This is a genomic window from Halopseudomonas oceani (genome assembly GCF_963677335.1).
Taxonomy (GTDB): domain Bacteria; phylum Pseudomonadota; class Gammaproteobacteria; order Pseudomonadales; family Pseudomonadaceae; genus Halopseudomonas; species Halopseudomonas oceani.
Genome location: NZ_OY781932.1, coordinates 2,951,579 through 3,064,379, shown reverse-complemented (window position 1 = coordinate 3,064,379; position 112,801 = coordinate 2,951,579). Strand labels below are relative to the sequence as shown.

Genomic DNA, 112,801 nt, shown 5'->3' with positions numbered 1-112,801 from the left:
TGGCAGCCGAAGCGACAGCCAATGCGCTGTTCGACAAGAAGCTGGCGCAGGAAGAGGTCTGGATTCGTCAGGGTATCAAGGCCCGCCGCACCCGAAACGAGGGCCGTGTGCGCGCGCTCAAGGCGATGCGGGACGAGCGCGCCCAGCGTATTGAGCGTCAGGGCAAGGCGAGCTTTCAGCTGGAAACTGCAGAGGCGTCCGGCAAGCGGGTTATTGAGGTCGAGCATGTCAGCTTTGCCTGGCCTGGCCGCCCGCCGCTGGTGCGTGACCTGTCGCTTAATGTGATTCGCGGGGATCGGATCGGTCTGATCGGCAACAACGGTTCCGGCAAAAGTACCCTGCTCAAGCTGCTGCTGGGGCAGTTGCAGCCGACCAGTGGTCGCATTCATAGCGGCACGCGGCTGGAGGTCGCCTACTTCGACCAGTTGCGTGACCAGCTCGATCCGGAAAAGACCGTGATCGACAATATTTCCGAAGGGCGCGATTTCATCGAGATCAATGGCGATCGCCGCCACATTATCAGTTACCTGGGTGATTTCCTGTTTTCCGCCGAGCGCGCCCGTACGCCGGTGAAAGCGCTGTCTGGTGGCGAACGCGCAAGGCTGCTGCTGGCTCGGTTGTTCAGCAAGCCCGCCAACCTACTGGTGCTGGACGAGCCGACCAACGATCTGGACGTGGAAACCCTGGAGCTGCTGGAAGAAGTGCTCGCCGGTTTCGACGGCACCGTGCTGATCGTCAGCCACGACCGGGCGTTTCTGGATAACGTGGTCACCAGCAGCCTGGTGTTTGAGGGGCACGGACGGGTGCGGGAGTATGTCGGCGGCTATGCCGACTGGCTGCGTCAGGGCGGCAGTGTTGATCAACTGGCGGAGTGGAGTGAAAAGACCCAGCCACAGAGCGCGCCGGTTGTCGAGCCGGCACCGGAGCCTGCACCAGCGGCGCCTGCGGCGACCGGCAAGACCAAGCTCAGCTACAAACTGCAGCGCGAGCTGGATGGGCTGCCCGCTGTGCTGGAGAAGTTGGAGGCCGAACTGGAGGCCTTGCAGGCGCAGGTCGGCGATCCCGAGTTTTACCTGCAATCACATGAGGTTACCGCGCCGGTGTTGGCCGCAGTGGAAGCCAAACAGACCGAGCTGGACGCGGCGATGGAGCGCTGGGCGGAGCTGGAGGATATGGCGGGCGGCTAAGCCGTCTCGCTCTAGCTAAAAGCTGCAAGCGAGGGAAGGCTGTTTCCCGGTTTTCTCTTGCAGCTCCGGCAGGGGCGCTAGCCTTTCTTGCCCAGCCGCACGGCAATCACATCGCAGGGCGCACCGTGCAGCACGTCGTTGGCAGTGGAGCCCAATAACAGGGCCAAGCCGTGACGGCCGTGGCTACCCACGACAATAAGGTCGCACGCCTGCTCGGTAGCAACCCGATGGATTTCCTGGCGCGGCTGGCCAAAGGCGATCTGCAATTGCTCTTCCGGCAGGCCATAGTCAGCGGCGAATAGCTGCATTCGCTCCTTGGCTTGTTCGAACTGCTGCTGTTGCAGCATGGACAGGTCCATGGGCACATCACCACCGTAGGCCATTGCCAGCGGCTCGACTACGTGCAGCAGAGACAGCTTGGCGTTAAGGGCGTTGGCCAGCTGCATCGCGTGGTCGGCGACAGCGCGACATTCTTCGATCAGGTCTACTGCTACCAGCACGTGTTTGTACAGCATCGGCTCTTCTCCTTTTTTAGGCGATAGTAGCAGCCTTGCCTGCATGCGTGCAGTCCATTATTGGGCTCTGTGATGCAGGTTTCTGGCTACTACTGTCTGACCTCAGCATAACGCCGATGCAATCGTCGGCACAGCCGATATTCGATCTGCGGGCGCATTCTCTGGCTGCTCTATACTGGTGCGCCGGCTGTCTGTATGGCTGTCTCAATGAGAAAGTTTTGATTTTGCTGTGGTGCTCAGGTTGATTCTTTATCTTTATGTTTTTTAAGTTCTTTTTTTGATTTTTTAGCCTGCTGCGCTTGCGCCCGAAGCGCCGCAGGCGGGTGTTCCAATTGACAAGCGGAACGAATTCACAGAAGGTGTGCGCACCGAATCAAACGGTCGTATGAATTTTTTATTCAGCGTATCACCCGATTATCGGGATCGTTCATGACACTGGCGAACTGACGTGTCGACAAAGGCGCGCGGCTGGTCAGTGTTTCTCATGTGCTTTTCATAGCGTGGAGATCAGTTGATGATTTACGAAGGTAAAGCCATCACGGTTCAAGGCCTTGAAGACGGCATCGTCGAGCTCAGATTCGATCTGCAGGGCGAGTCAGTCAACAAGTTCAACAGCGCCACTCTGTCCGAGCTGCAGGCGGCGGTAGAGGCCATCCAAAACAATGCCGATGTCACCGGCGTTGTTGTCACCAGCGGCAAGGACGTCTTCATCGTCGGCGCCGATATCACCGAGTTCGTTGGCACCTTCAAGCTGCCGGAAGAAGACCTGGTGGCCGGTAACCTGGAAGCCAACAAGACCTTCAATGCATTCGAAGATCTGAATGTCCCTACTGTCGCTGCCATCAACGGCATCGCGCTGGGCGGTGGTTTGGAAATGTGTCTGGCTGCTGACTTCCGCGTCATGGCGGCGAGCGCCAAAATCGGTCTGCCGGAAGTCAAGCTGGGTATCTACCCGGGCTTCGGTGGCACTGTGCGTCTGCCGCGCCTGATCGGTGTTGATAATGCCATCGAGTGGATCTGTGGCGGTGCCGAGCAGCGCGCTGACAAGGCCCTGAAAATGGGCGCTGTTGACGCCGTCGTCGCCGACGACAAGCTGAAAGCTGCTGCCATTGACGTTATCAAGCGCGCCATCGCTGGCGAGCTGGACTACAAGGCCAAGCGTCAGCCCAAGCTGGAAAAGGTCAAGCTGAACACCATCGAGCAGATGATGGCGTTCGAAACCTCCAAGGGTTTCGTTGCTGGTCAGGCCGGTCCGAACTACCCGGCACCGGTTGAAGCGATCAAGACCATCCAGAAAGCGGCCAACCACGGTCGTGAGAAGGCGCTGGAAATTGAGGCTGCCGGTTTTGCCAAACTGGCCAAGACCTCGGTTGCTGCCAGTCTGGTCGGTCTGTTCCTGAATGATCAGGTGCTCAAGCACAAGGCCAAGAAGTACGACAAGCAGGCTGCTGACGTGAATCTGGCTGCCGTCCTGGGTGCGGGCATCATGGGTGGCGGTATCGCCTACCAGTCTGCCGTCAAGGGTACGCCGATCCTGATGAAGGATATCCGCGAGGAAGGCATTCAGCTGGGTCTGGACGAAGCGTCCAAGCTGCTGGGCAAGCGCGTTGCCAAGGGCCGTATGAAGCCCGAGCAAATGGCCAAAGCGCTGAACGCCATCCGTCCGACCATGTCTTACGGCGACTTCAAGGAAGTCGACCTGGTGGTTGAGGCGGTTGTCGAGAATCCGAAGGTCAAGCACGCCGTGTTGGCTGAAGTCGAAGGTCAGGTGACGGAAGACACCATCATCACCTCCAACACCTCGACTATCTCCATCACCTATCTGGCCGAGGCGCTCAAGCGTCCGGAAAACTTCTGCGGCATGCACTTCTTCAACCCGGTACACATGATGCCGCTGGTTGAGGTAATCCGTGGTGCGAAGTCCAGTGAAAAAGCCGTTGCCACTACCGTTGCTTATGCCAAGAAAATGGGCAAGACACCGGTTGTTGTTAACGACTGCCCCGGCTTCCTGGTTAACCGTATCCTGTTCCCGTACTTCGGTGGTTTCGCTCGCCTGATTGGCATGGGCGCAGACTTCCAGCGCGTTGACAAGGTCATGGAAAAGTTTGGCTGGCCGATGGGCCCGGCTTACCTGATGGATGTGGTCGGCATGGATACTGGTCATCACGGCCGTGACGTCATGGCCGAAGGCTATCCGGATCGCATGGCTGACAGCACCCGCACTGCCGTTGACGTCATGTACGACGCCGGCCGTCTGGGCCAGAAGACCGGTAGCGGCTTCTATGCCTACGAGATGGACAAGAAAGGCAAGCCGAAGAAGGTTGTCGATGCGAAGGCCTACGAACTGCTGAAGGAAGTGGTTCTGGAGCAGCGCGAGTTTACTGACGAGGAAATCATCGAAATCATGATGGTTCCGCTGTGTCTGGAAACCGTGCGCTGCCTGGAAGACGGCATCGTCGAGTCCGCAGCTGACGCAGATATGGGTCTGGTCTACGGTATTGGCTTCCCGCCCTTCCGTGGAGGTGCCCTGCGTTACATCGACACCATCGGCGTGGCTGAATTTGTCGCCATTGCTGATAAATACGCCGAGTTCGGCGCCATGTACGCACCGACTGAGAAGCTGCGTGAAATGGCGAAGAACGGTCAGAAATTCTTCGGTTAACCGCGGAACGTACAGAGCGAGAGTAAATCTATGAGCCTGAATCCGAGAGACGTCGTAATTGTCGATTTCGGCCGCACCCCGATGGGCCGTTCCAAGGGCGGCATGTATCGCAACGTGCGTGCTGAAACCCTGTCCGCCAACCTCATCACTGGCGTACTGGCACGTAACCCGAAGATCGATCCGGCAGAAGTCGAAGATGTGATCTGGGGCTGTGTAAACCAGACCCTGGAGCAGGGTTGGAACATCGCGCGCATGGCGTCGTTGATGACCCCGATTCCGCACACCAGTGCAGCGCAGACGGTGAGCCGCCTGTGTGGTTCTTCCATGAGCGCGCTGCATACTGCCGCCCAGGCGATCATGACCGGTAACGGTGATGTGTTTGTCGTTGGTGGTGTCGAGCACATGGGGCATGTCAGCATGATGCACGGTGTTGACCCGAACCCGGGCCTGTCGCTGTATGCTGCCAAGGCGTCCGGCATGATGGGTCTGACTGCCGAAATGCTGGGCAAGATGCACGGCATCACCCGCGAGCAGCAGGATGCCTTTGGTGAGCGTTCTCACCGTCTGGCGCACAAGGCTACCGTCGAAGGCAATTTCAAGGATGAGATCATCCCGATGGAAGGGCACGACGAGAACGGCTTCCTGAAGGTGTTCACGACTGACGAGACTATTCGTCCCGAGACCACCCTGGAAAGCTTGGCTGCCTTGCGTCCGGCATTCAATCCGAAGGGCGGTACGGTCACCGCGGGTACGTCCTCGCAGATCACTGACGGCGCTTCCTGCATGATCGTGATGTCTGCCGAGCGTGCCCAGGCCCTGGGGCTGGAGCCGCTGGCCGTTATCCGCTCAATGGCGGTGGCTGGTGTCGATCCGGCGATCATGGGTTACGGTCCGGTCCCGGCGACTAAAAAGGCGCTACAGCGTGCTGGTATGACTATGGATGACGTTGATTTCGTTGAATTGAACGAAGCCTTCGCTGCCCAGGCTCTGCCGGTGCTGAAAGACCTGAAGCTGCTGGACAAGATGGACGAGAAGGTGAACCTGCACGGCGGCGCGATCGCTCTGGGCCACCCGTTCGGCTGCTCCGGTGCACGTATCTCCGGCACCTTGCTGAACGTCATGAAACAGAACAGTGGCACTATCGGTATCTCTACCATGTGTATTGGTCTGGGTCAGGGCATCACCACGGTCTTCGAGCGCGTCTGAAGCCTGTAGGTGTTACCGGAAGCCGAGGCCTTGTGCCTCGGCTTTTTTATTGATGCTGCCGTTGGGCAGGGGGGCAACAATGCGTCCAGGACGCTATCGACACTATAAAGGAAAGGACTATCAGGTCATTGGGCTAGCGCGGCACTCGGAGACCGAGGAGCAGCTGGTCGTGTATCGAACGCTGTATGGCGAGTTCGATCTTTGGGTAAGGCCGCTGGCCATGTTCAATGAAGTGGTCGAGGTTGACGGGGAGTCACATCCGCGCTTTACCTTTATCAGCGAAGACGTGTAGGCTCTGGCCCCTCCAGTCCATCCGGCAATCCGCCGAGCGATGTGGCTGAGTCGCCAGTTTCGAGTTCAGTTCGGGTCAGGAAAAAAAGTATCCATGGGAAAAGCACTGGTCATTGTGGAGTCGCCAGCCAAGGCCAAGACAATCAACAAGTATCTCGGTAACGAGTATGTGGTGAAGTCGAGTATCGGCCATATTCGCGACCTGCCCACCAGCGGCAGTGGCAAGACCGAAAGCAAACCCAAGGGTGGTCGCAAGGCAGCTGCCAGCGAGCAGGAAAAGCAGCAGAAAGCCAGGGCCCAGTTGGTCAAACGCATGGGCGTTGATCCCGAGAACGACTGGAAGGCCCACTACGAGATCCTGCCCGGCAAGGAAAAGGTCGTCGACGAGCTGCGCCGTCTGGCCAAGGACGCCGACACCGTCTATCTCGCAACGGATTTGGACCGCGAAGGGGAAGCCATCGCCTGGCACCTGCGCGAGAGCATTGGTGGTGACGATTCGCGCTACAAGCGCGTAGTGTTCAATGAGATCACCAAGAAGGCCATCCAGGACGCGTTCTCGCAGCCTGGCGAGCTAGATATGAACCGAGTCAATGCCCAGCAGGCACGCCGCTTCCTCGACCGCGTAGTGGGCTATATGGTGTCCCCGCTGCTGTGGCAGAAGATTGCCCGGGGGCTTTCGGCTGGCCGCGTGCAGTCGGTCGCGGTCAAGCTGATCGTTGATCGAGAGCGCGAAATTCGTGCCTTTGTGCCGGAAGAGTTCTGGGAAGTGCATGCCCGCCTGAATACGCCCAAGGCTGAAAGCGTTCGCTTTGAGGTGGTAAAGCAGAACGGCGAGAATTTCCGTCCGACCAGCAAGGCGCAGACTGATGCGGCGCTGGCGGTACTGGAAAAGGCTGCCTACAAGGCGGTCAAACGTGAGGACAAGCCCACCAGCACGCGTCCGAACGCACCCTTTATTACCTCCACACTGCAGCAGGCTGCCAGCACGCGCCTCGGTTTCAGTGTGAAGAAAACCATGATGATGGCCCAGCGATTGTACGAAGCGGGTTACATCACCTACATGCGTACCGACTCGACCAATCTGTCGGCCGATGCCATCGCCATGGCGCGCAGCTACATTGAAAGCAATTTTGGTGCACCGTACCTGCCGGAAAAGCCTAACCTCTATAGCAGCAAGGAAGGAGCTCAGGAGGCGCACGAGGCGATTCGTCCCTCTGACGTTAAGCTCAAGCAAGCCGACCTCAAGGGCATGGAGCGCGACGCCGAGCGGCTGTACGAGCTGATCTGGCGCCAGTTCGTGGCCTGTCAGATGACACCGGCCAAGTATCTGTCGACCAGTATCCTGGTTGCCGCCGGTGAGTTCGAGCTGCGAGCAAAGGGGCGCATCCTCAAGTTCGATGGTTACACCCGTGTCATGCCGCAGCAGGGCAAGGGCGGTGAAGATGAAGTATTGCCTGATATCCAGGTTGATGACGCGATGGCGTTGCAGGGGCTGGACCCGAAGCAGCACTTCACCAAGCCGCCGGCACGCTACGCGGAAGCCAGTCTGGTAAAGGAGCTGGAGAAGCGTGGTATTGGCCGCCCGTCTACCTATGCGTCCATCATTTCGACCATTCAGGACCGTGGCTATGTCACGCTCAACAACCGCCGTTTCTACGCTGAGAAGATGGGCGACATTGTCACCGAGCGCCTGAATGAGAGCTTCCCGAACCTGATGGATTACGGTTTTACCGCCAGCATGGAAGAGTCGCTGGATGATGTTGCTCACGGCGATGTGCTCTGGAAGCAAGTGCTCGATAACTTTTATAGCGACTTCAGTGCCAAGCTCAGTGCAGCTTCGGCTGCTGAGCAAGGGATGCGCGCCAATCAGCCAACACTGACTGATATCCCCTGTCAGGAGTGTGGTCGGCCGATGATGATTCGCACTGCCTCCACTGGCGTGTTTCTAGGCTGCTCTGGTTACGCCCTGCCACCCAAGGAGCGGTGCAAGGCGACCATCAACCTGGTGCCCGGTAACGAAGTGGCTGATGACGACGAAGAAGGTGAGTCTCGCGTTCTACGCGGCAAGCACCGCTGTGCAATTTGCGGCACAGCCATGGATAGCTACCTGATCGATGAGCGTCGCAAGCTGCATGTGTGCGGTAATAATCCGGACTGCTCCGGGTTTGAAATCGAAACCGGGCACTTCAAGATCAAGGGTTATGATGGCCCGACGCTGGAGTGCGACAAGTGCGGCAGTGAAATGCAGCTCAAAACGGGCCGTTTCGGCAAGTACTTCGGTTGCACCAACAGCGAGTGCAAGAACACCCGGAAGCTCCTGCGTAACGGCGAGGCAGCGCCGCCCAAAGCGGACCCGGTACCCATGCCGGAGCTCAAGTGTCAGAAGGTCGATGACGTCTACGTGCTGCGTGATGGCGCGTCTGGTCTGTTCCTGGCTGCCAGCCAGTTCCCGAAGAACCGTGAAACTCGGGCACCGCTGGTCAAAGAGCTGATTCCGCACAAGGCGGAGATTGACCCGAAGTATCACTTCCTGCTCGATGCGCCGGTAGCTGATCCGGACGGTAATCCGACCGTCGTGCGCTATAGCCGCAAAACGAAAGAGCAGTACGTGCAGACCGAGGTAGAGGGTAAGCCCACAGGATGGCGGGCGTTCCACGATGGTAAGCAGTGGTCGGTGGATGACGGTCGCAGCAAGAAGGCCAAGCGGTAAGGCGATAACCATGGCTAACGAAGTCTATACCCGCACCAATCAGGCGTTGTACTTCGCCCGGCGAGCTATTGAGTCCTGGCAGCAGGCGGAGCAGAGTGACGCGATCGATGCGTTGACGCAGGCGCAGTACCATCGTGAGCATGCGGTCTTTCACCTGTATCGAGGTGTCCTGGCACTGATTCACGAGGTTGCTGATCGCTACCGCTGGCCGCTGGTTGATGCGCGTGACGTTGAGGGTGTGCTTATTCCATCTGTTGTGACGCGTTTTCCGGGGCCTGAGTTGGCTGAGTTGACTGAGCTGGCAGACAATGCTGAAACTTGGCTTGCAGGCGTTATCGCAGCATGGCAGCGTCTGCAGGCGCCGCCGCAGCCGATCGATAACTCGACCAACTCGTTGATTGCCAGCAGTGCTGCGCCGGTCAGCGAGTGGACTAGCGCTCAGGCGGAGGAGGCGCTGCAGGAAATTTCCCGTCGCGTGCGCGCCTATCGTGATGGTATGCAGGAATGGTGAAAATGGCATCGCGGATGCCCTGAATCCGGCGCTGTGTTACACTGCGCGCAATTCAGACAGGAGATATCAGCAATGCCTTCACCCTTCCTTGAAATCGTCGAGCTCGCCAATGGCAAGGTTGCTCTGCGCCGTTCCGACGAAGAGGGTGAGCCGTTGGTGGTCATCGAGTTTTCCCGCGATGCACGGGAATATTTGCAAGAAAGCTATATTGAAGTCGCCAAGGCGATGATCAGTGCTGGAATGCAGGCGGCTGGTCAGATGATGGATGAGGATGACGACGACGAGGTTATTCCTGAGAGTCGCGTCCTGCATTGAGTGATAGTAACGTTATCGAAAAGGCCAGCAGCTAGCTGGCCTTTTTTGTGGCTCACTGCGAATTTCCGCAGGTTGGCAGCGTCCTCATGCCTGCGCTAGCCGCCCGCTCGGGTCGGGCGAGCGCTGGATGAACCCTCCGTCATCCCGCATTCGGTGCACTGCCTTGGTCTAATACCCCCGCGTCGCGTTACCTCGGGTTTCCGCGAACGAAGAAGCTTTTTGTGCATTATCAGCCGAGCTGGACATTCAGGCTATGACACCGGCCGGCCTGGGCTGCCCGTTCAAGGCGGGGTGCTATGCAGTGGTCATGGTCTAGCCAACTGACAACAGTGTGGCTGCCACCCATCTTGAGCAGGTCGCAGCAGAGCTTCAAGCTATCCATGCCAGCCTTGGAGCGTACGATCATAATTCTTTGCGGGTCCAGGTTGGCGCCTCGCAGCCATTGTTGGCTGACCGCCGTCGGCGGATCAATCAGGGTCAACCAGCGCCGGCAGTCTTTCTGACTAAGCTCGCGCAATACTGGAGCCAACCATTGCAGGCACTGGCGGGCGCTGCCCTGGAGGGTCATTTCGCTGTAGCTGCCTTCTGACTCTTCGTCCTGTGGCACGGTGGGCGCTGACTGTTCGAATGCGCGGTGCTTCAGGCGGGTAGCCATCAGAGCGTTGTGAAACAGGTCAGTTTGAGTCAGTGTCTGTTGCTCGGTGCGGGCGTACTGCATGATCAGCTCCTCAGCGACGGATAACTCCGACGCTTAAACCTTCAATGGTAAGTTCCTGTTCTGCGAGATCGACTTCAATTGGTTTGAAGTCAGGGTTCTCCGCGATCAACGAGACCTTGCGGCCCTGACGCTGAAAGCGTTTGACTGTTACTTCTTCCCCTATGCGGGCGACAATTACCTGTCCGTTACGTGCTTCGCTGGTGCGATGTACCGCCAGCAGGTCGCCATCCATGATGCCGATATCTTTCATGCTTTCTCCCTGCACGCGCAGCAGATAATCGGCGCGCGGAGTGAAAAAGTCGGGCGAGATGCGGCAGTGATCTTCAATATTTTCCAGGGCCAGGATCGGGGCGCCTGCGGCAACCCGGCCGATAACGGGTAGCTGATCATCGTTTGCTTCGCCTTCGGACTCTGGCAGTCGGATACCGCGAGAGGCGCCGGGGATCATTTCGATTGCGCCCTTGCGGGCCAGGGCGCGCAGATGGTCTTCAGCTGCATTGGGCGACTTGAAACCCAGCGTCTTTGCAATGTCGACCCGAGTTGGCGGGTAGCCATTGCTGTCCATGTATTCCTTAATGAACGCCAGAACCTGCTGTTGTCGCGCGGTAAGTTTCTGCATGGCTGGTTGCCTGTGTTTTTATCCAGTATCTGGGATTATATACAGTTGTTTGGTCTCGGCAACCCCAAATTTGGATGGCTAGGAGAGGCATGGGTGCGGATAGGTACTAAAAGAGGGTGCAAGTACGACTGATTGCCACAGGGAGAGGAGTTGGGGTTGACACTAAAATCGTTTTAAACGTATGTTTGAAACGATTGTTTGTCTTACTGGGGGAGCGCATGGCGCAGTCCGATACGGTCAAGCGTATTCTTGACGCGGCCGAACAGCTGTTTGCAGAGAAAGGCTTTGCCGAAACGTCTCTGCGTCTTATTACCAGCAAGGCTGGCGTCAACCTGGCGGCAGTCAACTACCACTTCGGTTCCAAGAAGGCGCTGATCCAGGCGGTATTCGTGCGCTTCCTTGATCCGTTTGTCAGTAGCCTTGAAAAGGAACTGGATCAGCATGAGGCGCGCGGTAAGGATGCTCCGCTCAGTCTTGAGGTCCTGCTTGAAATGCTGGTGCATCAGGCACTGGCGGTAAAGCCGCGTAACGGTCACGACCTGTCGACCTTCATGCGTCTGCTTGGTTTGGCATTCAATCAAAGCCAGGGGCATCTGCGCAAATACCTCAGCGAAGTGTATGGCAAGGTATTTCAGCGCTATATGCAACTGCTGGTCGGTGCTGTGCCGGGCATTCCGCCGCAGGAGCTGTTTTGGCGCGTGCATTTCATGCTGGGCAGCGCAGCGTTCACTATGTCCAGTATGAAGGCGTTGCGCGCGATTGCTGAGGCTGAACTTGGTGAACCGCGGCAGGTCGATGATGTCTTGCGCCTGATGGTCCCGTTCCTGGCGGCCGGCATGCGCGCTGAGAGCGCCTCAGTGGCGCGTGCGGAAGTCGTTTCGCCCTGAGACTCCATTTACCTCGGCTGCGCCGTCCGCTAAGGTGTGCGCAGCGCTGGAGGTGACATGCAGCTCGATCATATCCATATTTCCCTTACTAATCAGACGCTGGTTGGCTACTGCGACGGCCTGCCGGTCTGCTGTTATGGTGTCTCTACGGCGCTCAATGGCGCGGGCGAACAGGAAGGCTCCGGGTGCACCCCCCGGGGGGCGCACAGGGTGCGTGCCCGGATCGGCGATGGGCAGCCGCTGGGAGCGGTTTTTATCGGGCGCAGACCCACTGGTGAAGTCTGGTCGCAGGCGTTGGCTGAGCAGTTCCCTAAGCGCGACTGGATTCTGACCCGAATTCTCTGGCTGTGTGGCGAGCAGGTCGGCTTCAACCGGGGTGGCCAGGTTGACTCCCAGCGCCGCTATATCTATCTGCATGGTACCGGTGACGATCAACCAATGGGCGAACCGCTCTCGCATGGATGTATTCGTCTTCGTAACGCCGACATGCTGGAACTGTTCGAGCGCACGCCGGTCGGTTGTAGCGTTCAAATCGACGCGCATTGATTGCGCGTTTTCGTTTTTCAGGAGAAGCAATATTGAAACAGGGTGCCTTGATGCTGGACCTGCCTGGCCTGTGGCTGGAAGCAGAAGACAGGCAGTTGTTGCGTCAGCCGGAAGTGGCCGGTCTGATTTTGTTCGCGCGCAATACCGAGTCGCCCAGGCAGGTTGCTGAGCTGGTACGTGCCATTCGTGCAGAGCGTCCCGATATGCTGATTGCCATCGATCAGGAAGGTGGTCGGGTGCAGCGCCTGCGCCGTGATGTGTTGCGCCTGCCGGCGCTCGCGGATGTGGCTGCGGTCGATGCTGAGTCGGTCGAGTCCGTTGCGCGAGCGGCGGCCTGGGTCATGGCGACTGAAATGCTGGCCTGCGGCATCGATATCAGCTTTGCGCCGGTGCTGGATCTTGATCACGGGCGCAGCCAGGTAATTGGCAATCGCTCGCTGGGCGGCGACCCGGACCAGGTGTCGCGTCTCGCTGGGGCTTATATCGACGGGCTGCATGCGGCAGGCATGGCTGCGACCGGCAAGCATTTCCCTGGTCATGGCTGGGCCGAGGCGGACTCGCACTTTGCTCTGCCGATAGACGAGCGGCCGCTGGGCGACATTCGCCGCACTGACCTGGTGCCCTTCGCGGCACTGGCCGGCAAGCTGGACGGCATCATGCCGGCGCATGTGGTTTATTCGCAGGTTGACCCGCTTCCTGCTGGCTTCTCGACCCGCTGGTTGCAAGACATTCTGCGTGCCGAGTTGGGGTTTGACGGGGTGATTTTCAGTGATGACCTGACTATGGCCGGCGCGCATGCGGTCGGCGGCATGGACGCGCGCATTGACGCCGCGCAGGCGGCTGGTTGCGACATGCTGTTGATTTGTAATGATCGTGCCGCGGCCGAGGAGGGGTTGGTGCATGCTCAGAAGCAGCAGCTCCAATGTCCATCGCGGATTGCTCGTATGCTTACTCGCACGCCGGCGGGATCTGATTATCGTGCCACGCCCCAGTGGCGTCAGGCTGTTGCCTTACTGAGGGAGTTTGACCTGGTTTGAATGATTTTATCGAACAGCTGCCGGAGCAGTTGCAGCTTGACCAACTGCCGTTGATTGGTGAGGCGTGGATATATCATGTTTTCGCCGTGGTGCTGGCCTCGCTGGTTGCTGCCTACGTTGCCAAGCGCGTGCTGGATCATGTGCAAAAGCGTGCTGAGCGCACCCGTAATATATGGGATGACGCATTGGTTGAGGCGGCGCGGCGTCCGGCGTGGGTTTTGATCTGGAGTATGGGGTTGATGTGGGCAGCGCGGATCACCGCGTTGCAGATGGATGACAGTTTGGCCGCCGTACTGGATCAGGTGCAGCGCGTGCTGCTGATCGTACTGCTGACCTGGTTTATTCTGCGCATGATGCGTCAGGTCGAGCTGCGCCTCGTGGACCCCGCTTATCGGGAAACGCCAGCCGATCAGACAACCGTCAGCGCCCTTGGCAAGCTGCTACGTGCTTCAGTGGTGATCACTGCGGTCTTGGTCGTGCTGCAATCATTGGGCTACAGCATTTCTGGGGTGCTGGCGTTCGGCGGCATTGGTGGCATAGCGGTAGGCTTTGCCGCCAAGGACCTGCTGGCCAACTTCTTTGGGGGGCTGATGATTTATCTTGATCGCCCCTTCGTGGTTGGTAATTGGGTGCGTTCGCCTGATCGCAATATCGAAGGGACAGTTGAAGAGATAGGTTGGCGCCTGACCCGTATTCGCACCTTCGATAAACGGCCGCTGTACATCCCCAATGCGGTGATTGCCAGCATCGTGGTTGAAAACCCGTCACGCATGACGCATCGGCGTATTTATGAGCACATTGGCATTCGCTATGACGACATTGCACGAATGGAGCCGATTGTTGCGGAGGTGCGCAAGATGTTGCAGGCGCACGAGGATATTGATCAGGGCCAGACCTTGATGGTGTTTTTTGACCGCTGTTCGCCGTCCTCGGTCGATTTCTTTATCTACTGTTTTACCACGCCGGTCTGGGCCGAGTTCCACCGTGTGAAAGAGGATGTGCTGCTGAAGATATTGGCCATTGTCGACAAGCACGAAGCGCAGGTGGCGTTCCCGACGTCGACCATTCATTTGCCTGATGCGCTGGAGTTGCGTCGTGCTCAGGTTGAAGGTGGGCGGCAACGCGAGTCCGCGCCTGAACTTCAGGAGCATGGCGCATGAGCGGAATCTGGGGTGTCATCGGCGGTACCGGGCTCAGTGCGCTCGACGGCCTTGAAGTGGAGGGTGAAGAGTTCATTCAGACCCCGTGGGGGGCGCCCTCAGCGCCGGTTGTTCGCAGTCGCATTGGTGGGCAGCGGGTCTGCTTTTTGGCGCGACATGGGCACCCTCATCGGATACCGCCGCATCGGGTCAACTATCGCGCCAATCTCTGGGCGCTGCGCGAGGCGGGTGTTGATCGTATTGTTGCGGTTAACGCTGTCGGCGGGATTCATCCCGCGTTGGGCACGGGCGCGTTCTGTGTGCCGGACCAGATAATCGATTACACCTGGGGGCGGGCGTCTACCTACTTCGAGGACGATCTGGAAGCGGTCACCCACATTGACTTCACATCGCCCTACGACGAACCGTTGCGTCAGCAACTGCTTGAGGTGCTGCACACACAAGGGCATCGGTGCCTGCCGGGCGGAGTCTATGCTGCGACCCAGGGGCCACGGTTGGAGACGGCAGCAGAGATCCGCCGGCTTGAGCGCGATGGTGCTGACCTGGTCGGCATGACCGGTATGCCGGAGGCTGCATTGGCCCGTGAGCTGGGGCTGGCGTATGCCTGTCTGGCTCTAGTAGTGAATCCGGCCGCTGGCAAGGCAGCTGAGGTGATCACCATGGAGGCGATCGAGGCGGTGGTCGCGGCGGGTATGCAGCAGGTCAAGCTCGTGCTGCAGCAGCTACTAAATGATTCACCGCGCCTCTGATTGCGCGGTGAATCAACCATCAACGCTGGATCAGCGGCTGATGGTCACCAGCATGCCGAGACTCTGGTGGTCCAGGTAATGAACTTCGCCCGGGCGCAACGCGCGGGTTTGATGCAAAAACTCAGAGATCAAGGGTGTGGCGGACTGCAGTCGCAGCTCTGCCGCTGAACGGTTGCGCCAGAATGCGACTTTCACTTCGGTCAGATTTTCCTGCCGCAGATTGACCAAACCCTGAACCGGGTAGATCCCGTTTTCCGCGTTGCCACGATGGAGGGCGACAACCAGGTCGTTCTCCAGTGGTTGTGACCAGGCCTGGTGCAGATAGATCTGGTAGCCGCTTTGCTCCAGTTTGCGTGCCTGATTGCGCAAGCGGTAACGGGTCTGGTCGATTGCCCGCACGTCAGGGCGAGCCGTACCCTCCAGGTCAACTGCCTCCGCTTCCCAGTCCGGGTTGGGGCTGGTGCCCTGTACCAGGGGCGCAGAGGGTTGCCCGAAGAACACCACCTCAACCAGATAGTCTTCTGCGCTGGCGGTCAGCGAGAAGCTGGCCAGTGCGGTGAGCAGCGAGATGGAGAGCAGTTTGCTCAACAGTTTCATGGGCGTTTTCCTTTGCCTTTGGTGGTGTCTTTCGGGGTGTCGGTCAAGCGTTCAAAGAGTGCTTCAACGGTGTTGAGGCGCAGTTCGGCATTGCCCATGGGCGAATTGAAGCGAAATACCGTCGCGCCTTCAAGTCGATAACGCTGTGGGTTGTTCTGGATCATGCGTACCAGCACCATCGGATCAATACGGGTGTCGGCGGCGAATTCGATCCGGCCATGCTCGGCACCAACGTCAATCTTGGTGATGCCCAGCGGCTCGCAACGCAGTTTTAGGGAGGTGATTCGGAACAGGGTCTTGACCGGTTCCGGCAGCAGGCCGAAGCGGTCAATCATTTCAACCTGAAGATCTTTCAGTGCATCCTCGTCCGCAGCGTTGGCGATGCGCTTGTACAGAATCAGGCGGGCGTGCACGTCCGGCAGGTAATCCTCCGGAATCAGCGCCGGCAGGCGCAGATTGATATCCGTTCCGCCGCCCAGCGGCTGCTCCAGCTCCGGCTGTTTGCCTTGCTTGATGGCTTTGACGGCGCGTTCAAGCATCTCCATGTACAGGGTGAAGCCGACGGCCTGAATCTGGCCGCTCTGGCCTTCGCCCAGCAGTTCACCGGCACCGCGGATTTCCAGGTCGTGGGTGGCGAGGGTAAAGCCGGCGCCCAGGTCCTGGGCCGCGGCGATCGCCTCAAGGCGTTTTTCTGCATCGCTGGTGACCTTGCGGCCTTCGGGGGTCAGCAGGTAGGCGTAGGCTTGGTGATGGCTGCGGCCAACGCGTCCGCGCAGCTGGTGCAGCTGGGCCAGGCCGAACTTGTCGGCACGCTCGATGATGATGGTGTTGGCGCTGGGCACGTCGATGCCGGTTTCGATGATGGTGCTGGTGACCAGAATGTTGAAGCGGCGATGGTAGAAATCGCGCATCACCTGCTCGAGTGCACGTTCGGGCATCTGGCCGTGGCTGATGCCGATGCGTGCTTCCGGCACCAGTTCGGCGAGGTCGGCAGCGCACTTCTCGATGGTTTCGACGTCATTATGCAGGTAATACACCTGACCGCCGCGCAGCAGCTCACGCAAGATGGCTTCTTTGACCACGGGTTTTTGCTGCACCATGACAAAGGTCTTGACCGACAGCCGGCGCGCGGGCGGCGTGGCAATGATCGACAGGTCGCGCATGCCGGAGAACGACATGTTCAGCGTGCGCGGAATCGGCGTGGCGGTCAGGGTCAGTACATCGACTTCGCTGCGCAGCGCTTTCAGTGCCTCCTTCTGGCGCACGCCAAAGCGGTGTTCTTCGTCGATGATGACCAGACCGAGATCCTGGAACTGGACGTCGCCCTGCAGCAGCTTGTGGGTGCCGATCATGATATCGACCTTGCCCTCGGCCAGCTCGGCTGCCGCGGCTTTGACTTCCTTGGCGGACTTGAAGCGCGACATTACCTCGACGCGTACCGGCCAGTTGGCAAAGCGGTCCTTGAAGCTGTTGTAGTGTTGCTGGGCGAGCAGGGTGGTCGGCACCAGGACCGCGACCTGCTTGCCGCTGTGCACCGCTAGGAAGGCCGCGCGCATGGCGACTTCGGTCTTGCCGAAGCCGACGTCGCCGCAGACCAGCCGGTCCATCGGCTGCGGGCTGGTCATGTCCTTGAATACCGCTTCGATAGCGGCCAGCTGGTCGGCGGTTTCCTCAAACGGGAAGTCGTCGGCAAAGCTCTGGTAGTCCTGTTCCGGGTCGGCGAAGCTGAAGCCCTGGCGCGCGGCCCGGCGGGCATATACGTCGAGCAGTTCGGCGGCGACGTCGCGAACCTTCTCGGCGGCCTTGCGGCGTGCCTTCTGCCATTGATCAGAGCCCAGACGGTGCAGCGGCGCACTGTCGTCATCGCTGCCGGAGTAGCGGGCAATTAGGTGTAGGTTGGCGACCGGCACGTACAGCGTCGCCTCGTCGGCGTACTCGAGCACCAGAAACTCGGCCTGTTGGTCTTCAACAGTCAGGTTGGTGAGGCCCCGATAGCGGCCGACGCCGTGGTCGATATGAACCACCGGCGCGCCTTCGCGCAGCTCGGTCAGGTTGCGAATGACCGCGTCGCCTAGGTCCGTCGCCTTGCCACGGCGGCGGCGCTGCATTACGCGCTGGCCGAATAGCTGGCTTTCGGCGATCAGGGCGACGGTAGCACTGTTGATCAGCATGCCCTGGTCGAGCGGCGCGATGGTTATGGCGACGGGGCTGCTGCCGGCGTTGAATGCCGGCCAGCTGTCAACGTCGTCAGGTTTGATCTGAATGCGGGCCAACAGCTCGGTCAGCGCTTCGCGGCGGCCGGCGGTTTCAGCGACAAACAGAGTGCGCCCCGAATGCTGTTGCAGAAAGCGTTGCAGCGCCTGTAGTGGATTTTCCAGCTTGTTGTCGATAGCCAGTTCCGGCGGCTGCGGGCAATCAAATACGCTGGCCTGCGATTCGTCCGGACGATCCTGATGGCAGACAACGCGGGGATGCCGCTTGAGCAGGGCAAAGACTTCCTCGACCGGCAGAAACAGTTCGCTCGGCGGCAGCAGCGGGCGGGTTGGATCGACGCCTTGCTCGGTATGCCGGGTACGTACGTCCTGCCAGAAGTGTTCGGCGTTCTGCTCGATGCCCGGCAGGGTAAACAAGCGGGTGTTGTCTGGCAGGTAGTCGAACAGGCTCGCCAGTTCGTCGAAGAACAGCGGCAGATAGTACTCGATGCCCGGCGGAATCAGGCCCTCGCTCAGATCCATGTACAGTGGGCAGCGCCGGTGGTCGACTTCGAAGCGCTCGCGAAAACGTGCGCGAAAGCCCGTCAGTGCTGATTTGTCGAGCGGGAATTCCTTGGCTGGCAGCAGGTGAATACGGTCAACCTTGTCGATCGAACGCTGGGTTTCCGGGTCGAAGGTCCGCAGCGTTTCGATCTCGTCGTCCAACAGGTCGATGCGGTAGGGCAGGGTGCTGCCCATCGGATACAGGTCCAGCAGTGCGCCGCGCACGGCGTAGTCGCCGTGCTCGTAGACGGTATCAACGCATCGATAGCCGGCGGCATCAAGATTGATGCGCATTTGATCGATGTCCAACTGCTGACCGATTTCGAGCAACAGCACCGAGCCGCCGAGGAAGTCGCGTGGCGGCAGCCGGTGCAGCACGGTAGTCATCGGGACGACCAGAATGCCCTGGCCAATGCGGGGCAGCTGGAACAGTGTCCTGAGTCGTTGCGAAATGATGTCCTGGTGCGGCGAGAAGCGGTCGTAGGGCAGCGTCTCCCAGTCAGGGAAGCTGACGACCGGCAGTTGCGGCGCAAAGAAGTGCAGTTCCTGTTCAAGGCTATCAGCGGACGCGGTGTCCGGCGTGATGACCAGGCTCAGGCCATTGTGTTGCTGTGCACCCTCGGCGATGGCCAGGGCGCGGGCGGCGCCCTGTAATCCGGTCCAGTACAGACGATTACCGGTGGTGGCCTTCAGGGGAGGGGTTAGCAGCAGCTTGGATGCGGGCATGCGGTGGCTCGTGAGGTCGGTTCGGGGTTGCGCTGGCCAGCGGCCGGCTGACAAAGGCAGGCAGTTTAACGCGCTCGCTGCGATTGTGCCCGCACCGGCTGGATTTTGTCCTGATCATTGCCTATGGCGCGCGCTGAAAGCATAATATGCGCCCTTTGGTTATCAAGACTTGGAAGGTAAAGCCGTGACTCAAGCCCAATTTGAGCAGTGTCTGGAAAACTGGACGGACCGTGAAGCCACCGCTGAGGCGATGATTCCTTTGATTGGTCGTCTGTACCGTGAGCATAACGTTGTCACCTCCATCTACGGTCGTGGCCTGGTCAATCGCTCGGTTATCAGCCTGCTGAAATCTCACCGTTTCGCTCGTCAGATCGACGACAACGAGCTGTCTGTTCACGACACCTTCCCGGTTCTGAAAGAACTGCTGGATCTGAATCTGGGTCCGGCCTCTATCGACCTGGCACGGCTGGTCAACAAGTTCCGCGCCTCTGGCAGCGACGACCTGAACGCCTTCCTGCGCGTCGAGTTGGCCAGTGTCATCGGTGGCACTGGTGAGCGTCGCCAGGGTCGCGACGTTGTGCTGTATGGTTTCGGTCGCATCGGCCGACTGCTGGCGCGCATCCTGATCGAGAAGGCGGGGGCTGGTGATGGCCTGCGCCTGCGTGCCATCGTTGTTCGCAAGGGTGCACCCAACGACCTGGCCAAGCGCGCCAGCTTGCTGCGCCGCGATTCGGTTCATGGTTCCTTCCAGGGCACTATCACCATCGATGAAGAAAACAACACCATCACGGCTAACGGCAACCTGATTCAGGTTATCTACGCCAGCGACCCGACCAGTATCGATTACACAGCCTACGGTATCGAAGACGCCATCGTGGTCGATAACACTGGCGTATGGCGCGATGAGGCTGGCCTGTCTCAGCACTTGCAGTGCAAGGGCGCTTCCCAGGTTGTGCTGACTGCGCCGGGCAAGGGCGATCTGAAGAACATCGTGCATGGCATCAACCACGCGGCCATCACGCCGGAAGACAAGATCATCTCCGCTGCGTCGTGCACCACTAATGCGATCGTGCCAGTGCTGAAGGCGATCAACGACAAGTTCGGTATCGTCAATGGTCACGTTGAGACAGTTCACTCGTACACCAACGACCAGAACCTGATCGACAATTTCCACAAGGGCAACCGTCGTGGCCGTAGCGCGGCGCTGAACATGGTTATCACCGAAACCGGTGCTGCCAAGGCGGTTGCCAAGGCGCTGCCTGAGCTGGCTGGCAAGCTGAGCGGTAACGCTATCCGTGTGCCGACGCCAAACGTCTCCATGGCGATCCTGAATCTGAATCTGGAACAGTCGACTGATCGCGATGAGGTCAACGACTACCTGCGTCACATGGCGTTGCACTCCGACCTGCACAAGCAGATTGACTTCACCAACTCGCAGGAAGTGGTTTCCACTGACTTCGTGGGTTCGCGTCACGCTGGTGTCGTCGATGCCGAAGCAACCATCTGCAATGACAATCGTGTCATTCTGTACGTCTGGTACGACAACGAGTTCGGCTACAGCTGCCAGGTTGTCCGCATTCTGGAAGACATGGCCCATGTGAATTCGCCGGCGTTCCCGGCCTGATTCCTTGGGTGGCAAGAAAAAAAAGGCGCTTCGGCGCCTTTTTTTGTTTTGCTGCCTGATGGGGGGCGGGTTAGCGCAACAGGGCGCTGCGCAGATCGTCGGACAGGCCGTTTGGTGCCAGCCAGATGCCGAGGTACAGCTCCGCCAGTCCCGGGGTAGTGCTTTGAAAGCTGAGCTGGCCGTTGTGATGCAGCAACAGCTCGCCTTCGGCTGTGCGAGTCAGGCTGTAGGTGTCGCCGTCGCGGACATCGGCGAAGTGCGCGTGCAGTTGTTCAATTTCGTTCAGTAGCGGGTTGAGTCGGGATCGGGGGTGTTGGCGTTTGAGCGTTACCATGGCGGCTTTAATCATGTCGTCCCGGTCGATCGAGCGGTGATATTGCAGCGTCAGGCGGATCGGCTGCTGGCTCTCCAGTAACCGGGTAAGGTTGCTGTTACTCGGCGCATAGAGTGTGGCGGTGTAGATATCCATGAAGAGGTAGCGAAACAGGTGCTGGTTACGTGTGGCCAGGCTCACATCGGTGGTCGCTGTGACGTTTGTCGAGGCGAGTAGCAACAGGGCGCTCAGAAGGGTTGCCGGCAGTGACATGCGGGTTTCCTTTGTTGGCTGTTTTGTGATCAGTGTACGCCGTTGGGGCCGGTTGGCGGTTAACGCTGTTTCCGTTGGTCGGATACAGTGTTTCCGCGTGTTTCATGAATGCGCGGTCAGGGCTGCCGGCGTTATCGATTTCATCAATGAGGCCGATTAAAAAACCGAAAAATCCAAGGGCTCGGTAGCATTGAGGTGTCATGCTCTTTATACTTGGCGGGATTTTTTATGGGGGTTTGAGGCTGCCCCGGCCACTACTTTAATCTACCTTCGGCTCGGGTGGATTCCGGTATCTGTGCATGCTCTGGCGGCCCGCCCGTGAAGATTTCAAACAGTGATTAGGCTATTCGTATGATAAAAATCAAACGGGGCTTGGATCTGCCAATCACCGGTTCTCCCGAACAGCGCATTGAAGACGCTCGTGCGGTGCGTAGTGTCGCCGTTGTCGGCTTCGACTACCACGGCATGAAGCCGACCATGGAAGTGCGTGAGGGAGATCGGGTCAAACTTGGACAGGTTCTGTTCAGCGACAAGAAAACTCCGGGCGTAGTCTTTACCGCGCCTGCCGCTGGTGTCGTCAGCGCAATCAATCGTGGTGATAAGCGTGTCCTGCAGTCGGTGGTTATCGATATCGACGGTGATGACGCCGAAAGCTTTGCCGCCCATGACGCAAATGCCCTAAACGGTCTGGCACCGCAGCAGGTCCGTGAGCAGTTGATCAGCTCCGGTCTGTGGACAGCGCTGCGTACCCGTCCATTCAGCAAGACTCCGGCGGTCGATGCTGAGCCCAGTTCGATTTTTGTCACCGCAATGGACTCCAATCCGATGGCAGCTGATCCCGCTGTCATCATCAAGGAGCACGCTGCTGATTTCGAGAACGGCCTGAAGGTTCTGTCTCGTCTCGCCAAGGTCTGGCTGTGCAAGGCCGATGGTGTCAGCCTGCCGGGCGAAGGCCTGAGTGGTGTCAGCACTGAGAGCTTTGCCGGTCCGCACCCTGCTGGCCTGCCGGGTACCCACATTCACCACCTGGATCCGGTGAGCGAAAGCAAGAGCGTCTGGCAGATCAACTACCAGGACGTGATCGCCTTTGGCGTGCTGTTCACAGAGGGTCGTATCTGGACTGACCGCTATGTCGCCCTGGCGGGTCCGCAGGTCGAGAAGCCGCGCCTGTTGAAGACGCGTCTGGGTGCCAATCTGGACGAGCTGACTGCCGGTGAGTTGAAGTCCGGTAACAATCGCGTGATTTCGGGTTCCGTCTTTGGCGGCCGCGCAGCACGTGGTCCAGTTGCCTTCCTGGGACGCTTCCATTCGCAGGTATCTGTGCTGCTGGAAGGTACTGAACGCCAGATGCTGCATTACCTGCGCGCGGGTGCCAACAAGCACTCGGTGCTCAATATCTTCATTTCCAAGCTGAACCCGTCCCGGCTGTTCAACTTTGATACCAGCACCAACGGCAGTCCGCGAGCCATGGTGCCGGTAGGCAACTATGAAATGGTCATGCCGCTGGACATTCTGCCGACCCAACTGCTGCGTTATCTGGTAGTGGGCGACACAGACATGGCTCAGAAGCTGGGTGCCCTGGAGCTGGATGAAGAAGATCTGGCGCTGTGCAGTTACGTCTGCGCTGGCAAGTACGAGTACGGCCCGATTCTTCGGGATAACCTGACTCGCATCGAGAAGGAGGGCTGATATGGGCCTGCGTGCATTCCTCGACAAGATCGAGCATAACTTCGAGAAGGGCGGCAAACACGAAAAGTGGTATGCCCTTTACGAAGCCGTTGATACCTTCTTCTACCGCCCGGGCAGTGTCACCAAGACAACCGCCCACGTGCGCGACGGTCTTGACCTCAAGCGCATGATGATCACTGTATGGCTGTGCACCTTCCCGGTGATTTTCTACGGGATGTACAACATCGGTTTTCAGGCTAATACCATCTATGCGGGCAACCCGGATCTGCTGGCTGCTCAGGATAACTGGCGTCTGGCACTGATCGCGATGTTTGCCGGGTTTGATCCGGCCAGCCTCTGGGACAACCTCATCCACGGCGCTGCCTACTTCCTCCCGGTCTACGCCGTAACCTTCCTGGTTGGTGGTTTCTGGGAAGTGGTATTCGCCTCCATCCGCAAGCACGAAGTGAACGAAGGCTTCTTCGTTACCTCCATCCTGTTTGCCCTGATCGTTCCGCCTAGCATCCCGCTGTGGCAGGTTGCGTTGGGTATCAGCTTTGGTGTCGTGATCGGCAAGGAAGTGTTTGGTGGTACTGGTAAGAACTTCCTCAACCCAGCGCTGACCGGTCGTGCATTCCTGTTCTTTGCCTACCCGGCCCAGATGTCCGGTGATGCAGTCTGGACTGCGGTTGATGGCTTCGCTGGTGCAACCGCGTTGAGCATGGCTGCTTCCGGTGGCGTTGAACAGATTGTCGGCAGTGGTCTGACCTGGCTGAACGCCTTCTACGGCAATATGCAGGGGTCCATGGGTGAAGTCTCTACCCTGGCCATTTTCATCGGCGGTGCGGTACTGCTGCTGACCAAGATCGCCAACTGGCGCATCGTTGCTGGTGTCATGATCGGCATGATTGCTACCAGCCTGCTGTTCAACAGCATTGGCTCGGATAGCAACCCGATGTTTGCCGTGCCGTGGTACTGGCATATGGTGATCGGTGGCTTTGCCTTCGGCATGATCTTCATGGCAACCGATCCGGTGTCGGCGTCGATGACCAATACCGGCAAGTGGATCTTCGGTGCGCTGATCGGCCTGATGGTCATTCTGATCCGCGTCGTCAACCCGGCATTCCCTGAGGGGATGATGCTGGCGATCCTGTTCGCCAACCTCTTTGCGCCGCTCATTGACCACTTCGTGGTTCAGGCCAACATCAAACGGAGGCTTGCACGTAATGTCCAGTAAGAAAGAATCCGTTGCCCGCACGCTCACGGTAGCGCTGCTCGTCTGTCTGGTCTGCTCCGTCGTGGTGTCAGCCGCTGCGGTTGCACTCAAGCCGGTTCAGACCACCAACAGGCTGCAGGACAAGCAACGCAATATCCTGCAGATTGCCGGCCTGTTCCAGCCCGGCGTCAGCGTCCAGGAGCAGTTCCAGCAAATCACGCCGCGTCTGGTCGATCTGCGCACAGGTGAGTTCAGTGATGCCCAGGATCCGCTGACCTTTGATCAGCAGAAGGCGGCGAAAGATCCGTCGATGTCCGAGCAACTGTCCGGTGAGCAGGACATTGCGAGCATCCGTCGCCGCGCCGACTTCTCCACTGTCTATGTGGTGGAAAACCCTGATGGCAGCATCAAGACCCTGATTCTGCCGATCCACGGTTACGGTCTGTGGTCGACCCTGTATGGCTTCATGGCGCTGGAAAGTGACCTGAAGACCGTCGTCGGTCTGGGCTTCTATCAGCACGCCGAAACGCCTGGTCTTGGTGGTGAGGTAGACAATCCGAACTGGAAGGCGCAGTGGACTGGCAAGGTCGTCTATGACGAATCCGGTAAACCGGCCATCAGCGTCATCAAGGGTGGTGTCGACCCGAGCAACCCGAACGCTGAACACCAGGTCGATGCGCTGGCTGGTGCCACGCTGACCAGTCGCGGTGTAGAGAATCTGGTGCGCTTCTGGCTGGGTGAAGACGGGTTTGGTCCGTTCCTCGAACATCTTCGTGCAGGGGAGGCATAATCATGGCTAAAGCCACTGCCAAACAGGTTCTGTTCGAACCTATTTTCAGCAACAACCCGATTGCCCTGCAGATCCTCGGTATCTGTTCGGCGTTGGCGGTAACCACCAGCCTTAACGTGACTCTGGTCATGTGTATCGCGCTGACGTCGGTAACTGCGCTGTCCAACTTCTTCATTTCCATCGTTCGCAACCAGATCCCCAGCTCGATCCGTATGATCGTGCAGATGGTGATCATCGCGTCGCTGGTAATCGTGGTTGATCAGGTGCTCAAGGCGTACGCCTACAGCATCAGCAAGCAGTTGTCGGTTTTCGTCGGTCTGATCATCACCAACTGTATCGTGATGGGTCGTGCTGAAGCCTTCGCCATGCAGAACCCGCCGCATATGAGCTTCCTGGACGGTGTAGGTAACGGTCTGGGTTACAGCTTCATTCTGATCTGCGTCGCGGTCATCCGTGAGCTGTTCGGTGCCGGCAAGCTGTTCGGCATTGAGATCCTGCCGCTGGTCAGCGCTGGTGGCTGGTACCAGCCCAACGGTCTGCTGCTGCTGCCGCCGTCTGCGTTCTTCATCATTGGTCTGATTATCTGGGCGCTGCGCTCCTGGAAGAAAGATCAGGTGGAAGCTGCAGAGTTCAAGATGGCGCCGCAAAGCCGTGCTATGAAGGAGGCCATGTAAGCCATGATTGAACATTACATCAGCCTGCTGGTGCGGGCGATTTTCGTAGAAAACATGGCGCTGGCCTTCTTCCTGGGGATGTGTACGTTCATTGCAATCTCCAAGAAGGTGCAGACCGCTATTGGTCTGGGCGTTGCGGTTGTTGTCGTACAGGCAATCACCGTACCGGCCAACAACCTGATCTATACCTATCTGCTCAAGGATGGCGCACTGGCTTGGGCCGGTCTGCCAAACGTCGATCTCAGCTTCCTGGGTCTGCTCAGCTACATCGGTGTGATCGCGGCCATTGTTCAGATTCTGGAGATGCTGCTCGACAAGTTTGTGCCTGCGCTTTACAACGCGCTGGGCGTGTTCCTGCCGTTGATCACCGTGAACTGCGCGATCATGGGTGCGTCTCTGTTCATGGTTGAGCGTGACTATGCCTTCGGTGAAAGCGTGGTCTACGGTGTTGGCGCCGGTGTTGGCTGGGCGCTGGCTATCGTTGCGCTGGCAGGTATCCGTGAAAAGCTCAAGTACAGCGATGTACCGGACGGGCTGCGTGGTCTGGGCATCACCTTCATTACTGTTGGTCTGATGTCGCTGGGCTTCATGTCCTTCTCCGGCGTGCAACTGTAAGAGGAGCTGTAACTGATGAACATGGAAATCTATTTAGGCGTAGGGATGTTTACCGCGATTGTATTGTCGCTGGTTGCCATCATCCTGATCGCTCGTTCCAAGCTGGTCAGCAGCGGCGACGTCACCATCGAGATCAATGGTGAGCGTACGGTTACCGTTGCTGCTGGTTCGAAGCTGCTGAATACCCTGTCTGCCAACGGCATTTTCCTGTCCTCCGCCTGTGGTGGCGGTGGTACCTGCGCCCAGTGCAAGTGCATCGTCGAAAGCGGTGGCGGCGAAATGCTGCCGACCGAAGAGTCGCACTTCACCAAGCGCGAGGCGAAGGAAGGCTGGCGTTTGTCCTGCCAGACTCCGGTCAAGCAGGATATGAAGATCGAAGTGCCGGAAGAAGTGTTTGGTGTGAAGAAGTGGGAGTGCACGGTCGAGTCCAACCCGAACGTTGCTACCTTCATCAAGGAGCTGACCCTGAAGCTGCCGGAAGGTGAGAACGTTGACTTCCGCGCTGGCGGCTATGTGCAGCTGGAATGCCCGCCGCACACTGTCCACTACAAGGATTTCGACATTCAGCCGGAATTCCGCGGTGACTGGGACAAGTTCAACCTGTGGAAGTACGTGTCGAAGGTGGATGAAACCACTATTCGTGCCTACTCCATGGCCAACTATCCAGAAGAGAAGGGGCTGGTCAAGTTCAACATTCGTGTTGCTTCGCCGCCGCCCGGTCGTGACGACCTGCCGCCTGGCAAGATGTCGTCCTGGGTGTTCTCGCTGAAGCCGGGTGACAAGGTTACCGTGTACGGTCCGTTCGGTGAGTTCTTTGCCAAGGACACCGATGCCGAGATGGTCTTCATTGGCGGTGGTGCCGGTATGGCGCCGATGCGCTCGCACATCTTCGATCAGCTCAAGCGTCTGAACTCCAAGCGCAAGATGAGTTTCTGGTATGGCGCGCGTTCGCTGCGTGAAGCCTTCTACGTTGAAGAGTACGATCAACTGGCGGCAGAAAACGAGAACTTCCAGTGGCATCTCGCCTTGTCTGATCCGCTACCGGAAGACAACTGGGAAGGGCCGACCGGCTTCATCCACAACGTGCTGTTCGAGAACTACCTGAAGGACCATCCGGCGCCTGAAGATTGTGAGTTCTACATGTGTGGACCGCCGATGATGAACGCATCCGTGATCAAGATGCTGCAGGACCTTGGTGTCGAACCCGAGAACATCCTGCTCGACGACTTCGGCGGCTAGTATGCGCCCTAGCGTTATCCGGCCCGTTATTGCTGTTGCCTTGGCAGCAGCCCTAACGGGCTGTTTCAATTCTGTAGACCCTGTTGCGGAAATCTACGGCGCAACCATGGGCAGTACCTATTCGATCAAGTGGGTTCCTGTCGAGGATGCTCCGGATGCAGAGACGTTGCAGACCGACATCGATGGCATGCTTGCGCGGTTTGATGAAGAGGCCTCAACCTGGCGTTCTGACTCTGATATCGCCCGTTTTAATGCGGCACCGGCCGGGACGTGCATGGATATGCCCAGCTCCGTGCTGGATATGGTCCGCTTGGCCGAAACCCTCAATCGCGAGAGTAACGGAGCGTTCGATGTAACGGTCGGGCCGTTACTCAAGTTGTGGGGGTTCCATGGCGATCCGCAGCTGCAGGAGGTGCCAAACGCCGATGCGCTTGCCGCGGCCATGCAGATGGTCGGACAACAGCACCTTCACGTACGTGAGTCCCAACTTTGCAAAGATGTTGCGCTGACTGTCGAGCTGAGCAGTGTTGGCGCCGGCTATATGGTCGACCGGGTGTCTGAACGTCTTGAGCACTACGGCATCAAAAACTATATGGTTGAGATGACGGGAGAACTTAAGGCTGTTGGCCACAAGCCGGGTGACCGGCCATGGCGGATTGCCATTGAAGAGCCGCGAGACGATAACCGCGTGGCTCAGATGATTCTCTCGCTTGATGGTGAGGGCGTTTCAACCTCAGGTGACTATCGTAATTATTTCGAACTTGATGGCCAGCGTTTCTCACATACCTTCGATGCGCGTACCGGGAAGCCGGTGATGCACCGTCTGGCGGCGGTAACCGTGCTGGACCCCTCTGCGGCAAGGGCGGATGGCCTTTCCACAGTGCTGATGATCATGGGTGAGAAGGCCGGATGGGATTATGCTATTGCCCATGACCTCGCTGCATTCTTCGTTGTGCGCGACGGCGACACCTTTGAATCTAGGGTGACCCCGCGCTTTGATGCCCTTACCCCGGGCAAGGAGTAAAACATGGTTTGGCTATTGGCTTTTCTGCTCATGCTGCTGTGTGTTGCCGGCATGGCAGTTGGAGTGATGATGGGGCGCAAGCCCATTGCCGGCTCCTGTGGCGGCATTGGTGCTGTGGGTGTCGATAAGGCGTGTGGTATCTGTGGGGGTGACACAACCAAGTGTGAAGAGGCCAGTGCTAACGCCGGTGTGCCTCAGCGCCCAATGAACAAGGATCTGATTCGCGACGCGACCAAGGTCGACTAGTGATTCACGTGTGGCACGTGGCACCCTCTTTTTCCGTGATACAAGGAACAGACTGAATGGCCGTCTATAACTACGACGTGGTGGTGCTGGGCTCAGGCCCGGCGGGTGAGGGCGCGGCGATGAACGCCGCCAAGCATGGCCGCAAGGTGGCCGTGGTCGAGGAGCGCAGGGAAGTTGGTGGTAACTGCACTCATCTCGGAACTATTCCTTCCAAGGCGTTGCGTTATTCGGTCAAGCAGATCATTCAGTTCAACACCAACCCGATGTTCCGCCAGATTGGTGAGCCGCGCTGGTTCTCGTTTCCCGATGTGCTGCGCAGCGCTGAAAAGGTAATGAACAAGCAGGTGGCTTCGCGCACCAGCTACTACGCTCGTAATCGCGTTGATGTGTTCTTCGGCAAAGGCAGCTTTGCTGATGAAAACACCATCGAGGTGGTAGATGGCTCCGGCGCGGTGGAAAAGCTGATCACCAAGGAGGTCATCATTGCCACCGGATCACGCCCGTATCGCCCTGCTGACGTCAACTTCAGCCATCCGCGGATCTATGACAGCGATACTATCCTCAAGCTCAACCATACGCCCCGCACGCTGATTATCTATGGTGCCGGCGTGATCGGCTGTGAGTATGCGTCGATTTTCTGTGGTCTCGGCGTGAAAGTCGACCTGATCGATACCCGTGATCGGCTGCTCAGCTTCCTCGATGATGAGATCTCCGATGCGCTGAGTTATCACCTGCGCAACAGCAGTGTGCTGATTCGCCATAACGAGGAGTATGAAAAGATCGAAGGGCTGGACAACCGAGGCGTTGTCCTGCAGCTCAAGTCCGGCAAGCGGCTGAAGGCCGATGCGCTGCTCTGGTGTAACGGGCGTACCGGCAACACTGACGGGCTGGGTCTGGAGAATGTGGCGTTGCATCCCAATGGCCGCGGCCAGCTGGAGGTGGACGAGAACTACCGCACCAGTGTGCCGAATATCTATGCTGTCGGTGACGTGATCGGCTGGCCCAGCCTGGCCAGTGCGGCCTTTGACCAGGGCCGGTCAGCGGCGGGTAACATCGTCAGCAACGACGGCTGGCGCTTTGTCGACGACGTGCCGACCGGGATCTACACCATTCCAGAGATCAGTTCGTTGGGTAAGACCGAGCGCGAGCTCACTGAGGCGTGCGTGCCTTACGAGATTGGCCAGGCCTTTTTCAAGAGTATTGCGCGTGCGCAGATCAGTGGTGAGCCGGTTGGGCTGCTGAAAATTCTGTTCCACCGCGAGACGCTCGAGGTGCTGGGTATCCACTGTTTTGGAGACCAGGCGGCGGAGATTGTGCACATTGGTCAGGCGATCATGAACCAGAAGGATGGGGCCAACACTATCAACTACTTCGTCAACACGACCTTCAACTACCCCACCATGGCTGAAGCCTATCGGGTCGCGGCTTTGGACGGCTTGAACCGGCTGTTTTGATTGGTCCGGGGCGCTACGGGCGCCCCTGATTGATTACCTTTACCGCGAGGGAGGGCAGGTCGGTAATCAGGCTGTCCACACCCATTGCGGTCAGTCGCCGCATCAATTCTGCATCGTTTACAGTCCAGACCGACACATGCAGTCCGGCTGCTTTTGCTGCGCGCAAACGCCGTTCGCTGCAGAGCTTCCAGTTCAGAATTAGATAGTCGCAGCCGTAGCGGCGAGCGCTCTTTATCGGATCAAGCAGTCCGTACTCTTCCACCAGCCCGGTTGGCAGCATGAAGTCGTTGCGTTTGGCGTAGCGCAATAGCGTTCGGCTGGAGGAGGTGACCACCGCCTTGTCGTGCAGTTTGTACTGCTCCGTCAGCGCGGCAATAGCGTCGAGAACGATACGTGACTGACGTTCCGATCCGCTTTTTACCTCTAACTGATAGTGTTCGATCTCCGGGCACTCCTGCAGCAATTGTGCAAGGGTCGGAATGGGGCAGGGCGTGCTCCAATCGGCCAGGCCCAGACGCGCATCCATCCGAGTGAGTTCGGCGGCGGTGTGCTGGGCCACCTTGCCGCGCAAGCCCGTAGTGCGCTTAAGAGTCGGGTCGTGTATCACCATCAGTTGCTGGTCTGCAGACAGGTGAAGGTCAAGCTCTACCCGGGTTACCCCGGCTTCAAGTGCTTTGCGAAAACTGGGCAAGGTATTTTCTGGTGCTTCTGCCCGTGCACCACGGTGTCCGTAAATCAGGGTCATTTCAGATCAGGGTGCCTTCGGAGTGTGCAGGCGTACGCTGTCGATGACCTTGTTGTACTCGAAGTACACGCTGAAGTCAGGATAGTCCCAGCGGGTAATTGGGGGTTGGCCGACGGCGGCATGGCGCTTGCTCGGCTCGCCCCAGCGTGCAGTGACACTGTCAAAGGTGGCACCGCGTTGCGGCAATGGGGTTTGCTGGCCGCTGGCTTGTTCGCCGACCGGAATGCGCAGGGTATCAGCCTGGGCGGTGCCGGACAGGGACAGGCAGGCGCAGAGCAGTAGCGAGTAGGTGGCTTTCATCTCGGAGTTCCTTTCAGGTTGATTTTGCGGCGCGGATGTCCTGCGCCTGCTTTTGCAGGATGTGTCGTGCCAGCAACTGACGTTGGGCATCGTTAATCAGGTCGAAGTTCAATGCAATGCGCCAGCGGTCAGGGGTGTCGGCGGGCTCGCAGCGTACCACCCTGGCAGGAATCGCCAGCCCAAGAGGAGCCGGTAGCAAAACCAGGCGCGCCGCGACCCAGCTGTCGACGGGGTAGGCGGTGTCCGCCTCGAAGTCCACACCGCCCTCGCTGAGGCTGACACTCTGGGGGGCGCCCAGGTTGTCACCCAGCTCCAGGGCCAGTGTCTGGCCGAGCAGGTCGATGCGCTTGTTGATGATCTTTAGATATTGAGCCAGCGCCCGATCACGTTCGCTGATCTGACGCAGCAGGTGCTGGGACTCATAGTCCAGCATGTGCAGGTCGGCTAACAGGTTGAACAGGGCGCTCTGGCGTGACCCCAGATCTGCCTCGGGACCTGCAATGGGCGTGCAGTCCAGGAGAATCTGATCCTGAATGCGAAAGAACTCGCGGCTTTCTTCGTGGTCTGTGTGCATGGCGATTCTCTATTCGCGCCGTCGGTAGGCGCTGACCAGGCTGTGACGTTCAGTGTAACATGTCGCTCAAAATCCACCGGCTATGGCCGGAGCATAAGGTAACCCGCTTTTCATGTTCAGACCTTTACCCTTTTTTATCGGCCTGCGCTACACCCGTGCCAAACGGCGTAATCACTTTATTTCCTTTATCTCGCTGATCTCGATGCTCGGGCTCACGCTGGGGGTGATGGTGATGATCCTTGTGCTGTCGGTGATGAACGGTTTCGACCGGGAGTTGCGCACGCGGATTCTCGGTATGGTGCCGCACGCTACCATCAACGGCTATCAACCAATCAGTGACTGGCGCTCGTTGGCCGAGCGCTTTGAGCAGAATCCGAAAGTCGTCGGCACGGCACCATTCATCCAGCTTCAGGGCATGCTGACCCATAACGGTAGTGTTGCGCCAGTGCTGGTCAACGGTATCGAGCCGCAGGCAGAAAAGCGTGTTTCGATTCTGGAAAACCACATGCAGTCAGGGTCGCTGGACAATCTGGCGGCGGGTGAGTTTGGTATTGTGATTGGGGAACTGATCGCCAAGCGTTTCAACGTGGCGGTAGGCGACAAGCTGACGTTCGTGCTACCGGAGGCTTCGGTTACCCCCGCAGGTGTGTTCCCGCGCCTGAAGCGTTTTACCGTGACCGGCGTCTTCAAGGTTGGAGCCGAGCTGGATGCCTCCCTGGCGATGATTCACATCGACGACGCGGCACGCCTGAGTCGCTGGGAACCAGGTCAGGTGCAGGGCGTACGATTGAAGCTGAAGAATCTGTTTGAAGCGCCGCAGGTGGCCTGGGATCTGGTGCGTGAACTGCCTGGCGACTATTACGCGCAGGACTGGACTCGGACTCACGGTAATCTGTTCGCCGCGATCAAGATGGAAAAGACCATGATTGGTCTACTGCTGATGCTGATTGTTGCAGTTGCTGCCTTTAACATCATTTCGACGCTGGTCATGGTGGTCACCGACAAGAAGGCGGATATTGCCATTCTGCGCACTCTGGGAGCGACTCCGGGCTCGATCATGGGTATTTTCATGGTGCAGGGATCGTTGATCGGTGTCGTCGGTACCATCAGCGGCTGTGTTCTGGGCGTGCTGGCGGCGCTGAACGTTTCCGATATGGTGGCCTGGCTTGAGCGGGTGCTGGGCATCCAGTTCCTCAGCTCGGACGTCTATTTCATCAGTTACTTGCCCTCCGAATTGATCTGGAGCGACGTGGCCATTATCTGTGCCACGGCACTGAGCCTGAGTTTCCTGGCTACCCTGTATCCCGCATGGCGGGCGTCACGAACCGAGCCTGCGGAGGCGCTGCGCTATGACTGATCTCGTTTTGGAATGCCGTAATCTGTGTAAGGAATACGCGGTAGGGCCACAGAATCTTCGTGTGCTCGACAATGTGGAGCTGCACCTGCAGCGCGGCGAACGTGTTGCTATCGTCGGTAGCTCCGGGTCCGGCAAGACGACTTTGCTGAACATGCTGGGTGGGCTGGATACGCCGACATCCGGTGAAGTTCGGCTGGCAGGTCGCGAGCTGTCAGCGCTGAAAGAAGTGGATCGTGGGCGTCTGCGTAATGAGGCGCTGGGGTTTGTCTATCAGTTCCACCATCTGCTGCCCGAGTTCACCGCATTGGAGAACGTCAGCATGCCGCTGTTGATTGGTCGTACGCCAATTTCAGAGGCGCGTCAGCGCGCGGTAGCAATGCTGGAACGGGTGGGGCTGGGAGAGCGTATTGGTCACAAGCCGGCGGAGCTGTCCGGTGGCGAGCGACAGCGTGTGGCGATCGCACGTGCCTTGATCAACCAGCCGGCCTGTGTGCTACTCGATGAGCCGACCGGTAACCTTGACCAGTACACCGCAGAGAGCGTTCAGCAGTTGATGCTGGAGCTCAGTCAGACACTGCAGACCGCGTTTTTGGTCGTTACCCACGATCTGGCACTCGCGGCCCAGATGGACCGCACCCTCACTCTGCGTCAGGGCCAGTTGTTGTCGGCCTGACGTTTCAGTCCTGCGACTGGCGACGACGTCGCAATTTACGTCGTTGCCAGTTGCGTGATACCCACATGCGCCAATACAACAGCGTCAGCACATAGCCGAGTGTGGCGACTATTGTGCCTACCACCAATGATCCGAGCAGTAGGGGTTGCCAGATGTGGTGCAGCTCCGCCATCAGCCAGTTGACCGACAGCTCCATTGGCATGCTGCGCTCGGATGTGCCCAGCAACAGCACGCCGACCTGATACTGGGCGAAGAAAATGGGTGGCATGGTGACGGGGTTGGTCAGCCAGACCAGACTGACCGAGATCGGCAGATTGGAGCGCACCAGAATGGCGATGGCTGCGGCGACTGCCATCTGCAGCGGTATTGGCATCAGCGCGACGAACAGGCCGACGGCCATTGCGCGCGAGACGCTATGGCGGTTGAGATGCCACAGATTCGGGTCGTGCAGCAGATTGCCCATGAACTGCAGGGACTTGCTGCCCTTGATCCGATCGGGGTGGGGCATCATGCGTTTGAGTAAGCGGCGCGGCATCGCTGAGTTCGGTTTAGCTGGCGTGCGCCAATTATGCATGGAATGTCAGGTTGGCACTACTGCCTGACAGCTAAAGCAAAACAGGATGTTTCCGTGAGTGATCTGCGTCTGCTGCTGCTCTGTCTGCTGGCAGGGCTGCTCTGCCCGTTGCTCTTTACGGCACTGCCGCTTTGGACACCGTTTGCCGGCGGTGTTGTTGTGCTGGCATTGCTGCTCCGTCGCCGCCCGTTGCGCCCCTTGCGCGCGTTATTGTTGTTCTGCTGTGGCTTGTCGTGGTCGCTTTTCTGGCATCACGCGGCGCTTGACTCTCGTCTGCCACTGGCACTGGATAATCAACAAGTCACGCTCACCGGGCGGGTTGATTCGTTGCCACAGCAGACGGATACCGGCTGGCGGTTTCAGTTACGCGATGTGCGAGATATCTCGCAGCGGTCATTGCCTGATATGCGCCTGCACTGGTGGGGTGGTGCCCCGATTGCGGCTGGCGAGATATGGCAGCTGGAGGTGCGTTTGCGCCGTCCCAGGGGGCTGCGTAACCCCGGCACCTTTGATTATGAATCATGGCTCTATGCGCAGGGGATTGGTGCGGTGGGCAGCGTGAAAGCCGGTCAGCGAATATCAGCTGCTCCGGCGTTGGGGCAGTGGCGCGATCGGCTGCAGGAACGGCTTGCCAGGCCGTTATCCGAGCTGCCGCGGGGTACGAGACTACTAGCCCTGTTAACGGGCGATCGCAAGGCGCTCGACCGGAGCGACTGGGATCTGCTGCAAGCAACTGGCACGACCCATCTGTTGGTTATCTCTGGCCTGCATATCGGCATGCTGGCAACGGCTGTATTTGCCCTCATGGGGCTTGTGCTGCGCAGCTTTCCGCTCGGCTGGTCGCGGCCTCAGCTGTGGTTGAGTGCGCCGGTGGCACTGGTTGCTGCAGCGGGCTATGCCGGGCTTGCCGGTATGGGGGTGCCGGTGCAGCGGGCATTGTTGATGTGTCTGCTGGTTTTGCTGCTGAAACTCTGGCGACGTCAGTTGCCGGCGATCGAGCTTTGGTTGGCAGCAATGGTGATCGTTACCTTGGTCAACCCGGCGGCACCACTGCGTGCCGGATACTGGTTATCGTTCATGGCGGTGGGATTGCTGTTGCTCGGGATGGGCGGGCGTCTGCATACCGGTAGCGTTTGGTGGCGCTGGGGGCGAGCCCAGTGGATTGCATTTATTGGGCTTTGGCCTTGGTTGCTGCTGTGGGGGCTGCCGACCAGTGCGGTGGCGATGCTGGTCAATCTGCTGGCTATCCCTTGGGTCAGTTTGCTGGTGGTGCCCACCGCGTTGCTCGGCGCGGCACTGGAGCTGCTCTGTGGGCTGGATTGGTTGTTGCTGTTGGCAGCCCATCTGCTGAATCTGTTGTTGCTGGCCTTGGCCTGGGTCGCGAAGTGGGATGGCCTGTTGTGGCTGCCGTTTCCGGGCTGGAGTGCATGGTTGCTGGCGCTGGCGGGAGTGCTGGCGTTGCTGTTGCCGATTGCCACGCTACGCCCGCTGGCACTGTTGTGCCTGCTGCCGCTCCTGTTGCCGCCGCAGGTTCGACCTGTCGCAGGTGAGGTTCGGGTGATTGTGCTGGATGTCGGACAGGGATTATCGGTGCTGGTACAGACTGCTGGCCACGACCTGCTGTATGACGCCGGCGCGCGTTTTGGCAGCGGCTTCGATCTGGGGGAGGCGGTCGTTGCGCCGGCACTACTCAGCTTTGGGGTGCGCGAGCTGGATTTGCTGCTGCTTAGTCACGCCGATACGGATCACGCTGGCGGCGCGCTCGCACTGGCTCGACGTATGCCACCGTTGCGTGTAATCAGTGGCGAGGCGGAGCGTATTCCTGCAGCGCTTGCCGCCGATGCCTGCCGTATGGGGCAGGAGTGGCTCTGGGATGGGGTTCGCTTCCGTTTGTTGCAAGCTCAGGATAGCGGTGATGACGGCAATGCCCGTTCCTGTGTGCTGCAGGTCTGGGCGGGTGAGCATTCGTTGTTGCTGCCAGGGGATATTGGCAAGGCCGATGAAGCGCTCCTGCTGGCTGAGTTGGCACCGGCCGAGTTGTTAGTGGCACCGCACCATGGCAGCCGCAGCTCCTCAAGCTATGCGCTGATAAGACGCCTTGGGCCGAAGTGGGTCGTGTTCAGCGCCGCCTATCATAATCCGTTCGGCCACCCTCATCCGCAGGTTGTGGCGCGCTACCGCGAATTGGGCAGCGATGCGATTTATACTGGCGGCGCTGGGGCGGTCAGCTTTATCCTGAGGCCTGACCGGCCGGTTGTTACGGAGTGGCGCTGGCGCGATGTGGCGCGGCGCTTCTGGCATGAATAACAAGCAGGTGTGCGTTGGTTTTGCGGGCCTTGGAACCGGCATGCTGTGCTAGAGTAGGCAACGTTTTTGGGGGAGGGATCGCTTGTGTGGGAATTGATCAGTTCTGGCGGATGGTTGATGTTGCCCATCATCCTGTCGTCAGTCATCGCCGTGGCTATCGTGATTGAGCGACTGTGGGCGCTGCGCAGCGGCAGGGTGGCTCCGGTCAATCTGCTGGGTCAGGTCTGGCGGTGGGTCAAAGATGGTCAACTGGATGCCGCAAAGCTGAAAGCGTTGCGCGCAGATTCGCCGTTGGGTGAGATTCTGGCGGCGGGGCTGGCTAACTCTCGGCACGGTCGCGAGATCATGAAAGAGTGCATTCAGGAAGCTGCCGGCAAGGTAGTACATGAACTGGAGCGCTACCTGAATACCCTCGGCACCATCGCAGCCATCACGCCGCTGCTCGGTTTGCTGGGGACTGTCATCGGCATGATTGACGTCTTCAGTGCCATCATGATCCAGGGCACGGGCAATACCGGAGTGCTGGCCGGTGGTATCTCCAAGGCGCTGATCACCACCGCCGCCGGTTTGACCGTCGCCATTCCCGCCGTGTTCTTTCATCGCTTCTTCGTGCGTCGTGTGGATGAACTGGTTGTCACCATGGAGCAGGAGGCGACCAAGCTGGTCGAAGTAATGCAGGGTAACCGCGAGGTTGAATTCAACGGCAATGATCGCGTAGCTGCGGCTGGCGGAAAGGGGGCCTGAGGGTGAACTTCCGTCGGCAGAAAATAGAGGAAGTCAGCGTCAACCTGACCCCTTTGATTGACGTGGTGTTTCTGCTGCTGATCTTCTTCATGGTGTCGACTACGTTTACCCGTGAAACACAGCTCAAGCTGGACCTGCCGCAGGCGGTTTCCGGGGAGCGGGTAGAGGATCGCACCATCAGGCAGCTGGAACTGACCATCAACGCGACAGGTGAGATGGCGTTGAACGAGCGCACACTCATTACGTCTGATCTCAAGACTCTTATGGCTGCACTGCAGAAGGAGTCCGCTGGTGATACTGATCTGCCGCTGGTGATCAGTGCCGACGCACAAACGCCGCACCAGTTTGTCATCACCGCGATGGACGCCGCCGGCCAGCTCGGCTTAAACCATCTGCGCCTGACGACCAGCGAAGCCGAGGCGGACGCAGCTAAGTGAGCGGTTCGTCGCTGGAGCAGCGGCTGCTGCGTGCCTGGTATACCAAGGCTCCCTGGCTACCGCTGTTGCGCCCGCTGTCTGCCCTGTATCGCCATCTGGTGGTTCGCCGACGGCAGGCTTATCTGAGCGGCGAGCGGGCTCAGTGGCAGCCACCGGTGCCGTTGATTGTGGTCGGTAATATCACCGTGGGCGGGACCGGCAAAACGCCCATGGTGGTCTGGTTGATAGAATTTCTGCGCGCGCGTGGTTATCGCGTAGGAGTGGTCAGTCGAGGCTATGGGGCTCGGCCGCCACGGTATCCGTGGCAAGTATCGGCAACGGATGAGCCCGCGCTTTGCGGCGATGAACCGGCGCTACTGGTTCGGCGCTGCGATGTGCCGGTGGTGATCGATCCGGACCGACCGGCAGCCGCACGGCATTTGCTAGCGACCACGGATGTGAACCTGATTATCAGCGATGACGGCTTGCAGCACTATGCGCTGGGTCGGACGGTCGAGCTGGTGATGCTTGATCATTTGCGTGGCTTGGGAAACGCTCGCTGTCTACCCGAAGGCCCACTGCGTGAGCCAGCTGAGCGGCTGGATGCCGTAGATCTGGTGGTCAGAAATGGCGCTGCGAACGACTCCGTGAAGGGCTTTGCCATGCAGCTGGTACCGCTGACGCTAGTCAATCTGGCCAGCGGGGAGCGGGTTGCTGCGGCGCGCTGGTCTGGGCCCCGTCAGGTTACCGCGATGGCCGGCATCGGCAATCCTCAGCGTTTTTTTCGGACGCTTGAAACCCTCGCCTTCGAGTTTGATACTCGCATTTTTCCCGATCATGCCAATTATGACGCGTCGACCCTCAGCACCCTGCCGGTAGATCGGCCGGTGCTTATGACTGAAAAGGACGCGGTAAAATGTGCTGGTTTGGCGCAGGACAACTGGTGGTACCTCAGTGTTGAGGCGCACCTGAGTGATGCTTTCGAGGCGGCGCTGCTGGGTTTGCTGCCGTCGTCTCACCCCGATGAAATCAAGCAGGAGTAACTGATGGACCCTAAATTGCTGGATGTGCTCGCTTGCCCCCTGTGCAAGGGACCGCTGGTGCTGAGCGACGACAAGCAGGAGCTTTGGTGCCGTGCTGACGGCCTGGCATTCCCGGTGCGTGATGGTATTCCGGTGATGCTGGAGACCGAGGCGCGCGCCCTGAATGCCGACGAAAAGCTGGGTGACTGAGCATGTTTCACGTCATCATTCCGGCCCGCTACGCCTCAACTCGGCTGCCGGGCAAGCCGCTGCAACTGATCGACGGCAGGCCGATGGTGCAGCACGTTTGGCAGCAGGCCTGCAAGAGTGGCGCCGCCTCGGTGATAGTGGCCACGGATGATCAGCGCATCCTGGATGCCTGTGCGAGCTTTGGTGCTACCGCAATCATGACGCGCGCAGACCATCCTACCGGCACTGACCGGCTGCAGGAGGTAGTCAGCCAGTTGGGTCTGGCGGACGACGCCTGTGTGGTCAATGTGCAGGGTGATGAACCATTGATCCCGCCAGCGGTGATCGACCAGGTCGCAGCTAACCTGATGGCAGCCAGGGACGCGGGTATAGCCACGCTGGCTGAGCCAATACGGGATAGCGAGACCCTGTTCAACCCCAACGCGGTCAAAGTGGTCTGCGATCATCAGGGTTACGCACTGTACTTCAGTCGCGCGCCGATGCCCTGGTGTCGTGACCAGTTTGCCAATGGTCCGGCCGCGTTGCCTGAGGGTATTCCGTTCCGCCGTCACGTCGGTATTTACGCCTATAAGGTCAGTTTCCTGCATGCCTATGTGGGTTGGCCAAGCAGCCCGCTGGAAACGGCTGAATCGCTGGAGCAGCTCAGAGCACTCTGGTTTGGTACGCGGATCCATGTTGCCGACGCATGCGAGACGCTGCCGGCTGGAGTGGATACGGCAGAAGATCTTGACCGGGTGCGAGCGCTGTTGGGGGCGTCATGAAACGCGTTCTGTTTGTCTGTCTCGGCAACATTTGCCGGTCTCCATCGGCTCAGGGAGTGTTTGAGTCGATGGTTTCAGCGCGTGGCCTGCAATCACAGTTTGAAATCGACTCGGCCGGTACCGGCGGCTATCACGCCGGCGAGCCGCCTGATCGGCGTGCTCAGGCCGCAGCGCGGCGGCGCGGATATGACCTGAGCGGGCAGCGCGCGCGTGCGGTGCGCCCATCAGATTTTCAGCAGTTTGACCTGATTCTGGCTATGGATCGTAGCAACCTGGAGAATTTGCTGCGGGTCGCTCCAGCCAATTGTGCGGCCCGGGTCAGGTTGTTCATGAGTTACGCGCCGGCATGGCCGGCAGAGGTTCCTGATCCGTATTTTGGTGGCGATCAGGGGTTCGAGCAGGTGCTCGATATGCTGGAGGCTGCTTCTGAAGCGCTACTGGAAGAGGTCGCCAGTTGATGTTGACGGTTGAGTCGGGAGTGGATCTGCAGCCGTTCAATAGTATGGCTATCAAGGCACGAGCTGAGCATCTGGTGCGGGTTCAGTCCGACGCCCAGTTGCGTCAGGCACTAGAGCTGGCTCGGGCCAGTGGTTGGCCAGTTACCTTGTTGGGTGGTGGCAGCAATGTGGTGCTTGCGGGTGACGTCGCCGGGCTGGTGGTGGTGATGTGCAGTCGCGGGCGTCGTGTGCTGGCGCGTGAGTCCCGTGGTGTGTTGATTGAAGCTGAGGCAGGGGAGAACTGGCATCAGCTTGTGTGCTGGACGCTTGATCTCGGCCTGGCCGGGTTGGAGAACCTGTCGCTGATACCGGGTACCGCAGGTGCGGCGCCAGTGCAGAACATCGGTGCCTATGGTGTTGAGGTTCGAGAGTTATTTGACAGCTTGGACGCACTGGATCGAGAGACTGGCGAGATTCGTTCCTTTTCGCTTCAGGAATGTGCCTTTGCCTATCGTGACAGCCTGTTCAAGCGAGCAGCCGGGCGTTATGTGATCCTCCGCATTCGGCTTTGTCTGCAGAGCAGGCCGTGCTTGCGGGTCGACTATGCTCCGCTCGCTGCAGCTTGGCAGGCGACGGGCTTGACCCGGGCGGATGCGCGGGTTGTTGCCGAGCTGGTGATGTCGATTCGGCGCAGTAAGTTGCCGGATCCTGCCTTGATTCCCAATGCTGGCAGCTTTTTCAAAAATCCGCTGGTGTCGGCCCGGGTCGCAGACGAGCTGGCTGCGCGGTTTCCGACGATGCCGCAGTTCCCTCAAGACGGTGGTGAGGTCAAGCTGGCGGCTGGCTGGTTGATTGATCAGGCGGGCTGGAAGGGGTTCAGGGACGGGCCGGTTGGGGTCCACCGAGAGCAGGCGTTGGTGCTGGTCAACCCGGGTGGTGGTACTGGTGCCCAGGTGCTGGGGCTGGCGGACAAGATCAGGCAGGACGTGTTGCAGCGCTACGGTGTCTTGCTGGAGCAGGAGCCGCCTGTGGTTGGCGGTTAGAGCGTCAATCGCGGGGTATAAAAAAAGGGGATGCAATGCATCCCCTTTTTCGTGGCTGACTATCAGGGCTTGTCGCCCTCGGTCAGCTCAGGCTTGCGAGGAGCTTCCTCTGCGTCAGTCTGCTCCGAAGCTTGCTCTGCTTTTGCTTCAGTTTGCTCGACCTCTTCAGCGGCGGCCGTTTCCGTGCTCGCGGTGGTTTGCTCTTCAGTTGCGCTGTCGAGCAGACCGACCTGCCGAGGTTGGCTCGGTTCGGCGGGGGCTTCAACCGTCGGAGCCAGCTCAGAAGATTCTGCTACGGTCTCTGCTGTTTCGGCTGGAGCCGCTTCTACAGCTTCAGCTTCCTCTGGCTGGGCCTGTGCAGCTTTTGCTGCCTCGGCTTCGGCCTGGCGCTTTGCCTCAAGTTGGCGCTTGCGAATTTCGCGTGGGTCGTTGTAGGCACGGCCACTTTCGGTCAGCGCCGGGATGGTGGTTTCAGCTTCAACAGGTTGCTCCGCAACAACATCGGCCTTGGGCTCTTCCGCTGCTACTGGCGGGGTCGCCTCAGTGTCCGCTTCGACGACCACTTCGGCTACTTCGGTCGTAGCGGCAGGGGCGGTTGGCTCGGCAGCTTGCTCGTCCGCTGCGGCTTCGCTGGCGGCCGGTGCCTCGACGCTCTCTGCTGGTGAGTCGGCCGGCGTGTTTGCGGCTTCGGCCTCGACCTCTGTTTCCTTCGGTTGGGCCTGGCTGAACGCTTCGACTGCGGTTTCGATGGAGGCTTCGACCTTGGTTACTGCCTCGGTCAGGCCGGTCTCGACCGGTGTCTGTACGTCTGCAACATCGTCTGCGCTTTCTTCTGCCGCTTTCTTCTCGACTGGCGTTGCTGCTGCCTGTACGGACTCAGTTGCGGCGACGGTTGCTGTGGCCGCTACTGGTTCGGCACTGCTTTCTGTTGCGGCTGTTTCGGTCGCTTCGTTGTTGCCATCTGCATCGGTAGCGCCTTCGCTCTGCGGGCGGCGGCGGTTGTTGCGGCGACGCTGGCTGCTGCGTGAGCGGCGTTTCGGACGCTCACCTTCGGCGCCGTCGCTGTCCGCGCTGGCAGCTTCGTTGGTCACATCAGCCACGTCTGCGGCGCTGACCTGCTCTTCAGTCTGCTCGGCCTGCTCAGGTCGCGGCTGTTGTGGACGGCGCTCACGCTGCTCGCGAGGCTGGCGCTCCTGGGTGTTGTCCTCACGGTTGCCGCGTTGGTCTGCTTCGACAGCGGCGGGGGCTGCTGCTGAGCGACGGCGGCGACGTTGCTGGTTGGTACCTTCGCTGCGCGTTGCTTCAGTATTTTCTGCTTCGCTGCGTTCGGCGCGCGGCGGTTGCTGCTTGCGCTCGCTGTCCTGACGGTTGCCGCGCTCGTTGCGCTCGTTGCGCTCAGTGCGTTCGCCTCGTTCGGCGCGCTCACCACGTTCACTGCGGTCGCCGCGCTGACGGCGGTTGCGGTTGTTGCGGCGCTCGTCTGCGTTGCGGCTGCTGCGCTCGCGCTTGCGCTCGGTGCTCGGCTGCTCTTCCTGCTTGGCCGGCTCTTCCGCGGGTTGCTCGCTGGCGAACAGGCCCACCAGACTCTTGATCAGACCCTTGAACAGGTTCGGTTGGGCAGCTTGAACCGCTTCAACGGCAGCCGGCGGAGTCGGCGCAGGGCGTGCCGGGGAGAGTGCCTTGACAGCGGCTTCCTGGCGGACAATGGCGCGGGTCTGGCTGACCGGGGTCGGCTCTTCCACTTCGACTGTGCTGGTCGCGTTATAGCTGGTTTCGCCGTTGAGTACCGATTCGTGGTCGTCACGCAGGCGCTGAACGTCGAAGTGCGGGGTGTCCATGTGCGGGTTCGGCAGAACCAGTACGCGAACACGGGTGCGGGCTTCGGTCTTGGCCAGCACATCGCGCTTTTCATTCAGCAGGAAGGTAGCAACCGGCACCGGCACATGGGCGCGGACTTCGGCGGTGCGTTCTTTCAGTGCTTCTTCTTCGATCAGGCGCAGAACAGACAGCGACAGGGATTCGACATCGCGAATGGTGCCGCGGCCATTACAGCGGGGGCAAACGATACCGCTGGTTTCACCCAGCGACGGACGCAGGCGCTGACGGGACATTTCCAGCAGACCAAAGCGGGAGATCCGGCCTACTTGTACGCGGGCGCGGTCGGCTTCGAGGCTTTCACGGACACGCTCTTCAACTGCACGCTGGTTCTTGGCCGGAGTCATGTCGATGAAGTCGATGACGATCAAGCCGCCGATGTCGCGCAGACGCAGTTGGCGAGCGATCTCTTCGGCCGCTTCCAGGTTGGTCTGCAGCGCGGTTTCCTCGATATCGCCACCCTTGGTTGCGCGGGCGGAGTTGATATCGATGGAGACCAGTGCTTCGGTGTGGTCGATCACGATGGAACCGCCGGAGGGCAGCTTCACTTCGCGTTCGAAGGCGGTTTCGATCTGGCTTTCGATCTGGAAGCGATTGAACAGCGGTACGCTGTCTTCATACAGCTTCACCTTGCTGGCGTACTGCGGCATCACCTGGCTGATGAAATTGAGCGCTTCTTCCTTCACGGTTTCGCTGTCGATCAGCACTTCGCCGATGTCCTGGCGCAGGTAATCGCGGATGGCGCGAATGATGACGTTGCTTTCTTGGTAGATCAGGAAGGGCGCGCTGCGCTCGGCGGAGGCGCCTTTGACTGCGTCCCAGAGTTGCAGCAGGTAATCCAGGTCCCATTGCAGTTCTTCAGCACTGCGGCCCAGGCCGGCAGTGCGCACGATCATGCCCATGTCGGCAGGCACGTTGAGGCTGTTCAACGCTTCGCGCAGTTCGTTGCGCTCTTCGCCCTCAATGCGGCGGGAAATGCCACCGGCACGCGGGTTGTTCGGCATCAGCACTAGATAGCGACCGGCGAGGCTGATGAAGGTGGTGAGGGCGGCGCCCTTGTTGCCACGTTCTTCCTTGTCGACCTGGACGATGACTTCCTGGCCTTCTTTTAGAACATCTTTGATGTTGACGCGACCTTCAACCTGTTTGGAGAAGTATTCGCGGGAGATTTCCTTGAGCGGGAGAAAACCGTGGCGTTCGGAGCCGAAGTCGACAAAGGCGGCTTCCAGGCTGGGTTCAACGCGGGTGATACGGCCTTTGTAGATGTTGGCCTTTTTTTGCTCGCGGGCGCCGGACTCAATGTCCAGATCGTAGAGGCGCTGGCCGTCTACCAGGGCGACACGCAACTCTTCGGGTTGAGTTGCGTTAATGAGCATTCTTTTCATGAAGTACCGTTGTGTTTCCGATGCTTTCCGGTCTACACGGGCACGGCACCTGCGACTCTCTGGTTCGGTGTCAGGTGTGTTTCTGTCATCGGCTAAAGGCCGAGATGCAGAGTTCACATCGCCATGTTCTGACGACAGTTCATTCTGTTACAGCTACTGCATACAGAGAAACTGCTTCTGGACCCCCGGCAGAACGGTTCTGGCGGGCGCGGCAGCGGGTGGCTGCCGGAAGGGGCTCTAGGGTGTCAGCGCATTGTCTGCGGGGGCCTTCGAGCCATACAGCCGTCGCACCTGGCGCGGCTGCCGGGAATCCTTGGGGAGGAATCAGCTGGACTGGGGACGGGGACACGCTGTTTGGCAAGTGTCTACGCTCGTCACATCATCCTGAAGCTGTGCATCTCCACCTAAACACGTACCCATCTGAATCGGGTGCCGCTCCGTTGTTGGTCGGTAGCGGGTTAATGTTCTGGCCTTCATCACGATGGCCAGGGTGTAAACATGAGCCCTGTCGGCGGCGGGTGTTGCCTGCTGCGACCGGGCTGCATGTAGTTGTTTCTGGGGTTTGGCAGGTGGTTTTGACCTGGGATCCCCGGCTGCAGAATCGGCAGCTCGCCGGACTATAGCAGTATTTTTTAAGTGCTTCAATTGAATGAAAAATTGTATGATGCACCGATGAAAAACACCTCTCCAGAACTGCCTGCCCAGGTTCAATTCGATGATATCTCCGCCGACCAGGCGGGGCAGCGCATTGATAATTATCTAATCACCCGCCTAAAGGGCGCGCCCAAGACACTTGTCTATCGCATTTTGCGCAAGGGTGAGGTGCGGGTGAACAAGGGGCGGGTCAAGCCGGATTATCGTCTGCAGGCGGGTGATCAGTTGCGCATCCCGCCGGTGCGCTTGCCTGCGCCAAACGAGCCGGTGCTGGTCGGGCAGGGCATTCTCAATGCGCTTGAACAGAATATTTTGTTCGAGGACAAGGGGATTATCGTGGTGAACAAGCCGGCTGGTCTGGCGGTTCATGGCGGTAGTGGTCTGCATTTCGGCGTCATTGAAGCGATGCGCCAGTTGCGCCCGGACTGTCCGCAGATGGAGCTGGTTCACCGGCTGGATCGCGATACCTCTGGTTGTCTGATGATTGCCAAGAAGCGCAGTGTGCTGCGGCATCTGCATGCGGCGCTGCGAGGTGATGGTGTCAACAAGCGTTACTGGGCGCTGGTGCGCGGGCGCTGGCCAGGCTCGACGAAAAAGGTGCATGCGCCTTTGCAGAAAAATAACCTGCGCTCCGGCGAGCGCATGGTCGAAGTGGACCCGGCTGGCAAGGAAAGTCTGACCGAGTTCAAGGTGCTGCAGCGCTTTGCCGATTACGCCACTTTGGTTGAGGCGCGGCCGATTACGGGGCGTACCCACCAGATTCGGGTGCACGCCAAGCATGCGGGGCACCCCATTGGTGGGGATCCCAAGTACGGTGATGACGACTTCTCTCGCGAGCTGCGTGAGCTGGGTGGCAAACGCCTGTTTTTGCATGCCCGCTCGTTATCGGTGGAAATGGCTGATGGCAGTATGCTGGAAGTTGAGGCTGAGCCGGGAGCTATGTGGAACGATACGTTGCGCAGGTTGGTCAATGCCGGTAATTGATACGCTGATCTTTGACTGGGACGGCACTCTGGCTGATTCGGTGGGTCACATCGTTCGTGCCATGCAGGCGGCGGCGGAGGCGGTCGGGCTGAATGTGCCCAGTGCGCACGCGGTGCGCGGCATCATCGGTTTGGCGCTGCCGGAGGCTGCAGAGGTACTGTTTCCGCGAGATCGCCACCTCGCGGCTGCGGTGGTCGAGGCCTACAGGGATTTCTATCTCTCCGGTGAACAGGTTCCTGTCGGGCTGTTTCCTGGTGTGCGTGAGGCGTTGGATGGCTGGCGTGAGCAGGGTTTTCAGTTGGCAGTGGCGACCGGTAAAGGCCGCAAGGGCTTGGCTCGAATTCTCGAGCAGCACCAGATGCTAGATTACTTTGATGCTACCCGCTGTGCCGATGAGTCGGTCAGCAAGCCGGATCCGACGATGTTGCATCAGTTGGTTGGTGAGTTAGATACGTCAGCGTCTCGCGCGTTGATGGTTGGTGATAGTGGATTCGATATTCAGATGGCGCATAACGCCGGGATGCGCGCGCTGGCAGTCAGTTATGGTGCGCAGTCGAAGGAGCAGTTGCTCGCCTTGTCGCCGCTGCACTGCATTGATGAGTTTGCCGAGCTGCCGGTTTGGTTGCGAACTCAAGGTGTTGTGGCGGCGCATAAATAGACAGAGAGGATGTGATGGATCGGGATCGCTGGACTGAGGGTGAGATGGTTGCGTCGGCAGGCTCGAAAGGTGCTAATGAAGACGCCAAGGCATGGAAGCTGCTGGAGAAAACGCTTACTGCGTCGCTGCAGGAGCAGCGGCGTTCGCGTCGCTGGGGGATCTTCTTCAAACTGCTGACTTTTACCTATCTGTTTGTGGCGCTGCTGCTAATTTCGCCGCTCGGCCGGCTCGGCTCGGCCGCGGCGGTAGGTCCACATACGGCGGTCATTGAGGTGCGCGGGGTGATTGCTGATCAGGAGGAGGCTAGCGCCGACAATCTGGTGGGGGCTTTGCGTGAGGCTTTCGAGGACGAGAATACTAAGGGTATTGTGCTGCGCATCAATAGTCCGGGCGGCAGTCCTGTGCAGTCCGGCTACGTATACGACGAAATCAAGCGTCTGCGCGCACTGCATCCCGATGTGAAGGTGTATGCGGTGATTACCGATATCGGCGCCTCGGGTGCGTATTACATCGCTTCTGCTGCAGACGAAATTTACGCCGACAAGGCTAGTTTGGTGGGCTCCATTGGGGTAACCGCGGCCGGCTTCGGATTTGTCGGTACCATGGACAAGCTGGGTGTTGAGCGGCGCACTTACACCGCCGGTGAACACAAGGCCTTTCTGGATCCCTTCCAGCCGGAAAAGCCTGATGAGCGCGCCTTCTGGCAGCAGGTGCTGAACACCACCCATGAGCAGTTTATTCGCAGCGTGCGTGAAGGGCGTGGTGATCGCCTGAAGGAAACGCCGGACATGTTCAGCGGCCTGGTCTGGTCGGGCGAACAGGCGCTGGAGCTTGGTTTGATTGATGGGCTTGCGAGCACTTCTGCGGTGGCGCGTGATGTTATCGGTGCCGATGAGCTGGTCGACTTTACCCGCCAGGAATCACCGCTGCAGCGTTTTACCCGCCAGCTGGGTGCTAGTGCCGGGGCGGAACTGGCGACACGTCTTGGGCTGGAGGGGCCGTCGCTGCGCTGACTTCAGGGCAGGACCAGGCCTTCTTTTGCTAGCATGGCGCGCAGGCGGATCAGTGGGAGCCCGATCAGGCTGGTCGGGTCATCACCCTGCATGCGGGCGATCAGGGTGATGCCGTAGCCTTCCGATTTGAAGCTGCCGGCACAGTCATAGGGTTGTTCCTGGCGCAGGTAGCGCTCGATTTCTTCTGCTTGCAGGTCACGAAAGGTGACGTGCACGGGCTCGATGCAGGTTTGCTCGTGACCGGTTGTGCTGTTGAGAACGCAAAGGGCTGTCGAGAAGGTCAGTGTGCGGCCGCTGCTTCGGGTCAGCTGGTCGACCGCTGCGGCATGGTTTAGCGGTTTGCTGACGGGCTCGCCGTCAAGCAGTAGTACCTGGTCCGAGCCGATGATCAGGTGGTTGCTGAACTGGTTGCGCAGTGCTCGGGCCTTGGCTTGCGCCAGGCGTTGGGTGAGTTGCTCGGCAGATTCGCCGGGTTGAGGTGTTTCGTCGATATCTGGTGAGGCGCACTCGAACGGCTGCTGAAGACGTTCAAGCAAGCTCTTGCGATAAGGTGAGCTGGAAGCAAGAACCAGTTTTGGCATGGTGTATCTCCGTGGTGGTGAGGCGTTTATGGTAGCCGCTGCGATCATCCTTGCGCGAGCCGCCGAACGGCATGCCCAAGGGCTTAAATAGTTTTGACAGGCGGGGCTTGTGCCCCTAGAATTGCGCGCTTATGTCTGGAACCATACCCTCGCACATTGAGCCGGCTCGACTGGTTGACCGCAGAATTACGCTGAAAGGCGTAGTGAAGGTGGGCAGTCTTGAGCGTTTTGCGGCGGTGTTGCAGGCCGCAACTGGAGAGGTTCAGGTTGAACTGTATTTCTCCCGGGATGAGCAGCGTATAGCAACCATGCATGGCCACTATCAGGTTGATGCGCCGTTGCTGTGTCAGCGTTGTCTCGAGCAGGTTGTTGTGCCGATCGACAGTGAATGTGATGTGGGTTTTGTAACGAGCGATGAGGCAGCCAAGCAGCTTCCTCGTCACTATGAACCGGTTATTGTGGGTGAGGAACCGCTCGATCTGTTTGCGCTGATCGAGGATGAACTGCTTCTGGCTTTGCCTGCAGTTCCGATGCATCCGCAACAAACATGTCAGCATCCGCCAGGGTATCGCCCTGAGACGGCGGAGCTGGAGGAAAAGTCTGAGAAGCCTAATCCTTTCAGCGTGCTGGCCAAATTAAAACGCGATACCTGAGCTTAGGAGCTTATTAGTCATGGCTGTTCAGCAGAACAAAAAGTCCCGTTCCGCACGCGGCATGCGTCGTTCGCATGATGCCCTGTCCGCCGCCGCCTTGTCCGTTGACAAGACCACTGGTGAAACTCACCTGCGTCACCACGTTTCTCCTGACGGTTTCTACCGTGGTCGTCAGGTGATCAACAAGGACAACGACGAATAAGTCTTGTCCACGTCAATCCGCATTGCGATTGATGTGATGGGCGGGGACCGTGGTCCCCGCTGCATTATCCCCGCTGCGCTGCGCAGTCTCTCGCTGTATCCCTCCCTGCACATTACTCTGGTTGGCGCTGCCGACGTTGTCGAGCCGTTGCTGGCCGATGCTGATTTCGATCGTCTTTCGTTCCGTCCTGCCCGAGAGCAGATTCTTGCTGATGACCCGCCTGCCAGTGTGTTGCGCGGCAAGCGCGATGCATCCATGCGTATCGCTCTGGAGCTGGTTCGTGACGGCCAGGTTGATGGTTGTCTGAGTGCTGGTAATACCGGCGCGCTGATGGTCTTGGCGCGCGCGGTCCTGGGTACGCTTGAGGGTATCCGGCGACCTGCAATCATGGCTGCATTGCCTGTGTCCGGGCGGTTATGTCATGTGCTTGATCTGGGCGCGAATGTGGATTGCCCGGCCGACCAGCTGGTTGAGTTCGCGATCATGGGCGCTGCTGCTGCGGCCGAGCTGAGTGGAGACTCAGCGCCACGGGTCGGATTGCTCAATATTGGCAGTGAGACGCATAAGGGGAATCGTCAGGTTCGCGAGGCGGCCGCGCTATTGCAGGCCTGTCCGGCGCTGAACTACGTTGGCCCGATTGAAGGTGATGGGTTGTTTCGTGGTGAAGCCGACGTGGTGGTCTGCGATGGCTTTGTCGGTAACGTGCTGCTTAAGGCGAGCGAGGGTGTGGCGGGTTACCTGCAAGCTGAGCTGCGTAGTGCGGTCGCGGGCAGTTGGCTGTTGCGCTGGTTGGCGCCACTGGTCCTGCATGCGACCCGGCGCACACGTGAACGGCATGATCCAGCACGTTACAACGGTGCCAGTCTGCTTGGTTTGCGCGGGGTAGTAATGAAGAGTCATGGTGCCGCTGATGAGGGTGCGATACTGGCAGCCATCGGGCATACCGTGAGGGCGTGCGAGGCGCGTTTGCCGGAGCGCATCGCTGGTCGTATACGCGAATGCAGGTCGACGCTGTGACCTCGGACGCATGGTTGGCATCCAAATTCCAATGTCACACGCATGTGTCTAGACTCTCTGCAATCTTTTGATAACAGGATGATGTTATGACTAACTCCCTTGGCTTTGTATTTCCCGGTCAGGGCTCGCAGTCCGTTGGCATGCTCGGCGAATTGGCTGAGCAGCACGCGATTATCAAGGACACCTTTGCTGAGGCATCCAGTGCGCTGGGTTACGACCTCTGGGCGCTGAGCCAGAATGGTCCCGAAGCTGATCTGAATCGTACCGATCGCACCCAGCCGGCAATTCTCACTGCGTCCATCGCACTATGGCGTCTGTGGTGTGCCGAGTCTGCAGTGCGTCCCGGATTTGTGGCTGGCCACAGTCTGGGTGAGTACTCGGCGCTGGTCGCTGCCAATGTGCTGGATTTTGCCGATGCTGTACGTTTGGTTGAACGTCGCGGCCAACTGATGCAGCAGGCTGTGCCCGAAGGGCAGGGCAGCATGGCGGCCATTCTGGGGCTGGAAGATCAGCAGATCATCGATATCTGCGCTGCAGCGTCGCAAGGCGACGTGGTGAGTGCGGTCAACTTCAATGCACCCGGTCAGGTAGTGATTGCCGGTCAGGCTGATGCGGTTGCTCGTGCAATCGACGGCTGCAAGGCTGCCGGTGCCAAGCGTGCGTTGCCGCTGCCGGTCAGTGTGCCGTCGCACTGTGCGTTGATGCAGCCGGCTGCTGAGCAGTTGGCTGCTGATTTTGCCGCCCTTAACTGGCGTGCTCCGGAACTAACCCTGGTGCAAAACGTCAACGCTCGACCGGCCTCTGATGTTGCTGCGCTGCGCCAACTGCTGGTGGAGCAGCTGTACAGCCCGGTTCGCTGGGTTGAGTCGGTTGTCTACATGGCTGAGCAGGGCGTGACCGATCTGGTTGAATGTGGTCCGGGCAAGGTGCTGGGTGGTCTGAACAAGCGTTGCGCCAAGGGCGTCAACAACCACAGTCTGGAAAGCGTCGCGGGTTTTGAAGCATCCCGCGCGCAGTTTGCTTGAGGAGCGAGACATGAGTCTGGAAGGAAAGGTTGCACTGGTCACCGGTGCCAGCAGAGGGATTGGCCAAGCTATCGCCCATGCGCTGGCTGCTCAGGGTGCGGTGGTTGTGGGTACGGCGACCAGCGAAGCGGGTGCTCAGGCTATCGCGGACAAGCTGGCCGAAGCGGGCTACAAGGGTACCGGGATGAAGCTTGATGTACGTGATGCTGAGTCCATCAGTGCGGTGCTGGCGGCGATCACCGAGGCTTACGGTGCACCCGCGATTCTGGTCAATAATGCCGGTATCACCGCCGATAACCTGCTCATGCGCATGAAAGATGATGAGTGGGATGATGTGATCGGCACCAACCTCAGTTCAGTCTACCGTTTGTCCAAGGCCGTTCTGCGAGGCATGACCAAGGGGCGCTGGGGGCGTATTATCAACATCAGTTCCGTCGTGGGCTGCATGGGTAACGCTGGCCAGTCCAATTACGCAGCAGCCAAGGCGGGCATGGAGGGCTTTACCCGTGCGCTCGCCCGCGAAGTGGGTTCGCGTGCCATTACTGTGAACGCAGTAGCACCGGGCTTTATTGACACTGACATGACGCGTGCGCTTAATGACAGCCAGCGTTCGGTCATGCTGGAGCAGATTCCGCTCGCTCGCTTGGGTCAGGCTGAAGAAATTGCTGCGGCTGTGGCTTTCCTGGCAAGCGAAAGTGCTGGCTACATTACCGGTGCTACACTGCCGGTCAATGGTGGCATGTACATGTAATTCATCGCTGTGACGGCATGCGCTGGCACAGCGTGAGTTCCAACGGGTGGAAGCCGCAGGCTTTGACCTCTTTGCGTCAGAGACGATTCGCGCTTGAAACCAAGAGAATTGTTTCTATAAACTACCCGCAGTCCGGCTTCTCGGAACTGCAAATAGGAGTGAGAACAAGGTATGAGTACCATCGAAGAACGCGTCAAGAAAATCGTGGCCGAGCAGCTCGGTGTCAAAGAAGAAGAAGTAACCAACAGTGCTTCTTTCGTTGAAGATCTTGGCGCTGACTCCCTGGACACCGTGGAGCTGGTGATGGCTCTCGAAGAAGAATTCGAGACCGAGATTCCGGATGAAGAAGCCGAGAAGATCACCACTGTTCAGGAAGCTATCGACTACGTGAACGCTCACCAGAAGTGATCGCGTAGCCTGCTTGCAGGACATCAAGAAAGCCGCAGTACTGGTTTCCAGGCTGCGGCTTTTTTGCATCTGGATGTTTGTACCTGTCGGGCACGCCGCTGTTCGTGTTGCCGATAACGGCATTTGCACGGACAATAGGGCGATTTTGCGCAGGCGCTGAGCCTGTGGCGCTTTTCACGAGTTGAATAAGGAGTATGCCGTGTCGCGCAGACGCGTCGTTGTAACTGGTCTGGGTATGCTGTCGCCGCTGGGTAATACCGTTGAGAGCAGTTGGCAGGCAGCCTTGGCGGGCAAAAGTGGCATTAGCCAAATTGAACACATGGATGTGAGTGCCTTCGCGACCCGCATCGGTGGCTCTGTCCGCGATTTCGAAGTAGAGCTCTACATGGCAGCAAAGGAAGCGCGCAAGCTGGATCTGTTCATTCAGTACGGTCTGGCCGCGTGCATCCAGTCGATTCAGGATTCTGGTTTGGAAGTGACCGACGAGAACCGTGATCGCATCGGTGTTGTCATGGGCTCAGGTATCGGCGGCCTGACCAATATCGAGAAAAACTGTGAGCAGTTGCTGAACAGTGGGCCTCGCCGTATCTCTCCGTTCTTTGTGCCCGGCTCGATCATCAATATGGTTGCCGGCTATCTGTCTATTCAGTATGGCCTGCAAGGCCCGAACTACGCGCTGACCACCGCATGTACCACCGGTACTCACAGTATTGGTATGGCGGCACGCAACATCGCCTATGGTGAGGCCGATGTCATGGTCGCTGGTGGTTCCGAGATGGCCACCACCGGTCTGGGACTGGGTGGGTTTGCTGCCGCGCGCGCCATGTCGACTCGCAATGATGATCCGCAGGGTGCCAGCCGTCCTTGGGACCGTGAACGTGATGGTTTCGTGCTGTCTGACGGTGCCGGTGCCATGGTGCTGGAAGAGTATGAGCACGCCAAGGCCCGTGGCGCGCGTATCTACGCCGAGCTGGTCGGTTTTGGTATGAGCGGTGATGCCTACCATATGACAGCGCCGCCAGAAGACGGTCGCGGTGGCGCCAAGTGCATGGTCAACGCGCTCAAGGATGCCGGTCTCAATCCGGATGAAGTGGATTACATCAACGCACACGGTACCTCGACCCCGGCGGGCGACATCGCTGAGACCTGCGCAGTCAAATCGGTATTCGGTGCGCACGCCAGTGAATTGGCGATCAGTTCGACCAAGTCGATGACTGGACACCTGCTGGGCGCCGCCGGCGCGGTAGAAGCGGTCTTCAGTGTGCTGGCGCTGCGTGATCAGGTGGCACCGCCAACCATCAATCTGGAAAACCCGGACGAGGGATGTGATCTGAACTACGTTGCGCATCAGGCGCAGCAACGCAAGATCGAGGTCACGCTGTCCAACTCCTTTGGGTTTGGCGGAACCAACGGCAGCCTGGTATTCCGTCGCTGCGAATGAGCCAACTGACACCAGTGGCGACGACATGGGTAAACGGGCAGGTTGCTGATAACCTGCCCGTTACTGATCGCGGACTCGCCTACGGTGACGGTTTGTTCGAAACCCTGCGTGCGAGTCATGGCAGCTTGCCGCTGCTGTCGTTACACCTTGAGCGTTTGCAGCGCGGGTGTAGCGCACTGCGGATCCCTTTTCAGGGAGAGCGTATTGAGGCAGAGCTCAACATGGCTGCGTCTGTGGTGGGCGACGGGGTGGTCAAACTGGTGCTCACCCGCGGTAGTGGTCAGCGCGGTTATGCCATGCCTGTCGATGCGGTACCTACTCGTATCCTCGCCATTTCGCCGTTGCCGGTATACCCGGCAGATCGCCGCGACGGTATTCGGCTTTATTCCTGCGCAACGCGATTGTCTGACCAGCCGCTGTTGGCTGGTATCAAGCACCTCAATCGACTGGATCAGGTGCTTGCACGCAGCGAGTGGCAGGACCCGGCGTTCGCTGAGGGGCTGGTCTGTGATCAACAGGGGCAGGTTATCGAGTGCACGATGAGCAACCTGTTTGCCCGCGTTGATGGGCAATGGGTCACGCCCGACCTTGGCCGTTGTGGTGTACAAGGCGTGATGCGCGAGTATCTGTTGGCTCGGTTAGTCGAGCGAGGAGAGCCGGCGGCTGTGTCGCGGCTTGGTCTCGGCGCGCTGCATGAGGCGGATCAGGTGTTGTGCTGTAACAGTTTGATTGGTGTCTGGCCGGTCGTGCGGCTGGGCGACCGGGTCTGGCAGGTGGGTGATGAAACCCGTCTGCTGCAATCCCTGGCTGAACAGGTTTATCAGTGAAGATTTTTGGCAAGTTCTTGGTTGTGTCGCTTTTCCTCGTCATCCTGGCCGGCTTGACCGGCGGTGTGTGGGGGTTTCTCACCCTGCAGCGTGCGCTGCATCAGCCGCTGCAACTGAATGAGCCGCAGACGCTGGTGGTCGAGCCCGGTAGTTCCCCCGGACGGGTGTTTGCCCGGTTGGAGCAGCAAGGCGTGCTTGAGGGGGGGAGTTGGCTACGCCGCTACTGGCAGTGGCAGATGAAGGGCGCGGTGTTGCATGTGGGCGAGTATGCGCTGGAGCCTGAAATGACTGCGGCAGAGCTGTTGCACATGATGGAGCGCGGTGATGTCGTACAGCGTAGTTTGACCCTGGTTGAAGGCTGGAACTTTCGTCAGGTTCGGGGCGCGTTGCGCAACGCTGAGCAGTTGCAGCAAACCCTGCCGCCGGAAATGAGCGATGCAGAGGTGATGGCGGCTCTGGGGTATGAGGGCGAGCATCCGGAGGGGCGCTTTTTCCCTGACACCTATCAGTACACGCTCGGTATGAGTGATCGGGATATTCTGCAGCGGGCGCATGAGCGCATGGCGGTGGTGCTGGAGGAGGTCTGGGCAGGGCGTGATGAGGGCTTGCCGATCAGCTCTGCCTACGAGGCGCTGATTCTGGCTTCGATTGTCGAAAAGGAAACCGGTGTACCGTCCGAGCGTCCTGCGATTGCTGGCGTTTTTACCCGACGTTTGCGAATTGGCATGCGACTGCAGACCGACCCCACGGTGATCTATGGTCTGGGCGCGGACTATCAGGGCAACATCCGCCGGCGCCACCTGCAGCAGCCGACACCCTATAACACCTACGTGATTGATGGGCTGCCACCGACGCCGATTGCGATGCCAGGACGAGAGGCCATTGAGGCTGCGGTTCATCCGGCTGATGGCAACAGTCTGTATTTTGTCGCCAAGGGAGATGGCTCGCATGTGTTCTCCAATTCGCTGGCAGAGCACAATCGGGCGGTGCGGGCCTATCAACTCCAGCGTCGCCAGGACTATCGATCCAGCCCAGCTCCGGAGAGCACGCAATGACCGGTGTATTTGTCACCCTGGAAGGACCGGAAGGTGCCGGCAAGTCGACCAATCTGGCCTACATTGCCGACGCATTGCAGCGTGCTGGTTGTGAACCGTTGCTGACCCGTGAGCCCGGTGGTACGCCGATTGCTGAGCGGGTGCGCGGCATCTTGCTTGAACACCACGAAGAGCCAATGGACCCGGATGCCGAGCTGTTGCTGGTATTTGCTGCCCGGGCTCAGCATCTGAGTCGGGTCATCATGCCTGCGTTGGCGCAGGGGCAGGTGGTGATCAGCGATCGTTTTACCGATGCGACCTATGCCTATCAGGGGGGCGGAAGGGGGATCGACTCAGCCCGTATCGCTGCGCTCGAAACCTGGACTCAAGGTGCTTTGCGTCCCGACCTGACGCTGGTGCTGGATGTGCCGGTTGAGGTGGGGATGGCCCGGGCCAGAGCGCGCAGCGCACTTGATCGCTTCGAGAGCGAGCAGCGTGCATTCTTTGACGGGGTGCGTTCCACCTACCTTCAGCGGGCTGCAGACAACCCCGGGCGCTATCGGGTGATTGACGCAAGTGGTGAGTTGGCTCAGGTGCAGCGCGAACTCGAACCGGTGATCGAACAGGTTCTGGAGCGCTGGCGTGCTTGAGCAGGCAAAAACATCGCTACCCTGGCATAGTGCGCAATGGAGCGCGCTGGTCAGTCAGCCGCACTTTGCCCATGCCTATCTTTTCTGTGGCCCGTCGGGTGCGGGCAAGCGCGCCTTTGCCAGTGCCTTTGCCGCCTGGTTGATGTGTGACCGTCCGGCTGCTGAGGGCGCCTGTCAGCAGTGCCGCAGTTGCCTGCTGCGTCAGGCCGGGAGTCATCCCGATCTGCTGCTGATCGAGCCGGAAGAGGCGGGTAAGGCCATTCGCGTCGACGCCATCCGTCAACTGGTGGACTTCATTTCTCAGACCGCGCAACAGGGCGGTCGCAAGGTCGTAGTGCTGCACCCTGCTGAAGCCATGAATCAGAACGCGGCCAACGCGCTGCTCAAGTCACTGGAAGAGCCTACCGCCGAGACCTATCTGCTGCTGGTAAGCGATCAGCCAAGTCGTTTGTTGCCGACTATCCGCAGCCGGTGTCGGGTGCAACCGCTTGGGTTGCCGGCCGAACAGCCGGCGCAGGACTGGTTGCAGGCCGAGTTGCCTGACGTCGACGAGAGGCAGCGCAGGCTGTTGCTGCAGATGGCTGCCGGTGCGCCGCTGAAAGCGCTCTTGCTCAAGGAGCAGGACGCGATCGCGCAGCGCGAAAAGGTCGTCGAGGGTGTCAAGGCGTTGCTCAAGGGGCAGGTGTCGGCGCCCAAGCTGGCTGAGCAGTGGAACAGCGTTGCCCTAGACCTGCTGCTTGACTGGTTTGCTGCCTGGACGCTGGAGCTCCTTAAGCTCAATCAAGGCGCGCAAGAAATCGCAAACAGTGCTGATATGGACAAGGTGCTGGGCTATCTGGCGCCACGTGTTAGCGTGAGCGCGTTGCTCGATTGGCAGGATTGGCTGCTGCAACACCGTCGACAGTTCGACAACAAGGCCAACCTTAACCGTCAGCTGTTCCTCGAAAAGCTGCTCGCACGCTGGAAAGTGTTGGCCGAAAGGCGGTAATCTGGCCGCCATCGCGTTGAGTTAAAGGAATGATCAATGAGTAAACCAATGGCTCCGGGGCCACGCAACGGCATTCTGTCGCTGACCATCAAGGACAAATCCGTTTTGTATGCGGCTTACATGCCGTTCGTGAAGCACGGCGGTCTTTTCATTCCCACCAACAAGAACTACCACCTCGGCGACGAGGTGTTCATGCTGCTGAACCTGATGGATGAGCCGGAGAAGATTCCGGTTGCCGGCAAGGTGATCTGGGTCACTCCAAAGGGGGCTCAGGGCAATCGCGCAGCAGGTATTGGTGTCCAGTTCAGTGATCAGGACAATACCGCGCGCAGCAAAATCGAAACCTATTTGGCCGGTGCGCTGCAGTCGGATCGGCCGACCCATACCATGTAGTCTTCATGCTTATTGATTCACACTGTCACCTTGATCGTCTTGATTTAACGCCCTATAACGGCTCTCTTGATGCATTGCTGGACGCGGCGCGCGCGCGTGGCGTCAGCAAGTTTCTTTGTATTGGCGTCGATGCCGATAACGCCGTCACGGTGCAGCAGCTGGCGGACCGTTACGAGGACGTATTTTGCAGCGTCGGTGTTCACCCGCTTGATCTGAAAGACGGCAAGGCAACCGATCTGAACTGGTTATTGGAGATGCTGACTCATCCGCGAACCGTTGCGATAGGTGAGACCGGGCTGGATTATCACTACGAGCCGGAACTGGCAGAGCAGCAGAAGACCTCTTTTGCGATTCACCTGCAGGCTGCGCAGCAGACCGGTAAGCCGGTTGTGATCCACACCCGGGCCGCACGTCAGGACACTCTGGATATGTTGCGTGAGGCTGACCTGCCCAATGCCGGGGTGCTGCATTGCTTTACCGAAGACTGGGAAATGGCGCGTGCTGCGCTGGATATGGGGTACTACATTTCACTCTCCGGCATTGTGACCTTCCGTAATGCCGATGCCCTGCGTGACGTCGCTCGACAGGTGCCGGCCGATCGGCTGCTGGTCGAAACGGATTCCCCTTACCTGGCACCGGTTCCGCATCGGGGCAAGCCTAACGAGCCCCAGTTTGTATGCGAGGTGGCGGCGTTTCTCGCAGACCTGCGGGGGGAGTCGCTGGAGTGCCTTCAGCAGCAAACGACCGATAACTTCCACCGTCTTTTCCCGTTGTCCCAGACCTGAAAACCGGGCAAAAAAAACCCGAATTCTGGGGGAGGAATTCGGGTTAAGACCATTAGGAGTGATACATCGGCAGGACAGGGCCTGCCAGTACAGGAACGACGTTTGGGGGATGTGTCGTTCCTGATAGCTTCAGTATTGTCGAATTTACCTGTCTTTCCACCGAGCTTTGCCGCTTTTATAAACTGATTTGGAATACGTTCCAGGTATCTTATCGTGAAGCGTTGTTATCGTCGGTGGCCTCAAGCAAATCCCTGAGGCGGCTCACTGCCAGCGCCAGGGTCGCCCTGTCGGTGTAGAAGTGGGGAGACCAGCGAATGCCTCCGCCACGCAGTGCGCAAATGACTCCCTGATCCATCAGTTGTCGATGCAGCGATCGCAACGCCACTCCCTTAGCCGAGAAGGTGATGATGCCGGAGCGGCGGTGCGCGGCGAGGTCGCTGAGCAAGGTCACGCCGGGCAATGCCGTCAGCAGCTCGGCCAGCAGACAGATTCGCTTGTCCAGTTCCGCTGCGACTGTTTCCATCCCGGCTTCCAGCAGCAGCGACAGGCTAGCTGACAGGGCTTGTTGGGCCAGCGTGTTCGGGCTGCCAGGCTCAAAACGCCGTGCTGAACTGGCCGGACGCCAATCATGGCGGTCATAGTCGCCCATCGCCTCGACCATATGCCAGCCGTGCTGGGTTAGTTTCAGTTGCTCACGCGCCCGGGCATGACAATAAAAAACGCCCAGGCCTTCGGGGCCCAGCAACCACTTGTGGCCGTCAGCCATGGCAAAGTCGCAATCAACGTGTTGCACATCAAGCGGTTGTGCGCCGAGGGTTTGGATTGCATCCACACAAAACAGAACCCCGCGTTCGCGGCAGGCAGCGCCGAGTTGCGGCAGGTCGATACGCAGCCCGGTGCCGTATTGCACCGAGCTGATGCTGAGCAGGCGGGTACGCTCGGTCATTGCGTTGATGAGGTTCTGCTCCGGCTGGCTGTCAAGGCTGACCGGCCGGACCTTGACGCCCTGGTCGCGCAGGGCTTCCCAGGGAATGCGGTTGGATGGGAATTCCTGATCGCTGATCAGAATTTCGTCTCCGGGCTGCCATGTCAGTCCCTGTGCAACGAACGACAGGGCCTCGGAGGTGTTCTTGACCAGCGCGATGTCCTCCGTTGTTGGGGCGTTGAGCAGGGCGGTGAGCTGCTCGCGCAGGTGCTTCTCGGTGCGACTCCAGCGCGGGTAGTCACGGGCACCTTGCAGCATGTTCTCCTTGGCGAAGGCACTAACCGCCTCGGCTGCGCGTTTGGGCCAGGGCGCCACGGCTGCGTGGTTGAGGTAGCAGATCGCAGGATCCTGGGGAAATTCAGATTGCCAGCTATTGTTCAGCGCCATACTGCGCCTCCTCGGTGGTGTCGTTGTTGGCAAAGCTCAGGCTCGTGGTTCAGGGTGGAGCAGCAGTGGCCTATGGCTCCACAATGTAGACGTAGCTGAACTGCATAGTCAGCTTGTAAGCAAATCTGGGCACAGGGTCATCAACTTGGCATAATGGGGCACTTTGCCAATTTGAATCTGGGTACCTTGATGCAGAAAGAGTCACGTAAAGTTCGCGAATTTCGTCGTCGCGAGCAGGAAATCCTCGACAGCGCATTGCGTCTTTTCCTTGAGCAGGGCGAAGACAGTGTAACGGTTGAGATGATCGCCGACGAAGTCGGGATTGGCAAAGGCACCATTTACAAGCACTTCAAATCCAAGGCGGAAATCTACCTGCGGCTGATGCTTGACTATGAGCGAGCACTTGCCGAGTTGATGCATTCCGAAGCTATCGAGCGTGATAACGCCGCGTTACCACGGGACTATTTCGAGTTTCGGATGAGCGACCCGGAGCGTTATCGGCTGTTTGATCGGTTGGAAGAGAAAGTCGTCAAATCCAACCAGTTACCGTCGATGGTTGAAGAGCTTCACCAGATTCGCACCTCCAACTTCAATCATGTAACCGGTCTGATTCAGTCGCGTATCGACGACGGCAAGCTGGAAGATGTGCCTGCCTATTTTCACTACTGCGCGGCCTGGGCTCTGGTACACGGTGCAATGGCCATGTATCACTCGCCGTTCTGGCAGGATGTGATCAAGGATCAGGAAGGCTACATGCAGTTTTTGATGGATGTTGGTGTTCGCATGGGCAATCGTTTTAAGCGCCGCAAGGAGGGCGAGCAGGCCTGACATGGCCTGTGTCTGCTGAACTCCCGTCCCTCGCAGCAGTCAGATCAGGGGCAGTCATGACAGGAGTCAGCCCTTGTTCAGATCACCCATTGTGTTGGCCGGTGTGCTCGCCACCGGCCTGCTGTCGTCATCTGCGCTGACGGCAAGAGAGTACCGCTACAGCGACGCCCATTTGCATTATGTCGACTTCTTTCAGGAGTCAGAGGGCATGGAGGCGTTACTGCAGGCGATGGACGACGCCGGCGTCGATCACGCGATGCTCAGTGGGGTGCCGGTTGCCAAGCAATGGCATGAAAATGAGCCCAAGCGACCACGCTATTACGCTGGCGATGACGGCGGCGCCTACTGGTTCAGTGCCACCGATGTGTTGGTCGCCAAGGCACTTGACACCTTACCGCCGGACCAGCGTCGGCGTTTTCACCCGTTTCTTTCCGGTTTCAACCCAAACGACAAGAACGCCGATGCCCACATCCGTCGCATGCTGGAGCTGTATCCCGGTGTTTGGCAAGGGCTGGGCGAGGTGTTCACCCGGCACGACGATCTGACGGCGCTGATCCATGGAGAGCCGCCTCGGGCCAATAGCGAGGCGATGCATCGGGTCTACATGCTGGCGGCCGAATACGATCTTCCGGTGCTGGTGCATAGCAACATCACATCGCAACGCGAGCGCAATCCGCTGTATCTGGCCGAGATCGAAGAGCCTCTGCGAAACCATCCGCGGGTGCGCTTTATCTGGGCCCACGCGGGCACCAGCATGGAGATTCATCGTCATCAGACCCGCTTGGACTTCTTGCTGCCGACGCTGCGTCGACTGCTGACAGCGTATCCGAACCTGTATATCGACTTGTCCTGGACGGTGCGCGAACCCTACTTGCTCAATCAGGAGGGTGAGCCCGATCCAGACTGGGTGCAGTTGGTAGAGGATTTTCCCGAGCGCTTCATGCTGGGGTCGGACGTGGTAGGGCAGTTTGGTAGTGTCGAGAAATACATGACGGGCTTTGATCCGTTTCTGGATGCATTGCCCGAGAATGTTGCCCGCGCGGTCGCGCGGGACAACTTTCTGGCCGTGCTGCCTGATCCGGCCTCACCAACCGAGGCTGTGAGCGAGGATCAGGGCACCAGCAACGGAGGGTTGGCCCAGTAGCCGCAATGGTGATAGCCGAGGAAGCTCAGCGTGCTCACGCTGCTGGCGTTGGGTACATCAAGCATCAACAGATTGCCAGTGGCCGCCTGTGGCCACGCGGCTGCTACGCCGTCGGTGGTGCTCGGGTTACCGTCCTTGGCAAACTGGGTCCAGTAATCGACCATCTCTCCCGACAGGCTGGACAGGTCGTTTAGATCGCCCGTGTAGCGCTGCTCCATCAAACTCTGGGCGTAGAGTACGTAGGGGATTTCCCCTGCGTGGGTGGCGCCCAGCGGGAAGGTCACGGCAAGTGGCGGCACCAGCGTCCAGGGTGCGTCCTCATCGCGGAACCAATACTGGAAGGTGTTCATGCTGGCGCCGGCAAATGTGGTCGCTTGTGAGTAGGCGTTGCAGGCGAACATGAAGTCGGTCCAGATGCCTGAGAGGGCTTCGCTGTACAGGGAGGTAGATCCGTCATAGAAGTTAAGGTAGTCGGTAGCGATCTGGTCATCGTCGAACGGGATGCTGGCCTGATAGGGCTGGAAGAACGCTGCCACTCGATCACGGTATTCCGCCTCGTCGTCGATAGGGTCTCCGCCGACCTCATCCAGTGCGACAAAGAGGGTGCCTTCGTTCTGGTTGCTGCCGATCATGATGTCGAGTGTGTCGTTGAACTCGCCGTCAGTCAGGGCCTGCTGGATCGACTTGGGCAGCAGGTCGCTGGATGCGTCGACGACTGGGATCGATTGAGACCCCTGGGCTGCCAGCAGGGCCGAAACCGGCAGTGCACGCAGGCAGTCTGCGGCGGTAGTCGGTTCGTTGCAGCCCAGCCCGTTGGCAACGCCGATGCCAATGGCCTGGGCCGTTGCCTTGGGCATCTGGAACGGTGCATAAGAACCGCTCTGGACGATGGCTCGCTGGAACAGGTCTGCGTCGGCGGCGCGGGGGGAGACGATATGGCTCATGACGCTGTGACCGCCGGCGGATTCGCCGAACAAGGTGATATTGGCTGGATCGCCGCCAAAGGCCTCGATGTTGTCCTTGACCCAACGCATTGCCAGTTGCTGATCCATCAGGGCGAAGTTGCCAGCGTCGGATTCCAGTGCCGGGTGTGCTAAAAAGCCAAGGTTGCCAAGACGGTAGTTGAGCGTGACGACAATGACGTCCTGCTCAACCAGACGGGTGGGGTCGTACTCGCCGCTGCCGTTGCCGAAGACAAACGCGCCACCATGAATCCAGACCATTACGGGGAGGTCTGCAGCATCGGCGGGAGCGTAAACGTTCAGATACAGGCAGTCTTCTTCACCGACCGCGGCGCCGGTGGTGAGGTCCGATTGCGGGCAGCTGTTACCAAAGCTATCGCTCAGGCGCAGTGTATCGCTATGGGTTGCTGGCGGCTGCGGAGGGGCAAAGCGCAGGTCTCCAACCGGTGGCTGAGCGTAAGGAATGGCACGGAAGATCCGGATACCGTTCTGGCGGATACCGACGACCGAGCCCTCCGTGGTCTGAACGGCGAGCGGGTCAGGGGTGCTAGAGCCTCCACCGCCGCCGCCAGTCAAGCAGGCAGACAGCGACAGCGTCGCGACGCCCAGGCTGAGGGCCTTGAGGGTTGGCAGGGAGGTGGCGCGTGAGCGGGCAGTACTCATTATTATTGTCCTGTACTGTGGGAGGTTTCGAGGCAGAGTTGGAAATTGCCCCGGTTCGGGGCTAATGCGTTTTTTGCACGTGCCGGAACTATATGTGAACCCTGTCACGTCCCGCTAAACACGTCCGGGTGGTTTGCTTCGTCAGGTGTACTGGCTATGATGAGCGGTTTTTTGCAGCGCAGTGTTCAGCAACAGGAGAGCAGTCATGGCGGTACAAGAGTCATTTCCGGTCAGTTACATCGAGCCGGTATTTCGCCCGCCGAGTGAAGCGCATTCGCTGATTCTGCCGGTTACCAACGGCTGCTCTTGGAACAAGTGCACGTTCTGCGAGATGTATACCGCGCCGCAGAAGAAGTTTCGTGCACGGGACGAGGCAGAGGTGCTTGATGAGATTCGCCGGGTGGGGGAGCGCTATATCGTGCAGCGTATATTCCTGGCTGACGGCGACGCGATGGTGCTGCCGACACACCGCTTGCTGCGGATTCTCGAAGCCATTGCCGAGCACATCCCGAGCGTCGAGCGGGTGACATCCTACTGTTTGCCGCGCAACCTCAAACGCAAGTCAGTCGAGGAGCTCAAGGAGTTGCGCGAGGCCGGCCTGGCGATGCTGTATGTTGGTGCTGAATCGGGTGACGACGAGGTGCTGGAGCGGGTCAACAAGGGAGAGACAGCCGCTTCGACAGCTGATGCTCTGATCAAGGCCGGCGACGCTGGATTGAAGCGCTCGGTGATGATTCTCAATGGTCTGGGTGGGGCGAGCCTCAGTGCACAGCATGCGTTGAATTCTGCCAAACTGCTGAACGAGACACAGCCCGAGTTCGTCTCGACGCTGGTTGTCAGCTTCCCGCAGGGGATGGCACGTTTTCAGCAGCGCTATCCTGATTTTGTTGAGTTGAACCAGCAGCAGTTGTTCCGCGAACTGCGCGAGTTCGTGGCGGCGCTGACGCTGGACAACAGCACTTTTCGCAGCGACCATGCCTCTAATGCCCTGGTGTTGAAGGGCGAGCTCGGGCGGGACAAGGAACGGCTGTTGGCGCAAATAGATCAGGCGATCAGTCGCCCCGAACAGGCTGGCCTGCGTCCGGAGTGGATGCGCGGACTTTAGGAGGTTTTATGCGCAAGGCTTTGATTCTGCTAGGAATAATCATGCTTTCCGGATGCATGAAGCCGTCTGATATGCAGGATCAGGCCAGCTACTATCTTGGTGACGCAGGGGTGCTAAACCACTATCGCATCCAGCGCAGCAGTACCTGGGTTTTACAATCCGATTCCAAGCTATACATTGCTCAGGGCCACTTCCTGCCGGTCGGCAACCCGTATGCCCGCCCCAACGTGGTAGCCGAGGAAGCGTTTGCGGCGGCAGTAGAAGTGTTTCCTATCGTGCGTCGAGCGGAGCAGCCGCTCGGTCTCGAAGAGGCGTTGACCGAAGCGCGTAGCTACGGATACGACTATTTGCTCTACACCCGGTTTGCCTCTGCAGAAGATGCCGTTGGCAGCGTTGAGCAGTGGGAAGACTCCGGACGCTGGGAGGATCTTGGTCTGGACCGCGCCGTATTGCAGTTGATGGTATTTGAAGTGGGCACCCGGCACCTGGTTGACTACGCCCGGATTGAAACCCGGGGCGGGTTTCTGCAGTTTTACAAAGCGTCACCGGACGATTTGCTGCGGCCGCCATTGCAGGACTACACAGGCCAGTTGCTTGGCCGCTGAAAGTGACCACTCAGGAGGAACGATGCCGGACCGTGCGCCACCCCCACAATCCCTGTTGAACAGCCTGCCGCAACGGGGCGAACTGCAGCGTCGCGATCCGGCGCCGGTACATCTGTGGCATCCGGAGCTGAGTGGCGAAATGGATATGCGTATTGCCCGGGACGGCACCTGGTATCACGAGGGCGACCCGATCAAGCGTTTGGCGCTGGCTCAGCTGTTTTCCACCATTCTGCGGTTGGACGAGGACGGTCGTTACTATCTCGTGACTCCGGTCGAACGCTGGGGCATTCAGGTTGATGATGCACCTTTTGTCGCTACCGGCCTAACGGTGAGTGGTCAGGGCGGGCAGCAACAACTGACGTTCACAACCAATCTGGAGGACTCTATTCCTCTGGATGCCGATCATCCGTTGCGGGTTGAGTTGGACCCGCAGACGGGGGAACCCTCCCCATACGTGCGTGTGCGTGCCAATCTGGATGCACTGATAAGTCGCACGGTCTTTTATGAGCTGGTCGATCTTGCCGTCGAGACCGAGGTCGCAGATCAGCTGCGTACCGGGGTCTGGAGTGGGGGGCAGTTCTTTCCGATGGACGGCGCCGAATAGGTGCATCCTGCGTGCTGCTGCGTCATTGCTGGGCGCGTTTGGCAGCCGCTTTCCCGACGTAAACACTCCGCCTGATTGTCAACCCGAAAAACGTGAAAAAGCGTGTTTTTTTGATGTTGATATTTACCATATGTGGGTCTAGCATTGCCCGGAATGCACAACAAATAGTGTTTTGTCGGCCGGGATGCGTACAGGTCAAAAGCCTCTGCGTCAAGCCCTTGGGAAGCGCTGATTAATTCCACACGCTCTCGCCCTGCGGGGCGACCAAGCTAGGCCGCACGCTGTGTTGTGGTTGCTCGACAGGTCCCGACATACCTTCGAAACCACGCCTTGATTGCGCTCGGCCTGAGCGCCAGAGGGCATGCGGAATTAACCAGCGCTTCCCTGAATGGTGGTTCAGGTCGCGTATTTCAGGAGACAGAAATGAGTCAAACAGCCAAGGTGCAGCGCCTGCATAATGTGGTTACCAGCATCCCCCTGCAGCCCGCGTCAGAAGATATCTGGGATACCAAATACCGACTCAAGACCAAAGACGGCACCGCCATCGACAAGTCTGTCGATGAGACTTTCCAGCGTGTCGCACGTGCTCTGTCTGAAGTAGAAGCGCCGGAGCTGCGTGAAGAGTGGTATGAGAAATTCCTCTGGGCTCTGCGTCATGGCGCTATTCCGGCTGGCCGTATTACCTCCAACGCCGGTGCACTTGAGCACAAGCCGGCAACGTCGACCATCAACTGCACCGTGTCTGCGACCATCGGTGACTCGATGGACGATATTCTTGCCAAGCTGCACGAAGCTGGCCTGACCCTGAAGGCAGGCTGTGGTATCGGCTACGAGTTCTCCACTTTGCGCCCGAAAGGTGCCTACGTCTCTGGCGCCGGTGCCTATACGTCCGGCCCGCTGTCGTTCATGGATATCTACGACAAGATGTGCTTTACCGTGTCCTCTGCCGGTGGCCGTCGTGGTGCCCAGATGGCGACATTCGATGTTGGTCATCCGGACGTGATGGACTTCATTCGCGCCAAGCGTGAAGGTGGGCGTCTGCGTCAGTTCAACCTGTCGCTGCTGATCACAGAAGAATTCATGAAGGCGGTTGAGGCCGATGCCGACTGGCAGCTGGCATTCCCGCTGAATCAGGCTGAAATGGAAGCGGACGGCGTTGATGTCAACGACGCTGAACAGGTGATCTGGCGCGAGTGGCCGAGCAATGAGCGCTATGTCAGCCGTGAAGATGGTCTGGTTGCCTGCCGTATCTTCCGCACCATGAAGGCACGTCGTATCTGGGACATGATCATGAGTTCCACCTACGACTTCGCCGAGCCCGGCTTCATCCTGATTGACCGTGTCAACGAGATGAACAACAACTGGTTCTGCGAGGAAATTCGTGCGACCAACCCTTGTGGCGAGCAGCCGCTGCCGCCGTATGGTGCCTGCCTGCTGGGCTCTATCAACCTGACCCTGTTTGTCCGCGATCCGTTCACCGACAAGGCGCGCTTCGACTGGGATGAGTACCGTCGCGTCGTTGATATCTTTACCCGCATGCTGGACAACGTGGTTGAGATCAACGGTCTGCCGCTGGAGCAGCAGCGCAACGAAATTTACCGCAAACGTCGTCACGGCATGGGCTTCCTCGGTCTGGGCTCTACCATGACCATGCTGCGTATGAAGTATGGCGAAGCCGACTCCCTTGAGTTCACTGAGCAGGTTTCCCGGGAGATGGCCATGCAGGGCTGGCGCACCGGTCTGGCGCTGGCAGAAGAGAAGGGCGCTGCACCGATCATGGACGAAGAGTTCGTGGTGACCGAGGCGATGCTGGCCAAGCGTCCGGAAATGGTCGCAGATGGCATCAAAGCGGGTGATACATTGGCTGGTAAGGTGCTTTGGGCCAAGTACAGCCGTTACATGCAGCAGGTAGCAGGTGAAGATGCCGAACTGGCTGCAGCGCTGGCCGAAAAAGGCTCTCGCTTCACTCACCACAGCTCCATTGCGCCGACCGGTACCATTTCGCTGTCGCTGGCCAATAACGCGTCCAACGGCATTGAGCCGAGCTTCGCGCACCACTACTTCCGCAACGTGATCCGCGAAGGCAAGAAGTCGAAGGAAAAGGTAGACGTGTTCAGCTTCGAGCTGCTGGCCTACCGTCATTTCATCAACGCCGATGCGCTGCCGAGCATGGATGCCGAGTCCCGCAACCTGCCGGAGTACTTCATCGCCGCTGATGACGTGTCCCCGACCCAGCACGTTGACGTCCAGGCTGCCGCGCAGAAGTGGATTGACTCGTCGATCTCCAAGACCGCTAACGTACCGACCGATTACCCGTACGAGTCCTTCAAGGATATCTACATGTACGCCTTCCACAAGGGCCTGAAGGGTTGCACTACCTTCCGCTTTAACCCGGAAGCGTTCCAGGGTGTACTCGTGAAGGAGCAGGATCTGGCCAACACCACCTACCGCTTCAAGCTGGACGATGGCACTTTCATCGAGGCCAAGGGTGGTGACGAGATCGAGTATGATGGTGAGCTGCATACCGCTGCCAACCTGTACGATGCCCTGAAAGAAGGCTACTACGGCAAATTCTGAACTCGTGCCGCTTCGGCGGCACCCGGTAGTTCGCAAATCTGATGAATCGGCCGCGCAGACGCGTGGCGAGGAAGTGAAAGACATGGCACTGAAGATCAACAGCAAGATCGTCGACTATGCTGTAGTCAAACCTGATGAACCGGCCAAGGCGCCGGAAGCCAAGGCCGCTCCGGCGATCGAAGAAATGCACGAGAAGCTCAAGCGCCCCGAGTTTCTTGAGGGCTCGACCTACAAGATCAAGACTCCGACCTCGGAGCACGCGATCTACGTCACCATCAACGACGTCGTGCTCAACTCCGGCAGCGACCACGAGACCCGTCGTCCCTTCGAAATCTTCATCAACTCGAAGAATATGGAGCACTACCAGTGGATCTCAGCCCTGACGCTGATTATCTCTGCTGTGTTTCGCAAGGGCGGTGACTGCACCTTCCTGGTTGAAGAGCTGCGCAGCGTGTTCGATCCCAAGGGCGGTTACATGAAGCGCGGTGGCCGCTGGAGCCCTTCGCTGGTGGCTGAAATCGGCGATGTGCTGGACCAGCACCTCAAGCGTATTGGCATGATCAAGGACGAAATGGACGAGCATCAGCAGGCGTATCTTGAGCAGAAGCGTGCCGAGTTCGCCAGTCTGAAGCCGCAGGGCCAGACCGAAGCAGACTGTGATGACAGCGCTTCTGCCTACCCGGAAGGTGCTCAGATGTGTGGCAAGTGCCACACCAAAGCTGCGATTCAGATGGACGGATGCCTGACCTGCCTGGCCTGCGGCGATAGCAAGTGCGGCTGATCAAGCCCGCTCTCAGCGTCTAAATAACGCGTCCTTCGGGGCGCGTTTTTTTTGAGCCGCAAGCCGCTGTCATAAGCTGCAAGCCCAAGCAAAAAGCAGAGCCAAGCTGGACGTTTTGGTTGGGCGTGGGTGGCTGATGTTTATCCGTGGCGGACGCGACATGTGGCGTACCTAAAGACGGGTGCGGCCCAAGCTGCAAGTCAGGGACTACCGCGCAACAGGGGTAACGTTCTTCTCTTTGCTCAACCACAGACACAAACTCTTGGCTTCCAGCTTGGTTTTGCTTGTCGCTTGCGACAGCGGCTCTCCGCTGTTGCCGGTCATTCATTTGCCCCATATCCCCCAACAGGGGGGGTGAACCCGTTTAGCCCCTGTCCCTAGCATCAAGCTTCGAAAGATGACGCGGAGCCTGCCCCATGGCCTATCTGACGGTGAATGATGTCCGTCTGCACTTCGAACGCTTCCCCCAACCGGGTAAACCGGTGCTGGTGCTCAGTCATTCGCTTTTTTTTGACTGGCGGATGTTTCAGCCGTTGATTGAGCTATTGCACCCGCACTTTGAGATTCTGGCCTACGACCATCGTGGACAGGGCCTCAGCAGTCGAAGTGGGACGCTTGATATGGATACCCTGACTGACGATGCGGTGGCGTTGATTGATGCACTTGATCTGGCGCCTTGTTACTTCGCTGGCAACTCGATGGGGGGCTTTATCGCGCTGCGCCTGGCAGCGCGTTCCCCCGAGCGTTTGGCTGGCTGCATCGTGATGGGTAGCAGCGGTGACCTGGAGCACCAGTTGCCCGAGTTTGAGCCGCTGGTTCAGCAGTTGGCACAGGATGGAGCGGCCGACCAGGTCGACACCCTGATGTACATCATGTTCGGTGACCACACACTGCGCAGTCCTGAATACACCGCCCTATGTGCGCACTGGCGCAATCAGATGCGCCAGTTGGGGACGGAGATTGGCGCCGCAGCGATGGAGGTGATTCATCGCAGCAGTGTACTGAGCGAGTTGAAATCCCTCCGCGTGCCGTTGCTGGTACTGGCAGGGGAACAGGACCACGCCTACAGCCAGGCTCTGTCGAAGCAGATCGTCGAATACGCCGGACACGGCGAGTGCAAGGTTATCACTGGGGCGGGCCATTCGCTCGCGCTCGAGCAGCCCGTTCAGGTGGCGGACGCCATTCACGCATTTACGCTGAGCGCCGGTTGAGCAGTAACGAACAGAAAAATAACGACAACAACAGAAGAGTCATACCCATGAAGAAGTTGATTGCCTTTCCCCTGGTTGCATCGCTGCTTGGTATTGCCGCAGCGGTGCACGCTGGCGTGGTAGATACCGCCGCCATGCTTGCGGTCGAGAACGACGGTAGCGAATGGCTGAGCTACGACCGAACCTGGTCACAGCAGCGTTTCAGTCCATTGCAGCAGATCACCACCGAAAACGTAGATCAGCTGGGGCTGGCTTGGTCGATTGATCTCGACAACACCCGTGGGTTGGAGGCAACCCCGCTTTACCATGAAGGCGTCCTTTACACCTCGTTGTCCTGGAGCCGGGTACTGGCTGTTGATGCCGAGACCGGCAATATCCTGTGGAGCTACGATCCAGGTGTCGATAAATCCGGCGCGCGGCATGCATGCTGTGACGCGGTTAACCGCGGCGTGGCGCTGTGGAAAGGCAAGGTGTACGTGGGCACCCTGGATGGCCGCCTGGTGGCGCTGGATGCAAAAACGGGCGAGCCGGTATGGACGCAGCAGACGACCGACCCAAGCAAGCCTTACACCATTACCGGTGCTCCGCGGGTGCTGAATGACATGGTGCTGATCGGTAATGGCGGTGCGGAATACGGAGTCCGTGGCTACTTCTCCGCCTATGACGCGGCGACCGGCGAGATGCGCTGGCGCTTCTACACCGTGCCATCCGATCCGGCAGAAGGCCCGCAGGCGACACCCGCACTGGAAGAAGCCCTGAAAACCTGGAGCGACAAGACGCGCTGGGACCTAGGTGGTGGCGGCACCAGTTGGGATAGCATGGCCTATGACCCCAAGCTGAACCTGCTGTATGTCGGCACTGGTAACGGCTCGCCCTGGAACCGCGAAATTCGCAGCCCCGGAGGCGGTGACAACCTCTACCTGTCGTCGATTTTGGCCTTGCGGCCGGAAACCGGTGAACTGGCCTGGTATTACCAGAGCACTCCGGGCGAGAGCTGGGATTACACCGCAACCCAGCAACTGACGCTGGCTGAGCTCGAAATTGACGGCAAGCCGCGTCAGGTCATCATGCAGGCACCGAAGAATGGGTTCTTCTATGTCCTTGATCGGGCCACCGGCGAGCTGTTGTCGGCCGAGAAATTTGGCAAGGTCACCTGGGCCGAGAAGATTGATATGGCGACCGGCCGTCCGGTCGAGGTGCCGGGCTCGCGCTATGAGAGTGGAGAGCCGGTAACCATCTGGCCGAGTCCGCTAGGTGCGCATAATTGGCATTCTATGTCCTACAGCCCTCTGACCGGGTTGGTCTACATTCCATATCAGGAAATGCCGGCAACCTACGCCAATGAGGGGGGGGACTTCGTCGTTCATAATGGTTTCAACACGGGCGCGGGTCTTGAAAACAGGGAGTTGCCGCGCGAGTACGCAACGGGTGCGCTGATCGCCTGGGACCCGGTAAAACAGGCGCCGGCCTGGCGCGTCGAGCGGCCCAATCACTGGAACGGCGGTACGCTGGTGACCGCAGGTAATCTGGTTTTTCAGGGCACCTCGGCTGGTCAGCTTGAGGCGTACAGTGCCGATATGGGGGCGCCGCTTTGGCACTTCCCGACCCAGACCGGGGTAATTGCCGCCCCTATGACCTACCAGCACAACGGTGAGCAGTACATTGCGCTGATGGCTGGCTGGGGTGGGTCTGGCGGATTGTTCGGCGGTGATGCAGTGCAAGCTGCCGGAGCGCGCAACGTTAGCCGAATGATGGTGTTCAAGCTGGGCGGCAAGGCGCAGCTGTCTGCACCGCCGGCAGCCGCGCCGCTGCCTGATCGGGTGCCGCAACCGGTGGTGGCCGCTGCCAGTGATATTGATGCCGGCTCTGATCTGTATGCGTCCTACTGCATGATCTGCCACGGCGTGGGCACCGTCGGTAACGGTATTTTGCCGGATCTGCGTTACTCCAGCGACGCCATTCGTGACGCCTGGGAGGCGATCGTGTTGCATGGGGCCTTTCAGAACAAGGGTATGGCGTCGTTCGCAGACAGCCTCTCTGCCGAGCAAGCGCAGCAGATCAAGCTCTATATCATGCAGCGTGAATACGAGAGTTGGATGTCAGCCAAGCAGACCGAGGCCGAATAAGCGGTCGGTGGTCAGGGTATGACTGATATTGCCAATTGAGTATTTACTCTAAAGAGGGTGGTTCGTATGATGAGGTAGCCAGCGGCAGCCAGCTGCCTCACGATCGCATTCAGGCTGACTTGCTGTGCACGCTTCTATCTGCCTGCTAAGGTGGATGGTGTTAATAACAAAAAGAGGCTGCCTTACGCAGCCCGTGCTCGGCATGGATCGACTTCATGAACAGGAAACAGGTGGCCTGGATTGCCCCGCAATCCTCCCCCGGGCAGAACCGGGGTGCCGATCTACCAGTGCTGCTGATGACCAAGATCACGCCTCCGCGTCGCGGTCGCGGCATTCTTCCACGCCCTCGTCTTGAGCAATTCGCTGAACAGCTGAGCGAACGTCGGCTCGCGATTCTCGAAGCCCCACCCGGGTTTGGCAAAACAACGTTGGCTACCATCTGGGCAGAGCGGCTTACTGCGTCGGGGCATGCGGTTGCCTGGCTATCGCTGGATACCGAAGACGATAGCCCTCAGCGGGTTCTCTACTATCTTAGTGCGGCGATAAACCGTGTTTGCCCTGCTGTGGGAACGCGTTGCCTTGAGGTGGACGCCAGTCAACACAGCCCCCAGGTTATGGCCAGTTGGCTGATGAGTGAGCTGGAGCTGCGGCCGGAGCCGATTACGCTGTTTCTGGATGACTATCACTGTATTGATGACACTGTGCTGGTTGAGGCGCTGCGCTTTCTGGTGCATCGCGCACCAGAGCATGTGCACATGGTCTTTATCGGTCGCCGGGACCTGCCTGAAGCCATCGTCGAGCACTTCTACGCTGATGAGCGCCTTGAAGTCGATGCAGCGATGCTGCGCTTTGAGCCTGAGGAGACGCGAGACCTCTTGCGCAAGGGCGGTTTGCAGCCAGAGCAGGGCGGTGACCTCTGCAGCATACAGGCTGTGGCGGATGGCTGGATTGCGGCACTACGCGCTTATCTGCTGACACCAAACTCGACTGGTACACGGCAGCTGCCGCGCAGTATCGCCAGCCTGTTTGACGACATTCTGGTTCAGCTGGATGAGGCGACCTGCCGTTGCCTGTGTTTTCTGGGCCTGCTGGACAAATTCAGCCCCGCGTTATTGCGCACCCTGTTTGGTGACCATGCCGCGGAGGAGCTGCTGGCGTTGCTGCGTCGACGTCAGCTGTTTCTGAACGTGCTGGATGAGCAGGACAGCTGGTTCAGTCTGCATCCGATGTTCCGTGAGCATTTGCGGACGGCTTCCTTCAGTCACGATGAAGTAGCGGCGCGCGCATTCCTGCTCAAGGCAGCCAGATGGTTCGCCGAACGGGAACTCTGGTTCGACGCCATTCAGTTGGGAATGGACAGCGGAGACGTTGCACAGCTACGTGCGTGGATGCAGGAATGCGCCAGCATCCTCATGGAACAGGGTGATTTCAGTACGCTGATGTTGCTGGAAAAACGCTGGAAAGCACAGCCGGGTGACAGCTCAGTGCCGCTCAAGATTACCCGAGCTTGGGCAATGGGACTGGCGTTGGAGCACGGTACTGCAATGCGCCTTGCTGATGAGTTGGAGGCCGAAATTCGTCAGTTGGCGGTTGGTGACGAGGCGGTTGCCATGCATTGGGAGGTCCAGGCAATCAAAGCCATGGTGCTGGCGCTGGATGATCGATTTGCCCATGCTGCTCCGCTTGCCGCTGCCTGTTTTGAGTCCGGACACTGCACGGCCTGGGCCCAGAATGTACTGGTCAATGTCATTTGTGCCGCGCACATGCGGTCTTGCCGCTGGGACCAGATGTACGCCTTGCCGCCGACGCAGGGCATTGGTGAGGGCAATCGCGGCTATTTCATGCACGAGTGCTATCGCAAGTCGCTGTATGCTTTGAGCGAGTTTTACCAGGGACGCATTGTGCAGGGTATGGCAACGCTTGATGGTCTGGTGGAGGAGGCTGCCGAGCTGTTTGCCTGCAACCTGCGCCAGCCAAATCCGGTGTTGACCGCACTACCCAAGGGGTTCAGTGCCACGGGGCACTACCTGCGCGGCGAGTTCACCGAGGCCGAGGCGCTGTTGCAGGAGTGTATGCCCTATATCAAGGCTGGCAGTTTCATCGAGTGCACTGCCTTTGCATATATGGCTCAAGTGCGTTTGTTGGCCCATCAAGGCCGATTTGCCCAGGCTCGGCGCATGCTGGACGACCTGGAATCGCTGGCGTTGGCTCGGGACTGGCCGCGGCTGCAGTCGCGGGCGTTGTTGGAGCGGGTACGCCTGCATCTGCTGGAACGCAAGCCGCGCGAAGCCCGCGTTTGCTGCAGCATGCTGCAGCAACTGGCCAGCCTTGAATGGCCGGATCAGTGGCTGGACCGTGAATACTTCGCGTTGCTGTCGCGACTTTGGCTGGCATTGGAGGTTGAGCGCTGCGAGCCTGAGTTGCTGGATCAGGCCGAGCAGATGCTGGCGCGGCTCGAGAGTGCGGAAATTTGCCTCTACTACGCAGAACTGGGGGCGGTTACCGGCCTGTTATTGGGTCGAGAGCGCGGAGTGGATGTTGCAACGCCGTTATTGGGTTCGGTACTGCAGCTCGTCAAGGATACTGGCATGGTCAGTCTTTTGAGTGATCTGCCCAGCCAGGATGCCTGTGGGCTGTTTGTCCGGCATTGCCCGGTGCCCTTGCAGCAACTGGCCACTGAGTTGCTGGGCATTGATGTACAGGGTGAGGGAGTAGGGGGCAGCGAGGCGTTGCTGGCGCTGACGGTCAAGGAGCGTCAGGTGGTACAGCTGGTTGCTGAGGGCAAGTCAAACAAACAGATTGCCCGCGACCTGAATGTGACGCCCGAGACGATCAAGTCACACATGAAAAACATCTTCGCCAAATTGAAAGTGGACAATCGTGCCCAGGCTGCGGTCATGCTGCAGCAGTACGCATTGGTCTGACGTTTTACTTTTAACCTTCGATACGGAGCAGTCTGATGGCCGCTCCCGCTATTTGTGTGCGGACCGTTCCGCTGGCTGCTTCGGGTTGCGTTCAGGGCCGCTGAAAAAAGAAAGCCCCTGTCGTCCGGAGCAGCGGAAACGACAGGGGCCCGGTGCTGCTCAGGTATCAGCGAATACCGGATGCCCGCAGCGCGTTGGGAGTAAAGTCTGCCGACGACGCTCGGAAGCTGAAGTCGTAGTTCTTACGCTCCTCATTGGTCATGCCCAGTGCCATGTAGCGACCGTTTTGCAGGTCATACAGGGTTTCGATGGCGTAACCTGGCACTTGCTGGTCAAACCGTTGCATTGCAATCGCCTCTGCCACGCGCCACAGTCCGCCGCGGCCGTCATAGTGATCGATCGCACCTGCCTGCCAGTTATCCTCATCAATGAAGAAGTGACGCTTGGCGTAGACGTGGCGTTGACCTTCCTTCAGGGTCGCTTCAACCTCCCAAACGCGGTGCACTTCGTAGCGCACCAGATCCTGGTTGATATGGCCCGGCTGGATGATCTGATCGTACTCAATGTCGCGCGAGGCGATGGCAAAGTTGTTGTACGGAATCAGCAATTCGCGCTTGCCGACCAGTTTCCAGTTGTAGCGGTCCGGTGAGCCGTTGTAGAGGTCGTAGTTGTCCGATACCCGAGTACCGTCAGCGCTGAACGCCGGGCCGTCATAGGCGACCTGGGGCGCACGGCGTACACGACGCTGACCGGCGTTGTACATCCAGGCGGCGCGCGGTTCCTCAAACTGGTTGATATTTTCGTGCACCAGCAGGACGTCACCGGCCAGACGCGACGGTGACAGGATGCGCTGGGTGAAATAGAACATCAGATTATCGGAGATCTTCGGGCCGTAATCGGTCAGTGCGGTGGCAAAGCAGAACTCATCCTGCAGGATCACCATGGTGTTCGAGCCGTTCGCTTGCGGGGTGGCCTGTGCCATGACGCGGGTGAAACTACCGCCACGGTAACGGGTAATGTGGTTCCAGATCACCTCAACGCCATTCTGCGGAATAGGAAAGGGGTAGGCTGTGTCGAAATTCTCGAGACCGTTACCACCTTCGGCCAGCGTTGTATTGACGGCGTTGCGGGCAATGGCATCAAACACTTCCTGGGGCACGGTGGCGCTGCGGTTGGTCTCGAAAACGCGCAGCTTGTAGGTGTCAGGATAGCGCTTGAGCATCGCCTTCTGCCCGTCGGTGAGCATGTCGGCGTACTGATCCATATTGGCGGCGGAGACGGTGTACAGTGGTTGGTCGCCGGCGAAGGGGTCGGCATAAAAACCATCCGAATCAACCGCCGCAGCGTCTTTGGCCATACCGCCGGTCCAGGCCGGGATGGTGCCGCTGGCGTTGCCGGCACGTTCCGCGCCCATCGGGGTCAGGGTGGTTTGCAGCTTGGCAGCCTCGTCGGGCGAGACGGCAGCACTGACTGACAGCGCCAGCGCGCTGAGCATGGCGCCGCCGAGAAGCTGAAGGGATCGTTTAGGAATCTTTTTCATTGCTTGCTCCGTTTCTTATTAGAAGTTAACGCCGACGCTGACAGCCACGAAATCGCGGTCTGTGTTCGGGTTATAGTCTCCACCGAAGAAGTTGGTGTAGTTGATGCTGGCGTTGTACTTGTTGTTGTAAACGCCGGTCAGACCGACGCTGGCGGCCATTGAACCTTCAACAAAGTTCGGGCCAGTGCCGTTGACGTCGTGGGAAAACGCAAAGCTGGGCTTGAGTGCCACGCCAGCGAAGCCTTCGTACTCCATGTTGACCAGTGCTCGGTAGCCCCAGGAACTGCTGGTGTAGAAACCGTCGTAGGTACAATCAGACGGGTCAGCGGCATTGAGCACGGCCTCACAGGCGCCGAGTGGAAGTGGACCGGATCCGTACAGCGAATCGCGACCATAGCGCAGCTCATCAAGACCTCTCTTGATGCCGCTGATGTGGTTGTAGCCAACCTCGCCAATCACCGTCATGCTGCGGGCACCCAGAATGTTGTCAAAAATCCTGATGGCGGTTACCTGTGCTTGCGTTACAGGCATGCGGGTATAACCCTGAATCACTGTGCCGGCGGGAATGGTTGAACCCAACGATGCGCCAGGAACGTGACCGCTGGTATTGATCGGGCTGATGTGGTTTGTCAGCGCGGCTCCGGTCAAGTCGTTCGAACTGATCTGGACTGGCTGGTTTGGCCGGTAGCTGACTTCGCCAGACAGTGCCGTGCCGCCGACGTTGGTCTGGAAGCTTACACCGTAGATACGGATATCTTCCGGGTAGGCGAGGAAGTAGTTACCCAGCAAAGGCACATCAACTTGCCCGGTCTGGTTATTGGGTTCTGCTCCAATCGGTGTCGGAGCTCCGCCGTTGCCGGCAGAAATGGTGTTATAGGTCGGTAAGCGGCTGTGAATGTTCATGAAATACAGGCCAAACTCGGTCTGATTCAGCTGCTCAGCGTAGTAGCGGAAGGACACACCAAACTGACCTTCATCCTTGGCGTCACGGTCCCCGGCGCGTGGCAGGTAGACAAACGTCGGGTCGCCGTTGGCGCCGTTCTGACTGCCACCAACGCCGACCTGATAGCAGCCGTCAGCCAGGGTGTCGCTCGGCGAGAAAAAGGTGCCGCAGTTGTCGATGACGGTCTGATCCCACTCCAGCTGGTAGAACGCTTCCATGCCCAGGTTGTCGGTCAGGCTCTGTGACAGATAGAGCATGTTGACCGGGATCAGACCTTCCTTGATTTCGGCACCGGGACGGCGGAACGCGGCAACGTCGATGGGGTTGATGCTGTTGATGCCGTTCTGAATAAAGGTGCTTTCACCCCAGCTCACCACCTGTTTACCGATACGCACTGAGCCCGGCATGTCGCCAATGGTGTAGTTGTGGTAGAGGAAGGCATCCAGTAACTGAATGCCGGATGCCTTGGCGGCAGTCTTGCGGTTGTCGTCACTGATGTCGTAAAGGTCCTGATGGCCGTCCTTCAACTCGAAGTCGTACCAGTACTTGCCACGCAGAAATACACCGGTGTCCCCGTATTGCAGCGACAGGTCGTGGATGCCCTTGAAGATCGTGGAGAACGCATCGCCCTTGTCGAAGTTCAGCCGGTTATCGTCGGTGTTGGCAGCGTTTGCATTGCCACCGCTATTGGCCCAGATGAAGTCTTTGTCGGGGTTGGCAGTTGCCCAGCTGGAGCCGATGGAAATGCTTGAGTCGAACTGTCCTTCGATGTCACCAATATCAAATCGCACCGCATGCGCGGGCAGCGCTGAGGCCATTGCGATGGCGACTACCATGGGTTTTAGGCTGCACTGTAAGAGCTTTCTTGTTTTTATGTTTTTCATGTTGTCCTCGCGCCGGGCGCTTGTTGTTATTGAGGATCCCAGGCTCGCAGCAGTGCTCGAAGGCGATTCTGCCGCTGGATTTGACTCTATGCCGATACTTTTTCTGTTTATCCCCCCCTAATGGGGGAGCGGCGGGGGATGGGGTGCTTACAGGGAAACGCCGCTCGTCCATAATGCGGGCGGGTGTCGAGCCAGACCAACGGAGAGTGGGAAATGACTACCAGAGCGTTGTTGATCGGCGGTAATGCAGAGGGAACGGTTGCCATAGAGCCGCGTATGGCCAACCGCCACGGGCTGATTGCAGGCGCAACCGGCACTGGAAAAACGATCACATTGCAGGTGCTGGCACAGGCTTTCTCGCAACTGGGTGTCCCGGTGCTGGTCCCTGATATCAAGGGCGACTTCTCGGGCATTGCCAAACCGGGTGTAGTGTCGGAAAAGCTTCAGCAGCGCGCGCTGCGCGTCGGTATTGAGGCGCTGGAACCCAAAGGCGCGTCGGTAGTGTTTTGGGATGTGTATGGTGAGAAAGGGCACCCGCTGCGCCTGACCATCTCCGAGCTAGGGCCGCAATTGCTGTCGCGGCTGTTGGGGCTGAATGAAACCCAGAGCGGCATCATCGATATTCTGTTCCGGGTCGCTGATGATCAGGGCTGGCTGCTGCTCGACATGAAAGACCTCCGGGCGATGCTCAATCATGTCCACGAGCACCGTGCCGAGCTGGGGCCACGCTACGGCAATATCTCGCCAGCCAGCGTTGGTGCTATCCAGCGCTCGTTGCTGCGCCTGGAGCAACAGGGCGGGGAGCAGTTGTTTGGCGAGCCTGCCGTCTCGCTGGATGACTTTCTCCAGGTCGACGAGCACGGTCAGGGCGTGGTCAATATCCTGCATGCCGAGCGTCTGTATCGGGAGAGCCCGCTGGGCTATGCCTGTGTCCTTCTGTGGCTGCTGTCCGAGCTGTTTGAGCAACTGCCGGAGGTTGGCGATGCCGACAAGCCCCGGTTTGTACTGTTCTTCGACGAGGCCCACCTGTTGTTCAATGACACGCCCAAGGCGTTGCTGGATCGTATCGAACAGGTCGTGCGTCTTATCCGTTCCAAGGGCGTGGGAGTGTATTTTGTGACCCAGAGCCCGCTCGACCTGCCGGATACCGTGCTGGCGCAGTTAGGCAACCGGGTGCAACACGCGCTGCGCGCGTTTACCCCGCGAGACCAGAAAGCAGTCCGTGCTGCGGCCCAGACCTTCCGCGCCAATCCCGATCTGGATACCGAAGCCGTGATCACTGCACTGGGCGTGGGTGAGGCGCTGGTCTCGGTGCTGGATGAAAAGGGAGCGCCGTCAATCGTGCAGCACGTGTGGGTGCGACCGCCGGACAGTCAGATGGGGCCGATTACGGACGCCGAGCGCGCTGCCATGCTCGCCGCTTCACCGCTCAAGGGAGTGTACGACGAGCCGGTTGATCGCGAGTCTGCCTATGAATTGCTGCAACAGCAGGCCGAGCGTTCGATGTCAGAAGAAAAACCGGCAACGCGCAAACAGGGCACCACGCGCAGCCGGCGTGAAAAGAGCATGGCCGATGAAGTGACGGACATGATCACGTCGTTTGGCCGCAGCGCCATGCGTTCCATCGGCACTCAGCTTGGCCGGCAGATAGTACGCGGATTGCTGGGTTCACTGCGCAGTCGTTGATGGCGGTTACATTCAGCCGCGAGCACAGGGATAATGGCGGCAGTTAAAGGAGAATTGAATGCCCGCGCTTGATCTGACTCTGTTGTTACCTGTGCTTTCCCTCGCATTGCTGGCTGGCTGGGGGCTTACGGCCTGGTTGTTGATGCGCCGCAGCAGCGCGCTGCAGGAGCAGCTTGGCGAGGTGCAGTCGCAGCTCGGGGAGGCGCAGATTACCGCGCAGCAGGCCCAACTGGAGTTGCATCAGCAGGGCAGTGAGCGCGGCGCACAGCTGACTCGCATTGAGCACCTGCAGGAGTCCCTGACCGAACTGCGTGAGCAGCAGCAGCAGCTGCAGTCGCGGCTCAGCGAGCAGCAGGCCCAGCAGCAATACTGGCAACTTCAGGCTGAGCGTGCGCAAACGCTGGGCACAGAGCAGGGGCGTCAGCTGGAGGAGCTGCGCAGCGAGCGTCAGCGTCTGCAGGGGCGATTGGATGAACTGCAGCAGGAACACGAAGCACTCAAGGTGCGTCACTCCACCCTGGAAAGCTCGTTGGAACAACGGCAGCAGCACTTTGCCGAGCAACAGCAACTGCTCAAGGACAGTCGTGAGCAGTTGAAGATGGAGTTCGAGCAGCTGGCGGGCAAGATCTTTGAGGCCAAGGGGCAGGCTTTTTCGCAGACCAGTCAACAGTCGCTGGACGCGCTGCTTAAACCCTTCCGTGAGCAGATCGACCAGTTCCGCGCGAAGGTCGAGGATATCCACCACAAGGACACCCAGCAGCAGGCCACGCTGGCGGCAGAGCTCAATCACCTGAAGGAGCTGAACCGTCAGATTACCCAGGAAGCCCACGATCTGAGCACCGCGCTACGCGGCCAGAAAAAGACCCAGGGTAACTGGGGCGAACTGATTCTGGAGAACGTGCTGGAACGCTCCGGGCTGCGCGCCGGCAAGGACTTCCAGCGTGAGGTCAGCATCAACAACGCCGAAGGCAAACGCCAGCGTCCGGACGTGCTGGTCTATCTGCCGCAGGACAAGCACCTGATCATCGACGCCAAGGTGTCGCTCAACGCCTACACCCGCTATATCAACAGCGAGGACGAGGCCGAGCGGCGCATCGCCTTGAGCGAGCATGTGCAGTCGGTCAGTGATCGTATCCGTGAGCTCTCGGATCGCAATTATTTTGAGCTGCCGGGGCTGAATGCGCCGGAGATGGTGTTTATGTTCATCCCCATCGAATCGGCCTTTGTTGAGGCACTAAAGGCAGATGAGAGCCTGTTCCAGAAGGCGATTGAGCAGAATGTGCTGGTGGCAACCCCGACCACGTTGCTGACCAGTCTGAACATCGTGCGTCAGCTGTGGCGCTTTGAAGACCAAAACCGGCACACCGCGGAGCTGGCCGACCGCGCCGGCAAGATCCACGACAAGCTGCGCACCTTTCTGTCGAGTATGGACGGCATTGAAAGCAGTCTGGATAAGGCGTCGCAGGCCTATCGCAAGGCGCGGGACCAGCTGGTCGACGGACGCGGCAACCTGGTCAAGCAGGTCAACGAGTTCAAGGAATTGGGCGTCTCGGTCAAGGCAGAGCTGAGTGAGGAGTGGACCGAGCGAGCCGCGCTGGAGCTGTCGCACGAACGCGGCGAAGAGACGCCCTGATACAGTGCATTGCCCCGGGCTGGGGCAAATGCATCAGAGGTGGAAATCACCATTGGCTTCTGGCTGATAGAGCACATCGATAATTTTCAGCCGCAGGGGCCGCCCGGCCGGGCCCTGCCAGTTGATGCTCTGACCGATCTTCAGGCCCAGCAGCGCCATGCCAACCGGCGCGAGCACGGAAATGGTGCCGGGGCGGCCAGCCTGTTCCGGGTAGACCAGGGTCAGCACAAACTCCCGATCGCTGGCCTCGTCAATGAAACGCACCGTCGAGTTCATCGTAACCACGTCCTTGGGAATCTGTCGGTGGCTGATGACGCGTGCGCGCAGCAGTTCGTCCTCCAGCGCTTCGAGCATTTCCAGCGGGGCCGGTATATCGGCCATTACCTTCTCCAGGCGTTGAACATCCAGACGGGTCAAGACGATTGCAGGGGATTTGTTCATGGCGAACGGCACTACTCCTTGATCAGAGTTGGGTAAAAATAAGGTAAGGGAAAACGTCGACAGGACGCCGACCTGTCGACCATAACAGATTGACGCTGAGTTGCAAGGCGGTGAATGTTTCCAATTGTGCTCCAGAGTAGTGCATAAGAAAGCTGTCCAAATGGTCGGTGACCTGAATTGGTGCGCGCCTCACTGCGCCGTCCTCGTGCATCCCCCGGAACTCGGGAGCGCTTATGTGGCATGGCACTTGCTCTGTAAAAACCGATATTGGGTTGGAAACGAGTACGCATGACACACGCCTGGCACCTTGAGCAGCATGACAGCGCATTGAACTGGCAGGCCGGGTTGCGGCTTGGTTTTGTGCGATGCGGCGCGCGCACCCAGCTGGCTCACACCAGTCACCGCGGCCCGTTGCGCGTGCAGCGTCCGTTTACTCCGGAAGGGGTTGATTGCCCGCATTTGTACATTTTGCACCCACCGGGCGGGCTGGTCAGTGGCGACAATCTGCGTCTGCAGGCCGACATGCAGGAGAACGCTTGTACTGTCCTGACTACGCCATCCTCCGGCAAGTTCTACCGGGCCCGTGATAACGGTACCCTGCAGGTGCAGCACAATCGGTTCTCGCTGGCGCCTGGCAGCAGCCTTGAATACCTTCCGCAGGACACCATCGCCTTCGAGGGCTGCAACGCGCGCATGATCACCCGCATCGATCTTGCCGCTGATGCCCGCTGCGTGGCCTGGGATTTGCTCTGCCTTGGGCGCCCGGCAGCAGGTGAGGGCTTCAGCTATGGTCAGGTTGATCAGCGGCTGGATGTCTGGCGCGATGGCCGGCCGATCTACATCGAACGCAACCAGTTCGTCGGTGGCGATCCGTTGTTGGCAGCCCGCTGGGGACTTGGCGGCTGTGGCGTCAGTGGTACCTGGCTGGCGACTGTGCAGCTGGACCGCCAGCAGATGGATGATCTGCGTGAAAGCTTGACCGATTGCCCGGAGCTGGCGCTGACCCAGCGCAACGGGCTGCTGATTGGGCGTTATCTCGGCCTGCATGCCGAGCATGCGCGCAATACCTTTATTCGTCTGTGGCGGCAGCTGCGTCCGTTGATCAACGGCCGTGAACCCTGTGCACCACGCATCTGGAACACTTGAGATGGAGCCCTCTTCATGGAGCTGACACCCCGCGAGAAAGACAAGCTGCTGCTGTTTACCGCCGCGCTGCTGGCCGAGCGCCGGCTGGCCCGTGGCGTAAAGCTGAACTACCCCGAGTCGATGGCCTATATCAGTGCTGCCATCATGGAAGGCGCGCGCGATGGTCGCAGTGTGGCCGAGATGATGAGTTATGGCCGCACGCTGCTGACCCGCGAGCAGGTCATGCCCGGCGTGCCGGAGCTGTTGGCCGAGGTGCAGGTCGAAGCCACCTTCCCGGACGGCACCAAGCTGGTCACCGTCCATAACCCGATTCCCTGAGGAGCCCGTCATGATTCCAGGAGAAGTGCAGACCCGGCCCGGCGTGCTGCAACTGAACGAAGGGCGCGAAACACTGGTGATCAGCGTCGCTAACAGCGGTGATCGTCCGGTGCAGGTCGGCTCCCATTACCACTTTGCCGAGACTAACCCGGCGCTGCAGTTTGATCGCGATGCGGCGCGAGGCTTTCGTCTCAACATCGCCGCCGGCACCGCGGTGCGCTTTGAACCGGGGCAGAGCCGCGAGGTAGAACTGGTGGCGCTGGCGGGTGAGCGCAAGGTCTATGGCTTCCGTGGCGACGTCATGGGCAGTCTCTGAGCAGATATGGGGGAAGCGAACAATGGAAATCAGCAGACAGGCCTATGCGGAAATGTACGGCCCAACCACCGGCGACCGCGTTCGCCTCGGTGATACCGAGCTGTGGATCAGTGTCGAGAAGGACCTGACCCGCTACGGCGAAGAAGTGAAATTCGGTGGTGGCAAGGTCATCCGTGATGGCATGGGACAGAGCCAGCGTACCCGCGCCGAGACGCCGGATACCGTCATCACTAACGCTCTGATCGTCGATTGGTGGGGCGTCATCAAGGCCGACGTGGCGATCAAGGATGGCAACATCCAGGCGATCGGCAAGGCCGGCAACCCGGACATTCAGCCCGGCATCGACATCATCGTCGGGCCGAGCACCGAGGTGATCGCCGGTGAGGGCATGATCCTTACCGCCGGCGGCATTGATGCGCACATTCACTTTATCTGCCCGCAGCAGATTGATGAGGCACTGATGTCCGGTGTGACCACCATGATCGGTGGCGGCACCGGCCCGGCCACCGGCACCAACGCGACGACCTGTACGCCGGGTGCCTGGCATATCGGCAAGATGCTGCAGTCGGCCGAATGCTTCCCGATGAATCTGGGCTTTCTCGGCAAGGGCAACGCCAGCCTGCCGGACCCGCTGGAAGAGCAGATTCAGGCCGGTGCCATGGGCATGAAACTGCACGAAGACTGGGGCACCACCCCGGCGGCGATTGACTGCTGCCTGAGCGTGGCCGATGCCTTCGACGTGCAGGTGGCGATCCACACCGACACCCTGAACGAATCCGGCTTTGTTGAAGACACCCTGGCGGCCATCAACGGCCGGGTGATTCACACCTACCACACCGAAGGGGCCGGTGGCGGTCACGCGCCGGACATCATCAAGGCCTGCGGCGAATCCAACGTACTGCCGTCCTCGACCAACCCGACGCGGCCCTACACCATCAACACCGTCGACGAGCACCTCGACATGCTGATGGTCTGTCACCACCTTGATCCGGCCATCGCCGAAGATGTGGCCTTCGCCGATTCGCGCATTCGCCGCGAGACCATCGCCGCCGAAGACATCCTGCATGACCTGGGCGCCTTCTGCATGATCTCCTCCGACTCCCAGGCCATGGGCCGTGTTGGTGAGGTGATTACCCGCACCTGGCAGACCGCGCACAAGATGAAAGTCCAGCGTGGCCCGCTGGAAGGCGACGATGATTGGTCCGATAACGCGCGGGTCAAACGCTACATCGCCAAGTACACCATTAACCCGGCGATCACCATGGGCGTCGGTCATGTGGTGGGCTCAATTGAAGTCGGCAAACTGGCGGATCTGGTGCTGTGGAAACCGGCGTTCTTCGGCACCAAGCCGAGCCTGATTCTCAAGGGCGGGGCCATTGCAGCGGCGCCCATGGGTGATCCGAATGCCTCCATTCCGACGCCGCAACCGGTGCATTACCGGCCGATGTTTGGCGCCTTCGGCCGGGGCATGGACACCACCTGCCTGACCTTTGTCTCGCAGGCGGCGATTGATGCTGGCGTGGCGGAAAAGCTGGGCCTGAAGCGTCGTCTCGAGGCCGTGCGCAATACCCGCACTATCAGCAAGGCCGACATGAAACTGAACGATTATCAGCCGGACATCAGCGTCGATCCGCAGACCTATGTGGTCAAGGCCGACGGCGTTGAGCTGCTCTGCGAGCCGGCTGACGAGCTGCCATTGGCGCAGCGTTACTACCTGTTTTAAGGAGAGCACGATGCTGGAATGTCATGCCTGGCTGGAGGACGAGTCCGGTCCCCATGACCACGTACTGGAGCTGACCTACGAGCTGCGTACCCGCAGCCGTCTGCGTGCCAAAACGGTTGCCGGAGACGAAGTCGGTCTGTTTCTGCCCCGTGGTCGCGTGCTGGCGCAGGGCGATCGTCTGCAGTGCCTAGACGGCAGTGTGCTGATGATTGCCGCCGCGCCGGAAAAACTCTCGCGCGTTGTTTGTGACGACACCCTGAAACTGGCCCGCGCTGCGTATCACATGGGCAACCGCCACGTGGCGCTGGAGGTGCATGCGACCGAGCTGCGCTACCAGTGCGATCATGTGCTGGACGCCATGCTGGTGGGCTTCGGACTGGAGGTCGAGCAGATCACCGCACCGTTCAACCCGGAGAAGGGCGCGTATCACAACCACAGCCACAGCGTAGCCACGCCGGCCGCGCCGCTGCTGCGCCTCGCTGGGCATGCCCATGACTGAGGTGAGCCCGGTCGCTGATCTGGCCCTGCTGCGTGTGCTGCAGCTGGCCAGTCCGGCGCTGCCGATTGGTGCCTACGCCTACTCGCAAGGGCTGGAGTACGCCATCGAGCAGAACTGGGTGAGTGACATCGACAGTGCCGCCCACTGGCTTGGCGGTTTGCTCGGTCACTCGCTGGCGAAGCTGGATATTCCGTTGCTGCTGCGCCAGTACGATGCGCTGGAGCGTGATGACGAAGGCGCGCTGTTTTCCTGGAACGACTGGCTGCTGGCCAACCGGGAAACGGCAGAGTTGTACCTTGAAGACAGCCAGCAGGGCGGGGCGCTGCTGCGCCTGCTCAAGTCGCTGGCGGTGCCGGCGGCGATGGAATGGCCGCAGGGCGAGCCGATTGCGCTGATGACCGCATTGGCGATGGCCGGGCAGCACTGGCAGACCGGTGCTCGTGCGCTGGCGCTGGGTGCGCTCTGGAGCTGGCTGGAAAACCAGACCGGCGCCGCAACCAAATTGATTCCGCTCGGGCAGACCGACGCCCAGCGGTTGCTGGATCGCATGCTGCCCGATTTGCCTGCTGTGGTGGATACCGCCGCCACGCTGTCAGCCGATGATCTCGGCGCAGGATTACCGGGCCTGGCCTTTGCCAGCGCCCGCCATGAACATCAATACACCCGATTGTTTCGATCTTAAGGAGCACTGACACATGACTTCCAGACCTGCACTGCGGGTAGGCATCGGCGGACCGGTCGGGTCCGGCAAGACCGCGCTGGTTCGCACCCTCTGCGAGCGCCTGTACCCACACTACAACCTGGGCGTGATCACCAATGACATCTACACCCGTGAAGACGCCGATTTCCTGTTGCGCCATCAGGCCCTGCCGGAAGACCGCATTCTCGGGGTAGAAACCGGCGGCTGCCCGCACACCGCGATTCGCGAAGATGCGTCCATGAATCTGGCGGCGGTGGCCGAATTGCAGGAACGCTTCCCGGACATGGAACTGGTGCTGGTGGAGAGCGGCGGTGACAACCTGGCTGCGACCTTCAGCCCCGAACTGTCTGATCTGACCCTCTACGTGATCGACGTGTCTGCCGGCGATAAGATTCCGCGCAAGGGCGGCCCGGGCATCACCCGTTCCGACCTGCTGATCATCAACAAGACCGACCTGGCCCCGCTGGTTGGTGCTGATCTGGATGTTATGGACCGTGACGCCAAGAAGATGCGCGGCGAGCGTCCGTTCGTGTTCTCGAATCTCAAGAGCGGTCAGGGCGTGGACCAGATCATCGAATTTATCGTACGTCAGGGCATGCTCAAGGCTCTGCCGGACACTGCACAGCAACAAGGAGCCTGACATGACACTGTTGAACAAACGCCTTGGCTTGATTGCCACTCTTGCCCTGCTGCCTGGACTGGCGCAGGCGCACCCCGGCCATGATGTCTCGGGACTGGCCGCCGGGATCACGCACCCGTTGATGGGCATGGATCACCTGCTGGCGATGGTGGCTGTTGGTCTGTGCGGCGCCAAGCTGGGCGGTGCTGCCCGCTGGCTGCTGCCGGTGCTGTTCGTTTCCGTGATGCTGGTGGGCGGTGCGTTGGCGATGGCGGGTGTGCACCTGCCGGGTGTTGAACTGGGCATTGTTGGCTCGGTGATTGTGCTGGGGGCGTTGCTGGTTGTGGCGCAACGCGGTCAGACCGCGCCGGTCGCGCTGCTGGTGGCTGGCTTCTCGCTGTTCCACGGCTACGCCCACGGTGCGGAAATGCCGGCATCGGCTGGCGCACTGAGCTATGCACTGGGCTTTGCTCTGGCCACTGCCGTGCTGCATGCTGCCGGCCTGTTCGGTGGTCTTTGGCTGCAGGAGCGCAAGGCCGCCCGTGTGGTCATGGGCAGCCTGGGCGCGCTGATCAGCCTGGCTGGCGTTGGGATGGCCGTCGGCATGTGATTGGCTGCGATACCGGCGGGGTGTGTCCGCCGGTATCGTGTCTCTGCGTTTAACCTCTTCGCTCCCTTTCCTTCCAGCGTCGCTCGGTCTTCTTTCAGGGCTTTCGGCTTGTGCCGTTGGCTGTTGTGGTGCTTTTCCTCGCTCGTGCAGTTTCTTCCTGGTTGGTGCAGCCTGAGGCGACGGCCGAATCAGTGCTGACTCGCTGGCCGCCATCTCGCTTGCCGTGCCGGCTGACAAAGCAATTGACCTGCTCAATCACCGGTGCCCAGTCCTGAAAGGGCGCTGCCAGGGTGAGCAGAATTTTGATGTGCCCCATGTCGTTCAGCACCGCGCTTTGCGTGGTTACCTTGTTTTCTCTCAATGCCTCGGCGAGTTGCCGGGTGTTGCGCTGTGGGTCAACCAGGCTGTCATCGGCTCCGGCAAGCAGCAGTGCGGGCGGGCTGGCAGCACTGGCATGGACCAGTGGCTGGGAGTCAACCGGTGTCTGCGGATGATAGAAAACCGGCTGCACATTGGGGTTGATGATCGGCAGAAAGTCATAGGGGCCGGCGAGGCCTATCCAGCCACTGAGCACCTCAGGGGCAAGCTGTTCTTGTGCCAGCCAGCGCGGGTCGAGCGCGAGCATGGCGGCGTTATAGGCGCCGGCACTATGGCCCATGACGAACAGCGGGCCGGATGAGCTTTGCCAGTCGCTCTGGTTAGCCCGAGCCCAGGCCAGCGCCTTGGCACTGTCGCGCAGAAAGTCGGGATAGCGGACCTCCGGATACAGTCGGTAGTCGGGGATCACCGTGATAATGCCGCGACTGGCCAACGCCTGGCCGACAAAGCGGTAGTCGGCGCGTTCGCCGTTGCGCCAGCTGCCGCCGTAATAGAACACCACTATCGGGGCGTTGGCTTTCAGGTCCAGCGGCAGGTAAACGTCCAGCCGCTGACGCGGCAGCTCGCCGTAACTCAGGTCGGTGAGGGCTTTATAGTCGCTGTTGGGTACTAGCCAGTTGACCGGGGCGAGTGCGGAGCAGCCACCCAGTAGGGAGGTCAGCAGCAGGGACAGTGTGCGCAGCAACGGCATGGAACTCCCTCTGATTTGCCTAGTGGACGGTACACAGCCTGTTACAAGCTATTGCATTTGTCTTTCCCGCAGCAGCGCTTGCACCTACCATGGCATGGTAGCCCGGAGAAGAGGTGAGCATGAAGGATGTGTTAAGCGCGGCGCAGGACGCGATAGGCGAGGTGCTACTGGGCAAATCCCAAGCAATCAAGCTGGCGCTGGTCTGCATTTTGGCCAAGGGGCACCTGCTGATTGAGGATCTGCCCGGCATGGGCAAGACCACGCTGTCGCAGGCACTCGCCAGAGTACTGGGCATGAGTTATCAGCGTATTCAGTTCACCAGTGACCTGCTGCCAGGCGACATTCTGGGCACCTCGGTGTTTGATCGCAATACCGCTCAGTTTGTCTTTCATCCAGGCCCTATCTTTGCCGAACTGGTGCTCGCTGACGAGATCAACCGTGCGACCCCGAAGAGCCAAAGCGCTCTGCTCGAAGCGATGGAGGAGGGCCAGGTGACGGTTGATGGGGCGACTCGCCCGCTGCCCGATCCGTTTTTCGTGATCGCCACCCAAAACCCGGTTTCCCAGTCCGGCACCTTTGCCTTGCCGGAGTCGCAGCTGGATCGGTTTTTGATGCGCCTGTCGCTCGGTTACCCCAGCGAGGCGGCCGAGAAGAGCCTGCTGCAGGGCGATGACCGGCGGGTTCGTCTGGACGGAATCGATACCGTGCTCGGCCGTGAACAGCTCTGTGCGCTGCAAGCCCTGGTGCCGCAGGTTACCGCCAGCGACGCGCTGATCGACTATATCCTGCGGCTGGTCAATCACACCCGCAACAGTGACGCCTGCGCCTGGGGCTTGTCACCACGGGCCAGTTTGGGCCTGCTGGCCGCAGCCCGCGCCTGGGCACTGCTGGAACAGCGCAATTACGTGATTCCCGAAGACGTGCAGGCGGTGTTGCCGGCGGTGGTCAGTCATCGTCTGCGCGCCACCCACGATCCGGCCGGGCATGGCGGCGACAGTCTGGCGCGCTGGTTGCTGTCCGAGGTGTCGCCGGTGTGAACGTTGGGGTGCGCAGTCGCCTGCGTCAGTGGCACCGGGGTTGGTTGCGTCGCCGTATTCCGCCGGCGCAGCAGATTCGGCTCGATCACCGGCGCATTTTCATCATTCCGAGCAAGGCCGGCGGCGCCTTCCTGTTGCTGCTGGCCATCATGCTGGTGGGTGCCATTAACTATCAAAACAGTCTGGTCTACGGCCTGACCTTCACTCTGCTCAGTCTGTTCTGGGTGGCGTTGCATCATACCTACCGGAATCTGGGCGGGGTGCAACTCAAGGCAACCGGCGGCAGACCGGTGTTCGCCGGTGAGCAGGCTCCGCTGAGCCTGGTGCTCAGCAGCATGCGGCGGGAGCATCAGGCGCTGCGTCTAAGCTGGCCGGAGGTCGCCACGCATACGGTAGACATACCTGCTGCAGGCGAACAGGCCGTTACGCTCTACCATCCCACCCGTCGTCGCGGCTGGCTGCCGCTCGAGCGCCTGCGTATTGAAACCGTGTATCCGCTTGGCTGGTTCCAGGCATGGAGTCTGCTTGATCTGGACTGGCAGGTACTGGTGTATCCAAAGCCGGTCAAATGCCCGCTGCCGAGGGGGAGTGCGCCGGATGGTGCTGAGCATGATCAGGACCAGATGCTGGTTGAAGGCGTGGATGATTTTCAGGGCTTGCGGGCTTACCAGCCGGGCGACTCGCGTCGGCGGCTCGACTGGCGCGCCTGGTCACGCGGGCAGGGGCTGCACAGCAAGGTATTCGCCGAACCGCAGCAGCAAAGCCTGTGGCTGAATCTGGGCGATGCGCCGGGACGTGATCTGGACGAGCGCCTCGGTGTCATGACTGGCTGGGTGCTGGCGTTGGAGACCGATCGTCGGCCCTATGGCCTGAGCCTGCCGGGACAGCAGATTGAGCCAGCGCTGGGGGATGTCCACCGTGAGCGCTGTCTGCGTGCGTTGGCATTGTACGGACCGGGAGTGCCAACATGAGGGCGCTGATTCCGCGAAATAGTCTTGCCTGGCTGCTGATTGCCCAGCTGGTGGTGCTGGTGCCGCATCTGCCTCGACTGCCCTGGTGGCTAGCTGGGCTGTGGTTGGGGTGTGCGCTATGGCGGGTCCAGATTCAACGCATGCGCTGGGGCTATCCGGGGCGTCTGCTGCGCGTAGGCGGGCTTTTGCTGACCGGGCTGGCGGTGTTTTTTACCCAAGGCACGCTGATCGGGCTCGATGCCACGGTGATGCTGTTGCTGCTGCTGTTCATGCTCAAGTTGCTGGAGATGCGCAGCCCGCGCGATGCGCTGGTAGTGATTTATCTGGGCTTTTTCATCGTCGCCACCGCGTTTCTGTTCGATCAGGGTATCCCGCTGGCGCTTTACCAGTGCTTCAGCGCGCTGGTTCTGGTTGCTGCGCTGGTCGGGCTGCAGCAAAGCCCTGCGCGTAATGACCCGCTCGCAGCGCTGCGTCACGCCGGCGGCATGCTGTTGCAGGCGCTACCGCTGATGCTGTTGCTGTTTCTGTTCTTTCCCCGACTGGCGCCGTTATGGTCGGTGAACCTGCCCAGCAACAGCGCGCGGACCGGACTGTCTGAAAGCATGGCCCCGGCGGATATTGCCAATCTGGCGCAGTCGCCGGAGCTGGCGTTTCGGGTGCAGTTTGACGGTCAGACGCCGCCAGCCGCGACGCTGTACTGGCGTGCTCTGACCATGAGCCGCTTCGATGGCAGGGCCTGGTCGCAGGATCGGAGCCTTGAGCGGCGAGCGGCACCACCGACAGTAGCGGAGGGTGGCCCGCTGCATTATCAGGTAATTGCCCAGCCCAGCGGCCGCAGTTGGTTGTACAGCTTGAGAGGCAGCAGCAGTGATACGCCACAGGTAACAAGGCTGGCTGACGACACTCTGCGCGCGCGCATGCCGTTGGGCAGCACCTTTGCCTACGAGGCCTCATCCTACAGTGCGGCGCGATTGCAGCCGGATGGCCTGTCGGCGAGGGAGCGACAGCGCGAACTGCAGTTGCCCGCCAGCGGCGACCCGCGTGCGCGTGCCTGGGCCCAGCAGTTGCGAGCAGAACATGCCAGCGATGCCGGGCTGATTCAGGCGCTGCTGCAGCAGTTTGCCGAACAGCCCTTTCACTACACACTGAAGCCCCCTGCGCTGGGGCAGCACGCCAACGACGAGTTCCTGTTCGACACCCGACGCGGTTTCTGTGAGCACTATGCTGGCGCCATGGCGTTTGTGTTGCGTGCCGCAGGTATTCCCGCACGGGTGGTTACGGGATATCAGGGCGGCGAGTTGAACCCGCGAGGTGGGTATCTGCTGGTCCATCAGTTTGATGCCCATGCCTGGGTTGAGGCGTGGCTGCCGAATAGCGGCTGGACAGCCTTTGATCCAACCTTCCAGGTGGCGCCGACGCGAATCGAGCGGGGCCTGGAAGAAGCAATGCGCGAGGAGGGCAGCTTTCTTGCAGAATCGCCGTTGTCCAGCGCGCGTTACCGTGGGGTCAGTTGGCTTAACAGCTTGCGTCTTGGCTGGGATGACCTGAACTATCAGTGGCAGCTGCGAGTGCTGAACTTCCGCTCAGAGGAGCAATTGGCCTTATTCCGCCGCTGGTTGGGTACCGCGGACTGGCAGCGGGTAGGAGCCGTTGTACTGGTGCTGGTGTTCAGCCTCATGCTGGTGCAGGCGTTCATTTGGCTGCGCCCGCGGCGGCTGACCGGGACGCCAGCGCAGCGGGCCTGGCAGCGCCTGGATCGGCGTCTGCGGCCACTGGGACTGGGCGCCAAGACAGGCGAAGGGCCGCGCGACTGGCAGCAGCGCATCAGCCGTGCCTTGCCGTCGCAGCAGGCTGAAATAGCGGCATTTTTCGACTGCTTTGTTGCCCAGCAATACGCTGGCGGTGAGGCGGATGCGGCGATGCTACGCCAGCGGCTGAAAACGTTGTTACGACGGCTACCGCGCCGCCGCACACCAGGCTTGTCGGTACCCGGCAAGGCCCTATAATTAATCCGGTTTTCAGGACATTTTGCAGCGGAGTTTGCATGCATCCATTCGGCGCGACACGCCCCCCACGCCTTGCGCTAGGGCTGGGGTTGGCTGGGCTAATACCCTTTGTATCCGGTGCTTTGAGTCTGTGGGTGACGCCCGAGGCGTGGCGAGATCGTGTGCTCGAGGAGTTGCTGGCCTACGCCGCTATCACCCTGGCTTTCATGGGCGCCATCCACTGGGGACTGGCCATGCGTGCGGAGGAGAACAGCGACAAGGCACCTGTGCAACTGGGGCTGTCGGTGATTCCGCCATTGCTGGGGTGGGTGGCGTTGGCGCTGCCAAATGCGCTTGGCCTGCCGGTTATTCTTGTTGCCTTTGCGGCGCTGTATTTCGCCGACATCTGGGCGGTTGAGCACGGCGTTGCGCCAGTCTGGTATCCGGCGCTACGCAGACCGTTGAGCATCATCGTGGTCTGTTCGCTGCTGGTGGCCTGGCTGGCGACCGTGTTTGTCAGCTGAGGGTCACCACTTCGGGTGATGGGCCCGCTGGGCGGGCTGTGATCAAGTGTGTAGCACAGCCATCACTGCGGATATCCTGTGCATCCTGACTCTTCCTTACACTGCGTTGACGGGCGTTGGTTACTCGCGCTCTATTGCGTCATTCCGCTGTCTTTTATTGTGGTTGCACTGGATACCTTGGTCTTGCAACGGACCTTGCTGCATGGCCTGTTGCCCGACGACCCGAATGACTGGGCCCTGTGGGCTCTGCTGTTTGGCTTGCCGCATATTATCGCCAGCGCGCTGACGTTGTCTGATCGAGATTACCTGCGGCATTACCGGTGGCGACTGTTACCCGCCTCGCTGGTATTTCTGCTGGTATGCCTTGCCGGATGGTATGGGCCGCAGCCGCTGAGCTACCAACTGCTGTTTGTGTTTTTTGCCGGCTTTACCGTATTTCATGTCCTCTCCCAGCAGTTGGGCATTGCACTGGTCCTTAGCGGGCGCAGGCCGGGTCGTCTGTTTCGCCTTTGGAAGTGGGCCGCCATATTCGCGGGCATGGCGATCTATCTGATGGTCTACGGTGGGCAATATCTGGGGCGGGTTCAACTGGCTGGCATCGACGGCTACAGGCTGTTTGCCTGGCTGGCTGGCTGTTTCTGCGCGGCTCTGATCTTGTTGACCTGGCAGCTGGCGCGAGACTGTGAAGAGCGACTGGGGCGCTGGTTCATCTGGGCCAACGGGCTGCTGCTGATCAGCGCGTTTGCGATCAACGAACTGGGATACACCTTGCTGGTCATCCTGATGCCGCGGCTGATTCATGATCTGACGGCGTTCAGCGTGTACATCACTCATGACCGCAACCGGCAAGTGCGAACGTCAGCAGGCTGGCTGTATCGCTGGCTGCCATCTAACGGTATGACGCCGTTCGTGGTGCTGCCAGCAGCGTCGATCCTGATTGCCTGGCTTCTTAACAGCTATCAGCAGCATGCCTTCATCGGGATCGCAATCCTGCTGATCTCGTTCATGCATTATTACTGGGAAGGGTTTGTCTGGCGCGGCGAAAGCCCGTTGCGTCAGCACGTTCGCTTTCGCCGCTGACAGGCCTCAGACCTTTTTGACGAACTCGGACTTGAGGTTCATCGCGCCGATACCGTCGATCTTGCAGGCGATATCGTGATCGCCGTCGACCAAGCGAATGTTCTTGACCTTGGTGCCGACCTTCACTACCAACGACGAGCCCTTGACCTTGAGATCCTTGATGACGGTCACGGTGTCGCCATCCTGCAGCGGGTTGCCGTTTGCATCCTTGATACCGGACTCTTCGGTATCGCCACCCTGGTCAGCTGATGACCATTCGTGGGCGCACTCCGGGCAGATATACATCAGGCCGTCCTGGTAAGTGTAGGGGGACTGACAGGCAGGGCATTGGGGCAGATCACTCATGCGGGTACCTCTGGATAACGGGGGTTGACCCTGCGAAACGCAGGGTCATTGGCGCCGGCATAATGCCCGATAGCAGGCGTGCTGTCCACGCTGGAACGGGTGTTACTGGGCTTTTGCGACGATCTTGCGGTCATCTGTCGCGATCAGGTACAGCTGTCCCTGGTCGCTGATATCGAACCGCGACAGCTGCTGAAGCACGTTGAACAACGCCTGATCCTGTTCCATCAGGCCGCCTTTGCAGGCGCGTTCGGTGGCTGCAATTGTGTGCGTGCTCAGGCCTTCGCCGGTAAGCTCATAGCCGGTAGAAAACGCATTGCAGGCGCCCTGGCCACCCAGTTGGCCATCGATTGTAAAGCTGATGGTTACCGTTTGTTCTGGATCGACGGCATCGCCATTGATGGTCTGGACCTGCCAGGTTTTGCCGACAAGCAGTGTTTCAGGCGCGCCCCCGCAACCGGACAGGGCGGTTTCCCCCGTCTGCACCTCGACGCTGTAGGGGTAGGGCATGCCGGTCATGCTGTCGTGGCAGAGCTCGGGTGTGATCTCGACAACCATGTTGTGTTGCGCCGCTGCATCAAAGCGCAGGCTGTTGCCCTGTTGGGTGGCAGTGGGGGTCGGGGTAAGCTGGGTAGCAGTGCTGTTCTGGCGATTCAGCCGCATGCGTTCGCTGTCGATTGCCAGTATCCAGCCCGGCTCATTGCCGCGTGCTTCCAGCGGCAGCATGGTGCTCACGTCGACCACTTGCGAATCCTGGGGAACGCGGCCGCTGACCTTCACCATGTTCAATAATCCCATGTCGTTGACCTCCTGGCTGAGGTCAATCGAGTGGCGAGTGTCGGTGGTCCAGAGCAGTTGCCCCTCCGCGCTGAAGATTTGGCCGGAGACGGCGTAGCTCATGCTTGGCAGGAACATTCTCGGTTCCACGTTCAGCTCGAACGGCACCGGAATCTGCGTACCGATCAGGGTGGTTTTCTGTTCTGCCAGTACGGTAGACGGTGCGTCCGCACGCGAGACGTCCTGCAGCTTCACGTGGGCGACGCTCCCCGGAGGCAGGGCGATGCGCTCGCGGCAGCCGATAGAGCCGGTTACCAGCCGTGTTTTCGGCGGCATCTGCTCTTCAGCCTGAGTGGCGGATGTGGGGGTATCGGCGCCGCCGTTGTGGGCACAGCCAGCCAGCAGGCTGCCAAGTGCGATTGCGAAGAAAAGGCGTGAAGGCGTTATCAGCATAAGGGGTCCCTCCGACTGAGCCTGCATGGGCTGAAGCTGTCCATTGATGGTGAGTTGAGTGTAAACCAAAATCCACCAATGGCCGCCGCCCCTGCCTATCGGGACGGCGGAGTAGAGCGGTTACAGATTCTGGTATCGATTGATGTCGAATAGACCCGCTTGTGTCAGGTCCGTTTCCTCAACGTAATGACGGAAGTCGGCTATCACCTCCCAGAACGCCGGATTGGTGCGACGTACGCCCCATTTTTCCGCTACCTGCGACAGGCCCTCTGAACTGCTTACCGCGCGTAGCGCAGTGATGAAGTCGGGCAGTTCGTCCAGGCTGACATCGAAGCTGAAGTTCGGATAACTGCCCAGCGTGCCGCGCATGACAGTCAGGGTGTCGCGCTCGGGTTGCAGGCGGGTATCTTCGCCGAACATGAAGGCGACGTTGGTGTGCGAGCGGTTGTGGACCAGGCTATAGACCCAGCGATTCTCGCCGTCAGTAACGCGCAGGAAGCTCACTTCAGGCATCAGCGGTATCACCGGCAGTGTTTTGCCAGTCTCCCTGCTGAATGTGTGCAGGGCTCGGTCTATCTGCACCTCGCTGGCGCTCAGCTCACGGCGCAGGCAGTTGCCCTGCGGGCAACGGTTGAGCGTATCGGGGCCACTGCTGACGCCGGCGGTGCGGGTCATCAGTTGGCTGGCGAATTGGGCCATGATACTGGCGTTGTCCTGATGGTCTGCTGCTCGATAGTCGATTGCTACCGGAACGTCGAGGTTGACGTCGGTATAGGCAATCTTGTCCTTGAGCTGGGCATGACCCTGGTACCACTGGGCATACAGGGCAGAACGGGTGTCCTGCGGCACAAAGCGTAGGAAGTTAAGCTCCGAGCCGTTGCGAATCAGATCAAAGTACAGCCGGGTCTGGGCCTGATGGGAGAGGCTGCCAAATACGTTGAAGTTGACCACCAGCTCGTAATAGGTGCGTTCCAGCAGGGGATAGTCCATCACCCAGATGGTGTCGGGCACCTGACCCCACAGACCGCGGCGTACCGAGGCGCTGTCATGGTGGCGGAAAATGCTCAGCAGGGCGTCCTGGTTATAACCGTCGCCGTCCCAAATCTCGCTTATGTCGGCGCCGCCGGGTTTGCGTTCGGCGTAATAGTCGTGGCGTAGCTGCAGGTACTGATTGCGCTTGCTGCTGTACTCCAGCCATTCGCTACCAAGAGCAGAGAGGTCGCTATCCTGACCGGGCAAACCGAGCAGCGGTGTGGTAATGCTACGGTAAATGGCATCATTGACGTAGGCTTCCTGTTCCGGGTCTTCGAACACTGCCCAGAACTGGTCGCGGATGACGTCGGTCGCCACCTGACCACGGCAGACCGGGCCACGGATGAAGGTGCGCACGAAATACTCGGCCGAGTCCAGCATGAACTGGTAGCGGGCCTTGGCGGGTATGGCGGTGAAGGTGAGGAACGGGTTGGAGCGCTCGGCGTAGTCGTAGCCGGGTGGGGTGGCAACGGCCCAGTCATTCTGGAAGAACAGCTGCTGCCAGCGACGCATCCGCAAGTCGTCCAGGCCGTAAGTGATATGGGTTTTCTCGACCAGTGTTTCGCGCAGTGGGCGCAGACGGTAATAGAACCGTTCGCCCGGATCGTCGTTAGGGCGAACGGTGCGCAGCGGTCTGACCGGCAATCCAGGCGGCGTACTGGAGCGCACCAACTCATAAAAACTGCTCCCCGATATGGTTGGGAAGTGCAGGTGAGCGACGAACAGGTGCTCGAACAGGTAGCGGGAAACCAGTTGCTCGCGCGCTCCGCTCTGGTTGAAGAACGACTCCCAGCGGTCGATGCTTGCCTTTTCGGCGTCAGAGGGCTGCCAGGCTTGCGGCGCGGTGTTGGCACCTTCGCCGATCCAACGGCTCAGAGTGGCAAATTCCTGCTCACTCAGGCCGGTGACGGCATAGGGCATACCGCCATGCGGATTGTCTTTCGCGTAGCCCTTAAAGTCGTCGATGGTTGGGCAACTGAAGGCGTGTGCGGTGCCGATCTTGATGTCTTCCGGTAGAACCGCATTGGCTGGCAGCGGGTTGTTTTGCCCCAGCTCGATCATGCGGTAAAGCAGCGAGCCGTCGAGCCGCTGCACCTTGCCCTCATCGGCTGCGTGCAATACAGAGAAAAAGTCCATTTCTCGCCATGCCTCGGTACTGCTGGCATCGATGCCAAGGCGGGTCGGCTCCGCGTCATCTATGCGGGTGGCATCGTAGACCTGCCGTGCCGATGCGCCGCGCTCTACCCCGTCTGCGCTGGTCAGTTTCAACTGGCAGGGGGCGTCGTAGCAGCCGTGGCAGGCCATGCACTTGTTTTCGAGAATCGGTTTGATATCGCGCTGGTAGTCGAGTGACCGCTGGGGGGCGGTGGTTATCGGTTCTGCGTGGAGGTTGTTTGACAGGGAACTGAAGGTCATTACCAGCAGGGCAGCGAGCATGGCAATAGAAGTAAGGCGCAGGGGCGCGCGCCATGAGCGTTGGTGCATGGATTCCTTCCTTAAAGACAGACCACAGACTGCGTGGCTCGCGCTCATCATGCCTCAAGCCAGAGCGGATTGGCCAGATATTGCGACTGCCTCGGCCGTGGAAGGTTCAGCCGGTCTTGCGTGGCCGGGTCAGCACCAGCGCTATGCCGCCAAGGATCATCGCAGATGTCAGCGACAGCCTCAGTGTGAGAGGCTCAGCCAGCAGCAAGGCGCCTCCCAGCGTGGTAATCACCGGTACGCTGAGCTGCACGGTGGCCGCCACGCTGGCGCGCAGCAGCGGCAGCGCTGCGTACCAGATGGCGTAGCCAAGCCCAGAGGTAATGGCGCCCGAGGCCAGCGCATAGAGCACGCCCTCGGTGTCCAGGCTTTGGTTCTGCAGCATCACCAAACTGAGGATGATTGCCAGTGGTGCTGTGCGCAGGAAATTGCCGGCGGTCACGGCGGTAGGGTTGGTCGCGCCACGTCCGCGAAGTGAGTAAACGCCCCAGGCAATACCTGCAGCCAACATGCTCAGTGCGGCCGGCAATGGCGGGGCGCTGGTCCCTGGCAGCAGCAGCGCAATAAGCCCAAGTGTTGCCAGCGCCATACCCGCCTGCTGCGGCAGCGTCAGCCGTTCACCGCGAACGATGCCTGTACCGATCATGGTGACCTGTACCGCAGCGAACAACAGCAAGGCGCCCATACCTGCATCGAGGTGGATATACGCCCAGGAAAACCCTGCAGCGTAGGCAAACAGTGCGATTGCCGACGGCCAGCTGCCTTGGCTGGTTACGCTGCCGCCACGCAGGGTAACCAGCAACCAGAGCGTCGCTGCACCGGAGATCAGTCGCAGACTGGTAAAACTGGCCGGGTCAATCCCGGTGGTGTCCAGTGCCAGGCGGCACAGCACGGAATTGCCGGCGAAAGCCAGCATGGCCAATACAGTCAGCAGCATTGCCTTGGGCATGGTTCAACTCCGGCGAAGCAGGGCTGACCATCAAACCCTGAATTGTCGCCAGTCGCAATGCTACTTTCGCGCTCCCTTAGCCTGCTGTCTTGTCCGCAGCGGTATGCCCAGTCGCTGCATGCGATAGAGCAGAGTGCGGCGCGGGAGACCGAGCACCTGAGCGGTTTGCGTCTGGTTACCGTTGTGCTTCTGCAGGGTTTCGTTCAGCAGGTTTCGCTCGACCTTGTCCAGTTGTTCGCGCAGGGTCAGACGGTGTGCGTGGGTTGGTGTATTGGGCAGTTGCAGATGCTCGGGGAGCAGCAGGTTGCCGTCACAGAGCAATAGCGCGCGGGCAATGAGCCCCTTGAGTTCGCGCACGTTGCCGGGAAAGCGGTGGCTTGCCAGGTAGGCCAGCGCGCTGTCTGACCAGCGGCAGTTGGAGCGCTGCAGGAAAGTACAGGTTTCACGGGTGAAGTGCAGCGCCAGCTCGCGGACATCGGCGCCGCGCTCACGCAGCGGTGGTAAGGTGATCGGAAAGTGGCTTAGGCGGTAGTACAAGTCTTCACGGAAGCGCCCCTGCTCAACCTGGCCATAAAGATTCTGGTGCGTCGCAGCGACGATGCGTACGTCGACACGATGGCTCTGGTTGCTGCCCAGTGGGCGTACTTCGCCTTCCTGCAGCACCCGTAAGAGCTTGGCTTGCAGCGCCAGCGGCATGTCGCCGATTTCGTCCAGAAATAGGGTGCCGCCGTTGGCTGCGTCAAACAGCCCCTCCCGGTCCTGGTTGGCGCCGGTAAATGCCCCCTTGCGGTAGCCGAACAATTCGCTTTCGAGCAAGTGCTCGGGCAGAGCGCTGCAGTTCTGGGCGATAAAGGGCTGGGTACGGCGTGACCCGTAGTCATGAATCGCCCGTGCCACCAGCTCTTTGCCGGTACCCGTTTCCCCTCCAAGCAGAACGGTGACCGGGTTGTGCAGCACCTTGCTGACTAATCGATAGACCTGCTGCATGGCAGGGCTCTCGCCAATCAGACCGAAACAGCCGTGCTCACTGTCCGAGGCCGGTTCCGTTAGCGCGGGAGTGGGGGCTTGATGCACCAAGCCTGCCTGCTTCAATGCCTGCAGCTGTGCCAGCGCGATAGTGCCGATCAGTGCCAGTGATGCCGTAAGGTCCTCGTTTATACTGCGGCTTCGGCTGGCCAGCACCAGCAGGCCTGATATCTGCTGTTGGCGGTCGAGCAGCGGCTGGCAAAGCAGGCTACGCCAGGGGGACTGGCCTGTCGGCAGAAATGGCGTGGCGTGCAGGCTTCGATCCAGTTCGTTCAGCTGCAGCGGGGCGTTCTGACTGAGACTGTATGCGAGCAGTGACTCGCCCAGCCCATCCTGACCAGTGCCGGCTTCCGTGTGGCCGTCCAGCCACTGACAGCACAGCGGCAGCTGGCTGTGGCTGGCATCGAGCAGGTAGAGCTGAACCAATGCACAGTTGCTCAGCTCGGCCAGCCAACTGACCAGTGCTTGCTCCAGCTCAAACGGGCGCTGGCAGCGTGTCAACGCTGCCAGTCCTTCGAGGACCTGAGTAACGTCGGGCGTTGACTCCGCCGGAACCCTTACGGGCAGTACTTCACGCGAGCTCACAGCGAACCATCCTTTCTGTATCGACGCTAACGTACAGCTTCGTTGCTGCTGGGGTTGCCTGGTCCGTCTGTAGCAGCCGGTCGGCGATGCAACTGATCACTTGGTCCTCAATCCAACGTTCAACCCCTCGAGCTCCGCCGTTCTGCATGCACCTCTCAGCGATTAGCGGCGGTAATTGCGAGTCAAGCCGGCAGTGAACGGCGCAGTTCTGCAGGCGCTGGATTAGTGCGTCCAGCCGTTGGCTGGCAATAGCTTGCAGGTCGCCTGTGGTTATGGGGTAGTAAGGCAGAACGCGCATTCGGGCGAGCAGAGCGGGCTTGAAATGGGCCTCCAGGCTAGGTCCAATGGCATCGGTCAGTTGGCCGGGAGTGGGCCGCGCGCCGTCCCGGCAGAGGTGGTCTATTTGTTCACTGCCCAGATTGGCTGTGAGCAGAATGACGGTATTGCGAAAGTCGATTTCACGGCCTTCGCCGTCGGTCGCCAGCCCCTTGTCGAATATCTGGTAGAACAGATTGAGCAATTGCGGGTCCGCCTTCTCGACTTCGTCCAGCAGAACGACCGAGTACGGCTTGCGTCGCACGGCTTCGGTCAGCAGGCCGCCTTCACCGTAGCCCACATAGCCGGGTGGAGCACCGATAAGGCGAGCCAGACTATGACGCTCCTGATATTCGCCCATGTTAATGGTTGTAAGGAAGGCCTCGCCGCCGTACAGCAGGTCGGCAATGGCTTCGGCCGTTGCGGTCTTGCCGACACCGCTGGGGCCGGTTAGCAGGAATACTCCGGCCGGGCGGTCCGGCCTCGCCAAACCTAGCGTGCTGGCCCGCAAACAGAGGTCGAGTTGCTTGATAGCTTCTGGTTGACCATGCAGGCGGCCGGTCAGGTTTTCGGCGAAACGGGCGATGCGTTCGTGGTAGTGCCCGCGTAGCTGCGCCAGCGGAATGCCGGTCCACTCGCTGACTACCTCTGCGATGGTATTGCGGTCCACCTCCGCCGAGACCAGCGCCTGCTCCTGCTGCAGCTGCCGCAACGCCTGACGGTGTTCGGTGTGAGGGATATCGATCTGGTGGCGCTGGCTGACTAACTGCAGTGCCAGCTCCCGTTGCGCGCTCCACTGTTGCTGCAGACTGCGTAGCGCGTTGCTGTCTTTCTGGTGTCGGTTGTGCAATTGATCGAGCAGTTCACCGTCAGTGGGCAGGCCAAGCTGTTGATCGCGTTCGATGGCCTCTCGCTGGCGCGTGCCGTCAGCCAGTGCTGCGTGCAACTGGTCCAGCGTGGCAGGCGCCGCGGCCAGGTTTACCCGGGCCCGGGCACAGGCTGTGTCGAGCAGATCGATTGCCTTGTCGGGCAACTGGCGGTCTGGCAGGTAGCGGGCTGCCAGCTCGACGGCAGCAACCACGGCGTCGTCGCACACGTGCAGTCCATGGCTGTCGGCGTAGCGGGGGGCCAAGCCGCGAAGTAACGTGATGGCCTGGGAGGAGCTTGGCGCGCGCAGCTGCAATGGCTGAAAGCGACGGGCCAGTGCTGGGTCCTTTTCTATATGACGGCGATACTCGCTCCAGGTGGTCGCGGCGATTGCCTTGAGGGCGCCGCGGGCGAGGGCGGGCTTGAGCAGGTTGGCGGTATCGCTCGTGCCGGCCTCACCGCCGTGCCCGATCAGGGTATGCGCTTCGTCGATAAACAGAATGATGCGGTTGGCCGGATCACTGGCCGCGCTGAGCACGCCCTGCAGGCGACGCTCCAGCTCGCCACGCACGCCCGCGCCAGCTTGCAGGAGCCCGAGGTCGAGGCTCAAAAGGCGCCAGCCGCGCAAACTATCCGGGACGCTGCCGGCGACAAGGCGCTGGGCCAGCCCCTCAACCAGTGCGCTCTTGCCAACCCCGGCGTCGCCGATAATCACCGGGTTGCTTTTGCGGCGGCGGCAAAGGATGTCGACCAACTGGCGGATTTCGCGCTCACGTCCCAGGACCGGATCGAGTTTGCCGTCAGCGGCCTGTCTGGTGAGGTCATGCGTGAACGACTCAAGCAGCGAGGGGGTGTCGTTTTTGCTGGCCGGGCTGCCGTCAGCCAGTTGTTGTATCTGCTCGGCGTTGATGCCGGCCAGCGGATCGGGGTGCAGCAGCGGGTTGCGCAGCCAGCCAAGTAACAGCGCGGGCTGGTCGACCTGCTGCTGTTGCAATTCGGTGCTGGCGATCAACAGCGCCTGTTGTAGCCAGGTGACCAGCGTGACAGACAGGCCGGGGTTGCGACTGGTTGAAGCAGACTCTGTGGCCAGCTGACAGCGTGACAGGATTGCGTCGACTGGTTGGCCGCTGGCAGCCAGTAGCTGAGCGAGCAGGTTGTTTGTCCGCTGCAGCAGTGCCCAGAGCAGGTCCTCCGGTTGCACGCTGGCACCACCGCGTTGCAGGCAGTGCTCTGCTGCTTGTTCCAGATCACTGCGCAGGTCGTCGCTGAGTAGGTTGATGAGCTGGTGAAGATCAATCGGAATCATGCAGGCCATCCTTGGTCCGGTGCATTTAAAAGGATGCTCGGATCGCCGTTGGGGCGGCCGAGCCAGGTTGTCCAGCCGAGCAGACAGGGGTTACGTTTGCCCAACTGCAGGGCACGCACTTCACTGCCTTGCAGCTGCAGGCGAACGTCGTACTGCAGTGGGCTGCGAAGCAGGAAGGCGATTAGTTCGCGCAGGGATCGATGGTCCCGGCCCGGTGGCAAAAACCGATGAAAGTCGTTCCAGTCGAGCTGCAGCAGGTGCACCCGGAAACGGCCACCGACATCTCTGATCTGCCTGCCGAGCACCAGCCCGCTGCCAATCGTGCTATTTGCCCGTCCCAGTGCAGAGCGCTGTTCGCTGGGTATGGACACCCAGCGTGGCAAGCATTGTTCCAGCTCTATTCGCCGGTAACGAAAGTAGTGGCGCAACACCGCGGTGACACTGTCAGCCGACTGGGCGCGGCGGCTGATCAGGCCCAGACTGGGGAGCAGACGACGGGGTTGCAGCGTTGCTGAGCCGGGTTCCCCGTGCAGGCCGGCGAGGGCCAGCAGGCGGGTGGACAGCACATCGCTGGCGCCGCAGCGAAAGCGGCTGTAGTAGCGGTATTTCTGCCAGATCGGCAGCAGCAGACGCTGCAGACGGTCATTGAACAGGTCAAGCAGGGCGCGCACGCTGTTGCTGGCCTGATCATCTCCCAGTGCCTGTTCTACCTGATGGGCAGGCAGCGGTGAGCTGGCGCCGCTGAGCGCAATCAGGTTCAGCTGCAGGATAAACTGCAACCCACTTTCGTTCTCCTCAATGCGCAGTTGCTCTATATCACGGGCGGCGAATCCCAGCGCGGGATTGGCGCAGAAGCGGATACGGCGATAAAGCGCCTCGGGCGTATCACTCGGGTGCATCTGTTGCAGTTGATCAAGCAGGCACAGCAGCGCCTGATACAGGCTGTAGTGCTGGATGTCCCGTTGCAGTCGAATTAAAACAGGGGCTGTTGACCCATGCGCGGTACCCATTGATAGCGCTCTCCCTGCAGGCTGGTGATGGACAGTTCGTGAAAGGTATTGATGCCCGCGTGCTGGGCCAGAAATTCATTCAACACCGAGCCGAACAGAAACAGGGCACCCGGGCCATTGCAGCCATCGGCATCGACCTCCAGCTCTGATTGCACACCGCGAACCGGAAGCCCGCGGAACAGACGATCAGTTGGGTGATGACGCACCGCGCACAAAGCGGTCAAGCGACGCTGGCTGACCTTGGCCGCGGTCTGATCAAAGTGCCGCGGCAGGTCGTGACAGTTGATAGCTTCGCGCAGGGCATTGATGTCTTCGAGCGTCTGGTAGTTGAGCGCCATGCTGCTGATCAGCTGCCATAGCCCCTGTTTGTGCAGGGCAGGTGCGTAGCTCGGGGTTATGCGACCGATATTACGAAACTGCACAAACTCGGGTGTGCCTTCACCAGGGTGGCAGATGTCGCCCTGGGCCAGCTTGCTCGGCCATTGCTGATTGGTGCAGGTGAGCTCGATCGACAGTGTTTCCTGCTGGTCCTGTTGTTGATGGCCAAAGCACAGGTGGGTTTCCAGAGCATCACCTTGCAGCGCAGGAATTTGGCGCAGGCTGTAGTGGGGGGGCGCATCCGGACTGCCCAACTGGTGATCATGCTCGAAGGATTCGAATGGAACGTAGTTTCGGTAGCCCATCCCGCCCGGCTTCCAGCCGGTTACCCGATCAACCGAGAATACTCCGCATTGGCTGGCCGATAGCCCGGCCGGGCGCAACAGATAGCGATCCTGCCGGCCATCCAGACGGATCGGGCTGGCATCGTGGCTGAACAGGTTAACGGCCGGGGAGCAGTACAGCTGGACCATATTGGCGTCGGGTGTCAGCTGACGGCAGTCCGGGTGACGTAAATCGAACTCGATACGCAGGCCGCGGGCCTGCTGGAGCACCTGATCGCCCAGTTCGCCGAGTTGCTCGAGCCCGGATAGTTCAACAAACAGAAACTTCTCTGCGAAGGCGAAGTAGTCGCGCAGATGATGATACCCGCTGAAACCCTGGTCGCTGTCCGGCAGCAGTACCTCATCGCTGGCAAAGCCGCTCGCCTGCAGCCGGCTGGGCGGCAGGCGACAGACCGCGGTGTCGCCGAGCGCCTGTCCGGCGGCGTCGAGCGGCTGCAAGGTAATGCTGTGCAAGTGGCGACACAGGTGCAGATACAACTGATGACTCGAATATGAGTTGCCTCCCAGATGCAGGCGCAGGCGATGCAGACTTAGATCCGCCAGGCTGCCTTCACAGGCCATCTGCAGCGGTAGAGTCAGTCGGGCGCCAGTCGCGTGGCTATAGTATTGGGACCCGGTCAGCTCAAGGGGGAGCAGAGCGACGTCGCTTGTGGTTCGAAAGCGGCAGCGAATGCCATCAACTGGGCGAGACTCGACCGCGGTGCCGCGCGCGACAGTCAGCTCACTCAGTGGGCGCTTGAGAGGCTCGAACTGCAGCATGGCAACCGCCGGCATGGGGCGCAGGCAGTTGGGCCACAGCAGCTGCATTAGCGAGTGGGTCAGCTCGGGGAGTTCATCGTCGAGCTTTTGCCGCAGGCGTCCGGTCAGGAAGGCGACCCCTTCGAGTAGTCGCTCGACATCGGGGTCGGTGCTGGTACCAGCGAGATAGGGAGCCAGCGCCGGGTTGTGTTCGGCAAAACGTCGGCCCTGATCCCGAAGGGCGCTCAGTTCGCTCTGAAAGTAGTGATTGAAAGTCATGGTGGGGTCAGGTGTCGGGGCGCTCGGTTAGCAGGGTCACTGCGGCGTGTCCCCGGCCGTCAAGTTGCACGTTAAAGGTCACCGGCCGCCGCAGTTCAGGAAGGTTGAGCCGGGCGCTGATGGTGAACGCCAGGCGAAGCGGGTCGCTGGCGTCGTGCTGGCTGGCAACCCGTACATCGCTCAGCCTGGGTTCATAGCGGTCGATGAAGCGCTCTATCGCTGCTCGCGCCTGTTGCCGGGTGTCGTGCAGCGTAAGGCGCATATCGTTCAGCTCAGGCAACCCGTAGTCGGGCAGCATCTGCACGCTGCCCGCCCGGGTGCTGAGCATGCGCGCCAGCTGCGCGGTCACCGATGCGCTGACGGCATCGGCGGTTGCCATTCCCGCGCGCGACTGGGCAATGCCGCTTAATCGCTCCAGCAGAGAGCCATATCCGGACTTGGCCATCAATCCTTGTCCAGCTTGCCAACCAGCGACAGGGTGAAATCGGCACCCATGTACTTGAAGTGGGGACGCACGCTCAGGCTGACCCGATACCAGCCGGGTTGCCCGGCGACATCCTCAACCCCAATGGCAGCAGCTCGCAGCGGTCGACGACCGCGTACTTCGGCACTCGGGTTATCCTGGTCGGCTACGTACTGGCGAATCCAGCGGTTAAGCTCCAACTCCAGGTCGGTGCGTTCCTTCCAGGCGCCGATCTGCTCGCGCTGCAGTACCTTCAGGTAATGGGCGAGCCGGTTGATAATGAACAGGTAGGGCAGCTGTGTCCCCAGCCTGAAGTTAAGCTCCGCGGCCTTGCCCTCGGCACTGTTGCCGAAAAACTTGGGTTTCTGGGCCGAGTTGGCGGAGAAGAAGGCGGCGTTGTCGCTGCCCTTGCGCATGGTCAGGGCAATAAAACCCGCCTCGGCCAACTCGTACTCTCGCCGATCCGAGACCAGCACTTCAGTGGGTATCTTGGTTTCGATTTCACCCATACTGGAAAAGTGGTGCAGCGGCAGGTCGTCAACGGCGCCGCCGCTCTGCGGGCCGATGATGTTGGGGCACCAGCGATAGCGGGCGAAACTGTCGGTCAAGCGACTGGCGAACGCGAATGCAGTATTGCCCCAGAGGTAGTCTTCATGACTGTCGCTGACGGTTTCTCGGTAGCTGAAGCTGCGAACCGGATTATCCTCCGGATCATAGGGCGTACGCAGCAGGAAGCGCGGTAATGTTAGGCCCACATAGCGGGCGTCCTCATTTTCCCGAAAGCCTTGCCACTTGCTGAACAGTGGGCCGTCGAAGTGATCCTTCAAGTCCTTCATGTCGGGTAGGCCGCTGAAGCTGGATAGTCCAAAGAATGCAGGGCCTGCGGCGGCGATAAAAGGCGCGTGGGCCATGCTCGCAACCCCAGCGACCTGTTGCAGCAGGCGAATATCCTGGGTGCCCGGGCCGAACTGGTAGTTGGCGATCATGGCGCCGACCGGTTGGCCGCCGAACTGACCGTATTCGGCGGTGTATACGTGTTTGTACAGGCCGGACTGCACTAGCTCCGGGCTGTCTTCAAAGTCGTCGAGCAGGTCCTGCTTTGAGACATTGATCAGCTCGATGCGGATGTTCTCTCGGAAGTCAGTGCGCTCGACCAGCAGGTGCAGGCCGCGCCAGGCTGACTCCAGTTGCTGGAAGTCGGGGTGGTGCAAAATGCTGTCGACTTGCTGACTCAGCTTGCTGTCGATCTCGGCGATCATGCGGTCGACCAGAGCTTTTTTTACCGGCTCCTGATCGTTTTGAGGTTTGAGCAGTTCAGCGATAAAGGCACCTACGCCACGGCGGGCGATCGCGTAGGAGTCGTCCTCTGGCGTTAGCTGGGTTTCAGCGATCACGCGATCAAGCAGGCTGCTGGTGGCGACTGGGCTGCTCGCCGTTGCGGCGGGTTGGCTGTTCATAAGGTGGGCTCCTGTTGGCTCATCACGGGGTTGGCGCCAGGCCAAGTTCGGTCAGCACCTGCTCGCGCGACTGGTCATCGCGCAGCAGGGCTTCAATCGCCTGACGAAAAGCCGGGGTGTTGCCGAGGGGGCCTTTGAGTGAAACCAGCGCCTCACGCAGCTCCATGAGTTGGCGCAGTTCTGGAACCTGCTCCACGATGCTGGCCGGGTTGAAATCACGCATTGAGCCGATGTTGAGTTCGATCGCGAGCGCGCTGTCCGGATCGTCATCCTGCAACCGGTTGGCGACGTTGAAGTTAAGGTGCAGGTCTTGTTTCGCCAGCACGTCTTCGAAGCTGGTTTTGTCGATCAAGATGGGTTTGCGTTGCTCAACGCTACGTTCGTCCTGTCGCAGAGTGAAGTCGCCAAGGACCATCAGTTTGAGCGGCAGCTCAACGTCTTCCTGCTGATCCCCGGTATTCGGGGTAAAGGTCACGTTGATGCGTTCGCGGGGGGCCACGGTGCTGTCTTTGGCCATCAGGTTTCTCCGTGCTGGGCAGGCCGGGCGGCCTGGTCAAGGGTGTGTTCAAGGTTCAGCCAGCGCAGTTGCTGTTGCAGCGTGCGGCGCCGCTGCCGACTGCTCTCGTCGCGTTGATCGGCGAGGCTTTGTTGCAAAAGGTCCAGAGTGTCGCTGAGTAGCTGCTGGTCCCACAGAGCCAGCGGCATGCTGTGTTGTAGCTGCGACAGTTGCGGCTCCAGCAGATCGCGGGCCTGGTCGCTCTGACCGTCAGCCAGCAATAGCTTGGCGAGTTGCAAGCGACCTACGGCGCGCTGACGTTCGCCATTTTGCGTCTGCATCCGCTGCGCCAGTGTTTTGGCCGCAACGTCAAAGCCGTCGTTGTGCAGCAGTGTCAACAGGTCCTTGGTGTCAGTGCTCTTTGGCGCTGTGGAGTCGGGGTTGGGTGTCGCTGCGGCAGTCAGCCAACGTCGCGTGGCCTGCGTGGCGAAGGGGGTGCCGTCATCAAAGCAAAGCTGTTCCAGCATGGGCAGCCGTTGCAGCAGCAAACGGGTTTGTCCGCGGATGCTGGCGGCGGCCTGTGAGTCTGCCAGCGCGTCGCAGCAGCGCGCGGCAAGAAAGTGACCATCAAGCCAGAACGGTGCCTTGCGCAGGCTCGTTTCGAGGTCTTGCAACAATGCGGAGTGTGCTGACTGTTGCCACAGGGACTTGCAGTGGCTCAGGCGCTCGGCCGGTGGTGGCCGCAGGTTGGTGTGTTGTTTGTTGTCGTGCTGCGGTACCTGATAAATACCCGCCCAGGTCAGGGACCGGCTCAGCGCTACGGCGCAGGCGCGGCGCTCGGGCTGGGTCAGCCACCAGTCCAGAAGTGGCGCGGCGGCTTCCTGCAGGCGGCGCAGCTGCTGCTGGGCCTGGCGGTCTGTGTCGACCGGCCCGGAGAATGTCGGATCTGAAACTGGTTTGCTCGGCGCGCGGACTACCGGCGTTGGATTGGTCGGCGGCTCGCTGGGACCGGCTTGCAGCCTGCTTGCCAGTTGCTTCCAGTCGTGGCTTCGTTCTGCCGAATATGCTTGCAGGGCCGTACTGATCTGGCAGGCAGCCGCTTGCAATGTGGCAAGTTCGTCTGCCATTTGGGGGTAGGCGTCCAGCTCCCGGCTAAGCGCCGAATACAGCCACTGAAGTGCCGCAAACCTGCCTCGTTCACGTGTCGGCAGGCAGTTGTGCCAGGCACTATTGATGAAGACGGCAAGTTGCCCCATGGCCAGTACCAACGGCTCCGGCCGGCGCAGCCGCAGCAGGGCGAAGGCTCGCCAGCAGGCGACGCGCAGGTCGGTGCTCCGGGTCAGCAGTTGTTCTGCACTGTCGGCCAGTTGTTGCCAGTCTGGCGCGGCCTGTTGCTGGGGGGAGTCCAGCTGCGAGAACACCTGCTCGAGCTGAAAGTAGGTGTCACTATCGCGCAGGTCGGCCGCATTTGCGGCTGAGCTGGTGGTGTCTGCGGTTAACGACATGCGAGCGTCCTTTGCATGGTGCGGGCGGACGTCCTGTCCGCCCCGTCGGCCGACTTGGCCCTGGCTGACGCATGCTAGAGAGTGGACACCTGTGCGACAAATGGCAGGGTTGTGACCAGGTTCGCGTCTACGCTGGACATTGAGCTGTTTGTTCTGGCTGGTTTGTTTTTTTTAAAATATTTAAATCAAGGGGTTATGGGGCTTTCTTGGGCCGTTTTATCGTGTTTTTTTGCAGCCTCTGGTGCAGTGTGAAATCTGTGATCCAGGCAGCATGAGCTGACATAAAGAGAATGTAGTAACCGGCTGTTACCCGTTGTCATTCGCATGGGCGCATGATGAAAGCTCAAACACCCGCAAGGAGGTACCGTGATGTCCACCAAGAAAATTCTGCTGCTGGCTGGCGACTTTACCGAAGACTACGAAACCATGGTGCCGTTTCAGGCGCTGAGCATGCTGGGCTATGAGGTGCATGCGGTGTGTCCGGACAAGACGGCTGGTCAGACCGTGAAGACGGCAATCCATGATTTTGAGGGTGATCAGACCTACACCGAGAAGCCGGGCCACCTGTTTGCCCTGACTCACGACTTCGCTGGCGTAAAGGTCGATGACTATGTGGGGTTAGTGATTCCGGGCGGTCGAGCACCGGAGTATCTGCGGCTGAACGCCGATGTAATTGCGCTGGTGCAGGCGTTCAATGCGGCCAACAAGCCGATTGCTGCGGTGTGTCATGGTGCGCAGCTGCTGGCTGCTGCTGGCGTGCTGGAAGGGCGTGAGTGCAGTGCGTATCCTGCATGCGGGCCGGATGTGCGTCTGGCGGGCGGTACCTATATCGATATCGCTGCCGATCAGGCCCATGTTCAGGGTAATCTGGTGACTGCGCCGGCCTGGCCGTCGCATCCGCGCTGGCTGGCGGAATTCGTCAAGCTGTTGGGTGCCCGAATCGAGCTCTGATTGCTGCCGGGGGCTGGCTGCGGTCAGCCCCTGTACAGGAGATCTGTATGTGTGAACTCTACGTAAAAGCGGACCCGATTCTGTATGAGTCGCGCTCGCGTTCGCTGCGTATTCGCGGTGTGGTTACCACCCTGCGACTGGAGAATCAGTTCTGGGACATCTTGCAGGAGATCGCCGAGGTGGATGACATGACCACCAATCAACTGATCACCAAGTTGTACGACGAGGTGATGGAGCTGCGCGGCGAAGTAGTTAACTTCGCATCCTTTCTGCGGGTGAGTTGTACCCGCTATCTGGCCCAGCGCGAGGCGCGGGTGGTTCCTCTGGCGGTAGTGGGGCGCAGTACAGCGCAGGGCTGAATTCGCTGCCAGCTGTATCGCTCCGGCCGTCGATGGTTTTGCTAGCATTAGTGCTTCCCTGAAATTTTCTGGAGCCGTTCGATGTCGATCGAAACCTGGCTGGCCTTTTTTGTTGCCTGTTGGATCATCAGCCTGTCGCCGGGTGCCGGTGCCATTGCGTCGATGTCCAGCGGTCTGAATTACGGTTTTGCCCGCGGTTACTGGACGGCTTTGGGCCTGCAGCTGGGACTGGTGATTCAGATTGCG

At 59.7% G+C, this 112,801-nt stretch carries 106 protein-coding genes (2 of these 106 cut by a window edge); 76 read left to right on the top strand and 30 right to left on the bottom strand.

The window, feature by feature from the left end:
* On the top strand, nucleotides 1-1,187 hold the 3' portion of the coding sequence (locus tag ACKPCU_RS14350) for an ATP-binding cassette domain-containing protein (protein WP_321347700.1). It extends 736 nt beyond the left edge of the window; only the last 1,187 of its 1,923 coding nucleotides appear in the window; its start codon lies beyond the left edge, outside the window; the stop codon is at nucleotides 1,185-1,187.
* Between the two features lie 77 nt (nucleotides 1,188-1,264).
* Here ACKPCU_RS14350 and ACKPCU_RS14345 read toward each other — a convergent pair whose 3' ends face one another.
* Nucleotides 1,265-1,702 (bottom strand): universal stress protein, encoded by a 438-nt coding sequence (locus ACKPCU_RS14345; protein WP_104737673.1) that lies wholly within the window; start codon nucleotides 1,700-1,702, stop codon nucleotides 1,265-1,267.
* Between the two features lie 514 nt (nucleotides 1,703-2,216).
* Here ACKPCU_RS14345 and fadB point away from each other — a divergent pair.
* From fadB to ACKPCU_RS14315, 6 genes are all read left to right on the top strand, one after another.
* Entirely contained in the window at nucleotides 2,217-4,364 is a 2,148-nt protein-coding gene (gene fadB, locus ACKPCU_RS14340; RefSeq protein WP_104737672.1) for a fatty acid oxidation complex subunit alpha FadB, read from the top strand.
* A 30-nt stretch (nucleotides 4,365-4,394) separates the two neighbouring features.
* A complete protein-coding gene (fadA, locus tag ACKPCU_RS14335) occupies nucleotides 4,395-5,570 on the top strand; it encodes an acetyl-CoA C-acyltransferase FadA (protein ID WP_104737671.1) in 1,176 nt (391 codons plus the stop codon).
* 79 nt (nucleotides 5,571-5,649) lie between these two features.
* Nucleotides 5,650-5,862, top strand: a complete 213-nt coding sequence (locus tag ACKPCU_RS14330) for a DUF1653 domain-containing protein (RefSeq protein ID WP_211287094.1) — start codon at nucleotides 5,650-5,652, stop codon at nucleotides 5,860-5,862.
* A 93-nt stretch (nucleotides 5,863-5,955) separates the two neighbouring features.
* Nucleotides 5,956-8,571 (top strand): type I DNA topoisomerase, encoded by a 2,616-nt coding sequence (gene topA, locus ACKPCU_RS14325; protein WP_321347696.1) that lies wholly within the window; start codon nucleotides 5,956-5,958, stop codon nucleotides 8,569-8,571.
* A gap of 10 nt (nucleotides 8,572-8,581) precedes the next feature.
* A complete protein-coding gene (locus tag ACKPCU_RS14320) occupies nucleotides 8,582-9,082 on the top strand; it encodes a DUF6586 family protein (RefSeq protein ID WP_321347694.1) in 501 nt (166 codons plus the stop codon).
* 72 nt (nucleotides 9,083-9,154) lie between these two features.
* On the top strand, nucleotides 9,155-9,397 hold the full coding sequence (locus ACKPCU_RS14315) for a hypothetical protein (protein WP_321347692.1): 243 nt from the start codon (nucleotides 9,155-9,157) through the stop codon (nucleotides 9,395-9,397).
* A 229-nt stretch (nucleotides 9,398-9,626) separates the two neighbouring features.
* Here the strand turns inward: ACKPCU_RS14315 and sulA are convergent, their stop codons facing one another.
* Together sulA and lexA are read right to left on the bottom strand one after the other, a co-directional pair.
* On the bottom strand, nucleotides 9,627-10,115 hold the full coding sequence (gene sulA / locus ACKPCU_RS14310; RefSeq protein ID WP_321347690.1) for an SOS-induced cell division inhibitor SulA: 489 nt from the start codon (nucleotides 10,113-10,115) through the stop codon (nucleotides 9,627-9,629).
* A 10-nt stretch (nucleotides 10,116-10,125) separates the two neighbouring features.
* A complete protein-coding gene (lexA, locus tag ACKPCU_RS14305) occupies nucleotides 10,126-10,734 on the bottom strand; it encodes a transcriptional repressor LexA (protein ID WP_321347688.1) in 609 nt (202 codons plus the stop codon).
* A 218-nt stretch (nucleotides 10,735-10,952) separates the two neighbouring features.
* On the opposite strand from lexA, the gene ACKPCU_RS14300 reads away from it, so the two are divergent.
* Genes ACKPCU_RS14300 through ACKPCU_RS14280 form a run of 5 tightly spaced genes read left to right on the top strand, consistent with a single transcriptional unit; the run spans nucleotide 10,953 to nucleotide 15,113 of the window.
* Nucleotides 10,953-11,621 (top strand): TetR/AcrR family transcriptional regulator, encoded by a 669-nt coding sequence (locus ACKPCU_RS14300; protein WP_104737664.1) that lies wholly within the window; start codon nucleotides 10,953-10,955, stop codon nucleotides 11,619-11,621.
* 57 nt (nucleotides 11,622-11,678) lie between these two features.
* Nucleotides 11,679-12,167, top strand: a complete 489-nt coding sequence (locus ACKPCU_RS14295; protein ID WP_321347684.1) for a L,D-transpeptidase — start codon at nucleotides 11,679-11,681, stop codon at nucleotides 12,165-12,167.
* A gap of 50 nt (nucleotides 12,168-12,217) precedes the next feature.
* Entirely contained in the window at nucleotides 12,218-13,204 is a 987-nt protein-coding gene (nagZ, locus tag ACKPCU_RS14290) for a beta-N-acetylhexosaminidase (protein WP_321351839.1), read from the top strand.
* The gene (locus ACKPCU_RS14285; protein WP_211287093.1) at nucleotides 13,201-14,364 is read left to right on the top strand and encodes a mechanosensitive ion channel family protein; all 1,164 of its coding nucleotides are present in this window, start codon (nucleotides 13,201-13,203) and stop codon (nucleotides 14,362-14,364) included. The genes nagZ and ACKPCU_RS14285 overlap by 4 nt, the downstream gene beginning before the upstream one ends.
* The gene (locus ACKPCU_RS14280) at nucleotides 14,361-15,113 is read left to right on the top strand and encodes an S-methyl-5'-thioinosine phosphorylase (RefSeq protein WP_321347681.1); all 753 of its coding nucleotides are present in this window, start codon (nucleotides 14,361-14,363) and stop codon (nucleotides 15,111-15,113) included. Before ACKPCU_RS14285 ends, ACKPCU_RS14280 begins: the two co-directional genes overlap by 4 nt.
* Before the next feature lie 30 nt (nucleotides 15,114-15,143).
* Here the strand turns inward: ACKPCU_RS14280 and ACKPCU_RS14275 are convergent, their stop codons facing one another.
* Together ACKPCU_RS14275 and mfd are read right to left on the bottom strand one after the other, a co-directional pair.
* A complete protein-coding gene (locus ACKPCU_RS14275) occupies nucleotides 15,144-15,710 on the bottom strand; it encodes a CsiV family protein (protein ID WP_321347679.1) in 567 nt (188 codons plus the stop codon).
* Nucleotides 15,707-19,192 (bottom strand): transcription-repair coupling factor, encoded by a 3,486-nt coding sequence (gene mfd / locus ACKPCU_RS14270; protein ID WP_321347677.1) that lies wholly within the window; start codon nucleotides 19,190-19,192, stop codon nucleotides 15,707-15,709. Before mfd ends, ACKPCU_RS14275 begins: the two co-directional genes overlap by 4 nt.
* Before the next feature lie 184 nt (nucleotides 19,193-19,376).
* On the opposite strand from mfd, the gene ACKPCU_RS14265 reads away from it, so the two are divergent.
* Complete coding sequence (locus ACKPCU_RS14265) at nucleotides 19,377-20,816, top strand: glyceraldehyde-3-phosphate dehydrogenase (protein ID WP_104737659.1); 1,440 nt, start codon at nucleotides 19,377-19,379, stop codon at nucleotides 20,814-20,816.
* Between the two features lie 70 nt (nucleotides 20,817-20,886).
* Here the strand turns inward: ACKPCU_RS14265 and ACKPCU_RS14260 are convergent, their stop codons facing one another.
* A complete protein-coding gene (locus tag ACKPCU_RS14260; protein WP_321347673.1) occupies nucleotides 20,887-21,402 on the bottom strand; it encodes a chalcone isomerase family protein in 516 nt (171 codons plus the stop codon).
* A 351-nt stretch (nucleotides 21,403-21,753) separates the two neighbouring features.
* On the opposite strand from ACKPCU_RS14260, the gene ACKPCU_RS14255 reads away from it, so the two are divergent.
* From ACKPCU_RS14255 to sthA, 9 genes are all read left to right on the top strand, one after another.
* On the top strand, nucleotides 21,754-23,091 hold the full coding sequence (locus tag ACKPCU_RS14255) for a Na(+)-translocating NADH-quinone reductase subunit A (RefSeq protein WP_321347671.1): 1,338 nt from the start codon (nucleotides 21,754-21,756) through the stop codon (nucleotides 23,089-23,091).
* A gap of 1 nt (nucleotide 23,092) precedes the next feature.
* Nucleotides 23,093-24,307 carry an NADH:ubiquinone reductase (Na(+)-transporting) subunit B gene (locus ACKPCU_RS14250; protein ID WP_104737656.1) on the top strand — a complete coding sequence of 405 codons (1,215 nt, stop codon included), beginning with the start codon at nucleotides 23,093-23,095 and terminating at the stop codon, nucleotides 24,305-24,307.
* Nucleotides 24,297-25,076 (top strand): Na(+)-translocating NADH-quinone reductase subunit C, encoded by a 780-nt coding sequence (locus ACKPCU_RS14245; RefSeq protein ID WP_321347668.1) that lies wholly within the window; start codon nucleotides 24,297-24,299, stop codon nucleotides 25,074-25,076. Before ACKPCU_RS14250 ends, ACKPCU_RS14245 begins: the two co-directional genes overlap by 11 nt.
* Before the next feature lie 2 nt (nucleotides 25,077-25,078).
* Nucleotides 25,079-25,750: an NADH:ubiquinone reductase (Na(+)-transporting) subunit D gene (locus tag ACKPCU_RS14240; protein WP_104737654.1), complete on the top strand. Its 672-nt coding sequence runs from the start codon at nucleotides 25,079-25,081 to the stop codon at nucleotides 25,748-25,750.
* Nucleotides 25,751-25,756: 6 nt separating this feature from the next.
* Complete coding sequence (gene nqrE / locus ACKPCU_RS14235) at nucleotides 25,757-26,365, top strand: NADH:ubiquinone reductase (Na(+)-transporting) subunit E (RefSeq protein ID WP_104737784.1); 609 nt, start codon at nucleotides 25,757-25,759, stop codon at nucleotides 26,363-26,365.
* A gap of 15 nt (nucleotides 26,366-26,380) precedes the next feature.
* A complete protein-coding gene (gene nqrF, locus ACKPCU_RS14230) occupies nucleotides 26,381-27,604 on the top strand; it encodes an NADH:ubiquinone reductase (Na(+)-transporting) subunit F (protein WP_104737653.1) in 1,224 nt (407 codons plus the stop codon).
* Nucleotides 27,605-27,710: 106 nt separating this feature from the next.
* Nucleotides 27,711-28,628: an FAD:protein FMN transferase gene (locus ACKPCU_RS14225; RefSeq protein ID WP_321347666.1), complete on the top strand. Its 918-nt coding sequence runs from the start codon at nucleotides 27,711-27,713 to the stop codon at nucleotides 28,626-28,628.
* A 3-nt stretch (nucleotides 28,629-28,631) separates the two neighbouring features.
* Nucleotides 28,632-28,874, top strand: a complete 243-nt coding sequence (gene nqrM / locus ACKPCU_RS14220; protein ID WP_104737651.1) for a (Na+)-NQR maturation NqrM — start codon at nucleotides 28,632-28,634, stop codon at nucleotides 28,872-28,874.
* Between the two features lie 56 nt (nucleotides 28,875-28,930).
* Entirely contained in the window at nucleotides 28,931-30,328 is a 1,398-nt protein-coding gene (gene sthA, locus ACKPCU_RS14215) for a Si-specific NAD(P)(+) transhydrogenase (RefSeq protein ID WP_104737650.1), read from the top strand.
* A 13-nt stretch (nucleotides 30,329-30,341) separates the two neighbouring features.
* On the opposite strand, the gene ACKPCU_RS14210 is transcribed toward sthA, so the two are convergent.
* Genes ACKPCU_RS14210 through ACKPCU_RS14200 form a run of 3 tightly spaced genes read right to left on the bottom strand, consistent with a single transcriptional unit; the run spans nucleotide 30,342 to nucleotide 31,947 of the window.
* Nucleotides 30,342-31,073, bottom strand: a complete 732-nt coding sequence (locus tag ACKPCU_RS14210; RefSeq protein WP_104737649.1) for a glycerophosphodiester phosphodiesterase — start codon at nucleotides 31,071-31,073, stop codon at nucleotides 30,342-30,344.
* A gap of 6 nt (nucleotides 31,074-31,079) precedes the next feature.
* Nucleotides 31,080-31,373 carry a phosphodiesterase gene (locus ACKPCU_RS14205; RefSeq protein WP_321347662.1) on the bottom strand — a complete coding sequence of 98 codons (294 nt, stop codon included), beginning with the start codon at nucleotides 31,371-31,373 and terminating at the stop codon, nucleotides 31,080-31,082.
* Nucleotides 31,374-31,386: 13 nt separating this feature from the next.
* Complete coding sequence (locus ACKPCU_RS14200) at nucleotides 31,387-31,947, bottom strand: PilZ domain-containing protein (protein WP_104737647.1); 561 nt, start codon at nucleotides 31,945-31,947, stop codon at nucleotides 31,387-31,389.
* 112 nt (nucleotides 31,948-32,059) lie between these two features.
* On the opposite strand from ACKPCU_RS14200, the gene ACKPCU_RS14195 reads away from it, so the two are divergent.
* Nucleotides 32,060-33,304 (top strand): lipoprotein-releasing ABC transporter permease subunit, encoded by a 1,245-nt coding sequence (locus tag ACKPCU_RS14195; protein ID WP_104737646.1) that lies wholly within the window; start codon nucleotides 32,060-32,062, stop codon nucleotides 33,302-33,304.
* On the top strand, nucleotides 33,297-33,977 hold the full coding sequence (gene lolD, locus ACKPCU_RS14190) for a lipoprotein-releasing ABC transporter ATP-binding protein LolD (protein ID WP_321347658.1): 681 nt from the start codon (nucleotides 33,297-33,299) through the stop codon (nucleotides 33,975-33,977). The genes ACKPCU_RS14195 and lolD overlap by 8 nt, the downstream gene beginning before the upstream one ends.
* A 4-nt stretch (nucleotides 33,978-33,981) precedes the next feature.
* On the opposite strand, the gene ACKPCU_RS14185 is transcribed toward lolD, so the two are convergent.
* Nucleotides 33,982-34,512: a DUF2062 domain-containing protein gene (locus tag ACKPCU_RS14185; RefSeq protein WP_321347656.1), complete on the bottom strand. Its 531-nt coding sequence runs from the start codon at nucleotides 34,510-34,512 to the stop codon at nucleotides 33,982-33,984.
* Nucleotides 34,513-34,605: 93 nt separating this feature from the next.
* Between ACKPCU_RS14185 and ACKPCU_RS14180 the strand changes: the two genes are divergently transcribed.
* From ACKPCU_RS14180 to murB, 8 genes are all read left to right on the top strand, one after another.
* Nucleotides 34,606-36,858 carry a DNA internalization-related competence protein ComEC/Rec2 gene (locus ACKPCU_RS14180; RefSeq protein WP_321347654.1) on the top strand — a complete coding sequence of 751 codons (2,253 nt, stop codon included), beginning with the start codon at nucleotides 34,606-34,608 and terminating at the stop codon, nucleotides 36,856-36,858.
* 84 nt (nucleotides 36,859-36,942) lie between these two features.
* Nucleotides 36,943-37,602, top strand: coding sequence for a MotA/TolQ/ExbB proton channel family protein (locus ACKPCU_RS14175; protein ID WP_104737642.1), 660 nt, complete (start codon nucleotides 36,943-36,945; stop codon nucleotides 37,600-37,602).
* A gap of 2 nt (nucleotides 37,603-37,604) precedes the next feature.
* Entirely contained in the window at nucleotides 37,605-38,039 is a 435-nt protein-coding gene (locus ACKPCU_RS14170; protein WP_321347651.1) for an ExbD/TolR family protein, read from the top strand.
* Complete coding sequence (gene lpxK / locus ACKPCU_RS14165; protein WP_321347649.1) at nucleotides 38,036-39,061, top strand: tetraacyldisaccharide 4'-kinase; 1,026 nt, start codon at nucleotides 38,036-38,038, stop codon at nucleotides 39,059-39,061. Before ACKPCU_RS14170 ends, lpxK begins: the two co-directional genes overlap by 4 nt.
* Before the next feature lie 3 nt (nucleotides 39,062-39,064).
* Nucleotides 39,065-39,250 carry a Trm112 family protein gene (locus ACKPCU_RS14160; protein WP_321347647.1) on the top strand — a complete coding sequence of 62 codons (186 nt, stop codon included), beginning with the start codon at nucleotides 39,065-39,067 and terminating at the stop codon, nucleotides 39,248-39,250.
* A gap of 2 nt (nucleotides 39,251-39,252) precedes the next feature.
* A complete protein-coding gene (kdsB, locus tag ACKPCU_RS14155) occupies nucleotides 39,253-40,011 on the top strand; it encodes a 3-deoxy-manno-octulosonate cytidylyltransferase (RefSeq protein ID WP_188656497.1) in 759 nt (252 codons plus the stop codon).
* Complete coding sequence (locus tag ACKPCU_RS14150; protein ID WP_321347644.1) at nucleotides 40,008-40,469, top strand: low molecular weight protein-tyrosine-phosphatase; 462 nt, start codon at nucleotides 40,008-40,010, stop codon at nucleotides 40,467-40,469. The genes kdsB and ACKPCU_RS14150 overlap by 4 nt, the downstream gene beginning before the upstream one ends.
* The gene (gene murB, locus ACKPCU_RS14145; RefSeq protein ID WP_321347642.1) at nucleotides 40,466-41,491 is read left to right on the top strand and encodes a UDP-N-acetylmuramate dehydrogenase; all 1,026 of its coding nucleotides are present in this window, start codon (nucleotides 40,466-40,468) and stop codon (nucleotides 41,489-41,491) included. Before ACKPCU_RS14150 ends, murB begins: the two co-directional genes overlap by 4 nt.
* Nucleotides 41,492-41,553: 62 nt before the next feature.
* On the opposite strand, the gene rne is transcribed toward murB, so the two are convergent.
* Nucleotides 41,554-44,751, bottom strand: coding sequence for a ribonuclease E (gene rne / locus ACKPCU_RS14140; protein ID WP_321347640.1), 3,198 nt, complete (start codon nucleotides 44,749-44,751; stop codon nucleotides 41,554-41,556).
* A gap of 672 nt (nucleotides 44,752-45,423) precedes the next feature.
* Here rne and rluC point away from each other — a divergent pair.
* The 3 genes from rluC to sppA are packed head-to-tail and all read left to right on the top strand — an operon-like array spanning nucleotide 45,424 to nucleotide 48,060.
* On the top strand, nucleotides 45,424-46,389 hold the full coding sequence (gene rluC / locus ACKPCU_RS14135; RefSeq protein ID WP_321347638.1) for a 23S rRNA pseudouridine(955/2504/2580) synthase RluC: 966 nt from the start codon (nucleotides 45,424-45,426) through the stop codon (nucleotides 46,387-46,389).
* The gene (locus tag ACKPCU_RS14130) at nucleotides 46,376-47,047 is read left to right on the top strand and encodes an HAD-IA family hydrolase (RefSeq protein WP_321347636.1); all 672 of its coding nucleotides are present in this window, start codon (nucleotides 46,376-46,378) and stop codon (nucleotides 47,045-47,047) included. Before rluC ends, ACKPCU_RS14130 begins: the two co-directional genes overlap by 14 nt.
* Nucleotides 47,048-47,091: 44 nt before the next feature.
* Complete coding sequence (gene sppA / locus ACKPCU_RS14125; RefSeq protein ID WP_104737783.1) at nucleotides 47,092-48,060, top strand: signal peptide peptidase SppA; 969 nt, start codon at nucleotides 47,092-47,094, stop codon at nucleotides 48,058-48,060.
* 2 nt (nucleotides 48,061-48,062) lie between these two features.
* On the opposite strand, the gene ACKPCU_RS14120 is transcribed toward sppA, so the two are convergent.
* Nucleotides 48,063-48,641 carry a Maf family protein gene (locus tag ACKPCU_RS14120; RefSeq protein ID WP_321347633.1) on the bottom strand — a complete coding sequence of 193 codons (579 nt, stop codon included), beginning with the start codon at nucleotides 48,639-48,641 and terminating at the stop codon, nucleotides 48,063-48,065.
* A 209-nt stretch (nucleotides 48,642-48,850) separates the two neighbouring features.
* On the opposite strand from ACKPCU_RS14120, the gene ACKPCU_RS14115 reads away from it, so the two are divergent.
* The 13 genes from ACKPCU_RS14115 to ACKPCU_RS14055 all read left to right on the top strand — a co-directional run bounded on the left by ACKPCU_RS14115 (nucleotide 48,851) and on the right by ACKPCU_RS14055 (nucleotide 58,815).
* Nucleotides 48,851-49,294, top strand: a complete 444-nt coding sequence (locus ACKPCU_RS14115) for a YceD family protein (protein ID WP_170063013.1) — start codon at nucleotides 48,851-48,853, stop codon at nucleotides 49,292-49,294.
* A gap of 19 nt (nucleotides 49,295-49,313) precedes the next feature.
* The gene (gene rpmF / locus ACKPCU_RS14110; protein ID WP_104737630.1) at nucleotides 49,314-49,496 is read left to right on the top strand and encodes a 50S ribosomal protein L32; all 183 of its coding nucleotides are present in this window, start codon (nucleotides 49,314-49,316) and stop codon (nucleotides 49,494-49,496) included.
* A gap of 36 nt (nucleotides 49,497-49,532) precedes the next feature.
* Nucleotides 49,533-50,513, top strand: coding sequence for a phosphate acyltransferase PlsX (plsX, locus tag ACKPCU_RS14105; RefSeq protein ID WP_407651860.1), 981 nt, complete (start codon nucleotides 49,533-49,535; stop codon nucleotides 50,511-50,513).
* Between the two features lie 86 nt (nucleotides 50,514-50,599).
* Nucleotides 50,600-51,538 carry an ACP S-malonyltransferase gene (gene fabD / locus ACKPCU_RS14100; protein WP_104737628.1) on the top strand — a complete coding sequence of 313 codons (939 nt, stop codon included), beginning with the start codon at nucleotides 50,600-50,602 and terminating at the stop codon, nucleotides 51,536-51,538.
* A 10-nt stretch (nucleotides 51,539-51,548) separates the two neighbouring features.
* A complete protein-coding gene (gene fabG / locus ACKPCU_RS14095; protein ID WP_321347625.1) occupies nucleotides 51,549-52,289 on the top strand; it encodes a 3-oxoacyl-ACP reductase FabG in 741 nt (246 codons plus the stop codon).
* 171 nt (nucleotides 52,290-52,460) lie between these two features.
* On the top strand, nucleotides 52,461-52,697 hold the full coding sequence (gene acpP, locus ACKPCU_RS14090; protein ID WP_088275384.1) for an acyl carrier protein: 237 nt from the start codon (nucleotides 52,461-52,463) through the stop codon (nucleotides 52,695-52,697).
* A 199-nt stretch (nucleotides 52,698-52,896) separates the two neighbouring features.
* The gene (gene fabF / locus ACKPCU_RS14085; RefSeq protein WP_104737626.1) at nucleotides 52,897-54,138 is read left to right on the top strand and encodes a beta-ketoacyl-ACP synthase II; all 1,242 of its coding nucleotides are present in this window, start codon (nucleotides 52,897-52,899) and stop codon (nucleotides 54,136-54,138) included.
* Nucleotides 54,135-54,965, top strand: a complete 831-nt coding sequence (gene pabC, locus ACKPCU_RS14080; RefSeq protein ID WP_104737625.1) for an aminodeoxychorismate lyase — start codon at nucleotides 54,135-54,137, stop codon at nucleotides 54,963-54,965. Before fabF ends, pabC begins: the two co-directional genes overlap by 4 nt.
* A 2-nt stretch (nucleotides 54,966-54,967) precedes the next feature.
* The gene (gene mltG / locus ACKPCU_RS14075; RefSeq protein WP_407651859.1) at nucleotides 54,968-56,020 is read left to right on the top strand and encodes an endolytic transglycosylase MltG; all 1,053 of its coding nucleotides are present in this window, start codon (nucleotides 54,968-54,970) and stop codon (nucleotides 56,018-56,020) included.
* Complete coding sequence (tmk, locus tag ACKPCU_RS14070; RefSeq protein WP_321347621.1) at nucleotides 56,017-56,649, top strand: dTMP kinase; 633 nt, start codon at nucleotides 56,017-56,019, stop codon at nucleotides 56,647-56,649. The genes mltG and tmk overlap by 4 nt, the downstream gene beginning before the upstream one ends.
* Complete coding sequence (locus ACKPCU_RS14065) at nucleotides 56,642-57,637, top strand: DNA polymerase III subunit delta' (protein ID WP_104737623.1); 996 nt, start codon at nucleotides 56,642-56,644, stop codon at nucleotides 57,635-57,637. The genes tmk and ACKPCU_RS14065 overlap by 8 nt, the downstream gene beginning before the upstream one ends.
* Before the next feature lie 36 nt (nucleotides 57,638-57,673).
* Entirely contained in the window at nucleotides 57,674-58,030 is a 357-nt protein-coding gene (locus ACKPCU_RS14060) for a PilZ domain-containing protein (protein WP_104737622.1), read from the top strand.
* A 5-nt stretch (nucleotides 58,031-58,035) separates the two neighbouring features.
* Entirely contained in the window at nucleotides 58,036-58,815 is a 780-nt protein-coding gene (locus ACKPCU_RS14055; RefSeq protein WP_321347618.1) for a TatD family hydrolase, read from the top strand.
* Nucleotides 58,816-59,023: 208 nt separating this feature from the next.
* Here ACKPCU_RS14055 and ACKPCU_RS14050 read toward each other — a convergent pair whose 3' ends face one another.
* Nucleotides 59,024-60,187, bottom strand: a complete 1,164-nt coding sequence (locus ACKPCU_RS14050; protein ID WP_321347617.1) for an aminotransferase class V-fold PLP-dependent enzyme — start codon at nucleotides 60,185-60,187, stop codon at nucleotides 59,024-59,026.
* A gap of 189 nt (nucleotides 60,188-60,376) precedes the next feature.
* Here ACKPCU_RS14050 and ACKPCU_RS14045 point away from each other — a divergent pair, with 189 nt between their 5' ends.
* Both ACKPCU_RS14045 and ACKPCU_RS14040 read left to right on the top strand, forming a co-directional pair.
* Nucleotides 60,377-61,015: a TetR/AcrR family transcriptional regulator gene (locus ACKPCU_RS14045; protein ID WP_104737781.1), complete on the top strand. Its 639-nt coding sequence runs from the start codon at nucleotides 60,377-60,379 to the stop codon at nucleotides 61,013-61,015.
* A gap of 88 nt (nucleotides 61,016-61,103) precedes the next feature.
* Nucleotides 61,104-62,159 carry an amidohydrolase family protein gene (locus tag ACKPCU_RS14040; protein WP_407651858.1) on the top strand — a complete coding sequence of 352 codons (1,056 nt, stop codon included), beginning with the start codon at nucleotides 61,104-61,106 and terminating at the stop codon, nucleotides 62,157-62,159.
* Here the strand turns inward: ACKPCU_RS14040 and ACKPCU_RS14035 are convergent.
* Nucleotides 62,126-63,784 carry a carboxylesterase/lipase family protein gene (locus ACKPCU_RS14035; RefSeq protein ID WP_321347614.1) on the bottom strand — a complete coding sequence of 553 codons (1,659 nt, stop codon included), beginning with the start codon at nucleotides 63,782-63,784 and terminating at the stop codon, nucleotides 62,126-62,128. The genes ACKPCU_RS14040 and ACKPCU_RS14035 overlap by 34 nt on opposite strands.
* 205 nt (nucleotides 63,785-63,989) lie before the next feature.
* Between ACKPCU_RS14035 and ACKPCU_RS14030 the strand changes: the two genes are divergently transcribed.
* From ACKPCU_RS14030 to ACKPCU_RS13995, 8 genes are all read left to right on the top strand, one after another.
* The gene (locus tag ACKPCU_RS14030) at nucleotides 63,990-64,889 is read left to right on the top strand and encodes a radical SAM protein (RefSeq protein ID WP_104737617.1); all 900 of its coding nucleotides are present in this window, start codon (nucleotides 63,990-63,992) and stop codon (nucleotides 64,887-64,889) included.
* An 8-nt stretch (nucleotides 64,890-64,897) separates the two neighbouring features.
* Nucleotides 64,898-65,494, top strand: a complete 597-nt coding sequence (locus ACKPCU_RS14025) for a DUF4823 domain-containing protein (protein WP_321347612.1) — start codon at nucleotides 64,898-64,900, stop codon at nucleotides 65,492-65,494.
* 22 nt (nucleotides 65,495-65,516) lie between these two features.
* Nucleotides 65,517-66,098, top strand: a complete 582-nt coding sequence (locus tag ACKPCU_RS14020) for a DUF1285 domain-containing protein (protein ID WP_321347610.1) — start codon at nucleotides 65,517-65,519, stop codon at nucleotides 66,096-66,098.
* 423 nt (nucleotides 66,099-66,521) lie between these two features.
* Nucleotides 66,522-68,675: an adenosylcobalamin-dependent ribonucleoside-diphosphate reductase gene (locus ACKPCU_RS14015; protein ID WP_104737614.1), complete on the top strand. Its 2,154-nt coding sequence runs from the start codon at nucleotides 66,522-66,524 to the stop codon at nucleotides 68,673-68,675.
* Nucleotides 68,676-68,757: 82 nt separating this feature from the next.
* The gene (locus ACKPCU_RS14010; protein WP_104737613.1) at nucleotides 68,758-69,456 is read left to right on the top strand and encodes a TSCPD domain-containing protein; all 699 of its coding nucleotides are present in this window, start codon (nucleotides 68,758-68,760) and stop codon (nucleotides 69,454-69,456) included.
* Nucleotides 69,457-69,872: 416 nt separating this feature from the next.
* Complete coding sequence (locus ACKPCU_RS14005) at nucleotides 69,873-70,667, top strand: alpha/beta fold hydrolase (RefSeq protein WP_321347606.1); 795 nt, start codon at nucleotides 69,873-69,875, stop codon at nucleotides 70,665-70,667.
* Between the two features lie 47 nt (nucleotides 70,668-70,714).
* Nucleotides 70,715-72,793 (top strand): PQQ-dependent dehydrogenase, methanol/ethanol family, encoded by a 2,079-nt coding sequence (locus ACKPCU_RS14000; protein WP_321347604.1) that lies wholly within the window; start codon nucleotides 70,715-70,717, stop codon nucleotides 72,791-72,793.
* A gap of 215 nt (nucleotides 72,794-73,008) precedes the next feature.
* Nucleotides 73,009-75,717: a LuxR C-terminal-related transcriptional regulator gene (locus ACKPCU_RS13995; protein WP_321347602.1), complete on the top strand. Its 2,709-nt coding sequence runs from the start codon at nucleotides 73,009-73,011 to the stop codon at nucleotides 75,715-75,717.
* Nucleotides 75,718-75,883: 166 nt separating this feature from the next.
* Here the strand turns inward: ACKPCU_RS13995 and ACKPCU_RS13990 are convergent, their stop codons facing one another.
* Both ACKPCU_RS13990 and ACKPCU_RS13985 read right to left on the bottom strand, forming a co-directional pair.
* On the bottom strand, nucleotides 75,884-77,257 hold the full coding sequence (locus ACKPCU_RS13990) for a DUF1329 domain-containing protein (protein WP_321347598.1): 1,374 nt from the start codon (nucleotides 77,255-77,257) through the stop codon (nucleotides 75,884-75,886).
* Between the two features lie 18 nt (nucleotides 77,258-77,275).
* Nucleotides 77,276-79,036 (bottom strand): DUF1302 domain-containing protein, encoded by a 1,761-nt coding sequence (locus tag ACKPCU_RS13985; protein ID WP_321347596.1) that lies wholly within the window; start codon nucleotides 79,034-79,036, stop codon nucleotides 77,276-77,278.
* A gap of 261 nt (nucleotides 79,037-79,297) precedes the next feature.
* Between ACKPCU_RS13985 and ACKPCU_RS13980 the strand changes: the two genes are divergently transcribed.
* Complete coding sequence (locus ACKPCU_RS13980) at nucleotides 79,298-80,770, top strand: helicase HerA-like domain-containing protein (protein WP_321347595.1); 1,473 nt, start codon at nucleotides 79,298-79,300, stop codon at nucleotides 80,768-80,770.
* Nucleotides 80,771-80,828: 58 nt separating this feature from the next.
* Entirely contained in the window at nucleotides 80,829-82,403 is a 1,575-nt protein-coding gene (locus tag ACKPCU_RS13975) for a DNA recombination protein RmuC (RefSeq protein WP_321347592.1), read from the top strand.
* Nucleotides 82,404-82,436: 33 nt separating this feature from the next.
* Here the strand turns inward: ACKPCU_RS13975 and rnk are convergent, their stop codons facing one another.
* The gene (gene rnk / locus ACKPCU_RS13970; RefSeq protein WP_104737606.1) at nucleotides 82,437-82,844 is read right to left on the bottom strand and encodes a nucleoside diphosphate kinase regulator; all 408 of its coding nucleotides are present in this window, start codon (nucleotides 82,842-82,844) and stop codon (nucleotides 82,437-82,439) included.
* Nucleotides 82,845-83,132: 288 nt separating this feature from the next.
* Between rnk and ACKPCU_RS13965 the strand changes: the two genes are divergently transcribed.
* The 8 genes from ACKPCU_RS13965 to ACKPCU_RS13930 are packed head-to-tail and all read left to right on the top strand — an operon-like array spanning nucleotide 83,133 to nucleotide 88,775.
* Nucleotides 83,133-83,990, top strand: a complete 858-nt coding sequence (locus tag ACKPCU_RS13965) for an urease accessory protein UreD (protein WP_321347589.1) — start codon at nucleotides 83,133-83,135, stop codon at nucleotides 83,988-83,990.
* Between the two features lie 15 nt (nucleotides 83,991-84,005).
* Nucleotides 84,006-84,308: an urease subunit gamma gene (ureA, locus tag ACKPCU_RS13960; RefSeq protein WP_104737604.1), complete on the top strand. Its 303-nt coding sequence runs from the start codon at nucleotides 84,006-84,008 to the stop codon at nucleotides 84,306-84,308.
* A 10-nt stretch (nucleotides 84,309-84,318) separates the two neighbouring features.
* Nucleotides 84,319-84,624 carry an urease subunit beta gene (locus tag ACKPCU_RS13955; RefSeq protein ID WP_088275339.1) on the top strand — a complete coding sequence of 102 codons (306 nt, stop codon included), beginning with the start codon at nucleotides 84,319-84,321 and terminating at the stop codon, nucleotides 84,622-84,624.
* Between the two features lie 22 nt (nucleotides 84,625-84,646).
* Complete coding sequence (gene ureC, locus ACKPCU_RS13950; protein ID WP_104737603.1) at nucleotides 84,647-86,347, top strand: urease subunit alpha; 1,701 nt, start codon at nucleotides 84,647-84,649, stop codon at nucleotides 86,345-86,347.
* A 10-nt stretch (nucleotides 86,348-86,357) separates the two neighbouring features.
* Entirely contained in the window at nucleotides 86,358-86,846 is a 489-nt protein-coding gene (gene ureE / locus ACKPCU_RS13945; RefSeq protein ID WP_104737602.1) for an urease accessory protein UreE, read from the top strand.
* Entirely contained in the window at nucleotides 86,839-87,528 is a 690-nt protein-coding gene (locus ACKPCU_RS13940) for an urease accessory protein UreF (protein WP_229744349.1), read from the top strand. The genes ureE and ACKPCU_RS13940 overlap by 8 nt, the downstream gene beginning before the upstream one ends.
* A gap of 13 nt (nucleotides 87,529-87,541) precedes the next feature.
* Complete coding sequence (gene ureG, locus ACKPCU_RS13935) at nucleotides 87,542-88,186, top strand: urease accessory protein UreG (RefSeq protein WP_088275330.1); 645 nt, start codon at nucleotides 87,542-87,544, stop codon at nucleotides 88,184-88,186.
* A gap of 1 nt (nucleotide 88,187) precedes the next feature.
* Nucleotides 88,188-88,775, top strand: a complete 588-nt coding sequence (locus ACKPCU_RS13930; protein ID WP_321347582.1) for a HupE/UreJ family protein — start codon at nucleotides 88,188-88,190, stop codon at nucleotides 88,773-88,775.
* 94 nt (nucleotides 88,776-88,869) lie between these two features.
* On the opposite strand, the gene ACKPCU_RS13925 is transcribed toward ACKPCU_RS13930, so the two are convergent.
* The gene (locus ACKPCU_RS13925; protein WP_321347580.1) at nucleotides 88,870-89,844 is read right to left on the bottom strand and encodes an alpha/beta hydrolase; all 975 of its coding nucleotides are present in this window, start codon (nucleotides 89,842-89,844) and stop codon (nucleotides 88,870-88,872) included.
* Between the two features lie 119 nt (nucleotides 89,845-89,963).
* Here ACKPCU_RS13925 and ACKPCU_RS13920 point away from each other — a divergent pair, with 119 nt between their 5' ends.
* The 5 genes from ACKPCU_RS13920 (at nucleotide 89,964) to ACKPCU_RS13900 (ending at nucleotide 95,441) form a co-directional block, all read left to right on the top strand.
* Nucleotides 89,964-90,881 (top strand): AAA family ATPase, encoded by a 918-nt coding sequence (locus tag ACKPCU_RS13920; RefSeq protein ID WP_321347578.1) that lies wholly within the window; start codon nucleotides 89,964-89,966, stop codon nucleotides 90,879-90,881.
* A complete protein-coding gene (locus tag ACKPCU_RS13915) occupies nucleotides 90,878-91,852 on the top strand; it encodes a DUF58 domain-containing protein (RefSeq protein WP_321347576.1) in 975 nt (324 codons plus the stop codon). Before ACKPCU_RS13920 ends, ACKPCU_RS13915 begins: the two co-directional genes overlap by 4 nt.
* Nucleotides 91,849-93,858 carry a transglutaminase TgpA family protein gene (locus tag ACKPCU_RS13910; protein ID WP_321347574.1) on the top strand — a complete coding sequence of 670 codons (2,010 nt, stop codon included), beginning with the start codon at nucleotides 91,849-91,851 and terminating at the stop codon, nucleotides 93,856-93,858. The genes ACKPCU_RS13915 and ACKPCU_RS13910 overlap by 4 nt, the downstream gene beginning before the upstream one ends.
* A 38-nt stretch (nucleotides 93,859-93,896) precedes the next feature.
* A complete protein-coding gene (locus tag ACKPCU_RS13905; RefSeq protein WP_104737596.1) occupies nucleotides 93,897-94,361 on the top strand; it encodes a DUF3429 domain-containing protein in 465 nt (154 codons plus the stop codon).
* A 183-nt stretch (nucleotides 94,362-94,544) separates the two neighbouring features.
* Nucleotides 94,545-95,441 carry a hypothetical protein gene (locus ACKPCU_RS13900; protein WP_321347571.1) on the top strand — a complete coding sequence of 299 codons (897 nt, stop codon included), beginning with the start codon at nucleotides 94,545-94,547 and terminating at the stop codon, nucleotides 95,439-95,441.
* Nucleotides 95,442-95,447: 6 nt separating this feature from the next.
* On the opposite strand, the gene ACKPCU_RS13895 is transcribed toward ACKPCU_RS13900, so the two are convergent.
* The 12 genes from ACKPCU_RS13895 to tssA all read right to left on the bottom strand — a co-directional run bounded on the left by ACKPCU_RS13895 (nucleotide 95,448) and on the right by tssA (nucleotide 111,245).
* Nucleotides 95,448-95,786, bottom strand: coding sequence for a zinc ribbon domain-containing protein YjdM (locus ACKPCU_RS13895; protein ID WP_321347570.1), 339 nt, complete (start codon nucleotides 95,784-95,786; stop codon nucleotides 95,448-95,450).
* 102 nt (nucleotides 95,787-95,888) lie between these two features.
* On the bottom strand, nucleotides 95,889-97,013 hold the full coding sequence (locus ACKPCU_RS13890; protein ID WP_321347569.1) for a YbaY family lipoprotein: 1,125 nt from the start codon (nucleotides 97,011-97,013) through the stop codon (nucleotides 95,889-95,891).
* A gap of 120 nt (nucleotides 97,014-97,133) precedes the next feature.
* Entirely contained in the window at nucleotides 97,134-99,461 is a 2,328-nt protein-coding gene (locus tag ACKPCU_RS13885) for a fatty acid cis/trans isomerase (RefSeq protein WP_407651857.1), read from the bottom strand.
* Between the two features lie 175 nt (nucleotides 99,462-99,636).
* Nucleotides 99,637-100,476, bottom strand: a complete 840-nt coding sequence (locus ACKPCU_RS13880) for a DMT family transporter (RefSeq protein WP_104737592.1) — start codon at nucleotides 100,474-100,476, stop codon at nucleotides 99,637-99,639.
* Nucleotides 100,477-100,536: 60 nt separating this feature from the next.
* Nucleotides 100,537-102,069 carry a sigma-54 interaction domain-containing protein gene (locus ACKPCU_RS13875; RefSeq protein ID WP_407651856.1) on the bottom strand — a complete coding sequence of 511 codons (1,533 nt, stop codon included), beginning with the start codon at nucleotides 102,067-102,069 and terminating at the stop codon, nucleotides 100,537-100,539.
* 4 nt (nucleotides 102,070-102,073) lie between these two features.
* A complete protein-coding gene (gene tssH / locus ACKPCU_RS13870; RefSeq protein WP_321347565.1) occupies nucleotides 102,074-104,575 on the bottom strand; it encodes a type VI secretion system ATPase TssH in 2,502 nt (833 codons plus the stop codon).
* A complete protein-coding gene (gene tssG / locus ACKPCU_RS13865; protein WP_321347564.1) occupies nucleotides 104,572-105,585 on the bottom strand; it encodes a type VI secretion system baseplate subunit TssG in 1,014 nt (337 codons plus the stop codon). Before tssG ends, tssH begins: the two co-directional genes overlap by 4 nt.
* Nucleotides 105,549-107,324 carry a type VI secretion system baseplate subunit TssF gene (tssF, locus tag ACKPCU_RS13860; RefSeq protein ID WP_321347562.1) on the bottom strand — a complete coding sequence of 592 codons (1,776 nt, stop codon included), beginning with the start codon at nucleotides 107,322-107,324 and terminating at the stop codon, nucleotides 105,549-105,551. Before tssF ends, tssG begins: the two co-directional genes overlap by 37 nt.
* Nucleotides 107,325-107,331: 7 nt before the next feature.
* Nucleotides 107,332-107,769, bottom strand: coding sequence for a type VI secretion system baseplate subunit TssE (gene tssE, locus ACKPCU_RS13855; protein ID WP_321347559.1), 438 nt, complete (start codon nucleotides 107,767-107,769; stop codon nucleotides 107,332-107,334).
* Nucleotides 107,769-109,244, bottom strand: coding sequence for a type VI secretion system contractile sheath large subunit (gene tssC / locus ACKPCU_RS13850; RefSeq protein WP_104737587.1), 1,476 nt, complete (start codon nucleotides 109,242-109,244; stop codon nucleotides 107,769-107,771). The genes tssE and tssC overlap by 1 nt, the downstream gene beginning before the upstream one ends.
* 22 nt (nucleotides 109,245-109,266) lie before the next feature.
* Nucleotides 109,267-109,761 carry a type VI secretion system contractile sheath small subunit gene (gene tssB / locus ACKPCU_RS13845; protein ID WP_321347555.1) on the bottom strand — a complete coding sequence of 165 codons (495 nt, stop codon included), beginning with the start codon at nucleotides 109,759-109,761 and terminating at the stop codon, nucleotides 109,267-109,269.
* Nucleotides 109,761-111,245 (bottom strand): type VI secretion system protein TssA, encoded by a 1,485-nt coding sequence (tssA, locus tag ACKPCU_RS13840; protein WP_321347553.1) that lies wholly within the window; start codon nucleotides 111,243-111,245, stop codon nucleotides 109,761-109,763. Before tssA ends, tssB begins: the two co-directional genes overlap by 1 nt.
* A 369-nt stretch (nucleotides 111,246-111,614) precedes the next feature.
* On the opposite strand from tssA, the gene ACKPCU_RS13835 reads away from it, so the two are divergent.
* The 3 genes from ACKPCU_RS13835 to ACKPCU_RS13825 all read left to right on the top strand — a co-directional run.
* The gene (locus tag ACKPCU_RS13835; RefSeq protein WP_321347551.1) at nucleotides 111,615-112,196 is read left to right on the top strand and encodes a DJ-1/PfpI family protein; all 582 of its coding nucleotides are present in this window, start codon (nucleotides 111,615-111,617) and stop codon (nucleotides 112,194-112,196) included.
* Nucleotides 112,197-112,243: 47 nt separating this feature from the next.
* A complete protein-coding gene (locus ACKPCU_RS13830; protein WP_088275291.1) occupies nucleotides 112,244-112,555 on the top strand; it encodes a ribbon-helix-helix domain-containing protein in 312 nt (103 codons plus the stop codon).
* An 81-nt stretch (nucleotides 112,556-112,636) separates the two neighbouring features.
* Nucleotides 112,637-112,801: the start of a LysE family transporter gene (locus ACKPCU_RS13825; protein ID WP_321347546.1), read on the top strand. Its footprint extends 465 nt past the window's final position; the window shows 165 of its 630 coding nt (coding positions 1-165); its start codon is at nucleotides 112,637-112,639; its stop codon lies beyond the right edge, outside the window.

Bases quoted from the DNA above. Each gene is read 5' to 3' on its own strand.
- ACKPCU_RS14345 (WP_104737673.1), bottom strand. From the start codon at position 1,702: ATGCTGTACAAACACGTGCTGGTAGCAGTAGACCTGATCGAAGAATGT.
- fadB (WP_104737672.1), top strand. From the start codon at position 2,217: ATGATTTACGAAGGTAAAGCCATCACGGTTCAAGGCCTTGAAGACGGC.
- fadA (WP_104737671.1), top strand. From the start codon at position 4,395: ATGAGCCTGAATCCGAGAGACGTCGTAATTGTCGATTTCGGCCGCACC.
- ACKPCU_RS14330 (WP_211287094.1), top strand. From the start codon at position 5,650: ATGCGTCCAGGACGCTATCGACACTATAAAGGAAAGGACTATCAGGTC.
- topA (WP_321347696.1), top strand. From the start codon at position 5,956: ATGGGAAAAGCACTGGTCATTGTGGAGTCGCCAGCCAAGGCCAAGACA.
- ACKPCU_RS14320 (WP_321347694.1), top strand. From the start codon at position 8,582: ATGGCTAACGAAGTCTATACCCGCACCAATCAGGCGTTGTACTTCGCC.
- ACKPCU_RS14315 (WP_321347692.1), top strand. From the start codon at position 9,155: ATGCCTTCACCCTTCCTTGAAATCGTCGAGCTCGCCAATGGCAAGGTT.
- sulA (WP_321347690.1), bottom strand. From the start codon at position 10,115: ATGCAGTACGCCCGCACCGAGCAACAGACACTGACTCAAACTGACCTG.
- lexA (WP_321347688.1), bottom strand. From the start codon at position 10,734: ATGCAGAAACTTACCGCGCGACAACAGCAGGTTCTGGCGTTCATTAAG.
- ACKPCU_RS14300 (WP_104737664.1), top strand. From the start codon at position 10,953: ATGGCGCAGTCCGATACGGTCAAGCGTATTCTTGACGCGGCCGAACAG.
- ACKPCU_RS14295 (WP_321347684.1), top strand. From the start codon at position 11,679: ATGCAGCTCGATCATATCCATATTTCCCTTACTAATCAGACGCTGGTT.
- nagZ (WP_321351839.1), top strand. From the start codon at position 12,218: ATGCTGGACCTGCCTGGCCTGTGGCTGGAAGCAGAAGACAGGCAGTTG.
- ACKPCU_RS14280 (WP_321347681.1), top strand. From the start codon at position 14,361: ATGAGCGGAATCTGGGGTGTCATCGGCGGTACCGGGCTCAGTGCGCTC.
- ACKPCU_RS14275 (WP_321347679.1), bottom strand. From the start codon at position 15,710: ATGAAACTGTTGAGCAAACTGCTCTCCATCTCGCTGCTCACCGCACTG.
- mfd (WP_321347677.1), bottom strand. From the start codon at position 19,192: ATGCCCGCATCCAAGCTGCTGCTAACCCCTCCCCTGAAGGCCACCACC.
- ACKPCU_RS14260 (WP_321347673.1), bottom strand. From the start codon at position 21,402: ATGTCACTGCCGGCAACCCTTCTGAGCGCCCTGTTGCTACTCGCCTCG.
- ACKPCU_RS14255 (WP_321347671.1), top strand. From the start codon at position 21,754: ATGATAAAAATCAAACGGGGCTTGGATCTGCCAATCACCGGTTCTCCC.
- ACKPCU_RS14250 (WP_104737656.1), top strand. From the start codon at position 23,093: ATGGGCCTGCGTGCATTCCTCGACAAGATCGAGCATAACTTCGAGAAG.
- ACKPCU_RS14245 (WP_321347668.1), top strand. From the start codon at position 24,297: ATGTCCAGTAAGAAAGAATCCGTTGCCCGCACGCTCACGGTAGCGCTG.
- ACKPCU_RS14240 (WP_104737654.1), top strand. From the start codon at position 25,079: ATGGCTAAAGCCACTGCCAAACAGGTTCTGTTCGAACCTATTTTCAGC.
- nqrF (WP_104737653.1), top strand. From the start codon at position 26,381: ATGAACATGGAAATCTATTTAGGCGTAGGGATGTTTACCGCGATTGTA.
- ACKPCU_RS14225 (WP_321347666.1), top strand. From the start codon at position 27,711: ATGGGCAGTACCTATTCGATCAAGTGGGTTCCTGTCGAGGATGCTCCG.
- nqrM (WP_104737651.1), top strand. From the start codon at position 28,632: ATGGTTTGGCTATTGGCTTTTCTGCTCATGCTGCTGTGTGTTGCCGGC.
- sthA (WP_104737650.1), top strand. From the start codon at position 28,931: ATGGCCGTCTATAACTACGACGTGGTGGTGCTGGGCTCAGGCCCGGCG.
- ACKPCU_RS14210 (WP_104737649.1), bottom strand. From the start codon at position 31,073: ATGACCCTGATTTACGGACACCGTGGTGCACGGGCAGAAGCACCAGAA.
- ACKPCU_RS14205 (WP_321347662.1), bottom strand. From the start codon at position 31,373: ATGAAAGCCACCTACTCGCTACTGCTCTGCGCCTGCCTGTCCCTGTCC.
- ACKPCU_RS14200 (WP_104737647.1), bottom strand. From the start codon at position 31,947: ATGCACACAGACCACGAAGAAAGCCGCGAGTTCTTTCGCATTCAGGAT.
- ACKPCU_RS14195 (WP_104737646.1), top strand. From the start codon at position 32,060: ATGTTCAGACCTTTACCCTTTTTTATCGGCCTGCGCTACACCCGTGCC.
- lolD (WP_321347658.1), top strand. From the start codon at position 33,297: ATGACTGATCTCGTTTTGGAATGCCGTAATCTGTGTAAGGAATACGCG.
- ACKPCU_RS14185 (WP_321347656.1), bottom strand. From the start codon at position 34,512: ATGCCGCGCCGCTTACTCAAACGCATGATGCCCCACCCCGATCGGATC.
- ACKPCU_RS14160 (WP_321347647.1), top strand. From the start codon at position 39,065: ATGGACCCTAAATTGCTGGATGTGCTCGCTTGCCCCCTGTGCAAGGGA.
- kdsB (WP_188656497.1), top strand. From the start codon at position 39,253: ATGTTTCACGTCATCATTCCGGCCCGCTACGCCTCAACTCGGCTGCCG.
- ACKPCU_RS14150 (WP_321347644.1), top strand. From the start codon at position 40,008: ATGAAACGCGTTCTGTTTGTCTGTCTCGGCAACATTTGCCGGTCTCCA.
- rne (WP_321347640.1), bottom strand. From the start codon at position 44,751: ATGAAAAGAATGCTCATTAACGCAACTCAACCCGAAGAGTTGCGTGTC.
- rluC (WP_321347638.1), top strand. From the start codon at position 45,424: ATGAAAAACACCTCTCCAGAACTGCCTGCCCAGGTTCAATTCGATGAT.
- ACKPCU_RS14130 (WP_321347636.1), top strand. From the start codon at position 46,376: ATGCCGGTAATTGATACGCTGATCTTTGACTGGGACGGCACTCTGGCT.
- sppA (WP_104737783.1), top strand. From the start codon at position 47,092: ATGGTTGCGTCGGCAGGCTCGAAAGGTGCTAATGAAGACGCCAAGGCA.
- ACKPCU_RS14120 (WP_321347633.1), bottom strand. From the start codon at position 48,641: ATGCCAAAACTGGTTCTTGCTTCCAGCTCACCTTATCGCAAGAGCTTG.
- rpmF (WP_104737630.1), top strand. From the start codon at position 49,314: ATGGCTGTTCAGCAGAACAAAAAGTCCCGTTCCGCACGCGGCATGCGT.
- plsX (WP_407651860.1), top strand. From the start codon at position 49,533: ATGGGCGGGGACCGTGGTCCCCGCTGCATTATCCCCGCTGCGCTGCGC.
- fabD (WP_104737628.1), top strand. From the start codon at position 50,600: ATGACTAACTCCCTTGGCTTTGTATTTCCCGGTCAGGGCTCGCAGTCC.
- fabG (WP_321347625.1), top strand. From the start codon at position 51,549: ATGAGTCTGGAAGGAAAGGTTGCACTGGTCACCGGTGCCAGCAGAGGG.
- acpP (WP_088275384.1), top strand. From the start codon at position 52,461: ATGAGTACCATCGAAGAACGCGTCAAGAAAATCGTGGCCGAGCAGCTC.
- pabC (WP_104737625.1), top strand. From the start codon at position 54,135: ATGAGCCAACTGACACCAGTGGCGACGACATGGGTAAACGGGCAGGTT.
- tmk (WP_321347621.1), top strand. From the start codon at position 56,017: ATGACCGGTGTATTTGTCACCCTGGAAGGACCGGAAGGTGCCGGCAAG.
- ACKPCU_RS14060 (WP_104737622.1), top strand. From the start codon at position 57,674: ATGAGTAAACCAATGGCTCCGGGGCCACGCAACGGCATTCTGTCGCTG.
- ACKPCU_RS14055 (WP_321347618.1), top strand. From the start codon at position 58,036: ATGCTTATTGATTCACACTGTCACCTTGATCGTCTTGATTTAACGCCC.
- ACKPCU_RS14050 (WP_321347617.1), bottom strand. From the start codon at position 60,187: ATGGCGCTGAACAATAGCTGGCAATCTGAATTTCCCCAGGATCCTGCG.
- ACKPCU_RS14045 (WP_104737781.1), top strand. From the start codon at position 60,377: ATGCAGAAAGAGTCACGTAAAGTTCGCGAATTTCGTCGTCGCGAGCAG.
- ACKPCU_RS14035 (WP_321347614.1), bottom strand. From the start codon at position 63,784: ATGAGTACTGCCCGCTCACGCGCCACCTCCCTGCCAACCCTCAAGGCC.
- ACKPCU_RS14030 (WP_104737617.1), top strand. From the start codon at position 63,990: ATGGCGGTACAAGAGTCATTTCCGGTCAGTTACATCGAGCCGGTATTT.
- ACKPCU_RS14025 (WP_321347612.1), top strand. From the start codon at position 64,898: ATGCGCAAGGCTTTGATTCTGCTAGGAATAATCATGCTTTCCGGATGC.
- ACKPCU_RS14020 (WP_321347610.1), top strand. From the start codon at position 65,517: ATGCCGGACCGTGCGCCACCCCCACAATCCCTGTTGAACAGCCTGCCG.
- ACKPCU_RS14015 (WP_104737614.1), top strand. From the start codon at position 66,522: ATGAGTCAAACAGCCAAGGTGCAGCGCCTGCATAATGTGGTTACCAGC.
- ACKPCU_RS14010 (WP_104737613.1), top strand. From the start codon at position 68,758: ATGGCACTGAAGATCAACAGCAAGATCGTCGACTATGCTGTAGTCAAA.
- ACKPCU_RS14005 (WP_321347606.1), top strand. From the start codon at position 69,873: ATGGCCTATCTGACGGTGAATGATGTCCGTCTGCACTTCGAACGCTTC.
- ACKPCU_RS14000 (WP_321347604.1), top strand. From the start codon at position 70,715: ATGAAGAAGTTGATTGCCTTTCCCCTGGTTGCATCGCTGCTTGGTATT.
- ACKPCU_RS13995 (WP_321347602.1), top strand. From the start codon at position 73,009: ATGAACAGGAAACAGGTGGCCTGGATTGCCCCGCAATCCTCCCCCGGG.
- ACKPCU_RS13990 (WP_321347598.1), bottom strand. From the start codon at position 77,257: ATGAAAAAGATTCCTAAACGATCCCTTCAGCTTCTCGGCGGCGCCATG.
- ACKPCU_RS13985 (WP_321347596.1), bottom strand. From the start codon at position 79,036: ATGGTAGTCGCCATCGCAATGGCCTCAGCGCTGCCCGCGCATGCGGTG.
- ACKPCU_RS13980 (WP_321347595.1), top strand. From the start codon at position 79,298: ATGACTACCAGAGCGTTGTTGATCGGCGGTAATGCAGAGGGAACGGTT.
- ACKPCU_RS13975 (WP_321347592.1), top strand. From the start codon at position 80,829: ATGCCCGCGCTTGATCTGACTCTGTTGTTACCTGTGCTTTCCCTCGCA.
- rnk (WP_104737606.1), bottom strand. From the start codon at position 82,844: ATGAACAAATCCCCTGCAATCGTCTTGACCCGTCTGGATGTTCAACGC.
- ACKPCU_RS13965 (WP_321347589.1), top strand. From the start codon at position 83,133: ATGACACACGCCTGGCACCTTGAGCAGCATGACAGCGCATTGAACTGG.
- ureA (WP_104737604.1), top strand. From the start codon at position 84,006: ATGGAGCTGACACCCCGCGAGAAAGACAAGCTGCTGCTGTTTACCGCC.
- ACKPCU_RS13955 (WP_088275339.1), top strand. From the start codon at position 84,319: ATGATTCCAGGAGAAGTGCAGACCCGGCCCGGCGTGCTGCAACTGAAC.
- ureC (WP_104737603.1), top strand. From the start codon at position 84,647: ATGGAAATCAGCAGACAGGCCTATGCGGAAATGTACGGCCCAACCACC.
- ureE (WP_104737602.1), top strand. From the start codon at position 86,358: ATGCTGGAATGTCATGCCTGGCTGGAGGACGAGTCCGGTCCCCATGAC.
- ACKPCU_RS13940 (WP_229744349.1), top strand. From the start codon at position 86,839: ATGACTGAGGTGAGCCCGGTCGCTGATCTGGCCCTGCTGCGTGTGCTG.
- ureG (WP_088275330.1), top strand. From the start codon at position 87,542: ATGACTTCCAGACCTGCACTGCGGGTAGGCATCGGCGGACCGGTCGGG.
- ACKPCU_RS13930 (WP_321347582.1), top strand. From the start codon at position 88,188: ATGACACTGTTGAACAAACGCCTTGGCTTGATTGCCACTCTTGCCCTG.
- ACKPCU_RS13925 (WP_321347580.1), bottom strand. From the start codon at position 89,844: ATGCCGTTGCTGCGCACACTGTCCCTGCTGCTGACCTCCCTACTGGGT.
- ACKPCU_RS13920 (WP_321347578.1), top strand. From the start codon at position 89,964: ATGAAGGATGTGTTAAGCGCGGCGCAGGACGCGATAGGCGAGGTGCTA.
- ACKPCU_RS13910 (WP_321347574.1), top strand. From the start codon at position 91,849: ATGAGGGCGCTGATTCCGCGAAATAGTCTTGCCTGGCTGCTGATTGCC.
- ACKPCU_RS13905 (WP_104737596.1), top strand. From the start codon at position 93,897: ATGCATCCATTCGGCGCGACACGCCCCCCACGCCTTGCGCTAGGGCTG.
- ACKPCU_RS13895 (WP_321347570.1), bottom strand. From the start codon at position 95,786: ATGAGTGATCTGCCCCAATGCCCTGCCTGTCAGTCCCCCTACACTTAC.
- ACKPCU_RS13890 (WP_321347569.1), bottom strand. From the start codon at position 97,013: ATGCTGATAACGCCTTCACGCCTTTTCTTCGCAATCGCACTTGGCAGC.
- ACKPCU_RS13885 (WP_407651857.1), bottom strand. From the start codon at position 99,461: ATGACCTTCAGTTCCCTGTCAAACAACCTCCACGCAGAACCGATAACC.
- ACKPCU_RS13880 (WP_104737592.1), bottom strand. From the start codon at position 100,476: ATGCCCAAGGCAATGCTGCTGACTGTATTGGCCATGCTGGCTTTCGCC.
- tssH (WP_321347565.1), bottom strand. From the start codon at position 104,575: ATGATTCCGATTGATCTTCACCAGCTCATCAACCTACTCAGCGACGAC.
- tssG (WP_321347564.1), bottom strand. From the start codon at position 105,585: ATGGGTACCGCGCATGGGTCAACAGCCCCTGTTTTAATTCGACTGCAA.
- tssF (WP_321347562.1), bottom strand. From the start codon at position 107,324: ATGACTTTCAATCACTACTTTCAGAGCGAACTGAGCGCCCTTCGGGAT.
- tssE (WP_321347559.1), bottom strand. From the start codon at position 107,769: ATGGCCAAGTCCGGATATGGCTCTCTGCTGGAGCGATTAAGCGGCATT.
- tssC (WP_104737587.1), bottom strand. From the start codon at position 109,244: ATGAACAGCCAACCCGCCGCAACGGCGAGCAGCCCAGTCGCCACCAGC.
- tssB (WP_321347555.1), bottom strand. From the start codon at position 109,761: ATGGCCAAAGACAGCACCGTGGCCCCCCGCGAACGCATCAACGTGACC.
- tssA (WP_321347553.1), bottom strand. From the start codon at position 111,245: ATGTCGTTAACCGCAGACACCACCAGCTCAGCCGCAAATGCGGCCGAC.
- ACKPCU_RS13835 (WP_321347551.1), top strand. From the start codon at position 111,615: ATGTCCACCAAGAAAATTCTGCTGCTGGCTGGCGACTTTACCGAAGAC.
- ACKPCU_RS13830 (WP_088275291.1), top strand. From the start codon at position 112,244: ATGTGTGAACTCTACGTAAAAGCGGACCCGATTCTGTATGAGTCGCGC.